This is a genomic window from Streptomyces sp. bgisy100 (assembly GCF_057709105.1).
In genome coordinates, this window is the sequence record NZ_JBYITE010000007.1 from 1 (window position 1) to 115343 (window position 115343).

The window sequence follows — 115343 nt, forward strand, 5'->3', positions numbered from 1 at the left end:
GCCGTCTTCGACGATTTCCCGGCGCGTGGTGTCGTCCCAGACGTTGAGCAGGCCCACCAGGTTCACCTCGCCGCGCTGGCGGTGCGGGGGCAGTGCGTCGGGGTAGCTCTCCAGCGGTTCCAGCGGTTCGTGCAGGTCGGTCAAGGTTCCTCCCGTACCGGATTCCAACGCCCCCGATTCCGGTCCGCTTCGCTCGCATCTACCTGCGGACCACGGAGTGACAGTGCCCCGGGTCATGGGGTTGACGGTCGGCCTGGGAAGCAAGTACCTCGGCACGCCGCTCGGGACTGAGCCCGAGCCCCCGTCCGCGAGCGAGAAGACCGATTTCGCCATGTCCCCGCTGTCCGGGAGGCAATCCGGACAAGGCCCTGACCAGCCCGGACAACCTCCAGGTTGTCCGGGACACGGTCAACTCGTGGAACGTCGCCCGAAGAGCTGCCACTGTCAGCGCCGAGGCGGTCTCAACAAGGAGAGACCCCGCAGCGTAGGGCCGCACAGTCCTGTCGCCGGCACGGCGACGAGTCCATGAACGAGACCAGGGAGAAACTGTGAACATCCGACGCATCCTCACGGGCAGTGCCCTCCTCGCCGTACTGGCGGTGCAGCCCATGGCCGCGAACGCCGCCTCCGCCGCACCGGCGGAGGCTTCCGCGAGCGTGGCGAACGCAGCGCCCAACTGTCAGTCGTGGCCGGACTCCAACACGTTCGGCGCCTACTGCAGCTACGCGGACGGCAACCGCTACTTCCGGGCCATGGCGAAGTGCAAGAACGGCCGGACCGTGCCTGGCCAGTGGAAGCGGGTCGGCAGCGGCACCTGGTCCTACGCGTACTGCACCTCGGTGAACTCTTCGCTCGACTATGGATGGGCCGAGATCGGCAACTGACCTCCATCAGGGGCAAGAGGGGCCTCGTCAGCGCCGGAGGCGTGGCTCCGGCGGCGGCACGAGGATGCGCCCGTTCGGTTACCGTGATGGCGAACGGCCCGGAGTCAATTGGAGTGGCTCCGGGCCGTTCGTGCGTGTGCGGGGTGGGTCAGGCGGCCCAGCCGACGGAGGAGACGAAGGTGTAGCCGTCCCAGTCGGTTCCGAGGGCCTGGATGATCTCGTCCCAGATCGCGTTCCAGCTCCTCCGTCGTGGTACAGACCGATGTGTACGACGCGCAGGAACGAGCCGTGGGTAAAGTGGCCAGCCCCAGGGCGTGGTCGGTGATCCGCGCCGGAGAGTGACGTCGCCGATCTCCTTGGCGGTCTTCTTCACGAAGGCGGGATCGTCGTCGCGCAGCGGTCGCCGAGGGCGGCACCTCTACCCCTATGCTCCTGGCCCGCTCCGCGCCTCCGTCCGCTCGCTGGAACGCTTTGCCCGCCCCGGCGTCGACGCCGTCTACGCGCTCTGGGTCGGCAGACAGGTGTCGATGGCCTCGGCGACAAGGGCGGCGCCGCGGCTGTTCTGGTGGATGTGGTCGGTCGTGAGTACGAGACCTCGGCGCCGCGAGATCGTGTCGAGGCTGCGGCGCAGCACGGTGTGCCGGATGAGGATGCCGATGCTCGCCGCGGGCGTCGGCTCCCGGTACGGGATCTGCGGTGGGTCCGCTTGGCGTAGTTCCTCGGTCTGGCGTTCGTGGAGTGGGAGGTAGGTCGCCTCGTTGGTGGTGGCGACCTCGGCGATCAACCGGCTGTACGCCTGCGATGCCTGCGCCGCCGCTCCGTCGAGTTGTTGGCCGAGGACCGGGAGCGACAGCAGACCGATCGTCGCGTCGGTCTCCGTTTGCAGTCGTTCGACAACGGCTCCCAGGCACTGCTGGAACCAGCCGGCCGACGGGCGCTTGGGGAGTTTTTTGCGCTTCATGGCCCGCTCGACGGGGTAGCCGGCGAGGCTCGCTCGGGCGTCGTTGGTCCCGATCAACACGGTGATCACGTCGGGCGGGTCCGCGACGACGGCATCGAGGCGCCGCGAGAGGTTGTAGGCGAAGTCGCCGTTGGCGCCGAAGCGGGCGAGCTGCACGGCGCCGGGAGGGTGGCGTCGTTCGAGAAAGTTGAGGTAGTCGACGCTGAGCTGCGCGCGGGTGAGGCTGTCGCCGAAGCACGCGACGCGTGTCGTCACGGCGTTTGCGGGCCGGGCGTGCCGACGTGTTCGGTCGCGCGGGCGTCGGTGCGGGGACGGTGGTCGGTGCCGAGGCCGGCGGTGATGGTCAGGATGGACGCGGGCCCTGCCATGTCGACCGCGTGCCATGCCCCGGCCGGGTTGACGGTGGCCTCGCCCGGCCCGAGCACAACGCGGTCGGGCACCCCGTCCATGTCGCGGGTGACCGTCACCGACCCGCTGAGGCAGACGACCAGTTCGTCGCCGGCGGGGTGGCGCTCCCAATGGTCGCCGGGGCCGTCGCCTTCGAAGATCATCACTATCCGGCCCTCGGCGCCGTCCGCCGCGACCGCGGCGCTGTAGGCCTGGAGCACCTCCGGGTCCCATGCGAAGCCCTCGATGGGTTTCGCTGTCGATCCCAGCCCGAGGTGCACGGGGGTTGTCCGCAGGTCGATGGCGCTGCGTTCGTGGTTGACGAGTCTCATGCCGACGATCGTCACAGGACGGCGATCGGGTGGTCTTGAAGAAATGGGAACGGAAGCGGACGCGATGGGCAGCCAGTTGGCGACTACCCACTCCCGAGGAGGACTTCGCCGCGACGCCAGGCCGTCGGCGATCGGCCTATGAACTCGCGCCAGTCCCGTACGAGATGGGCCTGGTCGGCGTAGCCGGAGACGGTCGCCGCATCGGCCCACGGGAGCGGGTCGTGCGCCGTCGCCAGTTCGTGCGCGTGCTCGAAGCGCAGAACGCGGGCGAAGGTCTTCGGCGACAGGCCCACCTCACCGCGAAACCGCTCGGTGAGGTACCGACGGCTCCAGCCCAGCTCTGCGGCGACCGCCCCAACCTGGACGCGGCCCCGCGCGGTGACGAGACGGCGCCATGCCTCGGCCACCTCGGGGCGCACCCGGGGCACGCGGTCGACGCCGGCGGCGCGGCCGACGGCTCGCAGGAGCAACTCGTCCAGCGCGGCGAACCGTGCGGCCCATGTCGTCGCCGCTCGGAGCCGGTCGACCAGCTCGATGCCAAGCGCTCCGAGAAGCTCGTCGAGTGGGACCAGTCGGTGGGCGAGCGCAGCGGCGGGCATGCCGTAGACGGCCCGGGCCCCGAGCGGTGTCAGCGACACCTTCACGCCTTGCTGACGTCCGTCGTGGTGGATCGCGACGGACCGGCACATCAGACCGCCGGCCACGCTGGCGAATCGGGTGACCGGTGACCGGTCGTCGACGCCCGCCGCCACCTCCAAAGGGTCGGACAGGCTGATCACCGCAGTGAGCACGCGGCCCGGCGGACCGCAGTGCACCCCCGCCGGGAACCCGCGAAGGTCGAAACCGACATACGAGCCGACGTACCGACGCAAGGCGGGTGCCGAACGTGCATCGATCCTGGTAGCCGTATGGTCCCCCACCCTCGTCAGTGTACGAACCGGCGAGCCTGGCAAGGTCACCATTCCGGCCGAACTCACCGCGCTCGCCGACCACCTCACCGCCCACGGCCCGGTAGGCCTTTGTTCTCCGCGATCTCGCCGCAGTAGCCCATGGTGCTCTCGCCCTCCTGATCCCGCCGGCCCCTCCGGCCGACCGGGGCAGACTGCCCCGGTCGGAGAACCGGGCAGGAACCGCGGCCGCCACGGTCTCGGCTGGCGGGACATGCCACGGCTGGGGACTGTCCGGCGGGTTATGGGTGGCTCACCGGACACACGCTAAGACCGTAGCTCGGCGAGCCGCGCCAAACTCTCGGAGGCCGACGCCCTTTCCTCCCCGGTGAGCTGGAGTTCAGCGGCCTGCGTCAGCAGCCGCGCAGCGAGGGCGTCGTCGCCGAGCCGCTGCGCGATGTCCCCCCGCAGCACCAGCAGGCGCAGATACTGTGCGGGGGTGGGGCGCTTGTCCTCCGACCGCAGTGCGTGGTCGATGACCTTCGCGGCGCCCGGCAGATCCTCCTTGGAGTCGACGAATAGATCGGCTATGTGCACTGCCCGTGCGAAGGTTTCCTCGGGTACCGGCCGGAGTCTCTGGTCCTCACTGATCTGCTGGCCGACGCGGATGCTGTTGCCGCCGGGGTCGGTCATCAGGAACTGCCGCATGCCGTAGGACATGTCCTTCAGTGGCCCGATGCGCGGCAGCCCGCGGGTGGGGATCTTCCCGTATGCCGCCTTGAGCCCCTCACGGAACGTCGCATACATCTCGTCCACGTCATCCGTGACGATGTAGCAGGCGGAGTAGGACCCCACTGGGTCGTACCCCTTGATGCCGCTGAACTGCAGCTGGACAGGGCCACGCTCGACAACGGCGTAGGGATAGGGACTCTTCTGACGGAAGGTCGTCTCGAAGCCCAGCGCGGCGTAAAAGTCGACCACCGGCTGGATCGCATGGCAGGGCAGGATCGGGATGGTCTTCCCAGTCATGCCCGCACTCTAGTCAAATTGCCTAGAGTGTCGCCGGGATACGAGCATCTATCCAAGAAACCGCCTACGGCGTACCCGGCGGTTCGTGATCGGAGCCAGAGCCGGGTCGCTGCGATTCTGCCTGGACGCCCACCCAACGGCCGTTCGGATCGACTTGGAGGAGGTGACGCTCACGACTCCTCCGGGAGCAATACCCTGCTGTGGCCACGGCGTGAAGCTGCCCACGCCGAGGTGCGCTTCATCCTGCATAGTCGGCTCCAACCGGCGTCTCCCGCGCCTTGGAGGTGACCGGCACCGCCGAGTTCCTCACCGGGAGTCGCCCTGCGTGAACGGCGCCCTCGCCGTCGCCGATGTCGCCGCGGGGTTACGCCGCTGGATCTGGCTCGTCATCGCCGCCCACACCCAGCTCCGCCTCGCCCGGCCGCTGGCGCTCCGGCAGCCCTTGGGAGAATCGGCCTCGCCGAACAAGCGACACCGGCCCGCATCCGCAGAGGGGTCTGGAACCTGCGGGCGTAGACGGACGGATGAGCTCACGTCGTCAGGACGTTCTGGACTGCACTGCCTGAACCCGTTCGATCGCCATCCGGGTCGGCTGAGCGGCCTGTGCCTCATGGGTCTTGGGGTTTCCCACGAAGGTGAATGAGAACGATCCCTGCCTGCGTAGGGCCAGGTTCAACGAGCATTGGAGGCAGCGACCACCAGACAAGCGCTGGGTATGCCGGTGGCTTGACGGAGAGGATCGGATTCAAATGCGTGTCGTAGGTGTGGACATTGGCTCGGTGAGATCGCCGTCCAAGTTCGCCTGGGCAGCCGTCGACTCGGCGGAACGCTCCGTACTTTCCCATGGGGGAAGACCCGGAGGGAGCCGTTCAGGCTCTGGCTCGCTCTCTGGCAGAGGACGGACGCACGGTCCTGGCCGTGGAGGCACCCATGGCCGTCCCAGTCCCGGGACCGAGAAGCGATGAGTGGCACTGGCTGGGCCGGGCACGCACCGGGGAGGGCAACCGGCCCTGGTCGGCCGGTGCTGGTGCCGGAGCCTTGGCCACTGGAGTCGCCCAGACCGCTTGGATTCTCTCCCGCCTGCACACCCTCGCTCCACGGGCGATCGCGACCACTCAGTCCCAGCGCTTCACCGCCGGAGAAGCCAACCTCCTGCTTACCGAGGCCTTCGTCTCCGGTACCGGCAAACCTGTTCCTGTCGTGGCCGGCCAGCACATTGCTGATGCCGAAGCCGCCGCCCGCGCGACGCTGACTTACCTTGCCGAAGGCCCGGAGGGCTTCCCCCTGGCGGCGTGCGCCCCCGACGTGCTCTCAACCTCCTTGTCACGCTCGCAGAATGGGCTGGCATGCCCGTGTGACCTGACGAGAAGCACCTCGACGTGCTGGTCATTCGCGCGCAACCAGCCACCTAGGATCTGTTGCGAATCGGGCCTTGCCGCCTCGTTCCACCGCGTGGAGCGGTAGGGCGGCGCTGCGGGATCGCAGCTGTCGCCGTCCAGGGCTGCGGCGTCGGCTTGGCGAATCGCAACGTAGTCGCGCATTGTCAGTCTTGGTCGGGGAGGAGTCGGCGGTTGGTGCCGGAGCGGCCGATGTCCAGGCCTAGAAGGAGGTCAGCATGGTGCCGCTGTTCCAGAAGCGGATGCGAAGGGCACCGTGCCGGCGTCAGCGCTCCGCTCCGTGCTGAAGCTCCTCACGCGCCCGGGCCGGGCCACACTACTGTCAGGTGCCGGCAGGCCAGGTGCGCAGCAGGGTGGCGATTTTGGTTGCGGTGCAGGTGGTGTCGAGGAGGATGGCAGTGGAAGGCGTCCCGGCGCGGGAGGGGATACCCCCGCCAGCGCTGAATAGGAAGCGAGCCACGACTTCCCTCATGCGTGAGGATTGCCGTGGCTCGCGACTGTCCGGCCGGAACTACCCTCCTGCCGAGGCGGCTTGAGTGGTGGCGCGCTACCAACTGGATGCGCAGGACTTCATCTGCGATGTTCCCTTGTAGAGGCACATCATGATGGTGGGGTGCTTGGCGTTGTAGACGGAAGCGGTGGTCAGCGGGGCGTCGTTCCCGTCACCCCCTACGCTGCCGAGTTTGAAGTACTTCCGCTCCCCGGTGGCGCAGTCGGTGTAGGCGAGCCAGGCGATTACGCCATGTCCGTCCGCGTCTTGGTCCCAGATCCGTCCTTCGGCCACCCACAGTGTGGAGCAGCGAGAGAAGTCGTCGGCGCTGCTGTGCAGGCGCCCCTGTCCCCATCCTCCGGTGAACAGTCCCGTGTCTCCCGTGTACAAGCCGAACCAGCGGGAGTAGGCGTGGGCTGATGTCGTGGTGAGGAGGAGTGTAGCTACGGCGATGCCGAGTGCGGTGAACGTCTTAAAGATCTTGGCTTTCACGTTGTCCTCCGGTTTCAGGTTCGGCAATCGATCCAGCCGCCGCCATCTTCCGTCCATTTGCACATCATGAATCTGGGAAGCTTGGCGTTGTAAACGGGACTGGTGTCTAGGGAGACCTTGCTGTTGACGGCCAGGCCAATCTTCTTGTGTTTGATCTGCCCGGTGGCGCAGTCGGTGTACTGCAGGTAGCCGATGACGCCGTACAGGTCCCGCACCTTGTCTTCCAGGAGGCGACCCTGCGCGCTGTTGACCTTCGCGTACGAACATCCCGTGTTGGATGGCGCGCCGTGCGAGATGTATCCCGACATGTAGCCCCAACTGGTGGAGATGGAGTTGGTCCATGTGCCGGCGCTTGCCGGAGATGCAAGGAGCATCGTCGTCGCAGCCGCGATCGCACACAGAGCAAGCGATGGTTTCCGTGATCCACGCAGTTTCACTGGAATGAACCTCCGATTCCGCCCCGGGAGAGAGTGCCCGCCCGCAGGCGTTTGTAGTGAGCACAGGAGGTGTGTGCCTGCTGGCTGAGTTGGTCGGGAAAAGCCTGCGGTCCCCAACCGGGCAAGGCAATGAGGGCGGGATGTCCCGGACAGACTCGTGGTGTCCGGGCTGGTCAAGCGTCTGTCCGGGACAGCGATTTCATGAACGGCGGCTTGGGAAGGCGTGAAGCCACCGGCCGAGGGCGGCGGCTTGAGCCTGTAGCGGACTGACTGTTCACGCCACGATGACTCAAGGAGAACCCATTGCTGACCTACTGCCCGCGGCCACTGGGGACGCTGCGCACTTCGTACAGGGATATCGGCAAAAATGGGGCGGGGTGATCTGAGCGATGCGGACTGGGAACGGCTGCGGCCGTTCCTGCCAGTGAGCAACAGGCGTTGCGACCGGTGGCGGGATCACCGGCAGGTCATCGACGGGATTCTGCATCGGGTGCGGACCGGTGTGCAGTGGCGTGACCTGCCCGAACGGTTCGGCCCTTGGTAGACCGTCTATGAACGGCACCGGTTGTGGTCGGCCGATGGCACCTGGGAACGGCTGTTGCAGCAGGTCCAGGCCGAGGCTCATGCCGCGGGTGAGATCGACTGGGACATCTCGGTCGACTCCACGGTCATGCGTGCGCATCAGCACGCAGCCGGTGCCCGCACAGACCTGCCGCCGGCTCCTGTTTCAAAGGGGGCCGAAACGGCAGAACACCAGGACGAGAGGCCGTTGCAGAGCCTTCACGGCCGGCTGGTGGAGGTGGTGAGGGAGGTGAGGGCCTGGGCCGCTCGCGTGGCGGGTTCACCACCAAGCTCCACCTGAGCGCGGGCGGCCGCTGTCGTCCGCTGTCCCTGGTCCTCACCCCTGGACAGTGTGCGGACTGCACGCAGTTCAAGCCCGTTCTGGAGAAGCCAATTGTTCGACCACTTACCATCGCACAGGGTGTGCAGCGGCATCGTCGTACCTGCGTTCCCGCGGGGGAACGACAAGAGACGGAAGGCAGGCGGGCAGGGCATGGGTGGGTCGGCGAAGCCGAAACGGCGGAGGGCCAGTGCGAGTTCGCTCCCCGTACCGCCTGCAGGACCACGCGGCGGCAAGGCAGCGCAGTCGGCGGAGCGGATGTCCCTGGGGGGCTGCCTGGCCCTGCTGGGGATGGTCGTGGGTTTCCTCGCCTTCGTTGTCGCCGCACTCGTGGTGGGCGAGTCGGCGTGGGGTGACATCGCCCCGCACTGGCCCGGCGGCGGCTACGGATTCGCCGTTACCGTCGGGCTGCTGCTGCCGTGCTCACTGACCGCCGCCGCCATCGCGGCGGCGAAGGCCGCCTCACGCTGGAAGACCGAACGCCTCCGTGCGCTGACATGGGCAACGGGCGCCGCGGCCTGCGGCGGCGGGACAGTACTCTCGTGCATGCTCGCGCTGACGGCGTTGCCGCCCAAGCGCCGCCACGCGACACGCGCTACGGGGATCGGGGAGAGCGGCTGGGTCAACGAGCAGTGGCCCGGCATCTGGGCCGCAGGCCTGGGCACCACCATCCTGTGCGTCGCGGCCCTCATCGGCATCGCGGTGCTGGTCCATCGGAAGGGCCCGCGATGACGGCCCTGCAGAACCCACGCCGCTGGGTCACGCACAGAGAATCCAGCGCCTCACCTGCTCGGCGGTGAGGACGCTGAGTCCGGCCATTCGACGACGGCCCGGGCCGTCCGGTACACCCGCAGACGCCGGGGCAGGGCGGTCTCAGGCCGCCGGTGTCGGCTCGATGGCGTGGGACGCCTCGGTGAGGAGTGATTCGACCTCCGCTCCCCAGCGTGAGCTCACGACCAGGTCCCGGGCGGGGTCGACCCACAAGAGGTGGTTGCCGCCGTTGCCGCGGGCGCAGCGGCCGGTCGCGGGGGCCTGGGGCCAGACGGTGCGGTCGTCGTTGAGCCACCACGACAGCCCGTAGTTGGGCTTGACCGGGCAGGGCTGCCACATCGCATCGATCCAGCGGGTGGAGAGCAGCCGGTGGTCCCCCCACTGCCCGCCTCGGAGACAGAGCTGTCCGATGCGGGCCAGGTCGAGGGCGCTGATCCACAGGCCGCCGCCCCAGTGTGCGCCGCCGGAGACGACGGGGACCTTCCGGCCGTCCAACTCCACGAGGGAGTCGGCATAGCCGTGCCAGGACCAGGTGGACGAGGCACCGATCGGTTCCATGATGCGCTCACCGAGCACCTCGGGCAGCGGCCGGCGCAGCAGGACGGTGAGGGCGAGGGCGGTCAGGTTCACCCGCACGTCGTTGTAGGCCCATCCTTCTCCGGGCGGGCCGCCGGCCGACTCCGTGCCCTCGCGTGTGCTCTGGGCGTCGACCCAGGTGGGCTTGGACCACAGTTCCCCCTCCCACTGACTGGTCTGGTCCAGCAGGTGGCGCCAAGTGATCCTTTGCCCGTGCGCGTCGGCGAAGTGGGGCAGGGACACCGCCCGGCAGACCGGCTCGTCCAGGCGGAGCAGCCCGTCGTCGAAAGCCAGACCTGCCACCAGCGACAGGACGCTCTTGGTGGCGCTGTAGGCCATCTCCGCACGTTCCGGATCTCCCCAGGAGGCCAGCACCGCGCCCCGCCGCACGATGAGCCCGCAGGCTCCCCGGCCGTCCAGGAGGGGGCCCATCACCTCCCGGTGAGCGGTGTCGGAGACCTGGGCGGCCAGGTAGGACGCCATGTCCTGCACGCCCGGCACCGGGCGCTCGCCCTGCTGTATGGCTGCCTTCGCGAGCCGGTCCGCATCCACCCCCGCCCACGGGTCGCCAGGAACGATGCCATCGCCCATGTGTTCCGTCATGTCTGCCATGCCTCCGCATCCTCTCCGACAGTGGGCCGTTCGATGTCCCGTACCGGCAATCGCTGCCATGACTTTCCCCTTGGTCTTGTCAGCAGGCACGCGTCGGCACGGAAGAAACGCCGACGGGAAATGCGCCCATGAGAAATGCGGCGACATCCGGGGCGGGTGGAGACTTCAGCTCGCGCCGGGCACGACTAGTTTCTGCTCCTGCCGAGCGCTGGCACAAGGAAGAATGATGCACAGCGAAGTACCGTTTCACGCCTCGGGAGGAAAGAGAGCGCGAATCGCCCCGCATCGCATTTCCTGGTGATACCGGCCTGGCCGTCCGGGGCCGTCAGAGGGCAGGGCATCTCCACAAAACGGCGGTGCTTGCCGCCACTTGAGTGTCTGGTTCACCGAACTGCCCCCGTCCAGGCCGACAAGTGGAGCGGGAGCATCAATGATCCGGCCCTCGCACCAGATCATCACCAGGGCGATGGACACCGGTCAACGCGGACCGAACGTGTCGATCATCATACTGTCGATCGTAAGCGGAGCGCGTACGGGGCCTTCCGGTGATTTAGCCTGCTCCCCTGCTCCCCCGCTCGACACGACGGGAAGATCCGAGCGGCCCATGCGCAATGTCCTTGGACACATGCGCCGGTGTCCTTGGACACATGCGCCGGCCCGAAGGGACGGGTGCGGCGCACGCTGTCCGTATGACGCCGGAGACCTCTGACAGCCGCACCTTGCCGTGGTTCGCACGCCCCGCCGCCCGGACCTGGAGTTGTCCGCCCGCCCCTGCCGCGGTGCGGGACTTCCACGCTTCGTTGCCCGACTACGCGCCGACCCCGTTGATCGAACTCCCCGTACTCGCCGATGAGCTGGGGGTTGGACGGCTCTTCGTCAAGGACGAGTCCTCCCGGCTGGGGCTGCCCGCGTTCAAGGCGCTGGGGGCGTCGTGGGCGGTGCACCGTGTTCTCGCCGAGCGGTCGAAGGCCGGCGACGGCGCCGCGCCCGGTCCGGTGACGCTGGTGACCGCGACCGACGGCAACCACGGGCGGGCCGTGGCCCGGACGGCACGCCGGCTCGGTCTGCGCGCTCACGTATTCGTCGCGGAGGGGGTGCATCCCCGGGCCTCGGCGGCGATCTCCGCCGAGCAGGCCGAGGTCACACTGGTCGCGGGAACCTACGACACGGCCGTGCGGCAGGCGGCCGAAGCTGCCGCCGCACCGGGGGCGGTACTGGTCCAGGACACCGCCTGGCCGGGTTACGAGCGGATTCCGGGCTGGATCGTCGAGGGCTACTCCACTCTCTGCGCCGAGATCGACGAGCAGCTCGCGGCGGCCGACGCCGGTCCGCCCGGTCTGGTCGCCGTCCCGGTCGGGGTGGGATCCCTGGCCCAGGCCGTCGTCACCCACTACCGCAGCCGCGCCGCGGAGCCGGCAACGGCGCTGCTGTCGGTCGAGCCGAGGGCCGCCTCGTGCGTCCTCGACAGCCTCCTGTGCGGCGAACCGGTCAGCGTGACCACCGGCGAGACCACCATGGCCGGGCTGAACTGCGGCACTCCCTCCAGTCTCGCCTGGCCCCACCTGCGCGACGGGCTGGATGCCGCTGTCGCCGTCACCGACGCCGACAGCGACCGCGCCGCCGCTGGCCTGACCGCTCTCGGCCTCTCCCCCGGCCCGTGCGGCGCCGCCCCGCTGGCCGGTGTCCGTGCCGCGCTCCGGGGCGAGGGCGCCGATGTGCGACGCACCGCTCTGGGCCTCGGCCCCGCCTCCACAGTGGTGCTGTTGAGCACCGAGGGCAATGACGCCAATCCGGTCCGCGTCACCGGCACCTGACTCCGGCCGGCCGACGACGGCCGCTGCGTATCCGGCGGAGGTGGCCGGGTGCGTCAGTGGCCGGAGGGCGGCTCGAGGCAGCCGGTTTCCATGAACGGGCCGTTGACCTCGACCTGATAGTTGGTCTTCTGCACGAATGCCGTCACGCAGGCGTCGTCGTGGACGCGCAGGCCGACCAGGGCGCCTTCGGGTGTGACGGTGTCGCCGTCTTCGGAGCGGGTGTGCATCTCCCGCACGGTGAGTGTCCCGCCGCGCCGCTCCCCCTTCGGCCCCGTCCGTTCCTCCTCGTACCCGAGCCCGAGCAGCGCGGCACGCACGCTGCTCGGGTCCCACGTCCTCTGTTTCCACAGCCGCTCGAGTACGGGCTCGATGCGGTCGGCTTCCTTCTGTGCGGCCTTCGCGCCGGCTGGGGACATGGCGCCCGGGCGGCGGTAGGCGTTGTTGTCGCCGTTGTGCGGGGCGCCATCGACGACTCCGGGCTCCACATAGGGGGAGGCGCCCGGGGTGTCGGCACTCGCGGACGGGCTCGGGGCCCCGGCCACGGCCTCTGTACCGCTCTGTTCACCACAGGCTGTCAAGGATAAGGAAGCAGTGCTCAGAAGCACGGCTACGGCGGCAGTCCGTCCGCGCCGCCCACATGTCGAAGTCACCATGGAAGGACAGTGCCATGGCGGGGACCCGGCCGCACCAGGGTCTTTCGCCATTGTTCCTACGGTGCTGTCGTCGTCCCGGTGTACTCCTTGATGAGTTCGTAGGAACGGATGCGGTCGCGGAGGTCGTGGACGGGGGTGGTCAGCATCAGCTCGTCCGCTCCCGTCTCGGCGGCCAGTCGGGAGAGCCGGTGGACGACGGTCTCGGGTGTCCCGACGGCCTGCTGCGCACGGAAGCCAGCCAGCGCCTGCCGCTCCCCCGCCGTGAACGGGTGGGCGGCCGCGGCGGCGGGCGTGGGGAAGGGCGTCTCGCTCAGTCCTTTGAGGAGCCCGGCTTTGACGACGTCCATGGGGCCGACGCGCCACGCGGCCTCTTCCTCCGTTTCGGCGCACACCGCTTCCACGCAGACCAGCACCCGTGGTTGCGCGCACCAGCGGGACGGGGTGAACGCCGAGCGGTAACGGTCCAGGACCGCGTGGGTGTTCTCCGGCCGGATGTGATGTGCGACGGCGACCGAGAGGCCGAGTTCCGCGGCGAGAGCGGCGCCCGCGGGACTGGAGGCCAGCAGCCACGGTTCGGGCAGCGGGCCGAGCGCGACTTCGTGGACCAGGTACGACAGGACCGCTGCCACGTCGTCCCGGTACTCCGCGTCCGTCGCCGGTCCCGCTCCGCGGCGAAGTGCCCGTGCGGTGGCCTCGTCGAAGGTGCCGGGACCGCGGCCGACACCCACGTCGATACGGTCCTGGTGCAGGCCTGCCAGCGTTCCGAACTGCTCGGCCAGTGTGATGGGGGCGTGGTTGGGGGCCAGCACGCCGCCTGAGCCGAGGCGGATCACCGAGGTCGTGGCGGCAGCGTGCGCGGCCAGCACCACGGGAGGGAACGCACCGATCGCGGGCGAGTGGTGGTGCTCGGCGTACCAGATCCGGTGATAGCCCAGCCGTTCCAGCTCCTGAGCGAAGGGGGCGGTGTCGCGCAGTGTGTCCAGGGCCCGGGTGCCCGTCTGGACCATCGCGACTTCCAGTGCCGAAAGAGGTATGTCGAACATGCCGTCAGCATAGAGATCATTCGTTCAGCGAAGGGCATCACCTATGGAACGCGAACCCGGAACGCACGGCGCTCCGATCCGTCGTCCGGCGTGACGAGGAGGAGAACGTCGGCGCAAGGTCGTCGCCAGGACACCGGGGGGCCTGATGCGGCGCATGTGGGCGGCCCGCCCGGTGTGCGGCCGGTGCACACCGGTCGGGCGCCCTCATGGTGCCGAGGGGGGACAGTTCGTCAGGCGACTGCCGGGGTGTAGTGGCCGGCCTCGTCTCCCTCGAGGACGTAGCTGCGCTCGCCGTCCACACCGACCGGGACGTCGCCGGCGACCGTCACCCGGTGCAGCAGACGCGGCAGGTCGCCGTAGTCGTCGGGGGCGTAGTGCTGGGTGATGCGGTTGTCGAAGAGCACCACGTCGCCCGGGGACCAGGCGACCCGCACGATGTTCTCCGGGCGGATGACATAGGACTGGAGGATCCGCAGCAGATCGCGGGACTCGGACGGGCCGAGGCCGATGAGGCTCTGGGCGAACCCACCGATGAACAGGCCGCGTTCGCCGGTCTCGGGGTGGACGCGGACAACGGGGTGGGCGGTGCGGTACTTGCGGGAGACGAAGCGCTTGCGGTGCTCGGCCGCCTTGTCGTTCTTGGGGGCGGCGTAGTCGTAGTCGTTGGTGTGGACGGCCCACAGCTTGTCGGCCAGTTCGCGCAGCGGCTGGGGCAGGTCCCGGTAGGCGGCGGCCGAGCCGGCGATGAGCGTGTTGCCGCCGTAGGGCGGGACCACGATGCCGCGCAGGGTGGACACCTTCGGTGGTGTACGGACGAAGGTGACGTCGGTGTGCCAGTGGTTGGCGCGGATGCCCTCCTCGGCGTCGACCGGCAGGATGCTGGGCTGTTCCTCGACGGACGGCACCGTGGGGTGCGCGGTGGTCAGCTCTCCGAAGAGGGAGGCGAAGCGGAGCTGGGCGGCGTCGTCCAGGTGCTGGTCGCGGAAGATGAGCGCCTTGTGCTCCAGGAGCGCGGTGTTGATGTCGGAGACGATCGCGGGGTCGAGGGTCTCGGAGAGGTCGGCGCCGAGGACCTCGGCGCCGATCCGGCCGCCGATCCTGCGGATGTCGAATCCGGTGCTGGTCGTCATGGGGGCTGTTCCTTTCGGTGGTGTCCTCAGGGGTGCTGGGTGGTGAGGGGTGGTTCCGCGCCCGGCGCGGGGTGCGGCGGGGCGCGGGTGTCCGGCCGCGCCCCCGGCCAATGGGGCGGCGGTGGCTGCCGAGCTGCCCCGTGCGGGGCGGGGAGCCCACGTCGTGCAGCGTGGGGTCGTCGAAGGGTGAGGGGCAGGACCAGGGCTTCGGACGGAAGGCTCGCCTCGCACGGGAAGCGGGCCCGGGAGTCGTCCTGGCGCCCGGGCAGGGGCGCCGGGGGCACCGTCAGCTCTGTTCGGGAACGCGCCAGGAGCTGAGACGGCGTTCCACGGCCACGAGCAGTTGGTTGAAGGTGACGCCGATGACGGAGATGGTGACGATCCCGGCGTACATCTGCGGGATCGCGAAGTTGTACTGGGAGGTGTTGATCAGATAGCCGAGCCCTGCCTTGGCCCCGACCATCTCCGCCGCCACCAGCACCAGGACGGAATAGGCTCCGGCCAGCCGGATCCCCGTGAAGATCGTCGGTATGGACGCGGGCAGGATGACCTTCTGGAACAGCCGGGGGGCGGACAGGTCCACGGACCTCGCCAGCTTGAGCAGCGTGGGGTCCACCTGGCGCACGGCGCTGATGGTGTTGAGGAGGATCGGCCAGGTGCAGGCGTAGAACACGATGGAGATCTTGGACGTCTCGCCGATCCCCAGCAGCAGGACGAACACGGGTAGCAGCGCCAGGGCGGCGGTGTTGCGGAAGATCTCGAGCAGCGGCCCCAACAGATCCGCCACCACCCGGTATCTGCCGATCAGCAGACCGAGAGGTACGCCGATGACGACCGCCAGACCGAACCCGGTGAACGAACGCGCCAGGCTGGTCCGGCCGTTGTCGGCCAGCTGCCCGTCCGACAGCAGCTCCCACCAGGCGCCGGCCACCTCGCTGAAGGGCGGCAGGAACGTGCGGTCCACCAGGCCGGCGCGGGGTGCGACCTCCCAGACGGCCAGGAGTGCGGCGATCGCCGCTGTCTTGGTGAGGCCGCGCACCAGCAGGCCGGGCAGTCGGCGAGCGACAGCGCGGGCCCGGTCTGTGAGGGGTGTCGCCCTCCGTCGGCGTCCGTCAGGTGCCGGAGGGTCCGTGAGGTTCGGGGTGCGTGGCCCGCCGGTGGACCGGGGAGCCGGGCCGGGGGCGGTGGGGGCCGCGATCCCGGTGGTTGTGCCGGTGGCGCTGCTCATGCCGGGACACGCTCCTTCTCCAGCTGCTGGGCGCGGGCCACTTCGTCGTGCAGGAGACTCCAGATCTCATGCCGGTGGCGCGCGAACTCCGGGCTCGAACGCACGTCGTCCGCAGCGGTGCGGCCGTCGAGCGTGATCGGTACGACCTCTTTGACCACTCCCGGCCGGGAGGTCATGACGGCCACCCGCTGCCCGAGGTAGACCGCTTCCTCGATGCCGTGGGTGATGAAGACGACCGTCTTGCCGGTCCGTTCCCAGATCCGCAGGAGTTCGTTCTGCAACAGTTCCCGGGTCTGGGCGTCCAGGGCGGCGAACGGCTCGTCCATGAGGAGCACATCCGGGTCGTAGGCGAGACTGCGAGCGATCGCCACCCGCTGCCGCATCCCGCCGGAGAGCTCATGCGGGTGCCGGTCCTCGAATCCGGCCAGGCCCACCAGCTCCAGGTACTCCCTGGCGCGTTCGGCGCGCTCGCGCCGGGGTACTCCGGTGGCCTCCAGGCCGAATTCGACGTTGCCCCGGGCCGTGCGCCACGGCAGCAGGGCGTACTGCTGGAAGACGATGCCACGGTCGAGGCCGGGGCCGGTGACCGGCTCTCCGTCGAGGAGAATCCGCCCGCTCGTGGGCCGGGTGAGGCCGCCGAGCAGGTCCAGCAGCGTGGACTTGCCGCATCCGCTGGGCCCGACGACCACCACGAACTCACCCGCGGAGATCTCCAGGTCGATTCCGTCCAGGGCGGTCAGCTCGGTGGCCTGACGGTTACCCGCCGAACCCTGCACGGGGAACGACTTGCGGACCTGCTCAAAGGCGATTTTGACGGTCATGGGATCAGCTCCGGGTCTTCGTCGCCGAGGGGGCCGAGGCGCCGGGCGACGAGCTCGACCGGCGGTACTCGTTGAATTCGTTGGTGTAGAGGCCGGACACCTTGACCTTCTCCCGCTTGATGTCGCCGCGCTCCGCGAGCCAGTCGACCCACAACCGGAGCTGCTGGTCGGTGATCCGGCCGCCGGTCTCGGCGACGCCGAAGGACTTCCAGTACTTCAGGGGAGTGGCGTCCTCCTTGCGGCCGCGCTTCTTCACGATCTCCTCCATCCGTGCGATCACCTCCTCGCGCGGCGTTCTGCGGGCCCACTCGATGGCCCGGGCCACACCGGTGACAAAGGCCGCGGCCGTATCGGGGTTCTGCTGCAGGAAGCGATCGGTCATCACATACGTTCCGGCGCTGAACGCCCCGAGCAGCTGGTAGTCGGTGAACAGTGGACGGAGTCCGCCGGTGGCCAGGGCCTTGTCCCGGAGGATGTCCCCGAGTACGCCCACCTGGATCTGGCGTTGGCGCAGGGACTGTTCGGTGTTGACCGGCGGCACCACCAGGGGCTGCACCTTGTGGATATCTCCCTGGGACAGTCCATGGCGCTTGAGATAGATGTCGAGCATCGCCTCGGAGTGGGCTCCGAGGGTATTCATTCCGACTTTCTTTCCGATGAGGTCGCGAGCCGATCGGATCGGGCCGTCCTCCAGTACGTAAAAGCCGTTGTACGCGTGCTTGTCGGATCCGTAGTAGCTGATGACGGACGTGATGGGGGCGCCGTTCGCGGCCAGTTTGACGACCGCGCCGTTGAAGGCTCCTCCGAAGTCGATCTGTCCGGTGGCCGCGGACTGGATGTCCTGGGGACCGCTGATCGTGTTGCCGACCCAGTCCAGCTTCACATCACCCAGATATCCCAGGTCCTCGGCGAGCTCCGGCACGATGACCTGGCCCGCCCATCCCTGGTACCGGAGTTTTCGGGCCTGCTTCCCGGATGAGCTGCCCGCGGACCTGCCGCAGCTCACCGCTGCGGCCGAGGCGCCGAGGAGGGTCATGAATTGTCGTCTGGAACGAGCTGCAGGCATGAAAGGGTCCCTTGCGGAAGGCGACGTGAAGGGCGGGCCGAATAACCGCACAGCACGGTCCGAGAAATCCGCGCACGGGCGAGCAGATGGCACCGTGCGGCCTTTCCTCGTCACCTCATGAGGGAGATTCGAGGAAGGCGGAAGAAACGGACGACGAAGGCGGATATCACCGCGCTACAGGGCAGCGGAAACCTTCGAGTGCCGAGCGGGAAGAAGAGTGAGAGAGTCGAGCGCGACCGACTCAGCGGCCAACGGCACAGATGGCGCTGGCTTGGCGTCGCAGATCGACGTGCAGACGCACGACGAAATTCTCGGATTGGCTCACGTACAGAAGGATGGCAGCGCGTACAGCCCTCGTCAACGCTTGCTGGATTCCATCTCGCATGGCGGATTCCTTACCGCGCATCAGGATGGTTTCGCCGTCCGCTCGGTGAGGACGAAGCCCCCGCCGAAGGGAGGCCTACCCGGGCGACGTGGCCTTCGGGCCGACCCGACCCGACCTGACTGCGACGCAGACACCGCGGCCAGCCGGCACGCCCTTGCCCGGGACACGACGGAAGGTCACCTCCACGTCCCCTCCCCCGGCCGCGTCCAGCGGCGGGGCTGCCAGTCGGTCGGATACCGCCGCCGAAGGCGAGGATCGAGTCAGTGACCGCGATGCCCTGCTTTTTCGGCAGCACCATCGGGCTCTACCAGCGGCCGCCGTTCCCATTCCTTCAGGTTGCCTGGCCCAGCGGGCGCTTCCACCGGGAAGAGCGAGCAGGCCAAGGCCACCGGCACGCAGCGTCCCAGCTGTGGCTGCCTCCGGCCGAGCACCCGGTGGGGGCCTGGACCGCCGATCCCCTCAATGAACGCACCGGATATTGCGTCAGGCCAAGGGCGCCGGCCCGGATCAGGACGGACCGGTCGAGACGCGGTCCGGGGTGACTTCAGGGCAGCCGGTCGCCGTCCGGGCGTAGCTCAGGATGAGTTCGAAGGCCCGTCGCGGCGGCAGTGAATCGTTGCGCGAGACGATGTGCAGCAGATACGAGTCCTCCAGCGAAACGATGTTGGAAGCAACGTCGACAGCGGGCTCGGAGAGCTGGAAGTGGCCCTGGGCGACGCCGACGTCGAGGATGGCTCTGTACATCACGACCTGCCGGTCGTACCGGCTCTGCGCCAGGGTCGAGTAGAGCGGCTCGTCCCGGATGGCGGTGTTGAATTCGCACAGCACCACGGCGAGCTCGTCGTCAGGACCGTCCGGGATGCCGCGACGGATCGACTCGACGAGCTGGTCCCGGGCGTCCGGCAGATCCTGGGTCACCGCCGCCCGCTGAGTGAAGAACCGCTCCAGCGCGCGCTTGTGGACTTGGACGAGCAGCTCCGAGAGATCGCTGAAGTAGTAGTGCACGGAGCCGCGGGTGACGCCGGCGCTGTCGGCGATACCGGAGACCTTGAGCCGGGCCAGCCCCTGGGTACTGATGGCGCGGCTGGCGGCTCGGATGAGCTGCTCGCGGCGAGCGGTCTGGTTCTTCGGGCGGGCCATGCACCGCAGCCTACCGGATTATTTAACTGGCGGGTACGAGAAATAAAATAAGAGCGAGGTCACACCCTTGACGTGGGGCGCATCTCTATCTTTGACTCTGCTGTCAAAGAACCAGCCACCACACAGGTACGGAGAACCCATGTCCGAACAGTTCGTCCCGGGCGGTGCCGCGCTGATGGCCGCCGCGGAAGTGAGCAGCGCCCCGACGTACCGTCCGCTCCCGGTCGTCGTAGCCTCCGGCGAGGGGGCCTGGCTGACCGATGTCGACGGGCACCGGTACCTCGACTTGTTGTCCGGCTACTCCGCCCTGAACTTCGGTCACCGCCACCCGCGTCTCATCGCCGCAGCGAAAGATCAACTGGACCGGGTCACCCTCACTTCACGAGCCTTTCACCACCACCGTTTCGCCGACTTCTGCAGCGAACTGGCGGAGCTGTGCGCCAAGGACATGGTGCTGCCGATGAACACCGGCGCCGAGGCGGTGGAGACAGCGATCAAAACGGCGCGACGCTGGGGCTACCAGGTCAAGGGCGTACCCGCCGACCAGGCCAGGATCGTCGTCGCGGCCGGGAACTTCCACGGTCGCACCACGACCATCGTCGGCTTCTCCGACGACCCGGCAGCCCGGGAGGGCTTCGGACCCTATGCCCCAGGGTTCGACGTGGTCCCGTTCGGTGACGTGGCTGCGCTGGCCGACGCCGTGAACGACCGCACGGTTGCGGTCCTGCTGGAGCCCATTCAGGGTGAGGCCGGGGTTCTGGTGCCGCCGGCCGGGTACCTGGCGGCCGTCCGCCGGATCACCGCTGAACGCGGGGCGTTGTTCATCGCCGATGAGATCCAGTCCGGCCTCGGCCGCACCGGCACGACGTTCGCCTGTGAGCACGAAGGCGTCGTACCGGACATGTACGTGCTCGGCAAGGCTCTCGGCGGCGGTGTGGTCCCGGTCTCCGCCGTGGTCGCCTCGCGGGAGGTGCTCGGGGTGTTCACCCCGGGCAGCCACGGATCGACTTTCGGCGGCAACCCTCTTGCCTGCGCCGTGGCCCTGGAGGTCATCGCCATGCTGCGGACGGGCGAGTACCAGCGGCGCGCCGCCGAACTCGGGGACCACTTGCTCCGCGAACTGTCCTCATTGAGCGGCAGCGGAGCGATCACCGCGGTGCGCGGCCGGGGGCTGTGGGCCGGAATCGACATAGCCCCGCGGTTCGGGAGCGGCCGCGAGGTGGCCGAGGCCCTGCTTCGGCGCGGCGTCCTGGTCAAGGACACCCATGGCAGCACGATCCGGATCGCGCCGCCTCTGGTGATCGAGAAGGACGAAATCAACCATGCTCTCGCCCAGTTCCGCGCTGTCCTCTCCGACGGATGACGCAGCAGTCTCCGCCTGCCCTGGCTCGACTGAACCCAACCGGCCCCCAACGGGAGTACACACCATGCCCGTGACGACCACCGGAACGTACAGCACGTGGACGGCAGCTCTGATCATCACTGGATCCGTACTGGTCACCGGATGCCGCCCGGTTTCCGGCCCCACTTCCGCCGGCAGCCCCGTCAGGGTGGAGGCCGACGCCGGGCTGGCGTCGGCCCTCCCAGCGCACCTGAAAAAGTCCGGCACCCTCACCATCGCCACCGACGCCTCTTACGCACCCATGGAGTACAAGGAACCCGACGGGACCATCGTGGGCGTGGACGTCGATCTGGGCAAGGCGATCGCCGGCAAGCTGGGTCTGCGGGCACGTTTCCAGGACGCCAAGTTCGACGGGATCATCGGGGGCATCCAGGCCGGGAAGTACGACATGAGCATGTCTTCCTTCACGGCTACCAAGGAGCGTGAGAAGTCGGTCGACATGGTCACCTACTTCTCCGCAGGCCTGGCGGTCGCGGTCAACAAGGGGAACCCCAAGGGAATCGACCCCGACCGCCTGTGCGGTGTGAAGGTCGCCGTCCAGACCGGGAGTGTCTCCGCCGACGACATCAAGAACCGGCGCAACCCGGAGTGTGAAGCCCACCGACGGCCGGCCATCCCCGGCGACGGCCACCGCTTCGAATTGCAGACGGACGTCACGACCGCACTCGTGGCCGGTCGCGACGACGCCATGATCTCCGACTCCTCAGTCGTCGCCTACGCCGTCAAACAGTCCCGCGGCCGGATCGAGCAGCTCGGAACCGCCTATGCCGTCGACCCCTCGGGCATCGTCGTGCCCAAGGGGGACGGGCGACTCACCGAAGCCGTACAGCGCGCCGTGCAGAAGCTGATCGACGACGGCACCTACTCCCGGATCCTCACCCGGTGGGGTGTCCGGTCCGGCGCTGTCGCACACGCGGACGTCAATGCCGCTGCCCACTGAGCCATCGCAATCCGAGGAACAACCGTGACGTCTTTCGCTCCCCCGGACACCGCTCGCAGCGGCCAGTCCGAGGACATTCAGGTCGTGCCAGTCCGTCATCCCGGCCGCTGGGCCGGAGTCGCCGTAGTCCTGGTCCTCACGTCGATGTTCGGCCACGGCATACTGACCAACCCTCGTCTCGACTGGGGCACCGTCGGACGGATCATGGGCGATCCCTCCGTGCTCCACGGTCTGCGGACCACCCTGGAACTGACGGTACTGGCCATGGGGATCGGCTTGCTCGGCGGTGTGCTTCTGGCGGTGATGCGCCTCTCGCACAACCCCGTGCTCTCGGGCGCGGCCTGGCTGTTCATCTGGGTCTTCCGCGGCACACCGATACTCGTCCAGCTGTTCGTATGGAACTTTCTCGGCGCGCTGTGGCCGAAGATCTCCATCGGGATACCGTTCGGCCCGTCCTTCTACTCCTGGGACTACAACGACCTGGTCACCCTGTTCACGGCTGCCGTTCTGGGACTCGGCCTGAACGAAGCCGCCTACATGGCGGAGATCGTCAGAGCCGGCATCCTGTCCGTGGACGAGGGCCAGCCCGAGGCAGCCGCTTCCCTGGGGATGCGCCGCGGACACGTGATGCGCCGGATCGTCCTGCCCCAGGCGATGCGGGTGATCATCCCGCCGACCGGCAATGAGACGATCTCGATGCTCAAGACCACCTCGCTGGTGAGCGCGATCTCCCTCGTCGACATCACCCGCGCGGGCCAGGACATCGCCTCGCGCACATTCGAGATCATCCCCTCGCTGATCGCGGTCAGCATCTGGTACCTGATCTTCACCTCTCTGCTGACCGTTGCCCAGTACTACATCGAGCGGCACTACGGCCGGGGCTCCAGCCGCTCCCTCCCGCCCACACCCGTTCAGCGCATACGGACCGCGCTCGGGACGCAGCGCGCGCCCCTCGCCACCGGAGGCACCTCATGAATGCCGCCAACTCCCTCTCTTCGTCGCCGGAGCCGATGGTCAGGGCACAGGGGGTGCACAAGTCCTACGGCCCGGTCGAGGTCCTCAAGGGCATCGACCTGGAAGTCGCCACCGGAGAGGTCTTCTGCCTGATCGGCCCCTCGGGCTCGGGAAAGTCCACCTTCCTGCGCTGCATCAACCACCTGGAGAAGGTCAACGCCGGACGGCTCACGGTCGACGGCGACCTCGTCGGCTATCGCGAGCGCAGCGGCAGGCTGCACGAACTGAAGGATCACGAAGTGGCGCGCAGGCGACGCGACATCGGCATGGTCTTCCAGCGGTTCAATCTCTTCCCGCACATGACGGCGGTGGAGAACGTCATGGAGGCCCCGCTGCGGGTGAGGAAGGAGCCCAAAGCGGCCGCACGGGATCGTGCACTGCAGCTGCTGGGCCGGGTGGGGCTGGCCGACAAGGCACGCAACTACCCCAGCCAGCTCTCCGGAGGGCAACAGCAGCGAGTCGCCATCGCCCGTGCGCTGTCCATGGAGCCCAAGCTGATGCTCTTCGACGAGCCCACATCCGCGCTCGACCCGGAGCTGGTCGGGGATGTCCTCGATGTCATGCGCGGCCTGGCCGAGGACGGCATGACGATGATCGTCGTCACTCACGAGATGGGCTTCGCACGGGAAGCAGGGGACGCTGTCGTCTTCATGGACGACGGGATCGTCGTCGAATCCGGACACCCCCGGCAGGTCCTGACCGCACCCCGGCACGAACGCACACAGACATTTCTCTCCAAAGTGCTGTGACTCCCCCACACACTTACCGATTGCCGACCCGGGCCGCACGCCGGAGCCCCGAAAAGGGAGACCCACGGGTGAACCTCGCGCAGATCACTCCCCACGAGTACATCGGTACTCGCATCAAAGCCCTGTCCCGTCGGCTCTGGGAGGTCAGCCTCGAACTGCACACCCACCCCGAACTCTCCTATCACGAGCTCCGGGCCTCCACGGTCCTCAGCGAAGAGCTGGCCTCGGCAGGGTTCGACGTCGACAGAGGCGGGGCCGGTCTGCCCACCTCCTTCGTGGCCCGGGCCGGAAGCGGTGACTCACCCCGCGTGGCACTGATTCTGGAATACGACGCCCTGCCCGGCCTGGGCCACGCCTGCGGACACAACCTGATCGCCGCCGCCGGGCTCGGCGCAGCACTCGCCCTGCGCGACCTGCTGCCTTGCGCCGAAGGAACCCTGCTGGTCGTGGGCTCTCCCGCGGAAGAGGACGGCGGGGGAAAGGTGGCCCAGGTCGAGGCGGGTGTGTTCGACGGAGTGGACGCAGCCCTGATGTTCCATCCCGGGGTGCACAACTGGTCCTGGGCCCCGCTCACCGCAATGGTGGAAATGCGGATCACCTTCCACGGCCGCGCCGCACATCCCACGGGCAACCCCGACGACGGAATCGACGCCCTGGGCACCCTGATCCAGCTGTTCAACGCTCTCACCGAGCTGCAAAAGAGCACGCCGAACGGCTCGCACGTGCAGGGCATCGTGACGGAAGGGGGCAAGGCCACCAATATCCTGCCCGACCTTGCTGAAGGCCGCTTCTGCCTGCGCGCGATGACCACCGAGGCACTGGATGAGCTGGTGCGCCAGGTCACCCATTGTGCCGGGAAAGCGGCCGGGGCCACCGGCGCAGAAGTGACGATCGCGCAGGAGGGCGCCGCTTACACGCATTTTCAGAGCAACCCGTCGCTGACGGAAGCGTTCACCCGGCATCTCACCCGCCTCGGCATCGAAGCAACCGAGCCGCACCCCGACGTGTTCCTGGGTTCTTCCGACATCGGGAATGTGAGCACCAGGGTGCCCACCATCCACCCCTTCCTGCGCATCCTCCCACCGGACCACAGCGATCACACGCCCGCGTTCGCCGCCGCGGCCGGCGACGAACGCGGACGAACAGCCATGCTCGCCGCGGCGGAAGCCCTCGCCTGCACCGCGTACGACGTGCTTTCCGACCCCACGGCAAGGGCCCTCGCATGGGAGACGTTCCAGGAGCGGCGGAACCGTGGGCTCGAGGTCGCGGAGTGACATGCGGCCACTCCGGCGCGGCGGCGGCAGCCTCACCACGCGCCGCGCCCCGGTCAGGAACAGATCCGGGGCGCGGCATCATCCGTTGGCGGTGCCGACGCTCCCGCCGGCGCCATCAGTCAGAAGGCGACTGCCCGCGGCGCCGTGAGTGCCTCGCTGATGCGCTGTCGCTGCACGGCGTCCGTGGGGTCGCGCTACAGCCCAAGAGGCACTCTCGGGCTCAGTCGTCCACGCTCTCCAGGACCTCGCCGAGGTCCACGAACTTGAACCCGGTGGCCTCGCGACCGTCGTCGGCCGGGGTGTCGTGGCCGTCCTGGACGACGAGCAGTCCGTGCGGGTATTTGTTGCCCAGAGGGGCATTGAGTACGTCCGCGCCATCGCACTCCTCGGAGCCGTCGAGTGTCGACGAGGCGCCGACGACGCGGAAGCCGCCCTCGTACTCGTTGTCGTCCTCCAGTTCGCGGTCGTAGAGAGCGAAGGTGTTGTCCCCCTGACTGGAGCTCACCACATACCCGTCGCCGTCGGGCTCCGTGAGCAGTGTCAGACCCTCGACGTCCGCCGCGATTCTGGAGCCGCCGTAGCCGGGATCGGTACCGGTGACGCACTCCTCCTGCTCCTCGTCATACGTTCCCGGGACGCCGTACTCCCGTACCTTGTCGACGAGCTCGCGGGCACCGGTCAGGTCGGCGCGCAACCGCCAGATACCGACGTCCTCCTGGCCGGCGTAGAGCATGCCGTTGGCCGGGTCGACGACCATGCCCTCGACCTGGGGCAGTTCACCGGGCTCGGCGCACGGCGTCCATGACCTGCCGTTCGGAAGCCGGAATGCAGACGGCAGGTCCACGGTGCGGACCGTGCGGTACCCGACTGTCCCGCCAGGGGCGGCGGTCAGTTCCAGCAGCGCGATGCTGGTGCGCTCGCGGCGGCTGACCAGGGCGTACGAGCGTCCGGTGGCCGCATCCGTCCAGGTGGCCAGGCCGTAAGCGGTGCGTTGACCGTTGACCTCCTCCTGGCTGCCGGAGAACACAGCTGGGGCGGCGGGATCAGTGATGTCGGTGAGCGGGCCGCCGGAGCGGTCCCGGTCGATGCTGTAGATACGAAGCCGGTCGTGGCCACGGTCGGTGGCCACGGCAAGGTCGGCTCGTCCCGACTGCAGTCCGAAGTGATGGATGAGATCGACGTTGTTGAACCGGCCCGGAGCGTCACCGGGGTTCGCGGCGGGGGGCGCCGGGACCGACTGCACCTGCCGGGCATCGAGGTCGTAGACCCGCAGACCTCCCTGCTTCGCGGTGGCGACGACCAGGCTACGACCGGGGTCAGCGGCATTGCGCCAGATCGCCGGGTCGTCCGCGTTGGCGTTGCCGCCTGCCTCGTCGTCATACAGCGAGAGTGTCTCCGCGTGCGGGGCGACGGCGGGCAGCGGATCGGAGCCGTGGCCGTGCGCTGTCGCGGACGCGGCCGTGGTGAGTGCCACCAGCACGGCGCCCACCACGAGGGCGGCCGGCCTGCGGGATCCTTGGGCAATCACGAAGGTACTCCTTCATATCGGAGACATGACAGTGCACATCGGGTACATGACTGGGACCGCGGTGGCGTTCGTGGATGCGATGAGACTCGGGACAGTGCACAACGCTGCCACGCGTCCCGGGAGTTCGGCCTCTGAAGGAAGAACCCATCGATCAGGACTCAGCGCATGGCAGCGGAAGAAGCCGGGAGCCCGTGCTGCGGAGGCCGTGCTGCAGGGGCCGACAAACCTGCCTTTCGCACCCTGAGTTGCCCCGCCCATAGGTCTAGCACGCGGGAGAGCCCGAATGTTTGGTTCTGTTGGAAAAAGATGATGAACGTCAGGATGACGATGGGTGTCGCAGGGCGGGGCGGGGGCGCGTCTCCGCCTCGGGGGCGCCCGGCGCAGGGGACCGACTCGTCAATCCATGAGTAAAGGCTCCGCAAAGGCGCGGGATGCGGGCCGATCCGACTCGTCATCACCCACCTGACAGGAAGCACGTCACGAAGATGTGCGGGAGGGGATCCGATGAGCAGAGAACGTGCGGCGCCAGTCCGCTCGACGGGGAAACGCCCATGGCGAGTCGGGCATACGGCACGTCAGGGACGTACCGAGCGAGGGTGGAGCGACCCGGGCGTTCGCGCAGTGAAGACCTCGGCCCGTGAAGCTGACTACTTCCGGCCCACGGTCGACCTGCATTCTCCCTCGAAGTGCTTCCGGGAGGAGGTCCCGCTGGGCCCCTGCCCCCAATGCCGGAACGCGTTACGGCGGAGGTGCGGGTGCCGGGCCCCGCCGACTTGCGCCGTGCCTATTGTCAGTCGCAGGGCCCGATCCATGGGCTTTTCTCACGCCCTCGCATCGCATCGACGATGACATGACGTCGCCGCGCAGAGGAAATCACCGCGGCGCTGCATTCGCCTGCCCGGACTACGCATGCCTGCACCCGTCCGACATGACTGGACGCCTTCCCGTCATTCCACCGCTGCACACAGTCACATGGCACGAAATCTTCAGAAGCGGTTGTGAGGAGAAGCGGCGGCACTGTAGAAAATGGTCATCCGATTCGCTCAAACCTTTGGGTAGCGAATCCGACCCTGGAGATCTGTCCGGGATGCCGGTCGGTACTCCCCGCCGGCGGACAGTCCGGATGACCGACCCAAGAGAGTTGTGGAGCCAACAGCCTGTCAGCGCCCGGCTCCGCATGAGCAAGGAGAGTCAGAATGAAGCCGTTCACCTGGAATTTCGCGCAGCGGTCCCAGCCGTCGTCACCTGTCACGATGCACTACTCGTACGATCACTCCCTCCAGCTGAACGTACTGCCCGACGGGCGTCCCGCCATCAGCGACAAGGTGATGCTCGCAGCTGCCGGGACCACCACGTCGACAGCCGGCTCCGCGACTCACTTCGACGACTGAGCGACTGTGCGCCATGACGGTACTGATCCTGACGTGCAAGGAAGATGTGACGGCCGATATGGTTGTCGCCGAACTGCACGCGCGCAGCGTTCCCCTCCTTCGCTTCGATCCCGGCGATATTCCCGGCGAGGTGGGACTCAATGCGGAATATGCACGGGGAAATTTCCGCGGCTATATATCCACTGATTCCCGCCTGGTGGCCGTGGACTCCGTGCGGTCGGTCTGGATACGTCGGCCCAGTATGCCTGCCTCGCATGCCGCCGATCCCTCGGACTGGCTTTCCCTCGAGTCCGAGCATGCTCTGTACGGGATGCTGGAATGTTCAGCGGCCCGCTGGATGAACCACCCCAGTATGGCAGCGCGGGCGCGCTACAAGCCCTGGCAGCTCGTCATAGCTCACCGCAACGGATTCCCGGTGCCGGCCACGGTGATCACCACACGTCCCAACGTGGCCCAGCACTTCGTCTCTCAGTACCGGCAAGTGGTCGCGAAATCCGTATCCGGCAAACCACCGGGCGACCCGCCGATGGAACTGCGCACGACCATCGTCCCGCCGGATGCCGATTTCGAGAGTGTGGCGGCCGGCCCCACCATGCTGCAACGGTACATCGCCAAGCGCGCGGATATCCGGCTGACCAGCATCGGTGACGACCACTTGGCCGCGCGTAAGGTAGCGGGGCCGGAACAGGTGGACGGCCGCTTCGGTGATACCGGGCATTGCTGGGAGCCCGTCGACGTGCCTGCGAGGGTCCTCCGCTTCGTCGAGACGTACAAGAAGGTTGCCGAGCTCTCCTATGGGGCCTTTGATTTCGCGGAGGACGACCAGGGGACGTGGTGGTTCCTGGAGTGCAATCAGGGCGGGCAGTTCGGGTTCATCGAACTGGAGGCAGGCCTGCCCATCGCGGCATCCGTCGCCTCCTGGCTGGGAGCCACGAACCCATGACGTGAGCGCATGCCTCCAGAAGCGCGTGTGTGCCACCTGTGGCCGGGTGCTGCCTCTTCGTTCGTCGGCTCTCGCATCCGGAGTGTGCGATGTGACGGAGCGCCGTAGTCGGCTGAGGTGGCCGGCTACGGCGCTCGGTCATCTGTCGCAGAGACTCTGAGTGCTTTCCTCGCGATGCCCGCGGACGTCACCGCCACCGATGGCGGCGCGATCGGACCGTGAGGCCGTTGACGGGGTGAGAGACCGCCGCTCCGGTTCGCGCAGACGCGTCAGGGGGTCCGGACCCAGAACTCGACGGACAGAGGGGGCACCGTGAGCGAGAGTTTCGGTCCCCTACGGGTTTCCAGCGTCCTGTTGTGGGTGGACGGGCCGAACCGGTGGCCCTGAAAGGAGTCCGATGTCCGGGTGTCGATGCTGTAGGTGAAGGATGACGTGGAGCGGTTGGTGATGGCGAAGACGGGCTTGCCTTCCGGGGTCTTCCACGCCATGATCCGCTGGTCCTTCAGGATCGCCGATTCGTCGACGCCGTAGCGGACCGAGTTCCACGGCATGTACCGCACGAATCCGGCGACGGCGTTCCAGTTGCGATCGTTGAAGTCCCAGTGCCCGGCCTTGATGTGCGGGTAGTGGCCGAAGTCGGTGTCATGCGGCGGACGCCAGAAGCCCAGCGAGTAGCCGGGCGACTCGGCGTTGGTGGTGGGCTTGAGGGCGTGCAGCCAGAACCAGGTCGATGCGTTCTGGAACGTCATCCAGTTCATGATCGACTGCGCGGTGTTGATGGTGCGCCGGTCCGAGGTCCCGCCCTTGAGATACTCGAACTCGTTGTTGAAGACGAGCTTTCCCTCGGCGCCCGAGGTGAAGTCGCCGGCGATCTGGTCGTCGCTGTTCGCGCCGACCCGGTGATAGGTCCAGGCGTCCACGTTCGAGAGGGCGTCGGCGTCCCTCCTGATCGCCTTGCCCGCGGCGCCGCTCCAGCCGTCGACGCTGTTTGCGTGGATCATCACGTGGGGATACTTGGCACGGACCTTGGGTGCCACGGCCTTGAAGGTCTTGAGGTACTCCTCTCCGGAGTAGACGCAGGAGGAGTACGCCGTCCTGTAGATCGGCTCGTTCTGCAGCCCCCACATCGAGATGGGCACGCCCTGGGCGGCGAGCAGGTCCAGGTCTCCCACCATGGCGTCGCCGAGGGCATCGAGTTCCGCCGGGGCGAAGGAGGCCAGCTTGCCGCCGATGTAGGAACGGTTGCTCTTCCAGCCGGGTGCGGGCGACCAGTACTCCGCCGAGACGCCCTCGATGCCGGCCTTCCTGATCATGTCTGCCAGCAGAGCCGCCTGTCCGGAGTAACGGTCCCGCAGATGCTTGCCGGTGGGGTCCGTCCCTCGGTAGTAGAGTCCTAGGGCGAGTCTGCAGTAGCGGAAGCCGCGGTCGGACCGCACCCTGAGCATCTGCCGGTAGAAGCGGTCGCGTTCGCTCGGGGTGAGGTCGTAGGGAACGCCACTGACCCTGTCGGGCAGGCCCTGGTTGTCGGAGCCTATGGAGTCCGACTGGATCTCGAATCCGAGGCCCAGGATGGTCTGCTTGCGCTCATCGAACCGGAGTACGTACTCGCCGGACGTGGCGGCAGAGGCGGTGGATGGTCTGAGTAACGGCAGAGCTGCCAACGTGCCCGCGGCAGCCGCGCCGGCCAGAAGGGATCTTCTGCCGACGCGGCGCGGCTCTGGAGAGTGCATGGTGTACCTCCAGTGGGTGAGGGGTGTCAGAACACGGCGACGGTGTACCGGTCGACGGCGTCCTCGTCCAGGACGAAGCCGAGGCCGGGCCCCTGAGGGACAGTCAGTGCACCGGCGCGGAACTCGGGCGGGTTGCGCAGGATCCGCTCGCGGATCGGGTTGGGGAGCCGGTTGTACTCGTACGTGCGCAAGTTGGGAGTGGCCGCGCACAAGTGGAGGGCCGCGCAGAGGCTGATTCCCGAGCCCACACCGTGCGGAGCGATGTCGACATGGAACGCCGAGGCGAGCGCCGCCAGCCGGGTGGCCTCGGTGATCCCACCACTGCGGGCGACGTTGGGCATGAAGACGTCGATCGCACCGTGGAGCAGGGAGTCGCGCAGATCGAAGCGGGTGAAGTGGGTTTCGCCGTTGACAACGGTCAGTCCGGTGCGGCGCCGCAGCTCGGCCAGGTTGGCCAGATCGTCGACCTGGAGCGGCTCCTCGAACCATGAGATCCCGAGGTCCGCGAGGACGGCACCGACCCGGGTCGCCTCGTCCAGGTCGTAGGCGCAGTTGACATCGGTGAGGATCTCGATGTCGTCGCCCACGGCTGCGCGCACGGCGCTCAGATGGGCCCGGTCGACGCGCTCGCCCCGGCCGATCTTGACCTTGAGGGCGTTGAATCCTTCCGCGACGTAACCGAGAGCCTGGCGCGCGGAGGCGTCCGGGTCCGCATGAAGAGCCACGGGACTCGCATAGCAATCGACACGGTCGCGGACCGGGCCGCCGAGGAGCCGGTGAACGGGCACGCCCGCGTGTTTCCCGCGCAGATCCCACAGGGCGAGGTCGATGCCGGCCATGGCCTCGAGGTAGAAGCCGCGGTTGTGTCCGCCCGCCGCCTGGCCCTGGTAGAGACGTTCCCACACGGCGGTGGTGGCCAGGGCGTCCTCGCCCACCAGCAGGGGCTCGAGGACGGAGGCGACGACGGTGGCCGTCACCTGGGGCGAGGGCAGTCCGTAGCATTCGCCGATGCCCACGGTGCCGTCCTCGGCGTGGACCTTCACCAGGGTGGCGTACTGGCCGCGGCGGGGCAGGACCAGGTGGCTGGATGCGGGGTAGCGCAGCCAGTCGGGCACATCGTCAGGGGAGTCGTACAGGTCGTCGAAGCAGGCCGAGAGGGCCACCGCCTCGATCTTGGCGATGCGCAAGGGCGTGCTGCTCACTTTTCTCCAGTCGGTCGCGGAACGGGGGCCGTGCGGGCGCGGGTCAGCTCGGTTGTGTGTGCGGGATGTTGTCGCGGGCGGTCTCCCGGCCCGTGAACACCGCGATGGCCGTGATCAGACAGGCCGCTACGACGTAGAGGGCGATGGGGCTGGTGGAGTGGGACCCCGCCAGGAGAGCGGTACCGATGAAGGGTGCTGTGCCGCCGAAGATCGCCCCGCCGAACTCCCGCCCGACACTGATCCCGCTGTAGCGGACGCGGGTGTCGAACTGCTCGGCCACCAGCGCCGCCTGCGGGCCGAAGACCATGTCCTTGGCGAACGGGATGGCGAGCACCATGGCCAGGAAGACCAGTGGTGTGCTCTTGGTCTCCAGCAGCCGGAAGAACGGGAAGACGTAGACGATGGTGAAGCCCAGACCGATGGAGACCATGACCCGGCGGCCGATCCGGTCGGACAGCCAGCCCCAGAAGGGGATGGCGACGATCTCCAGCGCCGAGGCCAGCGCGATGGCCCACAACATGGTCGACTTCGGAAGGGACAGGGTCTGCGTGGCATAGGACAGCGAGAACGCCTGGATGAGGTAGCCCCAGACGAAGCCGGACACGGTGATACCGAGTGTGCGCAGGACCGCCCCCGGCTGCTCCTTGATCGTGACCAGGAGCGGAAAGCGTACGGTCCGGCCGCTTCCGTCGAGATCGGAGAAGACCGGGGTTTCGTCGATGCCGTGCCGGACCCACAGCCCGAACAGCACCAGGGCTGCGCTCAGCAGGAACGGAATGCGCCAGCCCCATGCCATGAAGGCACTGTCGGGCATCATGGACACCAGGCCGAACACGGCGCTCGCCAGGACGAATCCGGCTCCGGTTCCCATGGCCGGGATCGCCCCGTACAGGCCGCGCTTGCCCGGTGGCGCGTTCTCCACGGTCAGCAGGGTGGCGCCGGCGAACTCGCCGCCCGCCGCGATTCCCTGACAGATTCTCAGGGTGATCAGCAGTATCGGGGCCCATATGCCGACTTCCGCATGAGTCGGCAGGAGGCCGACGAGAGTGGTCGCCACACCCATCACCATCATCGTGGCCAGCAGGACGTACTTGCGGCCGACGCGGTCGCCGAGGTGGCCGAAGAGTATGCCGCCGATGGGCCGCGCGGCGAAGCCGACGGCAAAAGTGGCGAACGCGGCCAGGGTCCCGCCCGTGGAGGAGGAGCCGAAGAACAGCGGCCCGAACACCAGCGCGGAGGCGAGCCCGTAGAGGTTGAAGTCGTACCACTCCATAACGGTGCCGATGGTGCTCGCCACCATCGTCCGCCGGCTGTCCGCCGACTGCTTCGGACCGGTGTCGGTCACTACTGGAGAACTCATCCGTGGGTCACAGCCTTCAGGGGAGAGATGAGGGGGGCGAGAAAGAAGGTATGCGATATACGAAATGAAGGCTAGAGGTCGGTACCGAGAAGTCTTCTGATGACTCATCAGCGCAGCGAGATCTCACTGCCGCCCCCTCGGGGGCCGAAGGCATAGGCGGGCTGCGCCGTCATCGCACACGGCCGCACGAGCACGGCACCGGCGAGGGGGTCGGGCGGATCCATCCGGTGACGGGCCGTCGTCACGAAGACGCACCCGCCGCCGAGGGCGACACTGGTCGGCTGGCGGGTGGGCAGTCTCTCCAGAAGCACCGGGCTGCCACGCGGGGCGTAGCGACGCACCTGGGCCCCACCCCAGAGCGCGACCCACAGGTGCCCCTCGTCATCGACGGTCATGCCGTCGGGACGCCCCTCGTCCGCACTGAACCTCGCGAAGACCTCCCCCTGGCCCAGTTCACCGGATGCCGGCTCGACGGGGAATCGGTGGATGACTCTCCGCGCGCTGTCCGCGAGGTACATGACCGTGCCGCACGGGGTGAATGCCGGCCCGTTGGGTACGGTCAGGCCGCTCAGCACGCACTGAACACCGCCGTCGTGGTCCACCCGGTACAGCGACCCCGCCCCCCGGGCGCCGGTCACTTCCATGCTTCCGGCCCAGAAACGTCCATGGGGATCGCATGCGGCGTCGTTCATCCTCATGCGTACCGGCGCCCGCTCCTCGGGCCTGGACAGCCAGCGCGGGGGTTCACCGGGGCCCACCAGGGCGATACCGGTACCTGCAGCGGCGATCCACTCCCCCGGGCGTCCGGCGACCGGCGCCACCGCGCCCAACGGCACCCCGAGGCTGAGCAGTCGACGCGGCCGGTCGCCCGGCGGGGCATCGTCCTGGTACAGCACGCCCCGTAAGAGGTCGACGAAGATCAGGGAGTCCTCGTGCCAGCGCGCCCCTTCGGCGAGGTGGTACCGGTCCCGGCTCCGGACACGCCACGCTCCGGCTCTCACATCCCTCCCTCCCGGCCCGCTCATCGGAAGGTGCTGCCGGGCTCGGCCCGCAGCAGGTCGAGTTCGTGGTGGCCGGGCAGGCCCTCCCAGTCCCCGACCGTGGCAACGGCGAACGCACCGGCGGTGACGGCCCGGTCGAGCCGCAGTTCGACCGGACCGCCGTCCAGCACGCCGGACAGGTAGCCGGCGACAAAGGCGTCTCCCGCGCCCACGGTGTCCCGGACCGGGACAGCGACCGCGTCGCGCGTGATGGTCCCGGCGCCGGTGAACACGTCGGCGCCGACGGATCCGCGCTTGACGACGACTTCGCCCACCCCACGAGAGAGCAGGGCTTCGATCCGTGCGGCCTCCGTCGCGGCCCCGGCGGGAGCGACCACGGCCAGCTCGTCGTCGGAGGCCACCAGGACATCCACATGGGGGACGAGGGGGCGCAGTACTCGCGCCGCCTCCGCCCGGGACCACAGCTTTCCCCGGTAGTTGACATCCAGACACACGGTCATTCCCTGCCGACCGGCGTCCCGGAGGGCCGAATGCACAGCACGGGCCGGCCCGGGGCCGAGCGCGGGGGTGACACCGGTGAGGTGGAGTATGCGCGCCCCTTCGGAGAGTGCCGCGTCGAGATGGACGGGGGCGAGGCGCGAACCGGCCGAGCCGGTGCGGAAGTAGGCCACTCGCACCAGGTCGGCAACCCGGGGTTCGAACACCACCAACCCGGTGGGGCCCGCCTCGGTGGTGACGGCGTGGGAGATGTCGACGCCTTCGGCACGCAGGGTGCGCACTACCAGCCGGCCGAATTCGTCGTCGCCGGTGAGCCCCACCCAGCGGACCGCATGGCCGAGCCGGGCGAGGCCGATCGCCACATTGGCCTCGGCTCCGGCGACCGACAGCCGTAGCGAGCCACCGAGCATCAGGGGCTGTTCCGCACGCAGGGCCGCCATGGCCTCGCCGAACGTCAGGACCTCGATCACGATGCCACCTCCTGGGCGAGGGCTCGGAACTCGGCGATCCGTCGGCCGAATCCGGCCGGGCTGCCGCCCGATGCCGCGTCACCGACCAGGGGGCCGCCCACACCGACGGCGGTGGCTCCGGCCGCCAGATACTCCCGGGCGGTGCGGGCGTCCACACCGCCGACCGGAACGAAGGGGACTTCGGGGAAAGGGTCCCGCAGGGCCCTCAGGTGGGAAACACCTCCCAGGCTTGCGGGGAAGAGCTTGACCGCGGTGGCACCCTCGTCGACAGCGGACGCCACCTCCGTCGGTGTCACCGCGCCCGCGAGGACGGGCATGCCCAGATCTCGCGCTTCCGCAACGGCGTCCGTCACCCCGGGAGTCACGACGAAGGCCGCTCCCGCCTCGGCTGCCAGATGTGCCTGACGTGGCGTCACCACGGTGCCCGCGCCGAGCGCGGCGTCGGGTCCGAGATGCTCACGGGCTCTTTCGATGACTCCCAGGGCATCGGCGCAGGTGAGCGAGACCTCGACGACGTCGATCCCCTCCTCGACGAGGGTGATGACCGTGGAGAGCGCCGTGCGGGGGTCACTCCCCCGGACGATGGCCAGCAGCCTGCGCGTTCGCAGGGCAGATATGAGATCAGTGGGAAGCACAGAACCTCCGTAGGCTTCTTCCCAGTAAATTTAGTAGATCGTATACTTTTCTTGTCACTCTTCAACCCCGCGCCGACGCGCACACGAAAGGTGCCTCCACCATGACGCGAACAGCCCTGGTCACCGGTGCGGCCGGCGGTATCGGCCGCGCCGTCGCAGCCCGCCTGGCAGCCGACGGCTGCCAGGTCGCCGGGCTGGATCTCACCGACCCCGAGCTGCCGGGGGTCACCTTCCACCACGCCGATGTGACAGAGGCTCACGCGGTGGCCCGGGCCGTCCGGAAGGTCGTCGAGAACCACGGCGGAATCGACGTCCTCGTCCTGTGCGCGGGAGTCACGCGGGGTGGCCCGCTGCACTCCACCTCCGAGGAGGACTGGAACGCCGTCCTGACGGCCAACCTCACCTCGGTCTTCCTCTGCGTGCGGGAAGTGCTGCCCTCGATGATCGAGGCCGAGTCGGGCGCAGTGGTCGCCATCGGCTCGGTGCTGCACCGCACGGCGGCCCCTGGACTCCCCGCCTACGCGGCCGCCAAGGGCGCCGTAGCCGCGCTGATCCGTCAGCTCGCCGTCGACTACGGCCGCCACGGCATATCGTTCGTCACCGTCTCGCCCGGGTGGGTGCGCACACCGGCCACCGAGTCACGGCTGGCCGGGGCGGCGGATCTGAACCGACTGCGCGAAAGCAATCCGGTCCGCGCCCTGGGCAGCCCCGAGCACATCGCGGGGGCCGTGGCCTACGCGGCCTCCCCCGAGGCGTTCATGCTCACCGGCTCCGAATGGGTGCTGGACGCCGGCGCGTCCGTGGTCAGCCCGGCGAGCCTGCTCCGGGACGGCCACCGGCAGCAGATGGGGCTGCCTCCGCTCTCGCCGCCGCCCGCGCTCCCCTCACAGCGCACGCCGCCCGAGTCGTGACCGAGCCGGCCGAGGAGCGGACGGCGAGCCAGGTCCGCTCCGGCCGGTCTTCATCGAGCAGGGGCGGGACTGCGTACAGTGCGGCGCCTTCCCCGGCAGTTGGGAGAGCATCGCAGTGCAGTGGGGCACCGCCGGGCCGTAAGCCGGAGAGCTTCTTCCCCGCACCGGACACCTCCGGCCGAGCCCGATGGGGCGGCGAGGAGGCGGAGGCCCGGTCTCGCCGGCCCACGGAACGGCCGGACAGGGGCTACTCGCTGCTCGTGCCCTCGCGGCTCGCCTGAGAGACGGTGTGCGCGCGAACGGCCTCCGCCACCCCCTCGGCATCGCTCCCGCGGAGCGCCTCGATGATCGCATCATGCTCGTCGACCACCGTCCACCAGGCTTGTTCGTCCGTCGGGGAGACAAGGCGGTACCGGCGTACGGTGAGCAGCAGTTGTTCGGTCAGCTCCACGAGGATGCGGTAGCCGCTGGCCTCCGCGAGAATCCGGTGGAAGTCGGCGTTCAGCTCCGGGAGGCTTTCCACCTCCCCCTTGTCCAACTGCTTCCGCATGGACCGCTGCACCCGTTGGAGATCGGCGAGCAGTTTCGCGGAGACGTTGTCCACGGCCAGCCTGCCGACCAGGCCCTCGATCGCCTCCCGCGCCAGGAAGACTCCGTGGATCTCCTTCTGGTCGATTTCGGCCACCATCACTCCGGAATGGACCCGGGAGACCACCAGTCCCTCGGACTGCAGCCGCTTGACGGCTTCACGAATGGGGATCTTGCTGACCCCCAGGTTCCTCGCGAGTTCGTCCATGTTGATGCGTTCGCCCGGGCGGAGAGCTCCTCCGACGATGGCGGTGTGGAGGTTGTCGTAGACAAGCTCCGCCTTGCTCTTCGCCACCGGCAACCGCGCTGCCCACTCCTTCTGCCCCATACATGCATCGTATGCGATATCCCGAGGGCTCCGGGCAGGTGAGGTACGGCTCACCGGCCCGGGAGACCGGAGCCTCCCGGGCCGGCGTGCGTCACCGCCGTGGACCACGGACTCGTCCGCCTGCGCTACGGCGCACGCACCGCTTCGTGGCGGGACATCATCCGCACGTCCCACGGCGGGGGCCGGCCGGCACGCGCCCCGGGCCCGTCACACGCAGTACTCACGCTCCGTGACGCGACAGGCCGGGGAGCCGCCGTCACTCTGCGATCTGCATGCCGAACCCGCTGGCCCCTCCCCGGGCGGTGACGACCGGCGAGGCGCCCTTGGAGTTGCTCCGGCCACCGGCCTTGAGCTTCCGCCCCGTCTCATGGTTCACCATCTCGTAGCGGTCCGCCGAGGACCCACGCCCCGAGGGCATCCACCACTGCTGACGCCCGTCGCCCGCCTTGCACACGGCGAACGTGACCGCTGCGCGGTCACCCGACGGAGCGGTCAGGCACTTGCCCTTCACCGTGAAGGTGAAGTACCCCTCCTTGTCGATGGCACGGCTCCAGGACTGTTCGGCACCGGTCCCACAGGTGCTCTGCACGACCCCGGAACCGTCCGCGGTGAGGCACTTCCCGCCGGCCTTGTTGGCCAGTCGCATCTTCAGCGGCCGCACGGGCTGGTCAGTGATCAGATACGGGCTGTTGGCGACATTCTCCTTGGGGTTCCGGGCCAGCGGACTGCCCGATGCGGGGCGCGGGTGGAAGTAGTGGAACTCGTCCTTGGCACAGTCCAGGACGACAGTGGCCATGGTGTCGTTACAACGGGGGGTCCTGTCGTACCCGCGGCAGATGGGGTCACCGCCCTGGTCACGCTTGTTGTTGCAGTGGCTCACGCCGAATTGGTGAATCAGCTCGTGCGTCACGGCGGGCACGGTCGCGCAGCCCCAGGAGACCGCCGCCCGGCCCGTGTGGAGGTCGGCACGTCCCTTCGGTTTGAATATGGTGGACACTCCGCAGCCTCGGGCACCGTTGTCGTAGAAGTAGACAGGCCGGGTTCGCTTGAAGCGCTCCCGACTGGCCCGGTCGGCCTTGCGCATCACCGCCGCGACGGCGGCTTGAGCCTTCATCCGCGTGGCGCCGAAGGACGGACGCGCGGGGAGCCCTTCGACGGCGACGGACATGACGTCGATACGGCAGTTCTTGTCCTGGACGAAGCGCAGGCGTCTGCTGTCGCCCTGGCCGAAGCGCTTGGCGCTTGCTTCGAAGATCTGGTCGGAGTTCCACATGACGCGCTGGATGTGCGGTACGGCCTTGGCGGAGTTGTCCTTGCCGGCCGTGTGCACGTAGACGGCCTGGTACCAGCCCTTCTTCGGACTGTCCTGGTCATCGCAGGCCACGGGCGGGGCCGCGGCGGAGGACGGTGCGGAGCCCGCGGACGGTTGACGGGGCTCCTCGTTCGCCCAGCCGGGCATGCCGATCGAGGTCCACCCCAGTGCCGCCACCACGGCGAGCGTGACCGGGATGGCCGTCTTGCGCGGCAGCTTGTGTCGGTTCCTTGGCACGTGTTCTCCCTGCGGAGCCGGTGCGAAGGGACTGCGGTCGTACGGGAGTTGGGAGGTCGCGGGGCGGACAGTACCGCCGTTGGCTCCGGTGGGCCAAATCCCACGGCCGAACGTAAAGCGTTGGCAAAGCACCGGGATGTCCGCCGCCTGCGCGGGTCCTTCCCCGTGACAACCCACCAACTACGAGGAGCCGGCAGGAGGCGACTGCGTCACGCGGTTCCGGAGGTCGCACTCCCCGCAGTGCCCCCGCTCACACCGAGCGGGGGCACCGCCCGAACCCCCAACAGGCCCCCTCGGCCCACGAACGAGAGCAGTATCCCGTGCACATCCCCCAGACCTACCGCGGAGAGGCACCCCCGATCGCCGGGGAGCCGGCCACGACAGACAGGCCGGGAGCGTCCCGGCGGCCGAGCCCGCCGAGCGGGCGCACTCACACCATCCCGGCCTGCGGGCCCCAGGCCGATCCGGTCACCGCCGTGTTGCCGTCCGCCGTCACGGGCGCCCGGGGCTCCCGCGTCCGCAGCACCCGGGCCCGGGTTGCCGACACCCTTCGGCCTCGACCGGTCCTGCCGCCCAGCCCTTTCGGGAACGGCGGGAAGGAAGCCCGATGAGCGACCACGGCAACCCCGCCCTGCAAGCTCTTCCGGACAACATGGCGGAACTGCAGGTGGTGTTGCTGCTCCGCTGGGAGGACATCTCCTCACTCGGCAGGGAAGCAAGCCGTCTGGCCGCCAAGCGCAATGGCCCCGTGAGCCTGGCCGAGGCCGCCAGCCATCGCCTGCGCGCCTGGTCCGCCGTCTCCAACGGAAGCAGCGAGGAGAAGACGGAGCCGGCCCGGCAGATCCCGGCGATCACCGCACCGCAGGGTCCCGAGACGCGAGCACCGTTCCGGGCTGCCGGCGCCGGAGGGGAGGCCCCGCCGCCCCTCGCCCCCCATGGGCCTGGTGGCGTGTCACAGGCACGGATCCCGGCCGCTGTGGACGACGGACGGACCGGGCACCGATAGCCGCAGCTCATGTGCCGTCGATCTCGGCGACGCACGACCGACGAGGCCCACGGCCCGCCCGGCGCCCGGGAACCCTCCCGTGCACCGGGCGCCGCAACAGGACCGGGGCAGCGCCCCACCGCCCCCAGCCGGGGCGTTGCCCCTTCCTCGTCGGCACCGACAGCACAGCGGGACCTGCCGGTACGGAAACGGCATCACCGTCCGGTCTCACACCACCCGTCTATAAGGACAAACCCTCCATGCACTCTGTGACCACTCGTGTGCGTCGAGCGCGAAGGGCCGACGCCTTGACCGCGGCCATCCCGTGGCCTCCGGCCGCCTACGAGGCGCTGAGGCGTCTGGCGCCGCTGGCCGCGCTGACCGGCGCGCTGCCCCGGTCCGCCTCCTCGCGGGCCGCCCCCAGCAGAATCGTCCGGCGGCTGGAACGCCGTCGGCAGTGGTCCGGTACGAGCGACAGCACCGTGGGCCAGTACATACGTCGTGGCCATCCGGGCGCCCTCACCGTCCTCGTCGAGCGGCACTACACGGCGGTCCACAGCTATCTCCGCACCTGCCTGACCGAACCCGGCCCCGTGGAGTGGGCGACCGAGGAGACGTTCCGTCGGGCGTACCAGGCGACCGAACGGGGAACCGACGTCTTCATGGTGTGGCGCATCCAGCTGCTCGCCACCGCACGGACCGTTGCGATGCGGGTATGGGCGCAGGACACCGTCTCACCGGGTATCACCACCGAGTTCCGGCAATGGGCGGCGAGCGGGGGCACCTGGCCCATCGAGGCCCGCGTCGCACTCTCCGACGCCTATACGCACCTGCCGATGCGCTGGCGGACCGCACTGTGGCACTCCGTCATCGAGTGCGACGATCCCGCCGTGCTGGGAAAGGTCCTCGGAGTCCCGAAGGAAAAGGCGCCATTGTTCAGCGACCGGGCGCGGGGGGCGCTCCGGGACGCCTACTTGGCCGCCTATCGACGGAAGGTCGAGAACCGGCTGCCGTGCCTGGTGTACGCCCAGGGCCGCAGTCTGCATCCCGTCGGCGCATCGGAGCACTGGTCCGACAGCCATCAGGCTCAGTGCACCTTCTGCGGTCAGGTCGAGTCGGATCTGTCCGATCTCGACCACCAGCTCCGTGCTCAGCTTCCGGAGAAGCTGCTCGGCTGGTGGAACGACACCGCCTACCGGGAGATGCGCAGGAGCTCGCTCCCGTCGGTCGACAAGGCTCTGTCCCTCGCGCGACGGATCCGAGCGGGTGAATGCCGCCGAACGGCCGGCAGACACCAGTAGGGCCGCGGCAGGACGGTGTTCGCTTCCTCCTGAAGACGAGCGAACACCGTTCCCGCGGGCGGGGACACGGACGAGGCTCCCGCGCCCCGCCGGTGTCATCCAGGAATCAGGTCATCGACATCACCGTCATGACGGAAGTGCAGTGAAGGTGACCCGTAATAGTGGTGCAGTGTTCCCATCTCGGGTCCATGGGGTTTGCCTTGGCCGGCCTGCGCCCAGTCGTTCAGGCCCAGGTACATCGTGGCGCTGCCGTCGGTGAACGCGACGGTGCCCTTACTGCGGTTCACTCCCAGCCTCCAGACCTGCCGGCCGTCACCGCCGTCGCACATCTGCTGGTCGACCGGGGCACGGTCCCGCCGGGTGCCGGTGTAGCGCAGACACTTACGGGTCGCCGCGTTGCGCAACAGCACCCGTCGGCCGCCACCGGCGGGGACGACATCCCATGCCTGCGCCGCGCTCCCGTCGCACCCGGCCTCCTGCGGGCGGGCCCCCGCGGTGGGCACGGCGGCCGGGATCTCCATGCATCGTCCTGTGGAGTCGATGCGCAGCCTGGTACGCCCGGCGGGGCCGGGAGGTGGGTTCTCCTTCCCGGCCGGGACCGGTGTGGGTGCTTTTGTTGGTGTGGGAGCGGGTGATGTCACCGGGCCCGACGAAGGGGTCCCGGACGGGTGCCGGGGCGTCGGGGCCGTCCGACGCGGTGAAGGCCGGGAATCGGGCGGCGTCTGCGGCACCGTCCCGCGAGGTCCCGAGGTGGTGGGTGTCCGCACAGCCAGCGGCGGCTCGGCGCCCGGCTCACCGGGCAGCAGCAGGTACCCGCCGGCCGTCACGGCCACCAAGGCCGCCAGGGCACCCGCGCGCCGGGGCAGCGAGAAGAGCGTGGAGTCCGCTGTTCCGCCGGGTCCGGCTCCGGTCGGCACCGCTGAAGAGACCTGCGGAGCCTGCCCCTCCGCGCCGCCTGCAGCACAACCGGCCTCCCGCGTCTCCGGGTAGGCGGTGCCGCCCCAGAGAAGGACGGCGCCCGGCAGCACGGCCCGCAGGCGGCTGTTGAGTTCGACCAGGTCGACGTGGGCTCGGCGGCACTCGTCGCACTGCTCCAGATGGCGCGTCAGATCCTTGCCCGGCCGCCGCTCCGGCCGCCGGACCGTGGTCGCCAACTGCCTGCCGTAGTGCCGGCATTCCTCGCTGCCCTCACCCCGGTGCGCATGGACACTCAGATATGCCTCGCGCAGGCCTTCCCGCGCGCGCTCGACCAAGGACCCCACACCGCTTGCGCTGAGACCCATCATGGCGCCCACGCTGGACGCCGGCTCCCGCTCGACAAGGGTGTGCCAGAGCACGGCCTGCCACCGTTCGGGCAGGGTCCGGAAGCTCCGGACCACCAGATCCTCGTCCTCGCGGCGCAGCACGAACTGTTCACCGTCGTCGACCGGTGCGACGTTCCGGGCGTGGCTCTCGACATCGTCGGTGAGTTCGCCCCGCCGTCTCGTGTCGGCCCAGTCGATGGCGGTGCGCCGCACGACCGTGAGCAGGTAGGGACGCCAGGTTCCTGCGGGACCACCGCCCCGCTGCACGGCATGGATGGTCTGCACGAACGCCTCGGAGGTGAGGTCCTCGGCGGTGTGGGGGTCCCGGCTGCAGGTTCCGGCGAAGGCGCGGACCGGGCTCCGGTGGCGCCGGTAGAGCTCGGCGAGTTCGGCATCCGCGGGCTCACCGCGGCGTATCGGATCCGTCAGTTCCGCATCGGAAAGCACGGTGACGGATGCATGGTTGGGGCGAGTTGCCATGAAGTTCCTGCTTCACGTGGGTACGAACGCGTCCCGGGACCGGATTCGGAACGACTGGCCCGAGGACACTTCGGGGGTGGAGGCAACGACGGCTCGATGCCTTGTTTCGCCGGCCGTTCGCTCACGGGACCGACGGACGGCCGAAGCGCGGGCCGTCACACACCGCAGGGACGACTTCCGCGGTTCCCCTTGCCTACCCAACCTGCGGAACCCCTGCTGGGCACCAGCATGCCGCATGGGCCGGCCGCGGCGGAAACCGGGGCGGGGCGTCGGCGACGCGGGGGTCGGGCGGGTGCAGAGGGCAGGTTCGCGACATTGAGGTAAAGCATTGGCAAAGCGACGGGATGCTGCGGCCTTCCACCAGTCCCCCGCTTCGAGAGCCCCAACGGCCGAAGGAGGATGCCCGACCGAGACCCGTGAAGGAGCACTTCTCCGGTCCCCTTGCCCTGTCCCTGCCGGGGAGTGCTCCATCCATGACGACATGACGGCCTGAACACCGTCTCTGCCCTGGAGTCGGCCCGGGCCCCGCGGGGGCCGGGCCGACTCCGGCTCACCTTGCTCTCCCAACCACCAACCACCAACCACCAAGGAGCCTCACACGTGGCCGATCACCACTCGTCACGCTGCAGATGGACGACGATGCCCGCACGGCCCCTTCCGGTCTCCCGGACCGGCCGACGGCACCCCGGGCACCACCCGATCCTCGCTCGGCGTCGGGGCACAGCACGGCCGTACTGCTCCCGCACCCCCGGTCACCCGGGGCAGGGGCTTCGGTGAACGCAACGACGCCTGACGCGTAGATCGCAGGCTCCGGCTCACCCGACGACGAAATGTCATCGACGGATTCGACCGACGAAGGGTCCTACGGTCGCGGGCGCGATCCCAGGGAGGGGGCTGCCCCGGCCCCGGGGGCAGCTGGAGGGCCGGGGCAGCGGTTCGGAGGTCGGGGCCGGAGTGCCGATGCTTCCTGCTCCGGCGACGACGGGTGGCACCGACGGAACGCACTGGCGCAAGGCGGCTTCGCACGACAGCGCGGGTCATGCGCAGGTGATCCGGGGGGCGGCCCAGTCGGCGTGGTCGGATGTCCTGCCGTCCCCGCCGTCCGTGACCACGAGTCGGAGTACGGAACCTCCGGACAGGTCCGCGGTCAGCCGTTCGGCCGGGTCGTCGGTGGTGAGCAGTCCGCTGTCCGCGACCTTCGTGGAGTCGCGGAGCACCCGGAAGACGGCTGTCCCGCGGGTGGAGCTCTCGTCATCGATGCCGACGTCGACCGTCAGCCTGGAGCACCGTCCCCCGAGGTGGTAGGTGACCTCGCTGGGGGCATGGACACCCAGGCCGCGCGGGTAGGAGGCTCCCTGAATGGTGATGGGGCCGCCGTCGCCCGGAGCCCGCTCGCCGTTGCTGGTGTCGGTCTCGACCGGCCCCCAGCCATTGGTGACGCTCGTGGGGACCAGAGCACTGAGCTCCGACGTACCAGCGGGCGGTGTGCCGAGGCCGCCGTCCCGGGCAACCCGGTACATCACTACGCCGTGGGAGGGAACGGACGCGCTGATCGTGCCCTGCGAGGTACTGCCCTCCTTGCTCCACAGATCGCGCAGGGCGTACGAGGAGGCCTCGGGCAGTCCGATGGCCCTCGCGCTGGTCGTCACAGTGGCGGGTTCCTTCGTCTCGTTGAACAGCACCACCGCCCGGTCGCCGTTGGCGAGCGGTTTCGAGTAGACGGTCCTGCCGCCTTCGGAGGAGACAACGGTTCCCTGCTTGCCGAGGGGGTCCTGGTCGACGGCGATGACGTCCCGGTTGGTGAGGATGTCGAAGGTCTCCGCGGAGGCCTTGCGCAGGTCCGTTCCGATCAGCAGCGGTGCCGCCATCACCGACCACAGGCTGAAGTGACTGCGGTACTCCGTGGCCGTCATGCCGCCGTTGCCGACTTCGAGCATGTCCGGGTCGTTCCAGTGGCCCGGGCCGGCGTATTCGGCGAGGGCCTGATTCTTCTTGGTGATGGAGAGCATGCTCGCCCACTTGTCGGTGATGTCACCTGTGGTGCGCCACAGGTGACCCACATCGGCCGCCCACTCCCAGGGCTTGTTCTCGCCCCACTCGCACACGCTGAACACGATCGGGCGCCCCGTGTCCCGGAGCGCGTCCCGCATCTTGCGGTAGCGAGCCCTGGCGTCGACCCCCTGGTTGTTGCAGTTGTCGTACTTGAGGTAGTCCACACCCCACGAGGCGAAGAGCCGTGCGTCCTGCTGCTCGTGGCCGAGGGCGCCGGGGAATCCGTTCCGGGCGCAGGTCTTGGTTCCGGCGCTGGTGTAGAGGCCGAACTTCAGCCCTCTGGCGTGCACATAGTCGGCCAGTGCCTTGATGCCGTGGGGGAAGCGCACGGGATCGGGCACCAGGTTCCCGTTGCCGTCGCGGGCGCTCTTGGCCCAGCAGTCGTCGATGTTGACGTACTGGTATCCGGCCTCTTTCAGCCCCTTGGAGACGAAGAGGTCCGCGATGCCCTTCACCATCTCCTCATTGAACTCCGAACGGCAGTTGGTGGAGTTCCAGTTGTTGAAGCCCATGGGCGGGGTCAGCGCCAGCCCGTCCTCGACGGCCGCGGCCGGCGGGGCCACGGCGAGCTGGGCCCCCAGACCGGCAAGCCCGGCAGCGCCGAGGGAAGCAAGGAGCGAAAGCGCGGTCCCCATACCCGCCACCCGGGTTCTCACCGTGGACTTCTGCACGAACAGCTCCCATGGCTCGGTCACGCGCGTTCCCCGGCGCGTGAGCAACGGATCGCCTGGGGACCACTGCTGATCGTCGATCGCCCGACTGAAACGATCAATCAGAATCAAACGGGATCCAACAGGCTATCCCACATGAGACTCGGGATTCCGATCTCACGTCAAGCGTTCACGCCCAGAAATCCGCGCCACTCGACAACAAGGCCGGAAATCCATCGTGTTGGATTTTGTTGGAGAGGCTCCGGAGCGACAGACGAGGAGGATCCGGTGCCGACGAGGCAACGCGGCTGCCGTCGGCACCGGACACCTCGCGAGCAGCGCTGAGGAGTTCGGCGGCGGCCTCGCCGGAGCAGCAGATGCACGACCACCGCCGGTGCGGCGGGGCGGGCCCTCAGCCTGCTGACGCGGCCCCCGACAGCTGCTTTCGCGTCATAGTGCAACTGCTGTTGCCCCTGGGGCTGATCGGACTTCCATCCTCGGAGGCGCCTGCCTAAGCTGCGGCTCCGGCAGCATGTACTGGACAGTAAGGGACAGGCATGACTCAACCGGAAAGCCCAGGAGAAGAGCGCAGAGCCCGGGTGCCGCCTCCAGGACCTACAGCTCGACGCACAGCAGGCGGCATACGTCACCACCCACATCCCCTTCCCCCGGGCGAGTTCGTGCCCGCATGCACGGGCCACTGCCCTGCGCACCCGCCCCGCAGGATCGATACGCACGGCGCGGCGCGGCTCGTCGACACGTCCGATCGTCCCGGACCCCGCGCTGCCGGTCCGTTGCTCAGGTAACACTTCGCGCACCTGCTCGGGCGGCACCCGCTGTCGGCTCCCCCAGCGCCACGAACCGGCTGCGAAGCTCCGCAACCGCCCTCTCATCACGTGTCGGCGAGCGCTTCGCGGCAACGACGTCTCCACCGGGAACGCCGGAACACCCGCCACCGCCCAGCGCCCACCACGTCACCTCGCCCTCACCTCATCCCCTGCCGCTCGGCCGTCACCGGCCGCGCTGGAGGAACCTCATGCACACGTTCGTGAAGAACGTCCGAGCCTTCCGCAGACACGTCGCCACCGACCCCGGGTCGTTCACCCGGCTGACGAACGGGCAAGCTCCGCGGGCTCTGTTCATCAGCTGCTCCGACTCCCGCGTCGTGCCGGCCCTCATCACCGGCGCCCGCCCCGGCGAACTCTTCGAGCTTCGCACCGTCGGCGGGATCGTCCCCGGCCACCGACCGGACCGGCCGTCGTGCGAGGCGGCCACGGTCGAGTACGCCGTAGCTGTGCTCCGGGTCCCGGACATCGTGGTCTGTGGTCACTCCCACTGCGCAGCCGTGGGCGCGATGGCCCGCCACGAGGACCTCTCGGCCACGCCCGCCGTCCGTGACTGGCTCGCGCAGACCTCACCGGCCCCGAGCTCCGTCACCCCCACCGTCCCCGACCTCTCCGCGGCGGTCCAGGAACATGTGGTGCGCCAGCTGGGACGTCTGCGCGGCCATCCCTCCGTCAGCCGGCGCATTGCGGCCGGACGGCTACGGCTGCACGGCTGGTTCTACGAGTTGGCCACGGGCTCGGTGCTCGTTCACCGGCCGGAGTCCAAGGTGTTCCTGCCGCTATGAACAGAGCCTTCACCTGCGGCCGGTGCCGCGTACGGTTGCGACAGGGAGCACGGCAGAGCTCGGCGGCCGATCTGCGCGCCGACATCACTGCTTCCGTCGTCGTCTCTCTGGTGGCCCTCCCCCTCTGTGTGGGTGTGGCCGTGGCATCCGGTGTACCTGCCGAACTCGGCCTGGTCACCGGCATCGTGGGAGGACTCGTCACCGGGCTGCTGCCCGGCAGCAGCCTGCAGGTGAGCGGCCCCGCGGCCGGCCTGACGGTCCTCGTCCTCCAGGCCGTCAACGACTACGGGGTCGGCGCACTGGGATTCCTCGTGCTGGCCGCCGGGGTGATCCAGCTGGTGCTGGGTGCCTTGGGACTGGGCCGCTGGTTCCGGGCGATCTCCCTGGCAGTCGTCGAGGGGATGCTCGCGGGCATCGGCCTGATCCTGGTCGTCGGGCAGCTCTACCCCATGGCGGATCAGCGCTCCCCCGGCTCCGTCGTCGCCGGTCTCACGGGTCTGCCCCGCTTGTTCACCGAGACGGCCGGTTCACCCCACGCCCTGACCGCGGCGTGTCTCGGCGCAGGCACCATCGCGGTCATGGCCCTGTGGAAGCATCTGCCGCGCCGTGTTCGTTCGGTCCCCTCGGCACTGGTCGCGGTGGCGCTCTCGGCTGCCTTGGCCACAGCATTCCGGCTGCCTGTCGAGCGGGTGGATGTCCAAGGCCTGGCAGGAGCGATCCGACCGCCGTCCGCCGACGCACTCGGGCGGGTCGCGGAGGTCGGCGCCCTCGGAACCGTGCTGGCCATCGCAGTCATCGCTTCGGCGGAGAGCCTGTTCGGCGCCGCGGCCGTGGACCGGCTGCACACCGGCCCCACCACCGACTACGACAAGGAACTGCTCGCCCAGGGAGTGGGGAACACGGTGTGCGGTGCGTTGGGTGCCCTGCCCATGACGGCGGTCATCGTGCGCAGCTCGGCCAACGTCCAGGCCGGTGCGCGCACCAAGGTGTCGCGGGTACTCCACGGCGTATGGCTCCTGCTGTTCACAGCACTCATCCCGGGGGCTCTCGGTCTGATCCCGCTGGCGTCGCTCGCCGGAGTGCTCGTCTGCTCCGGCTGGCGCCTCGTACCATGGCGGAGGCTCGGCCCCCTGTGGCGCCGGCACCGCGGTGAGGCCTTGGTCCTGGCGGCGACCGCCATCGGCATCGTGACGACCAGCATGTTCGAAGGGGTACTGGCGGGACTGACCCTCGCGGTGTTGAAGACGGCCTGGGAGATGTCGGACATCCGGGTCCGGGTCGACAGCGACAACAGCACGGATACGCTTCATGTGACTCTCTCCGGCAACGCCACGTTCCTGCAGCTCCCCCGCATCCTCGGTGTACTGGACCGGCAGCCGAAGGAGCGAACCGTCGAACTGGACCTGCGGAACCTGCAACACCTCGATCACACCTGTCGCACCACGCTGGACGACTGGCTGTCCCGGCACAACGGCGCAGCGGCGCGTGCGGCAGCGCACAGCAGGCGTTCGGACGAGTGAGAGGCTCTGATGAACGGTGTGCCCGGCCGGAGTTCGGCCGGGCACACCGCCGCTCTCCACAGGGATGTCGTCAGCCCACGGGGTGTTGTCAGCCCACGGGAATCAGCCGAAGGTGACCTTTCCCTTGCCGTTCACCTCGTCGTCGACGCCCACCTGCGCGGAGAAGCGCCGGTAGGCGCCGTCGAGCCGGACGGTGAGCGCGGAGTGACGGCCAGCGTCGACGGCGGCACGCGATGGACCGGCCGGTAGCAGCTGGTGACTCCGGGACGGGCGGGGCAGGCGACTGCGGCGAATCCGCCGTGAGCCGGGACCGGCACCGTCAAAGTGTCCCCGCGGCGGGCCCGGCGAGCCTCCCGGACCAGGCCGTCGGCGCCGTCACGGACGGTCTCGACGAGCCAGCGTCCGGTACCGAGGAACCGGAGCGGCACCCGCTGCTCGTGGCCTCCGCCCGCGGCGATCGAACCCAGGAACCAGCGGTCCCCACTGCGGCGGGCGAAGGTCGCCGCCTCACCCGGCCGGCCGGACACCAGTCCGGTGTCGTCCCAGACCGTCGGTGTCTGTTCCAGGAACCGTTCCGCTTCGGGACGCTTTCGGTAGGCGTCGAGCGATCCCGCGAAGTGCTGGAAGCCGGACTCGTACACCACGGCCAGGGCCAGTTCCCCCGCATCCGACAGGGCGCGGCCGCCACGGTGGAAGGCCATCGGGGTGTAGTCCATCGAGCCCACGACGTTGCGGGTGAAGGGAAGGGTCGTCATGTCGCCGATCGACACGTTGCGGTACTCGGCCCCGCGTACCGCCTCCAGGGTCATCACATGAGGCCACGTCCGTTGCATGCCGTTGGGGACGGTGGAGCCGTGAAACGTGACGAGCAGCTTGTGTGCCGCCGTCGCGGCGAGAACGTCGTCGTACCACCGCTGACGCTCCTGGGCCTCGGACCCGATGAAGTCGATCTTCAGTCCGGACACACCCCACTCGTTCATCCTGGTGAGGGTCGCCTCCCGTTCGGCCGGAGTGTCCAGATCGGTCCATCGCAGCCACGCCAGGACGCCCACCCCGCGCGACGCGGCGTAGTCGACGAGTTCCGGCATCCACGTCTCGGTCGCCCAGCCCTCGTCGACCAGGGTGTAAGGCCATCCGTGGGCTGCGCTGTAGTCGACGAACGTCTGCTGCGTCTCCAGGTTCCGCTGGGCCGGCCGTCCACCTGCCAGCCAGGACCAGGCCACTGTGCCCGGCCGGATCCACGAGGTGTCCTCGACGCGGGAGGGCGGCGCGAGGTCGTCGGTCAGCGTCGACCCGGTGACGCGGGCAAGGCTTCCGATGACCGCGGTACGCCAGGGTGTGGCCGACGGCCCGTCGATCCGCACCTCGGGGTCGGCGAGGGCAACCGTGTACCGCCCGCTTCCGGAGCGGTGGTTCAGTCTGCTGCCGGAGTAGCGGCCGTCGACACCGGACTCCGACAGCAGCACGTAGGAGTTTCCCACCTGGTACAGAGCGGGGTACCCGAACGAGCCGGTAGGTGCCGCCGAAGCGGCGCTCCGGGTGTGGGGCTGCTCGTGGGACGCCTCGTAGCGGGTCAGCCAGGCCGTCGCCCCCTCCGGCAACTGGAACGCCGAGGCCTCGCCACGGACCGCTTCCCGCTTCGCTTCGGGCAGCGCATAACGGTAGGCGACGCCCTCTCCGCTGACCCTGACCACCAGGTCCAGGCGCCGTTCGCGCGCGCCGGTGAAGGACAGCCGTGTCTCGTTCATCAGCGTGTCCCGGTCCCGCCGCTTTCCGGTGAGAGCGGTGTACTTCTCGCGCACTCTGCGATCGGCCCGGCCCTGCGGGTGTAATCCCGACGACAGGTCCGCGCTGTCGGTGACCAGTCCGACAGGAGCGGGTTCGAGCACGGTGGTGCCGCCCCTGAGCACCGTCAGGGACAGCGTGCCGGTGGCGCCGTCCAGCGAGACGGTTGCGGTGAGTCCGTGCGGTGAGGGATGGGGCTGGCTGATGCTCCAGCTGCGGTCCTCGGCGGCATGCGCCGGAAGCGGGATGAGTGCCGGCAGGCCCAGAATGACAGCCAGCGTGGCCGCCAGGCGTGATCTGAAGCCTAGGGGTGATTGTTTCATCAGCATCTTCGCCTCGTCTGAGGGGGTGGGCGAGCCCCGGGCGACGGACGCGCCGCACCCAGGACGCATGAGGGGACGTGACGTGTGCAGCAAACGCACAATTACCTACACGTGGAGCCGAGGTGCTACGCCCTTGAGTATCGCGCCGGTAACGTGCCTGTAAAGACTGGAGGCACAGGATTCTGCAGAGCCGGCGATGAGATCAGCACACCCCAAGCGTGTTCAACTTCGTTTGAAAATGCAGAAATGTGACGCTGACCTCGACCGGGTGGCGGCAGCGATGCGAGGCGGCAGGGCTGGGCTGTGCCCGGGAACGCCGGTCATGTCGTCGACGATCGAGGGACGAGCAAGTTGTGTGCGTTGCGCACGACCTGAGTCGGACCGGTCCGCCGTCCACCCCTCGACGGCACCGCGCACGCCCCTGGACTGCGCTCTGGCTGCGACTGCCGCGGCTGCACACGCCGTGCGGACGGCGTAGACGGTGCGTGGACTCGCCGCCCCCGCCCCACCGGCGAGGGACGGCCGCGTGGATCCGACACGCATCGTCCGTCTTCGCCGCCGGGACCCGCTCACCGTGTCCCGGCGGGGCGCCGCAGCCGTCGGAAACCGAGCGGCCGCCACCCAGGTGGAGCCCCGGGAGCCCGGCTGCCGACTGCCGGGTGCCGCAGGCCTGGTGGGCAACCCCCAGGGTGCGCTCACGCCGAGAGAGCCTCGCGGGCAATGCCCCCGAGGCTCACGCAGCGCACGCATCGGGCGGGCGTGCCTTGCGCATCTGGCGTGCGAGCGTGCGATGCCAGGGTGCCGTGCGGCTCCATCGAGTGGGACAACGGGATGACCAGCAGGACGGGACCGGAACGGTGGCCTGCTGGTCCGGGCCGATGCGTCAGCCTCTGCCGTAACCGGTGTTCATCCCATTGCCGTTCCCGTTGCCGTTGCTGTTGCCGTTGTTCTGCCCGTCTCCGTTTCCGTTGCCGTTCCCGTTGCCGTTGCCGTCGTTCCGGGAACCGGAGCCGCTCTCTCCGTTGCCGTTCTCGTTTCCGTTCGTGTTGCCGTTGTCCCGCCCATCACCGTTGCCGTTGCCGTTGCCGTTCTCATTGCCGTCACCGCTGCCGTTGCCGTCGTCCGGCGCACCCGAGCCACTCGCTCCGTTGCCGTTCTCACTGCCACTGATGGCACCCCTGCCCGGGTCGGCGGAAAGTCCGTTGTTGTCAGCCTGCAGCGTGCAGGTGGCAAGGGACTCCAGGCCTTGCGGGGGCTCGGCCTCCCGTGGGAGCAAGGACGCAACCCGCTGGATGATCGTCAGCCGTTCGTTCCTCAGCGGCGTCAGGAACCGGTCCTCCGCCAAAGCCGGGTCTCGCAGGATGCGCTCCCATTCGTGGGCAGAGAACTCCCGCTGCCGGGTGCCGGGCTCGGCGTCCAGGGCGGCCAGCTCTCGCCGGACCTCCGCCCGCGCCTCCGGGGGAATCCGGGGGATTGCTCGGCCTACGTCCGGGCAGTCGACGCCAGATGTCGAGTGCCGCTCGAAGTTCCCGGCCTGCTTTTCATCGGCGACAACGGCCGTCTGTGCCCCTCCCGCTGAGGCATCGGCACTGACGGCTGCCAGAGCGCCCCCGCCCAAAGTCAGGACCGCCGTGGCGGCGAGCGCTCCGTTGGTCAACGTCGAGCGTCTGCTTGATCTCTTGCGCATGGAACTCCGATCCGCTGAGGGACGTAGCGTGTTGTTCCATACGGGTCGGCTGAAGGTGGTGTTCAGCTCAGCCCGGGGTGGAGAGGGCGCAAGGGTGAAAGGCATAGCCGATCGGCCGCAACGAGGTGCTGGACCGGCTGCATTCAGTAATCCAGAACTTCCTCGCCGTGATGAAACGCATTCCTCTCCCCTCTCACCGGTGGAGATGTCGGCCTCCGGAGGATTCGACGCGTCGCTCCGCTCCGCTGCCGTGGGCAGGGACGACTGGCATCCGCCCCGGGTCGCCCCCGCACCTCGGCCGGCGTCCACGACGACGGGACCGACGGTGTTCCGCTCGGGGCCGCCGACGCCCCCGGCCGCCCCGAGCGGTCCGTCCTGGCCGGGACCATCTGGATGTCGTCCGGGCCAGGACGGGGTCATGAGCTCCGACCCGACTCCGAGCACACCGTGCGGCAGCAGAAGAATCCAGGTTTGCGATGTCCCCCGGGCCACGTCCGGCCCGGGGGACGATGCTGTTCCTGGGTTTCCTGCATGCCCTCGGTCAGGTCAGGTCTAGCTGTCAGCGACGAGCGTCGAAGAGCTCCGACTTGGCCACCGAGTCGAATCCACGCGCCCACAGACGGTTGACAGCGCCGGCTTCCTGCTTGTTGGGCTTCGCGTTGGTGCAGGACGTGCCGGGGCCGCCGCCGGACATGAGCTCACTGCACGGGCCCTCGTAGTGGTCGTCGAGACCGAGCACGTGGCCCGTCTCGTGGGCGGTGACTCGAGTCGAGTCGAACTCCTCGTTCTGCGCGTAGTCGAGGAGGATGCGGCCGTGACCGCGCATGTCCGTGTCGGCGTTGGAGCCACGCGGGTCGTTGCCTTCGACGTACGTGAAGTCGGCGTCCTTGCCGGCCTTGAGCTTGACGTTCTTGACCGACCTGTTCCAGTTCTTCACTGACTTGGCTATCTCGGAGGCGAACTTGGGTGCCTCGCTGGCGTCGTAGGTCAGCGTCACAGTCTTCTGAGCTCCGAAGGACTGCTGCTTGCTCTTGGCCGACTTCAGGACCGCCTCGAGGAAGTCGCGGGTGTTGGCCTGGTCGGCGGCCGATCCCTCGTAGGCCTCGGGCGTCATCGGGGCCTTGGTGGCCGGCTTCGGCGCCGCATCGGGCGTGGCCACAGCCGAAGCGGATGTGACTGCCAGCGAGGCAACGAGACCGAAGCCCAGCACGGTGGAGACAACGATGGTGCGCTTCATGGTGGATCTCTTTCCATCAGGCGTACACCCCCTTCGCCGTCAATCCGCATACGCATTGAGGCAGGGGTGTACGAACGATTCGTCTGAATTGCTTCAGAACCGGCCGAACCGAGGTCGCATTCGCCGGAGGCGGAAGATGCCTCTTCGGTCCAACGGGCTGAACACATCAGAGTGTGCAGGAAATTCTCGTCCTTGGGAGGATGTCAGTTCCCGATAACTCTCGTCACTCACACCGAGCTTGACCTATGGGCTGCCCGGACAGATGCGCACGGTTTTACTGCGGGCCGCCGGCGCTTCGTTTCTCTGCATTCATGAGCGCTCGGCCGAACGTTCCGCACGGGCGATGACACATGCACAGCACCGGGCTTACCGTTCACATCCGGAGATCTCTCGGCAGCCGCGCCGTCGGCCCCTGCACGCCGGTCCGTTGAGGCGCTGGAGAACGAGGAACGAGGTCGCCTCATCCTGCGACCGTCGAGCACGGCAGCGGAATGCATGCGCGGTGCAAGGGAGTGAAGACGGTGGCTCAACCGACCCACTGTCCGGATCGGTTGAGCCACCACCGTGATGCCGAAATCGGACGCGGTGCAGTACGCGTTGCCGCCCCGTCCATGCTGATGGTTTCGGCGGGCCGGCCGCGGGACGGATGCGGCTGTGCCGCTCCGCCTCGTCGGGGAACTCAACCGCCACTGAGCAAAGGGCTCCGCCTCTCCGACAGCCATCTGCAGTAGGTATCCGACTCGATGGCGCATTCGCGGTAGGCCTCATCCAGTTCGGAGTACACCTCTGCTTGCACCCCTGGCTGGGCGATCAGCAGCAGGCGACCCCCAGTGGGTCGCCTCGCAACGGCCGGACCGCGATGTGGTCGGTGGCGCTGGTGGTGGGCTGGCAGGAGGCCACCGCTTCACCTATCGCGATCAGGGAGGCAGCGGTCGCCGGATCTCCAGGCACGACAGCCGGGCGGAGCCCGGCGGTGTCCAGGACCTGTCGCAGCGCGACCCACTCTCCGTCGGCCATGGGGTCGACGACCCACCGGTCCGCAGCCAGGTCGTGAAGGTCGATCACCGACTGGGCCGCGGCAGGGTGGTCGCGCGCCAGAGAGACGAACTGCGGTTCGCGATCCACGACCACGCGGTGCGACAGACCTTGAGGAATCGAGAGCGGCATTCCTTCCAGCTCATGGACGAGCGCGACATCGAGGTGCCCTGATGCCACCATGCGCACCAACGCCGAAGGCGACTTGTCGACAACCAGGGCCGTTTCCGCGTCCGCCAAGCGTTGCTTGATGCGTCGCAGCCATCGCGTCGTGACCTTGCTGCCGGTCGAACCGACCCGGAAGCGGGCACCGGCGGACTGGACGGCCGTGGCCCTCGCCTCCGCGACCAGTTCGGTCATCTGCGTGAGCAGCGGTCGAGCACGGCCGAGCACCGACCTGCCGAGCGGAGTCGGGTGGCACCCCGTGGGCACTCGGTAGAAAAGCTCGGCACCGAGAGATCTCTCGATACGGCGCATCTGAGACGACAGCGAAGGCTGCGTCACACCGAGCAGTCGGGCCGCTTTGTGCATGCTCCCCATATCGGCGATTGCGCAGAGTATGCGCAGATGTCTTATCTCAAGCTCCATGCGCGGAAGAATATGCAGAATTCCCAATCCCCGCCAGCACCTGAACCGGATTCTCTTCCACCTGCCGAGCACTTCGCCAACATCGGTCCGCACGCTTCATTCCAGGCGACATTCATCGAGGAAAGGGAGATGTCAACAGAGTGTCCGCCGGCGAGTTGTGCACGCGGATGCAGCACGGCACTCACAGACATCCGTCGGTCCGTATTCGTGTCACATCAAGGAGCAGAATGCACCCCGCGTGGCGACAGGCCGGACGCGGCGGACAGGTCTCCGTTGTTTCTCGTCGTCGAACGCGACCGCTCAGCCCGTCCCACCGGCGGCTGCGGTGGGGAGTACGGCCGTGAGGCCCCCGCTCGGCTCCGGCGGCGCACCGGTCACCCGCGTGGGGAAATGAAGGCTCCGCGCGCGTCCAGCCTCATCAACACCTCACTCGGTCTCATAGGTGCGGCCATTGCCACCGATCACCACGAGTGCTGCCGCTGCCGGGCTGAACCTCGTTCGCCACACCTGTCGGCTGTCGCGGCTGTCGCACCGGCGGAGGCCGTCCTGGGCCCGCTCGGCGCTCGAGGCTCGCAGGCACAACCGCGTCACCTCGTTGCGCAGCAGCACCGTGCCGCCCAGGTGATGGAGCTGAATCCAGGACTGGTGGGCACCGGAGTCGCAATCCGCCTCTCGGACACCTCCGGCTGCCGAGCCGGCCTCCAGGCAGCGTCCGGTGGAGAGGTTGCGCAATGCCGTCCGCCACGCCTCGTGCAGCGCGTGGCCAGGATCCCCGGTTGCGGAGGGCAAGGGAAGCGAGAGGGAGCGCGAGGCGCGCGGTGCGGGCCGAGAGGGCGGCGGGGGCGGGCGGGATGCAGGGGTCTCAGGCCTCGGAGCGGTCCGGTGGGACAGCGACGTCCGTTGGGGCTCTGCCCGCGGGGGTACCGGTCGCTGATCAGGGCCGAGCAGAACGAACCCGGAGACCGACAGCGCCAACGCGACTGCTGCCGCCCCTAAGCCCTTCTGGGAGAGGAGCATCGGGCCTGCCGACGCTCCGCCCGATGGATCGAGCGGCGACGGCATCGGCAAGGTGAGTGTCGCCGCATTGCCGGCAGCCACGTGGGGGCCGAGGGCTTCGGCGCCGCCACCGAGAAGGAATGCCGTGGGCAGGACCGTCCGCAGGCGGGAGTTGAGGTGGAGCAGGTCGGTCATGGCCCGTCGGCAGTTGGCACAACTGCTCAGATGCCGCGCCAGGTCCTTGTCGGTCCGGCGGCCGGGACGCCGGACGGCCGCTGCCAGCGGCCCGCTGTACCGACCGCAGCCCTCATCACCGTTCCCCCCGGACACATGGACACTCAGGTATGCCTCGCGCAGCCCTTCCCGGGCCCGTTCGGCCAGTGATGACACACCGCTCTCGCTGATCCCGAGCATCGGCGCCACCCGGGACACCGGTTCCCTCTCCACGACGGTGTGCCACAGGACCGTCTGCCATCGTTCCGGCAACTGCCGGAAGCTGCGGAGAACCAGCCCGTCCTCCTCTCGACGCAGTGCGGACTCTTCGCCACCGGGGCGCTCGTCGGCCCAGTCCTCGACGGTGTCGCTGAGTTCCGTGCGACGCCCGGCCGCACCCCAGTTGATGGCGGTGTTGCGCACGACGGTGAGGAGATAGGGGCGCCACGGCCCGCGCGGGCCGTGCCCCGCGCGCACGGCCTCGATGGTCCGGATGAAGGCTTCGGACGTCAGGTCCTCGGCAGTGTTCGGATCATGGCAGCAGGTCCCGGCGTAAGCACGCACCGTGGACCGATGACGTTCGTAGAGTTCGGCCAGTTCTCCTTCGGCTGTCTCGCCTCGGCGGAGTGACGTGGCCAGTTCCTCGTCCGGCCAGTCCGCGAAGGAGTGCTTCTGGTGAAAAGTAGACATGAAGGTACCTGTTCTTCACAGACATGCGAGGCATGTCCGGATCCACTGAGAAGTGGCGACGCAGAGACGAAGTAGCGACGCAGAGAGCTGGTTTCGCTCAGGCCCAGAGGCGGGCGGCGTCGGATTCACGGCTCATGGCCGGTGACACCCCATCGCCGGCCGAGCAGCTACACCATGGTCTGCCGCGCTCCGGTGCGCAACCCCCGCCACCCCGTCCCCGGGGAAGCATGCGGACCAATCAACTCCGCCCGGCAGATCGTCAAATCCGCGACCAACACACCCTCGTGGACGGGCTCTTGGCCACCTCGACGGGCCCTTCGCGCTGGTCACAGGCGATGAGGCCGCCTGCAGTCCGAATCGGGCGTTCGCCACCCCTCAGCAGCAAAACCCAGGCATGAGTAAAGCGTTGGCAAAGCGACGGGACGTAGGGCGGTCACCCCGGTCCTGCCCCCAAGACACCCACAGCCGGAGAGGCGGACGGGCGGCGCCGGGCGAGCAGCCCGCCCCGGCGCCCTCCCACCGCGTCCCGGCCACCGCAGCACATCGAGCACGAACGAGAGGAGCCCCCGTGAGCAAGTCGATCCCGGACCGGGCGCGCACCGGACGGCGTGACTGCGCCCGGCCCGCCACGCCGGCCCTGTCGAGCGCACCTGTTCCGCGGCCCACGGACAGGGCGCCTCCGCCATGGCCTCTTCGGCCTTCCCTCTCCAGATGTCGGGGCCCCGACCAGCAGCCCATCCGGACGATCGGAATGCGCATCGGATGGAGCCGCACACAACGGGCTCCGTTGTGCAGCGCCCCCTTGCCGTGGGCTCCTGGAGGAATACCGGTATGGATCGACGGCGAGAGCCGGTCGTCCCGTTGTCGGGCCATCGGTCTGCCGGAAGAGAAGGCCACTGACGGGCGTTTTCAATGAGCGGACAGTGCAATGGAATAGCAGCCACCTCTCTCGACTGATTGCGCACGCTCGGTCCACTCCTCAGTGGACTGTTCCGTCACGACCTGACGGCCGCGAGGTTCCAGGCTGCGCAGTGTCAGGCTGTCGACCAGCGAATCCGTTCGCCGGAGCCGTCATCGCACCCTGCTCATGTGCAGGTCGTTCCGCCTGTCCGGCCGAGGGCGGAAGGCGAACCAGGCGCCCCGGACACTTCGCCTCAGTCGTGTTCACACTGATCTGCTGAATCGGCCCAATTCAACGGACCCGCACGTCGATTCACGCAGAAGAATCTGCCGGAGAGTATTGCGGACTCGTTCGGCCACAGGGTAGACAGTGACCTCACCCCAACTGCCTCGGATTCTCCGGAGCAGATTTCCCCGATCCTCTTCTCGGCTTTGGCCTGTTCGGCCTGCCGAAAACCGACTGGAGTTGAAATGCATGGCGGATCAGCGACGCACTCATCGGAGGGTGAGCAAGAAGTCCGGCACCATCGCCGGCGCGAGCCTCGCCGCATTCGCGGCAGCGGCGGTTCTGCTGCCGAACGCCAACGCCGGCACGAATACGCCGGACGACCCTGGCCCCCGGGCGTTCAGCCTGGAGGAAGCGGGCTCCCTGGGCGCCCGTCTCAGCGCCGATCTCGGTGCTGACTCGGCCGGTTGGTACTTCGACAACCACAAGGACCGCATGGTGATGAACGTTCTCGACGAGGCAGCTGCCCGGAAGGTCCGCGCCAAGGGGGGTGAGGCACGGGTTGTCGAGCGCAGCATGGCCGAGCTCAGGGCCGGAATACAGCAGCTCAACAAGGATCCCGTGCCCGGCACGGCCTGGTCCGTCGACCCCAGGACCAACAAGGTCTCGGTGATCGCGGACGGTTCGGTCACCGGTGACCGCTGGAAGCAGCTCAGTCGCTCCACCGGCAAGCTGGGGGACGCCGTCTCCGTCACCAAGGTCGAGGGAACTTTCGTGCCGACCGCTGCCGACGGGGGCGACTCCATCTTCGGCGATCAGGGAGGGACGTGTTCGCTGGGCTTCAACGTCCAGAAGGACGGCAAGGCCGCCTTCCTGACGGCGGGACACTGCTCGGTCGTGAGCGGTTCGAAGGCCTGGGGAACCGAGCAGGGCGGCCGGCCTGTCGGAAAGGTCGTCGAGGAGAAGTTCCCCGGAGCGGACTATGCCCTGGTGACCTATGACGAGGACGGGGCGGAAGCGCCCAGTACGGTGGACCTGAAGAACGGCAGGACGCAGGCCATCACTTCCGCCGCTGCAGCGACAGTGGGTATGCCGGTACAGCGCAGCGGCCAGACCACCGGCCTCCACGGGGGCAAGGTGACGGGCATCGACGTCACGGTGAACTACCCCCAGGGGTCCGTCGACGGCCTCATCCAGACCAATGTCTGCTCCGAGCCCGGCGACAGTGGCGGCTCCCTCTTCTCCGGCAACAAGGCAGTAGGGCTGACCTCCGGAGGCGAAAAGGACTCCCGTTGCCCCGGGGAGAGTGTGTCGTTCTACCAGCCTGTCACCGATGCGCTGCAGGCCGTGGGCGCCCGGATCGGTGAGGGCGGCAAGGAACAGGGCCCCGGCGACGACAGCGAGCGCGGCGACTCCGACGACGGTCAGGACGAAGGCGGACAGCCCGGCCAGTAAAAGCTGCCGGATGACGGAGAAGTCTCGCTCTGAGGCAGCGGCAGTCATGGAGGACCCGGTAGGCGGGGAGGGCCCTCCGAGACAACGTCATCCGCCCCGGGACGCAGGCGAAACGAAGCAGCGTCCCGGGGCTTCGGCAAGGCATGTTCCGCGCCGGTCCCGGCTGCGGAAGCCCGCCTGGCCGGCTTCACGAACAGGGCTCCGCCGCAACCGGCGAACCACACCCAGTCCGTGCTGAACACACCACCCATGGAGGTCAGCAAAGTGAGCACACAGCACTCGTCCCACCGCCGACTGCGCAACCGGAGAGTCGGCACCATTGCCGCCGGAGCGGCCGCAATGGTGATCGCGGGGGTTCTGATACCCAACGCCAATGCGGGCACCACGTCCGTCACCGCGCCCGACATCCGCAAAGCGGCTGTCAAGGAACATCTGGCCAAGTTGGAGTCGATCGCTTCGGCCCATGGCGGCAACCGGGCTCACGGCCGTCCGGGCTACAAGGCGTCGATCGACTATGTGAAGGGCAAGCTGGACGCGGCCGGGTTCAAGACCACCGTTCAGCGGTTCACGCACGACGGCGCCACCGGCTACAACCTGATCGCCGACTGGCCGGGTGGTGACCCGAACAAGGTGGTCATGGCAGGTGCTCATCTGGACTCGGTCGCCGAAGGCCCCGGCATCAACGACAACGGCTCCGGTTCCGCCGGCATCCTGGAAACCGCGATGGCCGTCTCCCGCGCGAAGCTCAAGCCCGAGAAGCACCTGAGGTTCGGCTGGTGGGGAGCGGAGGAACTCGGCATCGTGGGCTCGAAGCACTACGTCCGCCAACTGTCCGAGGGCGACCTCTCGAAGTTCTCCGGATACCTCAACTTCGACATGATCGGGTCGCCGAACCCGGGCTACTTCGTCTACGACGACGATCCCGGAATCGAGTCGGTCTTCAAGGACTGGTTCGCCGGCAAGAAGGTCCCCACCGAGATCGAGACCGAGGGCGACGGCCGCTCCGACCACGCGGCTTTCAAGGACGCGGGCGTCCCCGTGGGCGGTCTGTTCACCGGCGCGAGCAACGAGATGTCCTCCGACCAGGCCAAGAAGTGGCACGGAAAGGCGGGTGAGCCGTTCGATCGCTGCTACCACTCGTCCTGCGACGCCTCGTCGGGCATCAACATGACAGCCCTGGACCGCAACAGCGACGCGATCGCGCACGCGGTGTGGACCCTGAGCGGCGCCGGCGGCCGATCCAAGTAGCGGCATAAGCCGCCTGGTGGGCCTCCCGGGCGGTCACCGACCGATTCGCTTCCACGCTGACGCAAGGGGACTCGCTCCCTGCGGAGCTCAGCCGAACGGGCCGCACCGGCGGAATACTGCCCGGTGCGGCCCGTCGTCCTGCAACTCGGAGCTCCCGGTTCTGTGCTCCGGCCACTCCGCAGGTGACTCAGGTTGCATACGCCCTGCCGCTGCGGCCAACAGCCACGAGCGACCGCTCGGCCAAACTGAATTCCAGTCGCCAGACCTGTCCGGGTTCGGAGCCGTCGCACGGCTGCAGCTCATCCGGTGCGCGGCCGGCACCGGAATCGGTCAAGCAGAGCCGCGACACCGCGTTGCGCAAGAGAACAGCACTCCCCCGGAACTGGAGTTGGCTCCACACCTGGTCGGCGCCACCGTCACAGGCCGCCTCCCGGACCTTCGCTTCGGTGCCGGCCTCCAAGCATTTCCCCGTGCCGATGACCCGCAGGGTGGTCCGCGGCCCCTCGCGCAGAGCCCTTGCACCGGTGGCCGGAGGTGCGGGCGGGCCGGACGAGCCCGAAGGCGACGGCGTCACCACCGGGGGCGCCGACGCGCGCGGCGGCTCCACCGCCCGCGGGGGCGCCGGATCACGATCGGGCGCCAGCAGAAGGTATCCCCCGATCGTCACCGACACAGCCGCGGCGAGAGCCCCGGCCTTCTGGGCGGAGAGGACCGGACCGGCCGCCCCGCCGGTCGGATCGGGCGGCAGCGGCGGGGCGGCCACTCCGTAGGCCGCCGCCTCGGTGGCCGTGGCCTTGGCCCCCAGGTATCCGGCCCCGCCCCACAGCAACACGGCCCCGGGCAGCACGGACCGCAGGCGGGAGTTGAGGTCGGTGAGATCGAGCAGCACCCGGCGGCAGTCGGCGCAGTCGTTGAGGTGTCGCGAGAGGTCCTTGGCCACGCGTCGTCCGGGCCGCCGTACCGCAGCCGCCAGCAGACCGCTGTAGTGCCGGCAGGCATCACCGTCGGGACCCGTGCGAGCACTGACATTCTCCACGTGCACGCTGAGGTAGGCCTCACGCAGCCCCTCACGGGCTCGCTCCGCCAGCGATCCCACTCCACTCTCACTGAGACCGAGATCGGCCGCTACACGGGAAGCCGGCTGCCCCTCCACGAGGGTCTGCCAGAGGACGGCTTGCCATCGCTCGGGCAGTCGGCGGAAACTGCGTGCGACGAGGTCCGCCTCCTCCAGGCGCAGCACGCGCTCCTCGCCGCCGGCATCTTCGTCGGCCCAGGCCTCGACTTCTTCGGTCAGCTCGGTGCGACGTCCGGTCATGGCCCAGTCGATGGCGGTACGACGGACGACAGTGATCAGGTAGGGGCGCCACGACCCACTGGGACCTCCGCCCCGGCGTACCGCGTCGATGGTCCGGGTGAACGCCTCGGATGTGAGGTCCTCGGCCGTGTGCGGGTCCCGGCAGCACGTACCCGCGTAGGCACGCACCACTTTCCGGTGGCGTTGGTAGAGCTCGGTGCATTCCTGCTCCGAGACTGCTCCGCTGCGTATCACGGCGGACAGTTCGGAATCCGGAGTGTCCGAGAGAGAGGTGTGGTTCTGGTCTAGTGGCATGCGAGCACCTGGTTTCCCAGTCCGACGGGCCCTGTCCAGGTTCCGTTGAGGAAGGGTACGCGGGAGAAAGCCCGTTTACTCACTCACATGCAAGTTCTCCCCGGCCTCAGGGAGACGCCACCGATTCATGGGATCGGATCGCGGAGTGCGCACAGCACACCGAGGGAGTTCCGGCGTGGTGGCGGCCCCTTCCGGGGCAGCGGCACCGGGCTCCGGTCCGCCTTGCCGGTCCTCATTTCGCGCAGCTCGCGGACAGAGGTAAAGCATAGGCAAAGGAGCGGGATGATGCGGGTGTTGGTCTCCTCCTGACACATGACCAACCGCACGATCCGACGCGGCGACGGCACTCCACCGCCGCATGGCTCCGCCCGTCCCGGACGTCCAGCACGCTCGGCAACGGCTGGACTGCCCGGCGCACGGCCCCGGCACGGCCGGTGCCACGCGATCCGCAACCTTGGGGAGGACTCTCGATGAATGGACATGTGGATCCACGTCAGGCCTGGGAGCGCCTGCGGGAATACCGGTGGAGCCCGCCCGACGGAGCAGGCGACGGAGCGCGCTGCCGCACCTTCGTCTCCGCTCTCGACCAGATGGAGCAGATCTTCCACGCGGCGGCGATGACGGACCTCTGCGCGCTCCCACTCCAGGTATTCCATGGACTGAGCCAGGCCGGACGGGCCATCGCCGCGGCGGCCGGCCGGCTCGGGTACGAGGACTGGCGCCTGGTCGCTCCGGGCATCGCGACCTCCGGTGGCGACAGGGGCGTCGCCGACATCGAGATCCGGACCGATCCGCCGGGCTCCCGGAGCAGCTTCGTGAGGTTGAGCGAACTGCTGCACTCGCCCGTGTGGGAGAGGGTCCCCGTGCGGCTCGAAGACGTGTGGGACACCCTGCCGGTGAACCTCGGTCACCCCCTGACCGACAGGCACCGGTCCACTCCCCTGTACGCCGCCTACGGCAGTCGCGGCGAGCACGATCAACTGCTGCTCGGCCGGCCGGCTGACGAACTCCCCCCATGGTCTGTCGGCGCCGACTGCCCGCAGATTCTGGACGCCTACCTCGCACAGGTCAGCGAGACGGCCCACGACAGTTACCTGCCACCGCCGTCCCGGCCTCAAGCCGTCCCGGGGCCCGCGCCCCGAGCGAGTGGCGGACGCGCGCCACGAAGGTGGTTCACCTCCAGGAGACGAAGCAACGAGATCGCAAGCCCGGTGGTTCTCCCCGCCGCGACACGCAGCTACATGGGGCAGCTGTACCGCTTTCCCGTCATCGCCCCGCTGCCACGAGAGCTGCACCCGCTCATGGCCTGGTGGGCCATCCTCTACGCACTGTCGAGGCTCGCCCACGACGACCCCGCCAACTGGGCCCTCCACATCAGCTTCGTCGGCAGCCGCCACGCCCTCCCCCTGGAACAGCTCTTTGAAAGCGCTCTCACCCACCTGCCCGTCCTCATCGCCGACACCATCGAAGACCTCGCCATGGGATAGGTCCCTGAGGGGGCGGGGGGGACCGGAGCCGCAGCGGACCGCGGAGCGGCAGCAGTCGGGGCGAGCCTCCTCTCCTGGGCGGGTCGCTCCGACGCGCTCCGCTGTCCGGGCCGTTCCCGCACGAAAGCGGAGCGGGCCGCACCGGCCTTCTCCGGTGCGGCCCGCTCCCCTTGGACGGTCGGCTCAGCGCGTCACTTCCTCGCCCGATGTCACGTCCGCGAGGTCGGCCCTGCGGGGCAGCCCCTCGCAGTCGCCGGCCACGGTGACCGCGTACGCGCCGGACTCCACAGCAGTGCGCAGGCGCTGCTCGACAGACCTGCGGGCGAGCAGTTCGGCGAGGTAGCCGGCGACGAACGCGTCACCGGCGCCCACCGGGTCGACCACCGGGACGGACGGGGCAGGCTGGACGTACGCGGTGCCGTCGACGACCGCCGTGCAGCCGCGGGCTCCCTCCTTGAGTACGGCCTGGCGCGGCCCGAGCCCGGCCAGCGCACATGCCAGTGCGGCAGACGAGCGTGCCGCGCCGGGGCCGAGCAGCAGCTCGGCTTCCGCGATCCCGGCGAACAGCACGTCGGCCCGGCCGGCGAGATCCGCCAGAACCGGACGGGCCCGGTCCGGGGACCAGAGCTTCGACCGGTGATTGATGTCCACCGAGACCGTGACCCCTGCGTCACGCGCAAGGTCCGTGGCATACCGGACGGCCTCGGCGGCCGAGTCCGAGAGGGCGGGGGTGATCCCCGTGACGTGCAGGACACCGGCGCCGCGGATCAGCTCGACGGGGACGTCCTCGGGGCGCAGCCGGGATGCCGCACTGCCGGCCCGGTGGTAGTCCACCCGGACGGCGGTGGCGCCCCTGCGGTGTCTGACCATGAGGCCGGTGAACCCGCCCTGCCGGATCCCCCGGATGTCCACGCCCTCGGCCCGCAGCCGCCGCTCGATCAGGTCCCCCGTCGCATCCGCGCCGAGACGGCCGAACCAGGTTGCGGCACCGCCGAGCCGGACCACTCCGATCGCGACGTTGCTCTCCGCTCCTCCGATGCCGTAACCGAAGGAGCGGGCGTACTCGAGGGGCCCGGTCTCCAGTGCGGTGACCAGCCCCATGGTTTCGCCGAAGGTCACCAGCCCGGTCTTCCGGCAATCCGTCACTCCGCTCCCCCACGGACCCGGCAGGCCGCTGCGGCGGCCACGGTGTGGACGGCGAGGTGGTGGATCTCGTCCCAGCGGCCTTCGGCGATCAGGCGCCGCGGGACGGGCCATGTGCCGCCGACGGCGAGGACGGACGGTTCGCTCAGATACTCCCGGAGGGTCCCGAGGCCGATCCCGCCGGTCGGGAGAAATTGCATGTCCGGGAAGGGGGCTGCGAGGGCACGCAGGCCTATGTGCCCGCCCGCGGCTGCGGCGGGAAAGAACTTGACCACCCGCAGCCCGGCGCGCCGGGCCCGTTGGACCTCGGTGCCGGTGACCGCTCCGGGGATGGCGAGTGCCCCGGCATTGCGGCAGCGTTCGACCACCTCCTCGTCGTAGCCCGGCGAGACCAGGAACCGCACCCCGTCGGTCAGGCATCCGTCGGCCTGTTCGGCGTCGAGCACGGTGCCGGCCCCCACCAGCAGCCCGTCACAGCGGGACAGCGCACGGAGCGCTGCCGGGGCCGCGGGGGTGCGCAACGTGACCTCGACACAGGGCAGCCCTGCGTCCAGCAGCACGTCGCCCAGAGGCCCGGCGCGCTCGGCGTCATCGATGACCACGACCGGCAGCACCCCGGCGGCCCGGATCGACCGCAGAACGGGATCCGCGTCCGTACTCGGCGAGAACCGCACAGCCCGGTCGCCGGTCTCTGCCGCCACCGGGCGGCGGGATACGGCGCTCACCGGCCGAGCCAGCCGCCGTCGACGGGCAGCAGCGCGCCGTGGACGTAGTCGGAGGCCGCCGAGGCCAGGAAGACCGCGGCACCGGCGAGGTCCTCGGGCTTCGCCCAGCGACCGGCCGGGATGCGGGCGAGAACGGCTTGGCCGCGGTCCGGATCCTCCCACAGAGCCCGGGTGTTGTCGGTGGTCACGTAGCCGGGGACGAGAGCGTTGACGTTCACGCCCCGACCGGCCCACTCATTGGCCAGAGCCCGCGTCAGGCCGGCGATTCCGGACTTGGCGGCCGCATAGCCGGGCACCGTGACCCCTCCTTGGAAGCTGAGCACCGAAGCGGTAAAGACGATCTTGCCGGAGCCACGCTCGATCATTCGACGGCCGATCTCGCGGCTGAGAACGAACTGGCTGCTGAGATCGACGGCCAGCACACGATCCCAGTCCGTGTCGGTGTGCTCGGCAGCAGGGGCCCGGGCGATGGTGCCGGCGTTGTTCATCAGGATGTCCACCGGGCGTTCGAGGGCAGCGAGTTCGGAGGCCAGGGCAAGAACGGATACACGGTCGGCAAAGTCGGCCCGGAACGCCCGGAACGTGCGGCCGTGGCCGGTGACGCGCTGCTCCACCTCGCTGCCGGAGGGTTCCATCCCGGCGCTGACGGCGATGATGTCGGCACCGGCGGCTGCCAGTCCTTCGGCGATGGCCAGGCCCAGCCCCCGGCGAGCGCCGGTGACGACGGCAAGCCTGCCGGTCAGGTCGAACAGTCTCCGGTACTCGGTGAGAGTCATGACCGACCTGCCTCCGCGACGTCCTGGCAGTCGATCAGCACCTTCATCACTCCGTCACCCGAGTCGACGGCGGAGAACGCCTCCTGGACCCGGTGGAGCGGTTCGATCCGCGAGATCAGAGCCTCCGCGGGAATGTGCCCGGCGCCGAGCAACCGGACCGCCGCCTCGAAGTCCGTGCGCCGGTACAACCGGGCACCGATCAACGTCAGTTCCCGCCAGAAGAAGCGGTGCAGGTCGATGGCGCGCGGGGTCGGGTGGATGGCCACCATCACCAGCCGGCCGCGGACCGCCATGCAGTCGACGGCTGCCGCCACGCCCGGGGCGGCGCCGGACACCTCGAACGCGATCGGGACTCCCGCGCCACCGGTCCACTCCGTCACCACCGTCGCGACATCGGTGTGCACCGGGTCGATCGTGGCCAGCCCCAGTTCTTCGGCGACCGCCCGGCGATGAGCGTCGGGTTCGGAGACCCGCACCTCGGCGCCGGCCCGTCGGGCGACGGTGGCGATCAGGAGGCCGACCGGACCACCGCCCACCACGAGCGCCTTCTCCCCGGCCCGCACCCCCGCTCGGTTCACGTCGTGCACCGCGACAGCCGTGGGCTCCAGCAGGGCGGCGTGATCGAGGCGCAGCCCGTCGGGCAGAGCCACCAGCAGCTCGGCAGGAACCGACCAGCTGGTCTGCATCGAGCCGTCGGAGTCGACGCCGATGAAGTTCATCCGGTGGCAGACGTGGTGATGACCCGCGCGGCAGGCGGGGCAGTCACCGCAGGAGCCGAGCGGCATCACGGTGACCGGGTCTCCGGGCCGCCAGCCGTCGACGTCCGCGCCGAGTTCCGCCACCCGCCCCGACATCTCGTGTCCCAGCACGGCGGGCGGCCGGACCCGGGCGTCCATCGCCCCGTGGAAGACATGGAGGTCGGTACCGCAGATGCCGGTGTACGCGACCTCGATCCGGACATGCCCCGGAGGGAGTGCCGGAGGGCGAACGGGTTGGACCCGCACGGTCCTGCCGCCGGTATAGGTGGCCTGATGCATCACATACCTCGCTTCAGTGGTGGGAGGGAACTCGGTAGATCCGGGCAGCGTTCCCGCCGAGTACGGCGGCGGTCTCCTCCGCCGAGCACCCGGTGAGCGCGGAGCGGACGAGGTCGAGCCAGCCGCCGTATTCGGTGTTCAGGGTCAGCACCGGCCAGTCGCTGCCGAACAGGCAGCGGTGCGGGCCGAACAGCTCGATCGCGGCGCGGAGGAAGGCGCGCAGCTCCCGGGGCCCGGCTGAACCGGGCGACTGCGTGGCCAGGCCGGAGAGTTTGCAGACCACATTCGGCCGGTCCGCCAGTCGGCGGAGTGCCCGGTACCAGCGGCCGTCCTCGAACCCGGCGGGCTCCGGCTTGCCGAGGTGGTCCAGCACGATGACGGTCTGCGGGCAGGCGGCGACCAGCCCGTCCAGCTGGGTCAGTTGGTGCTCCCGGACACAGGCGTCGAAGGGCAGGCCCGCCTCGCCGAGCAGAGCGACCCCGGCGCGCAGCTGCGGGTCGGCGGTGAAGCCGGGGGGCTCGTCCTGAATGAGGCGGCGCACGCCGAGGACGAACGGGTCCTCGGCCAGCCGGGGAATCTCCCCGTGTGCGGAGGGCCCCCGTTCCAGCGAGAGATGAGCGACCATGCCCCGAATCTCCGGACGGGAGCGGGCCAGCTCGCGCACCCACGCGACCTCCGCGGCCGCCTGCTCGGGCTCCCGGCCGGCCTCCACCACAATGACACCGACGGGCACAGCGGTGGCGGCGTCCAGTTCCCCGGGGCCGAAGGGCCGGTCGAGTGCGGGGTGGCGCTCGAGCCAGGGGTAACGGAGGCGGTGCGGATCCCACAGGTGGACGTGGGAGTCCAGAAGGGGATGCGTCATGCCCGCTCCCCCGGTCCCCGTACGGCCGCGCGCCCGCTCGTCCAGCCGCGGTCGCGGACGGGCTCGAGGCAGGCCTCGACCCGGATCAGCAATTCCCGGTCCATCGGTTCGGCGAGCCAGGCCACATTGCGCCGGACGTCGTCCGGGTCATGAGTGCCGACGAGCGTGGTGGCGGCGTGGGTGGTGGAGACGGAGAACTGAAGGGCCAGCTTGGCCAGGTCGACGCCGGCTGCGCCGCAGAGCTCGGCCGCCGCTGCGCAGCGCTCGCGCAGTTCGGCCGAACCCGGGTGCCAGTCGGGAGCGCCTCGCGCGGTCAGGGCGCCCATGGCGAGCGGAGATGCGTTGATCACCCCGGTGCCGTAGGTGGCGAACCGGTGCTTCCATCCGGCCAGCCGCCGGTCGTGCAGGGTGTGACGGCAGTACGAGAGGACGGAGTCGACCGGGGTCCTGGCGGCGACGTAGCCGAGTACGGGCAACGGGTAGCCGGTGATGCCCACGTAGCGGACGAGCCCCGCCTGCTGGAGCTCGCGCAGCGCCGGGAGGGTCTCCTCGACGATCCGGTCGAGCGAGCCGAATTCGATGTCATGACACTGGATCAGGTCGAGGTGATCGGTGCCCAGCCTGTCGAGGCTCTCGGTGACACTGCCTTTGACCCGTTCGGCTCCGAAGTCGAAGTCGGCCGCCCCGTACCGGCCGACTTTGGTGGCCAGAAGGTAGCTGTCGCGGTCGACGCCGCGCAGAGCGCGGCCGAGTGCGCTCTCGGCGGTCGTGGCCCCGTAGTACGGGGCCACGTCGAAGAAGTTGATGCCGAGATCGAGTGCGGTGTGAACGGCGTCGATGCCGTCCTGTTCGGCGAAGGCACCGTAGACCGAGCCGAGCGGTGCGGCACCGAAGCTCAGTTCGGAGACGGTCAGGGCGGTCCGGCCCAGCCGGTTGTATCGCATGAGGGAGTCCCTGGGAGAGCGGAGCGGGCGGGTCGGGGGCCGAGCCGAGGGCCGTTCCTAGAGAGCGGTCAAGGTCCACTGCAGGTTGGGACTGGTGTTGAGCTCCCACTCCTTGACGGGGGCACCGGGCCTGGCCGAGCCGCCGCTGTCGAGAACCAGACCGGTTGCCTTGTTGGCGAGGTTGAAGGCGCCCTGGCCTCGGTCGGTGATCCGCCACTGCTGGCTGTCGGTGTCCCTGCGGGAGGTCAGCTGTGCCGTGCCGCCGTTGTCGGTGACGCCCGCACCGTCGATCACCAGGCCATGAACGCGGTTGACCAGCACGTAGTGTCCGGTGCCGAGTTCGACGGCGTGCCACTGGAGGTTGGGGCTGCTGTTCGGAGTCCACTGCCTGAGCGGGGAACCCGACGGCACACGACCGCCGCCGTCGAGGACGAGGCCGTTGGTCACGTTGGTGAACCGGAACCAGGTGGCCGGGTCGAGGGTGACCTTGAGCGAGGTGATCCTGTCATTGGCGCCGACGGTGCGCAGGTCCGCGGTGTCGGTCGTGAAGGTCCAGGAGGTGCCGGTGAGATGGTCACCGGAGAAGCCGGTCACTCGGAAGCCCACGGGCAGCCGGAGGGAAGAGATGCTGTGCGCGGCCAGGCCTGCCGCCTTCAGTTGTGCCGAGGTGTAGCTGCCGAGCAGCAGCTGGGCCCGATCGCCCGCATATCCGACATCGGAGTAGGCAGTGGCCTTGTGGTGTGAGCGGAGCGGAGGTATGGGGCCGTCGAAGGCGAGCTTGAGGACGTAGGCCTGGGCGCTGAACGGCGCGGTGCGGGGCAGGGGCACGTGCAGCCCGACGGCGTCCTGGGTCCAGCCGTCCACCTCCGTGGAGTCGCCCGCGCCGGGGCCGAGGAGCCGGACGGAGGAGAGCGTCGACAGATCGAGCCGGCTGCCGGCGAGGGTGGTGCTGGTCAAAGTGGTGGCCGGCCAGCCGAGCACGGTTGCATAGAGTACGGTGCCGGCCTTGTTGCGGGTGAAGCGGATGTCCTTGGCGGTGCCCGCCTTGGGGTGGGTGAACGCGCCCCCGCCCATCTTGGTCGGGCCCTCGCCGTAGGCCTCCCAGGCGCGGGTGCCGTAGATCGACTCACCGAAGCGTCCGAGGTGGTCTCCGATGCCGAGCAGCACGTCGCGCTGAGCTCCGGGGATGGTGCCGTCGGCTGTCGGAGCGATGTTCAGCAGCATGTTGCCGTTCTTGCTGACCCGGTCGATCAGCGCGTGCAGCATCTGCCGGAGTGTGTAGTAGCGGATGCCCTCGGTGTGGCACCAGCTGGAACTGCTGACGCTGTCGTCGGTGAGCCAGTACGGGGTGCGGATGTCGGCGGGGCCGCCACGCTCGAAGTCGAAGACCTCGCCCTTGTCGTTGTAGCCGTCCTTGTAGGTGGCGACTACGTCGCTCCCCCATGCCTCGGCCTGGTTGTAGTAGTAGGAGAGGAAGTTGAGGTTCTGCTGTTCGTCGACTTCGTCGAGGTTGAAGTCCTGATAGAGGATGTCGGGTCTGGCCTGGTCGACGACCTCCTTGAGCTTGTCGAACCAGAGCTGGTTCGCGGCGGTGGTGTCCAGCTGGCCGTAGAGCTTCCGCAGGCTGGGGTCGGTCTGGGCGGGCACCGGGTGGTAGTAGCCCGTGAAGTTGTACGCGTGGTGCATGGCGACCAGGAGCTTGAGGCCCTGGCCGCGGATGGCGTCGTGGAAGAGGTGCAGCAGGTCGAGCCTGGGTCCTCTGGCGGCCGAGTTCCATTCGTTGACCTTGCTGTCCCACATGGAGAAGCCGTCGTGGTGTTCGGCGACGGGTCCGGCGAAGCGGGCCCCGGCAGCCTTGAACAGCCGTGCCCACTCGTCGGGGTCGAACCGTCCGCCGCTGGAGACCAGCTCGGGGGCGAACTGGACGAAGGTGCCGGACTTGTCCCGCCCGCCGTCGATGAAGGTGTGGTACGGCCAGGCGCCGGGCGTGCCGTAGGTGGCGATGTGGTGCTTGTTGGCACCGCTGTCGGCGAGGTGCATATTGCGCGGGTACCACTCGCTGCCGTACGCGGGGACGCTGAAGACGCCCCAGTGGAAGTAGATGCCGAACTTCGCATCCTGGAACCACTCGGGGGCCGGGGTGTGGCGGTCGACCGACGGCCAGGTGGGGGTGTAGCTCCCGGAAGCGGCCACGGCGGCCGACCGGGCTCCGGGCGTGCCGGGCAGCGCCGCAGTGGCGGCCGCTCCGGTCGAGGCGGTGAGGAAGGTTCGGCGGGAGAGGGGCAAGGTGACCAGATCCTTCGGGTGAGAGAAGGGTGTCGAGCCGGTCCGCACTGGGGGCTCGTGCTCTGCCTCAGTCCTGTACGCGCCCCCCGGTGATCCGGGAGAGCACGAGGGCGACCAGGATGATCAGGCCGTTGAGCGCGCCGGTCCACTGGGCCGGGACGCCGCCGAGAGTGAGGACGTTCTGGATCAGGAAGAGCAGCAGGATGCCGGTGAACGCGCCGAACACGCTGCCCTTGCCGCCGTTCAGACCGACCCCTCCGATGACGGCGGCGGCGAATACGGTGAAGATCGCGCCGCTGCCCTGGGCGGAGGCGACCGAGGCGAGGCGCCCCGAGAGGAGCAGCCCGCTCAGCGCAGCAAGCCCGCCGGCGACGGTCAGCACGATCCACAGCACGCGGTCGGTCCGGATTCCGGCCGCCTTCGCCGCGTCCGCATTGCCACCGATGGCATAGAGCGACCGGCCCGCACCGGTCCAGCCGAGCACCGCGATGCCCGCGGCGAACAGCGTCACGCAGATCCACACCGAGGCGGGTACGCCGAACCACTGGGCGGTGCCCGGGTACAGCATGGAGCCGGGCAGCTGGAAGAAGGTCTCCCCGCCGGACAGCCCGGTCAGGGTGCCGCGCAGGACGATCAGCATGCCCAGGGTGACGATGAAGCCGTTGAGGCCGCAGCGGACGATGAGCAGGGCGTTGACGGCACCGATCAGCAGTCCGACCGCAAGGGTCACCGGGATCGCCCAGGCCCCGGGCAGCGCGCCCAGGCCGTGCCCGGGGCCCGCCGCGACGGTCAGCCAGGCGGCCACGCCGGGGGCGAGGCCCATGGTGGACTCCAGCGAGAGGTCCATCTTCCGGACGATCAGCACCAGCGTCTCGGCCAGCACGAGAACCGCGGTCTCGGACATGGTCTGCACCACGTTGAGCAGGTTGTCGCGGTTGAGGAACACCGGGTTGACGAGCTGTCCGACGACGCAGATCACGAGGATCGCCGGGATCAGGGCGAGGTCCCGCAGACGGGCCAGGGCGACCCTGTTCCGGTTCGGTGAGGGGACGCGGCGTACCGCGGGCCGTTCGTCGGCCGGGGTCGCCGTTTCAGGCATCGAGGTTCACTCCTTCCATGGCCGCCACGAGTTCGTGGTCGTGCCAGTCACGGGCCAGCTCCTTGACCAGGCTCCCCTGGAACATCACCAGCACCCGGTCGCAGCGGCGCAGGTCGTCGAGCTCGTCGGAGGCGATCACCGCACCGGCCCCGGAGTCCGCCGTCTCCTCGACCTTGTCGAGGAGGAAGTCCTTCGAGCGGACATCGACTCCTGCCGTGGGATTGATCAGCACCAGCAGTCGCGGACCGTCGGCCAGCGCGCGGGCGGTGACCACTTTCTGCTGGTTGCCCCCGGACAGACCCTCCACCGGAAGATCGGGACCGGGGGTCTTGATCGCCAAATTGTCGATCATGGTCCAGGCGAAGGCGTCACGGCGTCGGTGGCTCAGGAAGCCCGCGCGCCCGATCCGCTGGGGAACGGTGAGCGTGACGTTGTCGGCGATCGACATGCCGGGGACAAAACCCTGGTGGTGACGGTCCTGCGGGACGAATCCGAGACCGGCCGCGAGGGCGGCGGTCACACTGCCGGGGGCGGGCCGCAGGCCGGCGATCTCGACATCGCCTGCGTCGGCGGATCGCAGTCCGGCGATGGTCTCGGCGAGTTCGGTTCGTCCGCTGCTCGCCGCTCCCGCCAGCCCGACGATCTCCCCGGCGCCCACTGCACAGCTCACCTCCCGGAAGCGGTCCGCCAGGCTCAGGCCGGTCACGGTCAGCACCGGTTCACGGTGCCCGTGCCGCGGCCGGGATCTGCGGGGCCTGCCGGTGGCTCGCGTGGCCTCACCGGTCATCGCGGCGACCAGCTCGGGGCGCGGCAGCTGTGCCACCGGTGCGGTCACGATGTGCCGCGCGTCCCGGAAGACCGTGACGCGGTCGCAGAGGTCGTACACCTCCTGCAGGTGATGACTGATGAAGAGGAAGGTGACACCCCGGCTCCGGAGGTCCCGGATCCGCTGGAACAGACGGCGGATCGCCGCGCCGTCGAGCCGCGCTGTCGGTTCGTCCAGCACGATGAACCGGGCGCCGAACGACAACGCCCGCGCGATCTCCACGAACTGCCGTCGCTCCACGTCCAGTTCGGAGGCCGACGAGGACGCGTCGACCTCCACGGACCATTCGGCCAGCAGCGCCTGTGCATCCCTGATCAGCCGGCGCCGGCTGATCAGTCCGCTCCGTCCCCGTGGGTACCGGTTGAGGTGGAGGTTCTCCGCAACGGACAGCTCGGGGATGATCGTCGGCTGCTGGTAGACACAGGCCACCCGTCGCCGCCAGGCATCCCGGTCGCGCAGGCCCGGCGCACGCTCGCCGGCGAAGGTGACGGTGCCTTCGTCCGGGGCCTGCAGCCCGGTCAGGATGGAGACCAGCGTGGATTTTCCCGCTCCGTTGCGGCCGACCAGCGCATGGGTCTCGCCCGGTGCGACGGTGATGCGGACGTCGTGCAGGGCCACGGTCGGCCCGTACCGCTTGTGTATGTGCGCCGCCTGTACGACAGGGGCCGGTGCAGCGCCGGTCATGTGTCACCGCCTTGGAGGGGGAGGGTGGCGCCGGATGCGGTCAGCGGGAATGGTTGCCCCACAGCGCCGGGTCGGTGCTCTTCACACTGGTGACTCCGTCGTGGGTGCCGCCGTCCCTGGTGACCAGCGGGGCCTCGAGCTGGTCCTCCAGCACCCCGGGGCGTACCTGGATGATCCTGCTGCGGTGGCGGGTCGCGCCGGGCCGGAACGTTCGGCCCGCGATCGCCGCCTTGATGTAGAAGAGCGCGTACCGGGCGTACTGGTCGGCCGGTTGCGAGACGGTGGCGTCGATCCGGCCGGCGGCTATGTCCTTGAGTTCTTCGCCGATGCCGTCATTGGAGACGACGAAGACATGGCGCGGGTCGGCAGGCGGGTGGAGCAGGCCCTTGCGCCGCAGGACTTGGAGGGTTCCGGAGAGTGCGAAGCTGGACTGCGTGTAGACACCGCCGATGTCCGGGTGGGCGGTGAGATCGGTCTGAAGCTTCTGTGCGGCGACGGAGGGATCCCAGTTGGTGGCCTCGCCGAACACCCTGATGCGGGGGTAGTGCTCGGCCATGCAGTCGTTGAACGCCTCGGTCCGGTCACGGCCGTTGATGGACGACAGATCTCCCTCCAGCATGACGACTTTGCCTCTGCCGCGGAGCTTGGTCCCCAGGTACCGGCAGGCCTTGGTGCCGTAGGCACGGTTGTCGGCGCGCACCACCATGAACACCTTCCCGCTGTCCGGACGGGTGTCGACCGTGACCACGGGGATCTTTCCGGCCGTCAGCCGGTGGAGGCTGGGTGCAATGGCCGCGGTGTCCTGGGGGGCCATCACCACGCCCTCGACGCCTTGGCTGATCATCGTCTGCACGTTGGCGGTGAGCGAGGCGACGCCGTCCTGTGAGGTGGTGGTCCTCAGCTCGAGGCCGAGTTTCTCGGCCGATCTCGACGTGTGCCGGTTGAAGGAGTTCCAGAAGTCGGTGTCGGAGCGCGGGTAGTCGATTCCGACGAGGGGGGCGGCTGTTGCCCCTCCGGTGGATGCGGTGCCACCGCAGGAGGTCAGCAGCAGGCCGGCCGCGGCAACGGCGGCGGCGGGAAGGGCTCGGAGTCTCACGGTCTCTCCATCGAGGAGTGGCGGGGCGGTGCCGGCCGACGAACCGCGCTCGCGCCCCAGACAGGCCCTTCGGGGTAGCGGTGGTCGGCCTCCGACGTGGGGTGGAGCCGGGCTCCGAGCCCGGGCGCCTCGGGGGCGAGGTAGTGCCCCCGGCGGATACGGACCGGGTCGGTGAAGTGCTGGTGCAGGTGGTCGACGTATTCGATCGTCCGGTCCTCTGTGGTACCGCTGACCGCGACGTAGTCGAACATCGCCAGGTGCTGGACCATCTCGCACAGTCCCACACCGCCCGCATGGGGGCAGACGGGAATGCCGAACTTGGCGGCGAGCAGGAGGATGGCGACGTTCTCGGTGACCCCGGCAACCCGGCTGGCGTCGAGCTGCAGAATGTCGATCGCCCCGGCCTGCAGGAACTGTTTGACCATCACCTGGTTGTGACAGTGCTCGCCGGTGGCCACCTTGACCGGGGCCGCCGCTCGCCGGATCTCGGCATGGCCGAGGATGTCGTCCGGTGAGGTGGGTTCCTCGATCCAGTACGGGTCGAAGGGCTTGAGCGGCTCCAGCCGGGCGATCGCCCGGGGGACGCCCCACACCTGATTGGCGTCGATGGCGATGCGCACATCGGTGCCGACCGTTTCGCGGACCAGTCGGAGGCGGCGCAGGTCGTCCGCCGGGTCGCCGCCGACCTTCAACTTGAGCTGGGTGAAGCCCTCCGCCACAGCCTCCTCGGCCAGCCGCACGAGCTTTTCGTCGGTGTAGCCGAGCCAGCCGGGCGTGGTGGTGTAGGCCGGATAACCGTGCTCGCGCAGGTGTTTCCGCCGCTCGGCGCGACCGGGCTCGGCATCGCGCAGGATCCTCAGTGCCTCGTCCTCGGTCAACGCATCCCGCAGATAGCGGAAGTCCACGAGAGCGACGAGCTGTTCGGGGCTCATGTCGGCGAGCAGCCGCCAGACGGGTTTTCCCTCGCGCCGTCCGTACAGGTCCCACACCGCATTGACGACGGCGGCGGCTGCCATGTGGATGACACCCTTCTCGGGGCCGAGCCAGCGGAGCTGGCCGTCGCCGGTCAGTCGCCGGGTGAAAGCACCCAGGTCGGCGAGGACCTCCTCGAGCGGCAGCCCGACCACCAGCCGGGCCAGCGCCCGGACAGCGGACACCTGCACCTCGTTGCCCCGGCCCACGGTGAACGCCAGTCCGTAGCCCTCGTCGCCGGCGCTGGTCCGGACCGTCACATAGGTGGCCGAGTAGTCCGGTTCGGGGTTCATCGCGTCGGAACCGTCGAGCTCACGGGAGGTGGGGAAACGGAGGTCGGCCACTTCGACCACAGAGATCCGGTTCATTCCTTCGCCCCTTCGGTGGGCAGGACACGTCGTGTCTACGGGAATGTCGAATACCGCCTCAGGGGCACACAAGGGCCCTCGACATGGGATGGATTCTTGGGTGGCATCCCCTCGGCTGTCCAGACCTCGTGGCACCTTCGGTCATTCGACGGCTCAAAATGGGCCATGCCGAGCAGTGCAACCACTCAGCCTTGGTAACCAATCCCCTCGCAAAGACCATAGACATGGGATGACTCGCGAGTAGGCTTGTCGACATCTCCGCACCGGACACTTCAAGGGGCTGCGATGTCACTGACCGACAAGGCCATTGCCCGGATCAGGGAGCTCATCCTCTCCGGTGAGCTGGCTCCGGGCACCAAGCTGCCCTCCGAGCAGCAGCTCGCCGCGGATCTCGGTCTGTCCAGAAACCTGATGCGCGAGGCCGTCAAGGCGCTGGTGGTGTCCCGGGTACTGGAGATCCGGCGGGGGGACGGCACCTATGTGACCAGCCTCGAGCCAGGACTGCTGCTGGAAGGCCTGGGCGCCGCGGTCGAACTGCTGCAGGGCGACACCCTGCTGGAGCTGACCGAGGTGCGGCGGCTCTTCGAACCGGTCGCCACCGCTGTGGCGGCCCGGCGGATCAGTACCACCGAACTGCTGGAAGTGGAGCGGCATCTGGACGCGATGCGGGCGTCGAAGGACGACCCGGAACAGCTGAACGTGCATGACGCCGCCTTCCACCGCGCCGTGCTGGCGGCCACCGGCAACCAGACGCTCACCACCCTGCTGGAAGGGATCTCCGGCCGCACCCTGCGCAGCCGGATCTGGCGAGGCCTGGTGGACGACGACGTCGCCGAGCGGACCCTGCGCGAGCACGAAACGATCTTCGAGGCGCTGCTGGCCCGCGACGCTCCGCTGGCTCAGGCCGCGGCCCTGCTGCACGTCACCACCACCGAACGGTGGCTGCGCGAGCACCTGCTCGGGAGCACGGCCCTCGAGATGTGACAGGCACCGGGAGTGCCCGGCGCACAGCGGCCGTGCGGCGACAGCCGGGCGGTAATGCCTTCCTGACACGTGGACGCGCTGGTACCACCGTTGCGCGGGCGTCCCTCCGGTCACACCGCGCCCCACGAGGTAAAGAATAGACAAAGCGGCAGGACGGCCGCGTGACCTCAAGGTCCTCCCTCATGGGCCGCAAGTGATGAGATGAGCCGGAGGGAACGACCAGCGACCACGCAATGCGGCCGCGGAGGTCGCACCCTGCATGCCCGGCCCTCCCGGGACCGCCCGTCCGTCGGCCCGTGAAAGAACCTGTGACCCCCGACGAGGCGCGACGTCAGAGCACCCACATTCGCCACGCAAGCCGCGTTCCGAACACCTGGGGTGTTCCCTACGAAGACGAGGTGACCCGATCGCCCCACGGCACAAGAGCGTGAACGACCCTTCGGCCCGGCGCCTTCGTGGAAGAGCGGCCTGATGGCCGGGCGCCACGCGCAGTCGCGGCAGCCACGTGCCCACTGGTTCCTGCTGACGGTGGTCCTCACGCTGTTCTCCACCGCCCTGTTCTTCGACGGTTGGAGCACCCGTCAGGTGTTCGTCGGCCCCGATGCGCGCCGCCCCTGCTCCCACCCCGCCCCGCCCTCCGTCGCCGGCGGCGGACCGGTGCTGAGGATCAAGGGCGACGCAATCATGTCCACGTCCATATCTCCGCGTACGGTGGCGCTCACCTACGACGGCGGCCCGGACCCCGTATGGACTCCACGCCTGCTGGACCTGCTGCGCGAACACCACGCGCACGCCACCTTCTTCCTCAACGGCTCCCAGGTCGCCCGCCATCCGGCACTCGTCCGGCGCATCCTCACCGAGGGCCATGAGGTCGGCTCATCCACCTACACCGGGGCCGTTCTGGGCTCCGTGTCGCCGCTGCGGGCCGGGGTGGAGCTGTCGTTCACCCGGGCCGCGCTGCAGGGCGCCGCGGGCGTCTCGACCCATCTGCTGCGCATGCCGCGCACCACCTCGGTGGACACCCTGTGCGGTGCCGAGTGGCGTGCCGCCCGCCGCGCCGCCACCGACGGCTATTGGGTGGTCGCCGCCGACCGGCCGGACCGCCGACCGGCCCTCGGCGCGATCAGACAGCTGGGCCGGAGCGAGGCGGCCTACCAGCGCACGGCGGCACTGCTCCGGGCCCCGGACGTGGACGAGTTCACCACCGTCACGGCAGGAGTGGGCGAGCTCCCGGCGAACGAACCCGCATCGGTCACCGCACGCTGGCGCGGCACCTGGCTGGTCTGGTTCGCCACCGCGGGACACGCCCTCGCCACCACGACGACCTGGGTGCTCGGTGCCGCGGGCGTCCTCGGACTGGTCCGGGTGACGCTGCTCCTCCTCTTCTCCCGGGCGCACCTCCGCAGACTTGGACGGCCCCGGCGCGGTGCCCCCTGGTTGCGCCGTGTCACAGGTCCGGTCACCGTCCTCGTTCCCGCGTGCGACGAAGAGGCCGGCATCGCGGCCACGGTGGGCTCGCTACTCGCCTCCACCCACACCGGATTGCAGATCATCGTGATCGATGACGGGTCGAGGGACCGCACGGCGGAGGTCGTGGCGTCGATCCGCGACCCCCGGGTCACCCTGATCCGCCAGGCCAACGCGGGCAAGGCCGCCGCCCTCAACACCGGCTTGCGTCACGCTCGTTACGACATCGTGGTGATGGTCGACGGGGACACCGTCTTCGAGCCGGACGCGATCGAGCGGCTCATCCAGCCACTGGCCCACCCCGCGATCGGCGCGGTCAGCGGCCACATCAAAGTGGCCAACCGCAGTGGTCTGCTGGGCAGATGGCAGCACCTCGAGTACGTCGTCGGCTGCAATCTCGATGTGCGGATGTTCGAGGTGCTGGAGTGCATGCCGACCGTGCCCGGCGCCATCGGTGCCTTCCGCCGGGAGGCGCTGATGGGCGTGGGCGGGATCAGTGAGGACACCCTCGCCGAGGACACCGACCTCACCATGGCCCTGTGGCGGGCCGGGTGGCGGGTGGTCCACGAGGAGCACGCCGTCGCCTGGACCGAGGTGCCGCAGTCCCTCGGTCAGCTGTGGCGGCAGCGCTACCGCTGGTGCTACGGCACTCTTCAGGCCATGTGGAAGCACCGCCGGGCTGTCACCGATGTCGGTTCGTCCGGGCGCTTCGCCCGTCGCGCGCTGACCTATGTCGGCGTCTTCCAGGTGCTGTTGCCGCTGCTCGCCCCGCTCGTCGATGTCTTTGCCGTCTACGGGTTGTTCCGCTACGGCCTGGCGTGGACCGTCGGTGTGCTGCTGGCCTTTGTCGCCCTCCAGACGGCGCTCACCGGATACGCCCTCCGGCTGGAGGGCGAGCGGCTGACCGAGCTGTGGGTGGTGCCGTTGCAGATGGTCGTCTACCGGCAGTTGTTGTATCTGGTGGTGTTCCAGTCGGTGGTCACCGGACTGCTGGGCTTCGGGCTCCAGTGGCGCCGGATGCACCGCTCCGGCCTGGCCGGCCAGCGGCTCGGACCGCCTCCCGCTCACGAGCCCGCCTCCCCGGTGGGCCGGCGTCACCTTCCCGGAGCGTCGCCGGACGCGGGTCCTCTGAGCGTTTCGAGGGCTTCCTACGAGTAGAGGGCAACAACGGTATGAGCGATCGGCTGCAGCCGTGGTCCAGGAGCCAGGACACCGGGATTCCCACGCGGTTCGGACAGCACCGGGACGCGACTCCCCCGGTCACGCGCGGGCGTAAGCGCCGCCGCGGGCGCAGGCGCCGCGGCGGCCGCAGGCGCGGCCGACGGTGGGTGGTGGCGACGGCGGTCGTGGTCTCGGTGGCGCTGGGGGGTGCCCTCGCCTCGGTGGTGTGGGTCGACGCCCAACTCCACCACGACGCCGATCTGGAGGCGATCGCGAACCGTCCCCTGAGCGGCAGGGGCACCACCTATCTCATCGCCGGCTCCGACAGCCGGGCCGGACTCTCGGCCAGGGACAAGAAGGATCTGCACGTCGGCTCGGCCGAGGGGCGCCGTACCGACTCGATGATTCTGCTGCACACCGGAGCCCACGGCGTCACCATGGTGAGCCTGCCGCGGGACTCCTGGGTGACCATTCCTTCGTGGGTCCGCCCCGAGACCGGCGAGCGCCATACCGCGGCCCGGGACAAGCTGAACGCCGCCTACGCCTATGGCGGACCCGAACTGCTGGTCCGTACCGTCGAGCGCGCCACCGGGCTGCGGATCGACCACTACGCGGAGATCGGCTTCCGTGGCTTCGTGGACGTGGTGGACGAGGTCGGCGGCGTACGGATGTGTGTGGACCGGCGCATCCGGGACCGCGACTCGGGGGTGGATCTGCGCAAGGGCTGTCACAACCTCGGCGGTGCCCAGGGACTCGCCTTCGTCCGGCAGCGCCACCAGGAGTCGGCGGGCGATCTGGGTCGCACCGAGAACCAGCGAAGGTTCCTCACGGCGCTGGCCGGGCGGGTCGCCTCTCCGGAGGTACTGCTCAACCCCGCGACTGTCCATTCGGTGCTCGGTGCGGCGCTGGACACCATGGTGGTGGACACGGAGATGGGGCCGGCTGACCTGACCGCCCTGCTCCGGGCGGTCGGCAGCGGCGGAAGCACCACCCTCAATGTCCCGGTGTCGGCCGTGGGGGTGCCCATGTCCAAGGGGAGTGCGGTGAGGTGGGACGCGGAGAAGGCCCGGAGGCTGTTCACGGCGCTGCGCGAGGACCGGCCGGTGCGTTCCGGGGCGGCGGAGTGACCGCGCGCAGGAAGACGGGGCCGTACCGGTTGCCGCCGGTACGGCCCCGTCGGTCTCGGGGTGAGGACGGCGCAAGGACTCGACGGTCCTCACACCGGCGGGGTCACTTGACGTCGACGGCGGTCCACGCGGCCTCGACTGCCTTGACCTCCGTGCCGCCGGCACCGTAGAGCTCGCCGGCCGCCTTGACGGTGCCCTTGCGGGCTTCGGCGTACGTGGTGGTCGAGGTGAACTGCTCGGTCAGCGCCTTGTACCAGATCTGGACGGCCTTGTCCCGGCCGATGCCGGTGACCTTGGAGCCGTCCTTGGTGGGGCTGTTGTACTTGACGCCGTTGATGGTCTTGGCGCCGCTGCCCTCGCTGAGCAGGTAGAAGAAGTGGTTGCCGACGCCGGAGGAGAGGTGCGGGTCGAGTCCGTCGGTCTGCTGGTCCCAGTAGTCCTGGGACCGGCCGTCCTTGCTCGGCTGGTCCATATAGCGCAGTGGCTTTCCGTCGCCGCGGATGTCGACCAGCTCGCCGATGAGGTAGTCCGCGCGGTCCTTGGAGTTCTTGGCGGAGAACTCCACCGCGGTGCCGAAGATGTCGCTGGTGGCTTCGTTGAGACCGCCGGACTCACCGCGGTACTCGAGCCCGGCGGTGGCGGAGGTGACTCCATGGCTGAGTTCGTGGGCCGCTACGTCGAGCGAGGTCAACGGGGACTTCCCGTCTTTACCGTCTCCGTAGGACATGCAGAAGCACTTGTCGTTCCAGTAGGCGTTGTCGTAGTTGTTGCCGACGTGGACCCGGCTGAACGCGGCCTTGCCGTCGTTCTTGATGCCGTTGCGCTTCAGGGTGTTCTTGTAGAAGTCCCAGGTCTTGGCGTGGCCGTAGGCCGCGTCCACGGCCGCGCTCTGGCGGCCGCCGCCCCACGTGTCGTCGGGGTCGGTGAACAGCTCGCCGGGCGCGGTCTCGGATTCGCTGTTCTTGGCGTCGTTGGTCTTGTGTCCGCCGTGGGCGCTGTCGGTGAGGGTGTAGGAGCCGCCGCTCTTGCTGGTGTCGAGCTCCACCTTGCCGTTGTAGTCGCCGGTTCCGGTGCCGGTCTGGATGGTCTCGTTGGCGGCCAGTTGCTTACCGGTGGCGGCGTCGGTGATGACGTGCACTGCGCTCGGCGTGCCGTCCTTCCGGGTACCGGTGACGACGGTCTCCCAGGCGAGAACAGACTTCCCGTCGCCTGCCCAGATGACCTTGCGCGGCGATTCGGCACTGGCCCGGGAGCCGTCTTCTCCGTTGAAGGTCGCCAGCGCCTGCTTCCTCGCGCCCGAAGCTGGCTCGGCGGCATCGAGCGAGGCGACGGATATGCGGGCCTCGGTGGCCTTGGTGACGCCGCGCTCCGCCCCCTTCTTCTCGTGCACCACCAGGTCGCCGCCGAGCACCGGCAGTCCGCCGTAGGAGCGCTCGTACCGGGTGTGGACGGTGCCGTCCGCGGCTTTGACGACATCGCGGACGATCAGCTTCTCCTTGGCGCCGAGGCCGAGCCCCTTCGCCTCGGCGCCGGCCTCGGACTGCGCGGCTTTCAGCTCCATGACGCGCTGCCGTGCCGGGGATGCCGATGGCGCGGGTGACGCGTCCCGGGGCGTGTCGTCGGGGCTGGCGCTGGCGAAGCCTTCGACGCCGGCCACGACCATGGCCGCGGAGGCCGCGAGGATCGCGATGCGCCTGACGCGCTTGCGGGGGTTGGCGGTGGCGGAATGAGTGCCTGTCACATGAACTCCTTGTCGTGGGCCGTGCGAACACGGCCAGGGGGAACGGGGCGGCGGGATGGGGCCGCCGCCCCGCGTCAGGAGGAACACGGAGCCGGTCGCGCCGGGGTGCGGAAGCGATGGGCACCGTGAGGGAGCGCCGTCGTTCGTGGCGGTCTGACATGCGGGGGGGGGATCGCCCTGCGGCGCCGGAGATACGGGGAGCCGCTCGAATGGGGTCCCTCTGCGCCGGGACGAGCGGGGACCGGTGAGCGCGGGCGCGCTACTTGATCGAGGTCCCCTTGAAGACCGAGCTGCTGTGCAGATCGAGCAGGCGTTCCTTGACGCCGTCCCGGGAGTTGTCGGACCAGCCGAGGTTCCCGGCCTTGAGGATCGTGTCGCGGATGGCCATCACATCGGCCCGGTTCTTCGGCTTGTTGTCGCCGCCGGCAAGCCAGGCGGCAGCACCGGCCACATGCGGGGCGGCCTGGGAGGTACCGCTGTAGTTGGAGTACTCGCCGCCCTTGAAGGTGGACTGGATGCAGTCGCCCGGGGCGGCGATGTCCACACCACGCCCGAAGTCACTGCCGCCTCCGTTGACGTGGTCGATCCAGAGCGAATCGTCCTGGTTCCTGTTCTTCTTGTTGCACCAGCTGAACTCGCCCTTGCCACCGGGCTTTCCGTCGCCGTCGCTGATCGCGGAGACGGTGATGGCGTCGGGGACGTCGGCCGGGGTGTGATATTTGGCGTCCTTGACGTCCTTGCGTTCGTTGCCCGCGGAGACCACGACCACGATGCCCTTGGCGATGGCACGGTCGACTGCGTCCTTGACCGCCTTGGAGCTGTCGTCATAACCCGCGCTGATGTTGGCCACCTCGATCTCGCCGGAGTGTGCCGTCACCCAGTCGAGGGCCGCAACGAGCTCCGATGACTTGCCTGAGCCCTCATCGTTGAGCATCTTGATCGACCACAGTCGCGCGCCCGGGGCGACACCGGTGTAGCCGATCTTGTTGTCGAGTTCGCCGATGACCCCGGCGACATTGCTGCCGTGGCCGTCACCGTCCGCACCGGAGTTGTCCTCGCACTTGTCCACACCGCTGCAGTTCACCGAGCGGACGACATTGAGGTCCGGGTGGTCCTTGTCGATCCCGGTGTCCAGGACGGCCACGTCCACGTCGACCCGCTGGTCGACACCGTCACCGACCTTGAGCGCCTTGTTCTCGGTGGCCATGACGCGCCGGACACCCTTGGGGAGCTGCTGGCCGCCCGCCTTCAAGGCTGTCCGGGTGTGTTCCTCGCCGGCCTTGCGTCCGGTGCCGTCGCGCTCGACATAGGCGACCGAGGAGTCGGCGCGCAGTGAGTGCACGGCCTGTGGGGTGAGTTTCGCCGAGAATCCTTGGACGGTGGAGCGGTAGACCGAGCCCAGGGTCACGCCGTTCATGCCGTCGGTGACCGCGGTGGGGTCGGTGATCCCGCCCTTGGCCGCCCCCGAGTCCTTGAGGACGACGATGTAGTCGGCCGAGCGCTGCACAGGCTGCTGGGTGGCGCCCATACCCGGGGCGACCCCGATGGCCGCGGCAACCACCGACAGGCCGATGAGTATGCCTGCTCGTTTCACACTTCCTCCGTGGGGATTGTGGTTTTCGGCATGCGTGTATCACCGATGCCGAGAAAGAAATGGGGACCCCGTCCGACGAATCCGATGCGGTTGGGGCGGGTCACTGTCTACCCCGGACCGGAGCGGCGCCGCAAGGTTTTCCAGAAAACTATCGGTGGTCAACCAAGCGGCTTCACCGGCGAATTCGCACGGCATCGGACAGGGGAGCGGAACCGCTTGAGGACTTAATTCACGGTGACACCACGGCAGGACGAAGCAGCCTTTCCGGCCGCATCATTCGACCTGTTCCGCAGAGATGACTCCCCTACGAAATCCCGCCGGAGATATCTGGCAGGACGTCATGCAGACCTCACCCGTGGAGACGGGGTGAGAGAGCTACGTGACGCATACTCCTCGGCAATGGGAAGCGATGGTGCCGGCATCGACGTCACGGGCGCGGCGGACGTGCACCCCGCCGCCTCTTGGCCGGGGGAACGGGTACGTCTTGCTCAATGGGACTCCTCCACGTGCGGTGGCCGCCTGCGGCTGGACTGCCGCAGGTGCGCCGGCGGACCTCCGGAAATGCCGGGCCGAACCGTAGGACCAGGTCCGGCCGCCTTCCCGGTCGCCTTCACGACCACGTGGCCCACCGGGCATCCCGCCTCTTTGCTATTACTTTGCCTCCCCGTGGCGGCCCGCCCGCACCGTGAGCCCGCCGCTACGGAGGGAGGGCGCCCGAGAAGCGGAGGAAGCAGACTCCCTCGGACTGAACACCGCATCTCTCCCCACCACATGAAAGATGAGGACACTTCTTGGATTGCAGCCGTATGGGATGCAGATCACGACAACACACAATTCAGGCGACCGGTCGGCATCCGCCCTTGAAGGCCCCGATGTCCGCTGTACCGTCCTCGGATTCCTGGAATCCGGGCAGGCGCCACAGATCGCGAACCGGCCAGGACCACTCTCGCGCACTCGCGAAATACCGGAAACGCGCCGGCGACAGCACAGAACCCGTCCATCAGGGCAGGCACCCCGGCCCGGGCCCGCTGTCGGCACCCTTGCGGCACGAGCGGCTGACCTCATCGGACGGTACGTGCCCAGGCTCGCCCAAGAGCCCGAGCGGGCCGGGGGCTGGAATCCCAGGCGCTGCGCACCATCGGCACCTGGGAGCGGGTGCTCATCGCGCTGATGGCTCAGGCGGACGCGGACAAGGACCTGAACCGGGCCGTCCCGGTGGACTCCACGATTGTGCGCGCCCACCAGCACGCGCGGCCGGGGCCCGTAAAAGGGGCCCCGGCCGGCGAGCCGAACGACCATGCCATCGGCCCGTGGTGGGGCCGACCACAGAATTCCCGCGTCAGGTGGCTGTGGGCGATCCGCCTCAGCCTGCGGCCCAGAACTCGATGGACAGCGGGGGCAGAGTCAGGGTGAGCTTCGGTCCGGCCTTGGCGCCGACACTCTTGTCGTGTGTCGACGGACCGTACCGGTGACCATGAAATTCCCCCTTGGTCCGGGTGTCCACGGTGAAGGTGAACGCGTCCTTCTCCGACCGGTTGGTGACGACGAAGACCGGCTTGTCCTGGGGGGTGCGCCAGGCCATGATCCGGTGCTCGGTGTACGGCTTGCCGTCGGCATGCTTGGGCTCGTCGACGTGGTAGCGGACAGAGTTCCACGGCATGTACCGAAGGAAGCCGGCCACCGCGTTCCAGTTCCGTGGGTTGAACTCCCAGTGGCGCTCCCTGAGGTGCTTGAAGCGGTCGGGGGTCTTGACGTTCGGGGGCCGCCAGAAACCGAGTGAGTAGCCGTCGGACTCGGAGTTCTGCGTGGGCTTGAGGGCGTGCAGCCAGAACCAGGTGGGCGAGTTGTGGAAGGTCATCCAATTCATGATCGACTGCGCCGTGTTGATCGTCCTCCAGTCCGTTGTCCCTCCGTGCAGGTACTCGAACTCGTTGCAGAACACGGGCTTGCCGGACCTACCGGAACTGAAGTCTTCCGTGATCTGCCGATCACTGTTGTGATATCCCTTGTCCAGCCGGTGATAGGTCCAGGCATCCACGTGGCGGAGCGCATCGGGATCGGCTTTGAGCGCCTTGCCGATCGCGCCGCCCCAGCCGTCCTGGCTGTCCGCATGGATGAGCACCTTCGGATACTGCTTCCGGATCTTGGGAGCGACCGCCTTGAAGGTCTTCAGATACTGGTCGGGCGTGTACTGGCAGGAGGAGTACTTGGTTTTGTAGCGAGGCTCGTTCTGCAAGCCCCACATGGAGATCGGCACGCCCCGGTCGGTGAGGTACTTCAGGTCGCCCACCATGGCGTCGCCGAGGGCGTCCAGGGCGTCGGGGGAGAACGAGGCGAGCCTGCCGCCGATGTAGGACGTGTTGCTCTTCCAGCCGGGGGCAGGTGACCAGTACTCTGCGGCCACGCCCTCGACGCCGGATTGCTTGATCATGTCCGCCAGCAGCGCGGTCTGGCCCTTGTAACGGTCGACCATCTGCTTCTTCGTGGAGTCCAGGCCCCGGTGGTAGAGCCCCATGGCCAGTCGGCAGTAGCGGAATCCACGGTCGGTGCCGCCCTTGAGCAACTGCTGATAGAAGCGGTCGCGCTCACTTTCCGTCAGGTCATACGGAACGCCGCTGACCACATCGGGCATGCCGTTGTTGCCGGAGCCGATGGAGTCCGACTGGATCTCGAAGCCCAGTCCCCAGATGGTCTGCTTGCGGCCCTTGTCGAAGCGGATGGCGTAGTCGCCCGAGTCGGTGTCAGGCGCGCCGGTTGCGCTGGGCTGGTCGAGCAGCGACCACGCTGCGGCTCCGGCTCCTGCCGCGATGGCGCCGCGCAACAGGGTTCTGCGTGGCAGGGGCTTGTGGGGTGACATGGTCATCGCTCCTCGTGCGGTGGGGGGCGGAACGCGGGCGGAGTGGCAGGCTCTGGCCGGGTCCGCTCCGCCGGGCGGCCGCATGGCGGGTACGCGCCCGAACGAGTAGCGCGGACCGTCGCCCTCGCCGGGCCTCGCCCCGCGGACAGCGGGGCGAGGCCCGGCCCGGCCACTGGATGGCGTGCGCCCCCGCATGGCGACGAGGCAGCCAGCCGTTGGCCGAAACACGATGCCCGTTCGAGTCGAAGGAAAACGTATGCGATATACGAAGCAACCGCCAGGGGTGTGCATGCTGGATTTCCGGCAACACAACGCCGTCGAACGGTGCGTCAACCGCCTCGAGCAGTGACGAGGCATTGCCACCCGCTACGAGAAGACCGCTCGCGTGCGGCAGTGCCGGCCATGGCGTCTCACCGGAGCGACCTGACCTACCGGGACACTGCCCCACCGGGTGCGCCATGGACGAGAGTCCAGATGACGGTGTCGGTATGCACCTCGCCACCGATGGTGGCGGTGACGGTCACCTCGTTCTCGCCCGGCTCGAGCGTCACATCGGGCCACGTGAAGATGTGATCGGTGCTGCTCCTGGTGCCGAGCGACCGGCCGTTGAGTGTGGCGGCGACGCGGTCGGCGTTGGAGTAGATCTTCAACTCCGTTGTGGGGTCACTGCGTCGGGACCAGCGACGGCTGGTGATGTAGAGGGTCGGGGAAGCCGCCCAGTTGGCCTTGTACCAGTGGAAGGCGTCCTTGCGGATCCTGCGGTCGCGTGTGACCAGACCCTTGTCGTTGATCCCGGGCCGGCCTCCCTCGTTGCGCCGGTCCGAGGCGAAGTCGAACATGTTCCACACGAACGTCCCCCAGATATACGGCCGAGAGGCGAGCTGCTTCCACGCCGCTTCGTGGTACAGGGCCTGGTACTCCTCCGGGTGGAAGGCACCGCCGGGGTCGGGCTTGGCCGGGTTCAGGGCGTGCTGGGCGGTGTTGGCGCCGGCACCGTACTCGGAGACGGCGATCTTGCGGTCGGGGGCATCCCTGTGCCGGTCGTCGGCCCAGCGGCCCATGTCCCCGTCCTTGGAGCCGGTGTACCAGCCGTAATACACGTTGTGTCCGGTCGTCTGCGTGTGCCGCCCCAGTGCCGGATCGTCGCCGCCTGCCACGGCGTAGGTCGAGAGCCGCTCCGGGTTCTCGGTCTCGACCATCCTGGCGAGTGCGCCGAGCAGCGCGTTGGTGGCGGCGTTGTCCTTGCGCTGCTCGTTGCCGATGCCCCAGAAGACGATCGACGGGTGGTTGTAGTTCTGCCGGATCAGCTCGATGAGCTGGCGCTCGGTGCCGGCGGAGAAGGCGGACGATTCGGTGATGGTGTCCACGAGCGGGATCTCCGCCCAGACGACCAGGCCGCGCTCATCGGCGAGGTGGTAGGCCTTCTGGTCGTGCTGGTAGTGCGCCATGCGCACGGCGTTGGCACCGATCTCCTCGATGAGGTCGAAGTCCTGGGTGCGGTCGGCGTCGTCGACCGCCCATCCCTTCCGGGCCCGGTCCTGGTGCAGGTTGACGCCGTGCAGACGCAGGTGTTCGCCGTTGAGGAAGAAGCCGGAGTCGGCGTCGACGGCGACGGCGCGCAGGCCGATCCTCTCGGTCACCACGTCCGTGACCTTGTCGGCGGCCCCGGTGATGTCGTGGATCTCGACGCTCGCACGATAGAGATAGGGGTCCGACGTGCCGTTCCACAGATGCGGCTCGGTGATGGTGACGCTCTGCGTGAACTCGGATCCGGCTCGCGCCGGGACAAGGCGCGCGTCGCTGCGCTCGTCGACGACGACGGTCCCGGCCGCGTCGGTGATCACGGTGCGTACGACCACCGGTCTGCCGGTGCTGTTGTTGTTCCACAGCTTGGTCGTCACCACGACGTTCGCCGACGCGGAGGTCACGTCGCACTGCCGCAGATAGATTCCGGGCCCCGCGTGATCGAGCATGCGCACCTGGAGCTTGTCCACGGCCCAGAGGCCGACGCTGCGATAGATGCCGCCGGAAAAGCAGAAGTCCCCGCTCAGCGGAGCGATGTCGCGTTCATGGGCGTTGGTCACCTTGACCGCGATGACGTTGTCCTTGCCGGGGAGTAACGCCCGGGTGGCGTCGAACCGGAACCTGGAGTAGCCGCCCTCGTGCCGGCCCAGACAGGTGCCGTTGACCCAGACCTCGGCGACCTGGTTGGCGCCGGCGAACTCCAGGAACAACATCTTCTCGGCCAGTCCGGCCGGGAGCATGTCGTGGCGGCGGTACCAGCAGACGCCGCGGTAGTAGTTGTTGCCGCCGTCCGCTCCGTCTTCGGCGTTCCAGGTGTGAGGAGTGCTGACCGGGGCCCAGGCGGAGTCGTCGAATGTGGGTGCGTGGGCGCCGCTGACATCGCCTTTGGTGAACCTCCAGCCGGTGTTGAGGTCGATCCGGGTACGAGGCTGCGGTGCCGTGTAGGTCACGACGGCGCCTGACGGGTGCGCCGGACGGGCGTCGGCCGTGGCGCGGCCGGTGAACGAGACCAGCGCGCCTCCTGCCATGGTGCCCAGTACCAGTCGGCGAGAGAGAGGTTGTGTCATCTCGGGACTCACTTCCGCGGAGGCGATGAGGAGGAACGACCAGAGCGCCGGAGTTCCGGCGGGCGGACCGGGCGGACCGGGCGTCGCAAGGTTGCCTGACGCAGCGGGCCGCGGGCTCAGGACAGGTAGGTCACCGGTCGAAACCACTTGCCCCGAGGGTGGAGTCCGTCGCTGGTCGCCCCGGCATAGCAGGTCCACAGGTGCAAAAGGGGTGTGACCGCCGGCATCGTGCCGTCTGCCGTCAAGAACCGGCCGCAAGCGGCACGACGCGTTCAGTGCAAGGAAGTTAGCGGGCTCTGTCCCGTCCTGTAACCCCTCGTGCACAAGAAACGAGGACCGGCGTGGTCGTCCCCGCTACCCGATGAGCCCCGGAAGCAGGCAGCAGCCCCTGCCGGACCGGGTCACAGCGGGTTGGAGACCCCGAGAGGGGCGGTGCAGAACGGCCCGCCGACGTACTCGGCCGCCGGGCCGATGGGAGCCGGTGCGGCCGCCATTCGCGCAGCGTAGACCTCGGCATTGTCGGCGGCTCGGTAGCCGAGCGCTTCGGCTTCGGTGAGCGAGTAGATCCGCCGCAGGTTGTCGGAGACCCCCCAGATCAGCCGGTAGCCGGGGGACGGTGCGCTCAGACAGGCCTCGAGCAGCCGGGCGCAGTCGTCGGGCGACAGCCATGTGGCCAGGCCGCGTGGCCCCAGCGGTATCGGCGTCGGGAAGCAGGAGCCGATCCGGATGACGATGACGTCCATCCCGAACCGCGAGTGGTAAAGGCTGCCCAGCGCCTCGATCGCCGCCTTGCTCACCCCGTAGTACGTGTCGGGGCGGGGGGTGGAGTCGGCGGGCAGACCGGCTTCACCTCCCTCGTCGTTACGGCGGAAGCCGACGGCGTGGTTGCTGGAGGCGAGGATCACCCGGCGGACGCGGGCCACCCGGGCCGCTTCAAGCACCGTGCGGGTGCCGTTGATGTTCACGTCGACGGTTGCCTCCCAGGAGTTCTCCCGACTGTGCCCGCCCAGGTGGATCAGAGCGTCGACCCCCGCACAGGCCCGCTCCATCGCCACGCGGTCGGTGACGGAGGCTGTCACCAACTCCACGGCCTCGTCCGCCCCGGGCGCCTGCTGCGCACCGGTGTCCAGCAGCCGCAACACCCGTCCGGGGCGCCCCAGCCGAGGGCGTATCTGGGTGCCGATGCCCCCCGCTGATCCGGTGATGAGCACACGTTCACGCATCATGGTGATCCCCAAGAATGTGAGGCGGTCCGAGGGACCGCGGGTGGCCTGGTCACAACGACCGCGACATCCGGCGGCCCCTCCCCTCCGACGACTGAGCCCGGGCCCGCCAACCGTCAGGTGGGCGGGAGCACGGAAGGCGTCACCGGACCCCGGCCCTGCGCAGCTTCCGGCCGAGGGCGTCGGCGGTTTCGGCGAGGAGTTCACCGACACGGGCGGCGTCGGCATCGGTGGCCTGTTCGGTGGGCATGGAGCAGCTGATCGCGTCGGTGCCGGGGATGCGGTACGGGATCACCGCGGCGACACACCGGACTCCCTCGGTGCCCTCCTCCACCTCGGCCGCGTAACCACGTTCCCGGGAGAGCGCGCATGCCTCGTACAACACCTCGTGGTCGGTGATCGTGTGTGCGGTGAGCGCGGGCAGCTCCGGGGGGAGCAACTGCGCCATCTCCTCCTGGGTGAGCTCGGCGAGCAGTGCCTTGCCCAGGGCGGTGGCGTGCGCCGGGAGGGTACGGCCGACGCGCGAGATCAGATGGGTGGAACGCTTGGCCTCGCGGGTCTCCAGGTAGACCACTTCCGCGCCGTTGCGGCGGGCGAAGTGGGTGGTCCAGCCGGTCTCGCCACGGATCTTCTCCAGCTCCTCGGTGGCGTACGGGACCACCGGGTCGCGGTCCAGATACGCCGTTCCGCAGATCAGCGCCCGAACCCCGAGCCGGTACCGGTTCGAGGCCGCGTCCAGTTCGAGCCAGCCGGCCTCGAGCAGCGTGTGCAGCAACGCGTGCAGGCTGGAACGCGGGAACCCCATGTGCTGGTGCAGGTCCGACGGCGACAGCCAGACATTGGTGCGGGCGAACGCCTCGATGAGCTCTATCGTCCGTCGGGCCGACTTGACTCCGCCTGAACCAGCCCCTGGCACCGGGGTGCCTGTGGCAGGCATCCCCTGGTCAGCCGCCCTCGGCACAGCCGAATCCCCTGCCCTCTCGGCCTTCCTCGGCATATGGCCCCTCAACTCTCTTTCGGTTCCCGGCCGTTGACGTCGTCAACGGGTAAGGCTAGCGTCCGTGAACGCAGTTCGCATAGGAGAATTCGTTCACCTTATAGACCACTTCCTCATATGTGAACAACGGGACGTGACTGAACCCCACGGCTGAGGACAGCTTCAGCACGAAGAAGGAGTCAGTGGTGCACGGACTGGACTGGGCAGTGATGGCCGCGTACTTCGGGGTGATGGTCCTGATCGGCTGGTGGTCGCACCGGCGCGTCGGTGACGTGAGGGACTTCTTCACCGCCGGGGGCCGGATGCCCTGGTGGCTGACAGGGATCTCCCATCACATGTCCGGCTACAGCGCGGTGCTCTTCGTGGCGTACGCCTCGGTCGCGTATACGGCCGGAATCACGGTCTACTTCTGGGCCTTCGCCACCATCGGCATCGGAGTCGGGATCGGCAGTCCGGTGTTCGCGCCCCGCTGGAACCGGCTGCGGTCCCGGATCGGCGTCGCCTCACCGCTCGAATACCTGGCCAAGCGCTACAGCGTGCCCACTCAGCAGGCGATGGCCTGGAGCGGCAGTGCGCTGAAGATCTTCGACATCGCGGCGAAGTGGTTCGCCGTGGCCACCCTCCTGCACGTGTTCACCGGGGTCGACTACAACCTCGGCATCCTCATCACCGGCTTGGTGACCCTCTCCTACTGCACGGTCGGCGGCCTGTGGGCCGATGCCCTCACCGAGCTGGGGCAGTTCGTCATCCAGGCCGTCGCGGCGATCGTGATGATCGTTGTCACCCTCGGCAAGCTCGGCGGCATCGAAGGGCTGTGGACCATGTGGGGTGACCTTCCCGCCGGCCACCGCCATCCGACGACGCCCACGTACACGACGGCCTTCCTTCTCGTCTACGTCCTGGTCAAGACACTCGAATACAACGGCGGAATGTGGAATCTGGCGCAGCGGTACATGGCCGCCCCCAGCACCCAGGAGGCGAGGAGGGGCGCGGTGCTCTCCTCGCTGCTCTACCTGTTCTGGCCGATGGTCCTGATGTTCCCGATGTTCGCCGCTCCGCTGTTGATACCGGACCTCGACAAGCCCGAGAACGTCTACGCCGTCATGACGGAGGCGTTCCTGCCGCCCGGGCTCGTCGGCCTCGTCCTCGCCGGGATCTTCTCGCACACCATGGCGATGGTGTCCTCCGACGCCAACGCCATCGCAGCCGTCATCACGCGCGACATGATGCCGGTGATGAGCCGCAAGGCCCGCGCGTGGACCGACTCCCAGGGGCTGAAGGCGGCCCGTGTCACCACGGTGATCTTCGTGCTGCTGACCATGGCGGTGGCGACGCAGGCCGAGAACCTCGGTGGTGTCCTGAAGATCGTCGTCAACTGGGTCGCGGCGCTGATGGGTCCGATCTCCATCCCGCTGCTGCTCGGCATGCTGCCCTGGTTCCGCCGCTGCGGTGCCCGCGCGGCGCTGACCTCGTGGGCGAGTGGACTGATCGCATACGCGCTCGTCTCCTACGTGTGGAACGCCGACCAGACCTGGCTGATCGCCACACCGGTCCTCGTCTCCCTCGCCCTCTACATCGGCCTCGGACTCCTCGCCCCCGAACGCACGGACGCCGTTGACGACCTCCTCGAGACCATCGGCAGGCCGGACGGGAAAGAGCGGAGGACCCCGAAGGCAGCCGAGGGAACGACGGGCCCGGCGGCCCCGAGGTCCGCCGGGGGCAAGCCTGTGCCACCGGATGCGAGTGATGACGCGACAGCGCGTGTATGACCCGCCCCCTTGCCTCCCGCCATCGGCAGAGCCCACCCCGGACAGAAGGACGGCTCCATGGAACACCCGACGAAGAGCACCCTCGACGGACTTCTCGCCTTCCCCCTGACCCCGTTCACCGAGAGCCTTGAAGTCGACCTCGATGCGCTGGAGGCCACCGTGGACCGGCACGTCGAAGCGGGGGCCGGTGCGCTGTTCGTCGCCTGCGGCACCGGAGAGTTCAGCTCGCTCTCCCCGGACGAGCACGCCGCAGTGCTCGCGAGGGCGCAGAAGGCGGTCGGCGGCCGCGTCCCCGTCTGGGTGGGCGCCGGCGGCGGTGTCGCCGCGGCACGGGCCGGTATCGCCCTGGCCCAGGAGCAAGGTGCCGACGGCGTGCTCCTGATGCCGCCCTACCTGGTGTCGGGACCGCCGTCCGGGCTGGTCGACTTCGTCCGCCACGCCGTCGGCGACACACAGGTCCCGGTCATCGTCTATCACCGCGCCACCGGCGTGTTCACCCCGTCGGCCGCGATCTCGCTCCTCGGCATCCCTTCCGTCGTGGGTCTCAAGGACGGCTGCGGAGACATTGAGCTGATCTCCCGGATCGTCACCCGCACGCGCTCGGTGGGCACCCGGCGAGCCGAGGAATTCCTCTTCTTCAACGGGCTGCCGACCGCGGAGGTCTCGGCCAGGGCCTATGCCTCCCTCGGTGTCCCGCGCTACTCCTCGGCGGTGCACTGCTTCGCCCCCGAGATCGCGCACCGCTTTCACCACGCGCTCGCGATCGGCGACACCCTGGCCATGGACGCGCTGCTGAGCGGGTTCTATCTGCCGCTGGTGGCGCTGCGCGACGAGACGCCCGGCTTCGCCGTCTCCCTGGTGAAGGCCGCCGCCCGGCTGCGCGGCGACAAGGTCGGACCGGTCCGGCCGCCGCTGGCCGAACCCACCGCCGAGCAGGTCGGACGTCTGGAGAGGATCGTGGCGGATGGCCACACCGTGCTGAAGGCGCTGGGCCGATGAGGATCAGGGAAGTTGTTCTCACACCCGTCGCGTTCGCTGATCCGCCACTGCTCAACGTCATGGGGGTGCACGAACCGTTCGCGCTGCGCGGCATCGTTCGGATGAAGTGCGAGGACGGTGTGGTCGGCCTCGGTGAGTCCTACGGTGACCGGGCCTTCCTCGACCAGGTGCGCACGGTCCTGCCCCGGCTGTCCGGCCACGACGTGTTCGACCTTCCCGGACTCCGGCGGCTGGTCGTGGAGGAGCTGGCCGGCACCGTGCTGTCGGACGAGCACGGGCTGATCGGCGGGTACTCGATGCGCAAGACCGTGGCCAGCGTCTACTCGCTGTTCGAGGTGGCCTGCCTGGACGCGCAGGGTCGCGCCGTCGGCCGTCCCGTGGTCGACCTGCTCGGCGGCAGGGCGCGTGACGCCGTGGAGTTCTCCGCGTACCTGTTCTACAAGTACGGGGCCCACAAAGGCGCCCGGGAGGACTCCTGGGGCCCGGTCCTCACCCCGGAGGCGCTGGTCCGCTCGGCCCGACGCATGATCGACGCATACGGTTTCCGCTCCCTCAAGCTGAAGGGTGGTGTTTTCGAGCCCGCCCAGGAGATCGAGGCGATCCATGCTCTGGCCGAGGCCTTCGGCGGGCTTCCCCTACGGATCGATCCGAACGCCGCGTGGACACCGGGTACCGCCGTCCGGGTCGCGGACGAACTCCAGGACGTACTGGAGTACCTGGAGGATCCGACACCCGGCATCGAGGGCATGGCGCAGGTCGCCGCGCAGACACCGGTCCCGCTGGCGACGAACATGTGCGTGGTCGACATCGGGGACATCGAAGCGGCGTTCCGGGCCCGCGCGATCGGCGTGCTGCTCTCGGACCATCACTTCTGGGGCGGCTTGCGCGACACCCAGGCGCTGTCGATCACCTGCGAGAGTTTCGGCGTCGGGCTGTCCATGCACTCCAACAGCCATCTCGGCATCAGCCTGGCGGCGATGGTGCACGTCGCCTCGGCGACCCCGCAGCTGACCTACGCCTGTGACACGCACTGGCCGTGGAAGAACGAGGACGTCATCGTGCCGGGCGCGCTGGAGTTCCGCGAGGGGGCCGTCGCCGTACCGGACGGCCCCGGGCTGGGCGTCGAGATCGACGAGGACGCCCTGGCCCGGCTGCACGAGAACTACGTACGCTGCGGACTGACGAAGCGGAACGACTCGGCATACATGCGACAGTACGTCGAGGACTTCACGCCCCATACGGCGCGGTGGTGACTCGGTGAAGACGACCGGGTACGCCTACCCCTGGGACCTGCTCGACGACCCGGCGTTCGTCCACCGGATACGGGCGTTGGGACTCGACGAGGTAGCGGTGGCGCTGGCCTACCACAGCACCCGCGCGGCGACTCCGTGGTCGACGCGGCACGCGGCGGTCCTCGCCCGCCGAGCCGCGCTGTACCGGCCCGTGCGCGAGGGCGCCTGGCGAGGAAGGACCCTGCGCCCCTCACCACCGGACTGGGTGGCACGGGAGGACAGTGCGGGCGATGCCGTCCGGGCGCTCAATGCTGCGGGGATCCCGGCCGCCGCCTGGATCGTCCTCACCCACAACTCCGCACTGGGACTGGCAGAGCCGGACGTCGCCGTGCGGAACTGCTTCGGTGAGACCTATCCGTGGGCGCTGTGCCCCGCACAGCCCGCAGTCCGGGAGTACGCCGCCACGCTGACCGCCGAGGCGGTGCACGAACTGGAACTCTCCTCCGTGATCCTGGAGGCCTGTGGTCCGCTCGGAGCCGTGCACCAGCACCAGCACGAGAAGACCGAGGCCGTCTGGGCACCTTCGGCGGCACGCCTTCTCTCCGTCTGCTGCTGCACCGCCTGCGCTTCGGGCTGGGCCGACACCGGCCTTGCACCGGAGAAGGTCCGTGACCGGCTCCGCACCGAGGTACGCCGGCTGATCGCCACCGGCGAACTCGCCCTCACCGACGACGGACTGCCGCCGCCCCTGTGCGAGGCCCTGCTGGCCACCCGGCAGTGGGCCGCCGACGCCCTGCGCGCCGAGGTCCTCTCCGCCGTTCCCCGGGGAACCCGGATCGTCCTGCACGGGGCTCTCGATCCATGGACCACGGGCGCCCTGCCCGGCCTCACCCCAGGCGCCGTGGCGGACGCCGACGTCATCGTCGTCTCCGGCTGGGCTCCCGAGGACGGTGCCGAGACCGCTGCCGCGGCCCGCGCCGCGCTACCCGAGCACGTCGCGGTCGGCAGCTACGTCAGCGTGGTCGGGGCCCAGCCGATTCCTGACATCGGGTCCCATGTCAGTGCCCTCGGCGCGGCGGGCGCCAAGGAACTGCACCTGTACCACCTCGGGCTGGCCGGTCCCGGCCGCTGGCCGGATCTGCGCGCCGCCGTCTCGGTCGCGCACGCGCTCGGCCAGGAGGAACGGCGGCGCCGCAACGCAACTGCGGCGGCAACCGGGGGCTCCAGGCACGCCGGCGCGCCCTCGCGGCCAACCGGCTGCCACCCGGCCCCCGATCGTCACTCCGGTGAAATCTCCTGCCCATCACGGCGTCAACACCGGGGTCTGTGAGAACCGTTGACGCCTCCCCGGACTCTCAATACTGTTCGACACCGTTCACTTCTGTTGCATTTCATTCGAATGTGTGAGGTGAGGTTCGGTTGAGCACGCGGAACGACAGAGCCACAGGAGCCGGCACCCCGGTCCGACGGTTGCTCGCGGTGATGCTCGCGATGACCACCGCCGTCGGACTCGGCCTCACGGCGGCGGACACCGCAGCCGGCCGGGCGGCGGACACGGGCGGGTTCCCCGCCGAAGTGAACAGCTACCTCGAGGACCCCGAGCGCACCGAGGAGGGACAGGAACCGCCGCACGCCCGGCTCCAGCCGGACGGCCCCGACCGCGGGACGTGGCAGCGCAGCCTCGACGGCCGGTGGCGGTTCGCGCTCGGCGACCGTCCGGAGGATGTCCCACGGGGCTTCTGGGAGAAGGACCACGACACCTCCGGCTGGAAGAGCGTCCAGGTCCCCCACACCTGGCAGACCGATGGCCTCGACCATCCCGTGTTCCGCAACGTCGAGAGCGAGGTGGCCCCCGACGACCCGCCGAAGGTACCGCGCGACACCAACCCCACCGGGGCGTACGTCCGCACCGTCGACGTGCCGAAGAGCTGGGACGGCCGCCGTCAGGTGATCCGCTTCGACGGCGTCACCTCGGGCTGGTTCCTGTGGATCAACGGCCGGTACGTCGGCTACGACCAGGGCGGCTATGTGCCCGCCGAGTTCGATGTGACCGAGTATCTGCACCCGGGCAGCAACCGGGTCGCCCTCCAGGTGCACCGCTGGAGCGCCGGGTCCTATCTGGAGGACTACGACCAGTGGCGCTTCGCGGGCATCTTCCGCTCCGTGACCCTGTACTCCACGCCCACCACGCGGATGCAGGACGCGTATGTCACCACCGACCTCGACGACGACTACCGGGACGCCACCCTGCGGGCGCAGGTGGACATCGCGCGCACCCCGGGCGACACCGGCAGCGGAGAACACCGGGTCACCGGCGTCCTCTACGACCCCGAGGGGCGCGAGATTCGGCGGCTGAGCGCCGATGAGCACCACGGCAAGGCCGATCTGAGCGGGAGGATCACCGATCCCGCCAAGTGGTCCGACGAGACGCCGAACCTCTACGCACTGGTGCTCACCCTGCGCGACCCGGGCGGCAAGGTGGTCCAGACCGTCCGCCAGAGCGTCGGCTTCCGGGAGATCGAGGTCAAGGACAAGCTGCTGAAGCTCAACGGCAAGCGCGTCCTGATCCGTGGCGTCAACCGCGCCGAGACCGACCCGGTCACCGGACGGCATGCCACCCGTGCCCGGATGGAGCAGGACATCCGGCTGATGAAGCGGCTGAACGTCAACGCCATCCGCACCTCGCACTACCCCTCGGATCCCTATCTCTACGAACTCGCCGACCGCGAGGGCATATTGATCGACGATGAGATGGAGGTCGAGACCCACAGCCACGAGAGCTGCCCCAGGGACTGCCTGGCCGATCGGCCCGAGTGGCGGAAGGCCTTCCTCGACCGCCACCAGGGCATGGTGGAGCGCGACAAGAACCACCCCAGCGTCATCATGTGGGACACCGGCAACGAAGCCGGGCTGGGCCGGGCTCATGTCGCCATGGCCGAATGGACGAAGAAGCGGGAGCCCACCCGGCCGCTCTACCACCAGTCCAACCGGCCCGACGGCGACGCGCCGTTCGCCGACGTCGCCGGACCCCGCTACCCGACACCGGCCTCACTGGAATCCAAGGCCAAGAGCTTCGACAAACCCATCGTCATGGGCGAGTACGCCCACGCCATGGGCAACAGCCTGGGCAATTTCCGGGAGTTCTGGGAGGTCATGCGGTCCCGGCCGCGCGCCCAGGGCGGCTTCATCTGGGACTGGGCCGAGCAGAGCATCCGCCGCCCGCTGATCACGACCCCCGACTCCTCCGGCCACGGCATCGCCGCGAGCCTGTCCGGCAAGCCCGAGGTCGTCGACGGCGCGAGCGGCAAGGCGCTGTACCTGTCCGGTCTGGACGACTTCGTCGAGGTCTACCGCGACCCCCGTCTGGATCTCACCGGCACTGCCGTGACCCTCGACGCCCGGGTCAAGCCCGCCAAGGTGTGGACCGGCGACTTCACCATCGTCAGCAAGGGCGACCAGTACGTGCTGCGGATGAAGGACCAGGACACCCTGGAATTCACCCTCACCAGCCGGGGCAGGCCCCGCACCGTCACCGCTCACGTCCCCGACGGCTGGACCGGCACGTGGCACCGCGTGACCGGCACGTATGACGGCACCGCCCTCCGCCTGTACGCCGACGGCAAACAGCTCGCCGGGACCTCGTGGAGCGGCCGGATCGACTACACCCCCTACGACCTCGGTATCGGCCGCAACACCGACACCATGGAGGACGGCTGGAACGGACGCACCGCACAGGGCACCGTCGACCAGGTCCGCGTCTACGGCACGGCACTCGGTGCGGACCGGCTCGCCGCCGGCGAGGACCCCGAGCACGACGCCCTGATCGCCCTGGACTTCGACGAGTTCACTCACCGGGGCAGCTATCTCTCCTACGGCCTCTACGAGTCCGGCGTGGACGGTCTGGTCACCGCCGACCGGACGCCGGAACCCGAGACCGCCCAGCTCGCCTGGGTGCAGTCGCCCATTAGGATCACCGAGCCCGCCGGTGGCGGGGCCCGATCGGGCAAGGTCACCGTCACCAACGAGCGCGCCTTCACCGGCACCGAGGACCTGAAGCTGCGCTGGAAGGTGACCGAAGGCGCCACCACCGTCGCGAGCGGCACCCGCGCCCTGGACATCGGTCCCGGAGCCGACGAAACGATCCAGCTGCCGGAACCGCCCGCCGGCCCCGGCGGTTTCGAACGCCACCTCACGGTGCAGGCCGTCACCGCCCGCGCGACCGACTGGGCCGAGGCCGGGCATGTGGTCTCCTTCGGCCAGTTCGCGGTCGGCGGCGACAAGGTGCCCGAGCCCGCGGGCCGGCCCGACGGCGGTTCCGCGAAGGCCACCGAGAGCGGCGACACCGTACGCGTCACCGGCAAGGGCTTCCGGTACACCTTCGACAGGAAGGCCGGCACCCTCACCTCGATGCACGCGGACGGCCGGGAACTGCTGCGCTCCGGCCCCGAACTGGACGCGTGGCGCGCCCCGATCAGCAATGAGCGATGGGACTGGGGCACCGCCGAAGGCAAGAAGTGGAGCGCTCTGGGCCTGGACCGGCTGCGCACCACCGTGGACGGTGTGCAGGCGACACCCGGCGACGACGGCACGGTCACGGTGACCGTGCGCTCCACTGCCGCCGCCTCCGACGTCACCGGCGCCTCGTTCGGCCAGACCGTGACCTACCGGATCGACGGCGCGGGCCAGGTACGGATCCGCCACCGGGCCGAGGCGCAGGGCGCGTTCCGCAAGCTGCCCTATCTGCCGCGGATCGGGCTCAAGCTCCGGGTGCCCCAGCGGTACGGCACCTTCCGGTGGTACGGCCGCGGTCCGGTCGAGAGTTTCAACGACCGGAAGGACGGCACGCCCATGGGCGTGTGGTCGTCCTCCGTCGAAGACCAGTACGTGGAATATCTCAAGCCGCAGGACCACGGCAACCACGACGATGTGCGCTGGGCGTCTCTCACCGACCGCCGCGGCCGGGGGCTGCTGGTCTCCGGTGACCTCGAGGCGTCCGCCACCGCGTACGACCAGCTCGACCGTGCCGCCCATCCGCACTTCCTCAAGCGCAACGACGGCTGGAACACCCTCCACGCCGACCATGCCGTCAGCGGTGTGGGGGACACTCCGAATCCGGTCCGCGACCAGTACCGGGTGAAGGCCGACCGGGCCTACGACTACACCCTCACCCTGCGCCCGCTGGGGCCGGGCGCCACGGCCCGGACAGGCGGCAACACCGGCCAGGCGGGTCGCCCATGAGCCGTGTCGGCGCCGTCACGGCCTGATCGACGGCGAAGACCTTCGTGTGCCGCGGCTCCCGGTCCCGGAATGTGCGGCAGACGGGGCGACGACACACCGGAGCAGGCCTCACATCCCCGGTGATGTGAGGCCTGCTCCGGCAGCAGTACGGCCGGTGTCGTGCTGAGCCCCTGGTCGCAGGTGTTCCGGGGCTGTGGAGCCGGCTTTCGCCGGACGGCCTCACCCACCACCGACAGCCGACGCTCCCCGCGAGCGGGGGCGGCTACTGCGGGCGGGCCAGGGACGTGCGCATGGCCGTCATCAAGGCGCGCCTGGACTCCCGTAGTGCGCGCCGTGCCGCTGTGCAGTCGGCATCGCTCCACGTCTCGCCGCGCACGACCGTTTCCCGGTAGGCCAGGAGCCCGGCGGCGACCTCTTTGGCCTGCTCCACGACGTCGAGGGGCGCTATCAGTTCGAGCGCGTACTGCTTGGCGTACACCTCGTGGTCCTGGAGGACCGTCCAGACCATGTGCCGGCGTTCCTCTTGCGGCCGGGACACCTCGCGGCTCGCATGGGAGACGACGTCGCGCGCCTGGGCCAGCGCCTCCAGGTATTGGACGTACACCGACCGCAGCGTTTCGCGGTCCTGCGTCATGCTGTCCCTGCGCCAGCGGGCCCGGTCCGTGGCCAGGGTGCTGCCCACACCGATCGCACCGCCCAGCACCACTGCGGCCAAGGCCGTCCACTCCATCCCCTCAGCATAGGAACGGTCCCGCCCCAGGCGGGGATGGTTCGCGGAGGCAGCGTCTGCTGATGCGTTTGATACTCCTGAGGCGGCGCGCAGCCGCCTCGGGGTGTGGGCGACGCGCGCAGCCCTCAGGTGCCACGGCCGCCCGGGGCACGAGCAGCCATGACGGCACGTCAGGATCTGATGGCGGCGGATCCCGGTGGGCCGACGGGTCCCGAGGAAGACAGCCGCCGGCGGGCCCGGCTCCTGCTGCTCGACGAACACCACCGCCCTCGATCTGCGCCACCAGGACCTGGCGTGCTGCTGGGCCGGGAGCGGACCGCCGTGCGGCTGATCGGCTGGAGTCGGCTGCGGGTGGTGTCCGGGCGCTGCCCGACGGACGCCCGGGAGCCTCCGACCGCCACTGCGTGGGCTCGCGTGACCGCTCACAGGTCGGGCGGGATCACGTTCACCGCCGGGTGCCGTTCCGCACCGCGTTCACCAGTCCGGCGACGAGTCCGGCCCGTTCGGCCATGGCCTCGATCAGCAGGTACTCGTGGTCGGCGTGGGCACCGCCCCCGACTGCCCCCAGACCGTCGAGGGTCGGCACTCCCAGCGCGGCGGTGAAGTTGCCGTCGCTTCCGCCGCCCACTGCCGTGCCGTCGATGCCGGGAAGCAACCGCTCGGCAACCGCGAAGAGCTCGGCCGACGCCGACTCGGGCATCGGGGGCCGGCTGATGGCTCCCTGAACCACGATCCGGGCCTCGGCGAGGTGTGGGGCCAGCGCCGCGAACGCCGCCTCGACCCGTTCCTTCTCTTCGGCCGTCTCGATCCGGACATCGACGATGACGGTCGCCTCGGCCGGAACGACGTTGTCCAGGGTTCCCGCGGACGCGACGGTCGGGGTGACCGTCGTGCCGATGTCGGGCCGGCCGAGCGCCGAGATGTCCAGGACCTGGTGTGCTGCCTCGACCAGGGCATTGACCCCGGCCGCGGGTTCGAGGCCCGCATGCGAGGCCCGGCCCCTGATGGAGACCCGGAAGGTTCCGCAGCCCTTGCGGCCGGTCTTCAGGGGTCCGCCGTCCGCGGCGCCCTCGAGCACGAGTACCGCGCCGCAGGCCAGGGCCCGTTCCTCGATCAGGGTCCGGGAGAAACGGGAGCCGACCTCTTCGTCGGCGGTCACCAGGATCTCGACGCCCGACCGGTCCTCGAGCGTCGCCAGGCCGTGAACGCCCTGCACCAGGCCGCCGAGCATGTCGAAGACTCCGGGGCCGGTCGCCCGCCCGTCCCGGACCGTGAACGGGCGGCGTTCGAGGGTGCCGAGCGGGAACACCGTGTCGTGGTGACCAAGGATCAGCACGGAGGGATCGCCGCCGGCCGACCAGTAGACGTGCGGGCCTGCTTCGCTCTCCACCAGAACCGCCCGCCCGCCCAGGCGGCTCTCGATGACAGCGGCGACAGCTTCGGCCGAAGCCCTCAAGGCGTCGGGATCGCGCGATGGGGACTCCACTTCGACGAGTGTCCTGAGGTCCTCGATCATCGCGTCGACACTCACGTCGACGGTCCTGTGCTTCGTCACGTCGCACAGGCTACTCAGGATGCCGTGGTCCCGGTTCTCCTGCCCGCCGTCCCTTCTCACCGTCCGCTCGGGCCGACGATCCGAACCGACCCGTGGTGGGCCCCACACGTTCGTCGAAGGCCCCGCAGCTCGCCGGAACGGCACACAACTGCGGGGCCGAAGACGGTCGGTGCGGTGTCCGGGTCAGGCGCAGGTGATCCGGGGGGCGGCCCAGTCGGCGTGGTCGGACGTCCTGCCGTTACCGCCGTCCGTGACGACGAGCCGGAGCACGGAGCCCCCGGACAGGTCCGCTGTCAGCCGTTCGGCCGGGTCGTCGACCGTGAGCAGCCCGCTGTCCGCCACCTTCGTGTAGTCCCGGTAGACCCGGAAGACCACGGAGCCGTCACGGACGCTCTCATCGTCGAGGCCGACGTCGACGGTCATCCGGGAGCAGGATCCCCCGAGGTGGTAGGTGACCTCGCTGGGGGCATGCGCCCCCAGGCCCCTGCGGTAGGGGACGCCCTCGATCGTCATGGGGCTGCCGTCGTCCGGCGCCTGCTCGCCGTTGCTGGTGTCCGTCTCGACCGGCCCCCAGCCATTGCTGACACTCGTGGGTGCGAGCGCGCTCAGGTCCGAGGTGCCCGACGGTGGTGCGGCGACGCCGCCCTCCGCACCGACCCGGTAGATCACCGCGCCGTGCGACGGGACGGACGCTCCGATCACGCCGTCGTGCGACACGCTGCGTTCCTTGGACCACAGGTCGTGCAGGGTGTACGAGGAGGCGGCGGGCAGGCCGACGGCACTCGCCCGGGTGGTGATGTCGACGGGGCCGTCCGTCTCGTTGAACAGCACCACCGCCCGGTCGCCGTTGGCCAGTGGCTTGGAGAGGACGGTCCTGCCGCCTTCGGAGGAGACCACGGTCCCCTGCCGGCCAAGGGGGTCCTGGTCGACGGCGATGACGTCCCGGTTGGTGAGGATGTCGAAGGTCTCCGCGGAGGCCTTGCGCAGATCCGTTCCGATCAGCAGGGGTGCCGCCATCACCGACCAGAGGGTGAAGTGACTGCGGTACTCCGTGGCCGTCATGCCGCCGTTGCCGACTTCGAGCATGTCCGGGTCGTTCCAGTGGCCCGGGCCGGCGTATTCGGCGAGGGCCCGGTTCTGCTTGGCGATGGACAGCATGCTCGACCAGGTGTCGGTGATGTCGCCGGTGGTGCGCCACAGGTGACCTACGTCCCCCGCCCATTCCCAGGGCTTGTTCTCGCCCCACTCGCACACGCTCAGCACGATCGGGCGTCCCGTGCGTTCGATCGCGTCCCGCATCGCGCGATAGCGGGTCCTGGCGTCGCGGCCTTCGTTGTTGCAGTTGTCGTACTTCAGGTAGTCCACACCCCACGAGGCGAAGAGCTTCGCGTCCTGTCGCTCGTGGTCGAGGCCTCCCGGGAATCCCTCCCGGTCGCAGGTCTTGGTTCCGGCGCTGGTGTAGAGGCCGAACTTCAGGCCCCTGGCATGCACATAGTCGGCCAGTGCCTTGATGCCGTGCGGGAAGCGCACGGGATCGGGCACCAGGTTCCCGTTGCCGTCGCGGGCGCTCTTGGCCCAGCAGTCGTCGATGTTGACGTACTGGTACCCGGCCTTCCTCAGCCCCTTGGAGACGAAGAGGTCCGCGATGCCCTTCACCATCTTCTCGTTGAACTCCCGGCGGCAGTGGGTGGAGTTCCAGTTGTTGAAGCCCATGGGCGGGGTGAGGGCGAGCCCGTCCTCGACGGCCGCGGCCGGCGGGGCCACGGCGAGCTGGGCGCCCACCCCGGCGAGGCCGACGGCCCCGACGGCGGCGATGAGCGACAGGACGGTCCCCGCGCCCGCCGTCCGGGTTCTGACGGTGGTCTTCTGCACAAGCGGCTCCCATGGTCGGTCACGCGCGTTCCCGCGGCGTGTGAGCAACGGATGGCCTGGAGATCGCCGTCTTGGTCGCCCAACTGACACAAGTAACCAGAATCAGACGGGATCCAACAGATCGTCACACATGAGACCGGATGTTCTGACGTATCGTCAACGGCAGCGACCAAGAATCCGGGGAACTCGACAACGGGGGGCCGGAATCCGACGGTGACGGCCGCCGCCACGAGGGGCAACCAACCTGCTGGTGGCCGAAGTTGGCGGCAGCTGCGCACCGGCGGCCGCCGCAGGCCCCGATGCCGTAGTCGAGCATCGAGGACCACACTGGATACTCCAGAAGCAGCAAAGGAAGCCACATGAGCGGCGAGGGCGCACCCGCGGCCGGCAACAGGGCCGGTCCATACGACACGATCCGGCGGGAACGCCGGCCGCGGTCAATGCCGCGGATGGCCCAGCATTCCGCTCGGAAGGCCCGACAGCTGACTGACCTGCACTCACCGGAACAAGGGGAAGCAGATGTTGAACGAAGTAGTCTTCCGGAGCGAGACCGTGGCGCCGGCCGACCGGTTCGACTACTGGCAGGAGCGCTTGGGAAAGACCCATGCGCCCATGCATCTCAGTAGCGATCACGCCGATGATTACCGGGCCACCCAACGCCTGATCGATCTGGGATCGGTGTCGATGTGGCCCGCGTCCTACCATCCCCTCACGTTCCGTCGCACGCCCCGTCAGATCCGCCAGTCCGATCCCGAGGTGTTCCACCTCTCCCTCCTGCTACAGGGAGAGGGCCATGCGGCCTGGGGAAAGCGAGAGGCTCATTACCTCCCCCACGACCTGCACTGCAACGACTCCTCCGTGCCCTACGAAATCCATACGGGAGGCGAGATCATCAGGAGCGTGGGCCTCGAGATCCCCAAGGCGCTGGTGCCCTTGCCGCACGGAAGGGCCCGTCAGGTGGTCGGGCATCGCATGAACGGGCGGACGGGGGTGGGCGCGCTGCTGGGGCAATTCCTCACCCAACTGACCGCTGACACCACGGCCTATCGGCCCAGCGACGCACCCCGGCTGGGAATGGTGGTGACGGATCTGGTGACGGCGCTCTTCGCCCACGTCCTCGAGGACGAGAACTGCCTGGCACCGGAGACCCGTCAGCGGACCCTCCTGCTGCGCATTCAGGACTTCATCCGGCAGAACCTGCACGACCCCGATTTGTCCCCTGCCGGGATAGCCGCGGCGCACCACATATCCGTCAGGTATCTTCACCATTTGTTCCGGAACGAGGACTCCACGGTCGGGGCCCGCATCCGTCACCAACGCCTGGAGGCCGCCCGGCTCGATCTCATCGACCCGGCACTGCGCACCACACCGATTCACGCCATTGCCGCTCGGTGGGGTTTTCCCCGGGCGACGGACTTCAGCCGCGCCTTCCGCACCGCCTACGGCTCCACGCCCCGGGACCACCGGAAGCAGGCCGGTCGTGCCTCATGAGTGGGGCTCATGGCTGCTATGGGGTGGATGGCGTCGTCCCGGTGTCCCGGAGCCGGAAGGACATCCAGACCACCCGCGGCTACGTCGCCGTATTCGACGAAGACGTCATCCGTCATTACCTCGCCCATCTCAACAAACGCCGCCAGCTCCGTCCCGACCACGAATACCGCGACGCCACCAGCGACGAGTCGGACGAGTTCGAGGGGGGCACTTCGACAAGCGCAAGGTCGAACTCGGCGTATGCGGACGTCCCTACGGAACCCCCTGCCAGCACGAGCACGCCTGCATCCGCTGCCCCATGCTCCAGGTCGGCCCGAAGATGATTAGCCGACTCGACGACCTCGAAGTTGACCTGATCACCCGCTGGGCCCGCGCCAAAGCCGAGGGCTGGAGGGTGAGATCGAGGGGCTCGACCTCACCCTCCAGCTCCTCCGCGCCAAGCGCGACGACACCCACCGTCGTACTCAACGCCCCGTCGTCGACCTCGGCATCCCCACCGTACGAAGCGCAGGAGCCCGATGACTGGCTATGGCGTTCACTATCGGGCTCTGTCAGCGATGCTGCCCGAGCTCCAGCGAAGCGTCAGTTCGGCGGCGACCGCTCCCCGTGATCGCTGGCAGAGCTCCGCTCAACCTCCCGAGCCGATGGAGTCAACGCCTGCAGGCAGGGACCCGGGCCTGCGCAGCAGCCACTGCCCGAACGTCCGCCGCGCAGGCCGCACCACGACGCGGCCATGCTTTTTCTCACCGGCCAGCTCCACGCGCAGCGTGATCGGCACACCAGTGTCCGGGGCCTGACGGTACGTGATCCTGCTGTGTTCCAGTGTCAGGGCATCAGCATCGACCACGATGCCCGGCTTGGTGATCAGCGTCAGGGTCTTGCCTCGCATGTCCACGTCGATCCTCAGGGTGTCTTGCGTGATCACTGCCTGAGTGAAGTCGAGCGTCACCTCGCTCCAGTGGGCGGCCAACTCCAGCCGCCCCGGCACCACCCAGCGCCCTTCACGCTTGATCGGGCTGTGCTTCTGGCGGATCCGGAGTACGTCCTTGACCTCTGCCACGACCGCGCCAGCCGGGAACGATACGGGTGGCAGGTCAACGGTGAGCGCGGCCAGTTCACTCACGGTTCGCGCCGACAAGGCAGCTTCCAGGCGCTCGTCCAGCTCGTCTGCGGTCAGCAGGCCGTCCCCCGCCGCGACACGCAGCACGTCCACCACCCGGTCACGGTCCGCATGAGAGGCCCTCAGCTCGGGTGACGAGTCGGGGCCGGAGCGCTTCCTGGTGGGCGAAATCTCTCCCGACATACTTCCGTCCTGGTCCTGTCAGAGGTCTCCGCGCGACGCAGGCAGCGGCGCGAGAAGAAGACTAACGCTATATCGCGACATGAACCCGGCCGAACCCCATCACGGAGAGGGGATGGGCAGGGTCAATCACGGCATGCGGCATCCACCATGCCGAGGCCCGGTCTCGACGTACAGGGAGCGTCGCATCTGGCGGCTCCGGTACGGCGCGCCCCGGCGCAGACGCCGGAATCGAAAGCCACTCTCCCCAACCGTGACGGCTCCCCGTAATCCCGGACTCTCCCCTTCGGCGTACCGGCAGCGGTTCGGCCCGGTGGCGGGACGTGGGCCGCGGGCGTCCCGGCCGCAGGTCACGCCCCGCCGCGGCAGCGCCTGACGGCAAAACGGTTCGCCCCCCGACACCGGGCTCTGATGTTCTGGGGCGGTTCGCCAACACGGGGATGTCTCCCTGACACAGGGCTGTTCCCGACACTGGGCTGTTCCCTGACGCAAGGAGAGAACATGACCGCTGACGGATGCGAGTTCTGTGCCATTGTGCAAGGTGGGGCCGAGGCCAGCGTCGTCCACGAAGACGACGCGGTGGTGGCCTTCATGGACCTCCGGCCCGTCACCCCGGGCCATCTGCTGGTCGTTCCCAAGGCACACGCGGTGGGCTTGGAGGACCTGGACGAGGCGCTCGGTGCCGAGGTGTGGGCTGTGGCCCACCGGCTCGCCCGTGCGCTCCGCAGCTCGGACCTGCGCTGTGAGGGCGTCAACCTCTTCCTGGCCGACGGGGAGGCCGCCTTTCAGGAGGTCTTCCACGTGCATCTGCACGTCTTCCCCCGCTTCGCCGGAGACAGCTTCCGGATCGACGCGGACTGGAGGGTGCGCGAGCGGGGCGAGCTCGACGAGAGCGCCGCCGCTGTCCGCGCCGGCCTCGCCGCACAGGGCGGTCGCGGAGCCCATCGCCGCGCGGCGGGGTGACAGGGTGGGCCATGTATTCAGCGGAGGCACCGGGCTCCTGACCGGTCTCCCCCACTGGGACGGGTGCCTGCTCTGCGTCCGTCCGTGACGGTCGGCGTGCGGCCCCGCCCCTCCGCGTGCTCCCCCGGCGGTGCTGTCCGGCCGGCACGGGACGGAGCAGGGACACCCCACCATTCGCGGAACACCCGGTAGCGTGCCCTTTATGTCCCTGATCGGCTCGTTACGGCTGTGTCTGCTCGCCCTGTTGTGGGGGTCCAACTACCTGCTGATCAAGCTGGCAGCCCCGGCGTTCTCCCCCGCCCAGATCCTCACCCTCCGGCTGGCGACCGGGGCCGCGGTGCTGCTGATGGTGGCCGCGCTGCGCGGTGAGGCCCTCCCGAAGGACCGTCGGACCTGGGCCCATCTGCTGGTGGGGGCGATTCTCGCCAACGATGTGCCGTACTTCCTCTTCGCCTGGGCCGAGCAGACGGTGGACTCCAGTCTGGCGGGCACCTGCAACGCTGCGGCGCCGCTGTTCACGGTGGTCGCCATGGTGCTCTCCGGGCAGCGGCGCCGGCTGCGCGGCGGTCAGCTCGCGGGGGTCCTGGTCGGCTTCACCGGGGTCCTGGTGCTGCTCGCTCCCTGGGGTGCCCCGGGCACCGTGCCGGCGACCGGTGCCTGTGTCGTGGCCGCCGCCGGCTTCGGCGTCGGGTTCGTCTATCTGGGCCGGGTGCTGGCCGGTTCCGAGCACGGCCCGCTGGCGCTCGCGGCCGGTCAGCTCACCGCCGCCACTGCCGTCTCCCTGCTGACCGGGCCCCTGCTGCTGAAGCCGGTCGGGGGCGATCCGGACGCGACCCTCGCCCTTCTGGCGCTCGGTGTGCTCGGCACCGGTACGGCCTATGTGCTGAACCTCCGTCTGATCGCCGGGGAGGGGCCGCTGGCCGCCTCACTGGTGAGCTATCTGCTGCCGTTGGTCGCCGTGGGCCTGGGGACGGTGCTGCTCGACGAGCCCGTGAGCTGGTCGCTGGCGGTGGGCGGGAGCGCCGTCCTCCTGGGGGTTGCCCTGGGCGGACGGCGGCCGGCGTCCCGACCCGGCTCCGGGCTCACCCCTGCGGCGGGTAGCCGTAGGACTCCCAGCGGCTCAGCACCCGCTCGCGCAATTCGGCCGGGAACTGCGCGAAGTCCGCGCGGACCGGACGGCCCGACTCAGGCCAGTCGTCCCGGGGAAGACAGTTGAACACCGCCTTGTCCGTGCGGGCGGTGCGCCGCTCCTCGTCGCTGAGATAGCCGACGAGCGGCAGGGTCGGCACGTCGCGGACGAACCCGGTCTCGCCGGGGTGGGCGCGGGTCGCCACCGCCCAGGTGACCTGTTCCAGGTCGGCCGGGTCGATGTCGTCCTCGGCCACGATCACCTTCGGCATGATGTGGCGGGGCCGGGTGCGGTACACGGCTTCCCCCACCTCGGCGGCGAGTTTTCCCCAGCTCCCCCACCGGCCGGGGCCCGACGCGGTGTCGACGGTGACGACCAGCCAGTGGCAGGCCGCCGCGAAGGGCATGAACGCGCGGCGCACCGGAAGGCCTTCCGCGCGCAGCTCGTACAGCACGGCGGCGGCGATGTTGATGCCCCAGTTGGTGTGGTTCTCCTCCACCGGCATGCCGGCGACGACGACCGGCAGCACCGGATCGTCCCGGTGGGTGACGGCGGTGACGCGGTAGACCGGGCACAGCCGGGTGTCCTCGGGCCAGAGCAGGCCGCTGTACTCCCCCATCGGGCCTTCGGGAGCCACCTCCTCGAAGGACAGGAAGCCCTCGATCACGATCTCGGACTCGGCGGGGACCAGCAGGTCGTGGCTCTCGCAGCGCACCACCTCGAGAGGCTCGCCGAACCAGCCGCCGAGCAGCGCGGCTTCGTCCAGTCCCTCGCGGACCGGGCAGCCGGCGACCATGGCGATGCCGGGGGATGTTCCCAGGGTGAGGGCGAAGGGCATGTCCTCGCCGCGTTCGCGCCACATGCCGTGCATTCTGCCGATGTGCTGGGCGGGCACGACGATGCCGGTCATGGAGGTGCGGTCGCGCAGCATAATCCGGGTGATGGCCCAGTTGGTCCAGGCGCCGTCCGGGGACCGGGTGACGACCGTGCCGTAGGTGTTGAGGTAGCGGCCGCCGTCGCCGGCGTGCAGCAGGGGGGCGGGCAGCCGGTACAGGTCGACGTCCTCGCCGGTCGTCCGGTGCCGCTTGCACGGCCCGGTGGGGACCTCGCGGGGTTCCAGGGGCTCGCACTCCTGGAGCCGCGACCAGGCGGTGACGAGGTCGGCGGCGCTCGTGTCGAGCGGCAGGCCGAGCGCGAGGGCGACCCGGGCGAGCGGGTAGGCGGGGTGGGAGCTGAGTCCGGCGGGCGCGCCGAGCACCCGGAAGCCCGGTTCCGTTCCTTTGATCCGGTTGAACAGCGGTGCGGCGGCGGGCAGTTCGTAGGCCCGCCGGGTGATGGCACCGAGTTCGAGGTTCCAGTCCACCTCGACGTCGATCGGCTGGAGGTCGCCGATGTTCCGCAGGGCGGTCAGGTAGTCGCGCAGGCTACGCAGGTGCGTGGGCACGCAGGGGTCCTTTCTGTGCCGGGGTGTCCTGCCACCGGGTGTGCCAGGTGTGCAGGGCGACGGCCATGGCGGCCAGGTCGGCGGAGCCTCCGGGGCTGATGCGTTCGTGTTCGAGGTACCGCGAGAGCCGGGCGATCCGCTGTCGGCCCCGGCGGGTGGCGGTGCCTCCGGCGGCGCGGGCGGCTGCCGCCCGTTCCCGGGTCCGGTGGAGCCGGTCGGGGGTGAACTTCCGGTTGAGCACGGTGGTGTCCTCCACCACGGCCATCAGCGCCAGGACGGTGTCGGCGACCGCTTCCCGCAGCGGCCGTCCGGCGCCGAGTGCCGCCCGGAGTGCGGGCAGGCCGTGCCCGGTCAGGCTGGGCAGGCCCCGGAGCACCTCGCCGCGGACCCCGGAGAGCCCGTGGTGGGCGTGGGCCCGCAGCCCGGTGCTGGTGCGGCCGGTGACCGGGGCGGCCAGATCGGCGCGGAGCGCGTCCCGGCTCAGGTCCCGGGCCGTACGGCATATCCCGTCCGGCTCGGGCGGGCGGCCCGCCGCGTGTTCGACCCCCGCCGCGCAGCACAGCAGCATGCCCAGGAAGACCGACCCCCGGTGGGTGTTGACCCCGCCGGTCGCCGCGAGCATGGCGCGCTCGGCCCGCTGCCCGGCGGCGCGGAGCCGGGTGAAGTCCCGGGCGACCCGGGCGGCGGAGCCCCGTTCCAGTCCGAAGAGGGCGGCGGCGCGGAAGCCCGGCTGCAGGGCGGCGGCGCTGCGCAGCAGGGTGTAGACGTCCATGTCGTGGTGGCTGCCGGTGTCCACGGCTGTGACGAGGCCGGGTTTGGGCCAGGTGACGGCCTCGGCGGTCAGGCCGTACACCATGCCGGCGGCCAGCCGGTCGGCGGTCGCGGCGGTGTCCGCGTCCGGGTGGCGGGCCCCGTCGGGCGGGGAGCCCGTGGCCGGTGGCCGGGCGACCGGCCCGGAGGCGTGCGGCGGCCCGGTCAGCATGCGCTGAGCCCGCCGTCCACGGGGACGGCGACGCCGGTGAGGTAGTCGCTGACCGGGGAGGCGAGGAAGAGAGCGGTGTCGACGATGTCCCAGATGCTGACCTCGCGGCCCAGCGGTACGTCGCCCCGGATGCGGTCCCGGGTGGCCGGGTCGGTGAAGAGCGGCTCGGTCATCGGGGTGCGGATCAGGCCGGGGCAGACGGCGTTGACGCGGATGCCGTCCTTGCCCAGCCGCACCGCCGCGGCGCGGGTGAGCGGGAGCAGCGCGCCCTTGCTGGTCTGGTACGCCACGCCCACCAGGTCGCTGGCGGCCAGTCCGAAGGCGGACGAGATGTTGACGACGGAGCCGCCGGGGCGCATCACCGCGGCGGCGGCCCGGATGCCGTGCAGGGCGCCACCGGTGTTGACCTTCAGCGCGAGGTTCCAGCTGTCCTCGGTGAGGTCGCCCAGGTCCTGGGCTTCGAAGTAGCCCGCGTTGTTGATCAGTACGTCGAGGGTGCCGGTCTCGGCGACCACCGCGCGGACGGTGTCCTGCCAGGCCTGCGGGTCGGTGACGTCCAGGGTGTGGAAGCGGGCGTCCAGGCCCTGCTCGGTGAGTTCCGCGGCGAGGGCGGCGCCGTCGGCGTCCCGGTCGGTGACGTGGACCCTGGCTCCGGCCAGCGCGAGGACCCGGGCGAGTTCGGAGCCGCGGCCGCGTGCGGCGCCGGTGACCAGCACCGTCCGTCCTGCCAGGGTGGGGCGCCAGGTGCCGACCGACCGCTGCCGTCGCCTGAGGTCCTCCTTGTAGGTGGCGGCCCGGTCCTCGATGCCGGGCAGCAGGGCGGCGATGTCGGACAGCGGCACTTCGCCGTGCCGGACCAGGACCGGCCGTTCTCCGGTGAGGTCGACGATGGTGTTGCCGGTGCCGGCCTCGCTGGGTTCGCCGCCGTCGAGCACGAGGGCGACCCGGTCCCCGACCTGGGCGCGGGCGTCGTCGAGGGTCACCAGGTCGCCGCCCTGTCCGCTGCGGTTGGCCGAGGTGCAGGCGGCGTACCCGCCGACTGCCTCCAGGAGTTCCCGCAGGACGGGGTTGCGGTGACAGGCGACGGCGACGGTGGGCAGCCCGGCGGTGACGTGGTCGCCGACGGCTTCGGAGCGCTTGGGCAGGATCAGCGTGAGGTAGCCGGGCCAGAGGCTGCGGGCGAGCGCGCGTACCTCGTCGGGGGCGACGGCGACGGTGTCGAGCAGTTCGGGGCCGGCCAGGAAGAGGGTGAGCGGGAAGTCGGCCTCCCGCTCCTTGGCCCGGTAGATGCGGGCGGTGGCCGAGGGGTTCGCCGGGTCGGCGGCCATGGTGTAGTGGGTGTCGCTCGGGGCGACGACGACGTGGCCGTCGCGCAGGAGTTTCCGTGCGTGGCCGAGGGCGGCGGGGACGCCGCCGGTGGCGGCACCGGCGTTCGAGGTTCCGGTCATGTGCAGCTCCTGTACGGGTCGCAGGTGCGGGACGGCGCCGGGTTCGCGCCGCGGGGTGCGTCGATCACGGAATGCGGGCCACGGACGGCCCCGGGCACGGAGGTCGGGGCGCGTGGTGCGTCGGATGCGGGTTTCGGAACGGTCGGTGCGTCGGGCACAGGGCTCAGGACGGACCGTGCGTCATGTGCCCTGTCCGGGCGGCGGCCGGGGCCGTCCGGGGCGGCGAACGCCCGGCGGTAGTGGTCGCGTGCGGTGCGCAGGAGGAGTTCCCGGGGGTGGCG

At 69.2% G+C, this 115343-nt stretch carries 85 protein-coding genes and 4 pseudogenes (1 of these 89 running past the window's edge); 30 read left to right on the plus strand and 59 right to left on the minus strand.

Going from position 1 to position 115343, the window contains the following annotated elements; translation table 11 throughout:
* Positions 1–548: 548 nt before the first annotated feature.
* Positions 549–884 (plus strand): hypothetical protein, encoded by a 336-nt coding sequence (locus AC3EQ1_RS06805; protein WP_432093371.1) that lies wholly within the window; start codon positions 549–551, stop codon positions 882–884.
* 148 nt (positions 885–1032) lie between these two features.
* Here AC3EQ1_RS06805 and AC3EQ1_RS06810 read toward each other — a convergent pair whose 3' ends face one another.
* The 7 genes from AC3EQ1_RS06810 to AC3EQ1_RS06840 all read right to left on the minus strand — a co-directional run bounded on the left by AC3EQ1_RS06810 (position 1033) and on the right by AC3EQ1_RS06840 (position 7296).
* Positions 1033–1257, minus strand: a complete 225-nt coding sequence (locus tag AC3EQ1_RS06810; RefSeq protein WP_432093372.1) for a hypothetical protein — start codon at positions 1255–1257, stop codon at positions 1033–1035.
* A 123-nt stretch (positions 1258–1380) separates the two neighbouring features.
* The gene (locus AC3EQ1_RS06815) at positions 1381–2100 is read right to left on the minus strand and encodes an SGNH/GDSL hydrolase family protein (RefSeq protein WP_432093373.1); all 720 of its coding nucleotides are present in this window, start codon (positions 2098–2100) and stop codon (positions 1381–1383) included.
* Complete coding sequence (locus AC3EQ1_RS06820; protein WP_432093374.1) at positions 2097–2564, minus strand: cupin domain-containing protein; 468 nt, start codon at positions 2562–2564, stop codon at positions 2097–2099. Before AC3EQ1_RS06820 ends, AC3EQ1_RS06815 begins: the two co-directional genes overlap by 4 nt.
* Before the next feature lie 83 nt (positions 2565–2647).
* Positions 2648–3484: an AraC family transcriptional regulator gene (locus AC3EQ1_RS06825; protein ID WP_432093375.1), complete on the minus strand. Its 837-nt coding sequence runs from the start codon at positions 3482–3484 to the stop codon at positions 2648–2650.
* 294 nt (positions 3485–3778) lie between these two features.
* Positions 3779–4480, minus strand: coding sequence for a bleomycin resistance protein (locus AC3EQ1_RS06830; RefSeq protein WP_432093376.1), 702 nt, complete (start codon positions 4478–4480; stop codon positions 3779–3781).
* A 1944-nt stretch (positions 4481–6424) separates the two neighbouring features.
* Complete coding sequence (locus AC3EQ1_RS06835; RefSeq protein WP_432093377.1) at positions 6425–6916, minus strand: hypothetical protein; 492 nt, start codon at positions 6914–6916, stop codon at positions 6425–6427.
* Positions 6874–7296: a hypothetical protein gene (locus AC3EQ1_RS06840; protein WP_432093378.1), complete on the minus strand. Its 423-nt coding sequence runs from the start codon at positions 7294–7296 to the stop codon at positions 6874–6876. The genes AC3EQ1_RS06835 and AC3EQ1_RS06840 overlap by 43 nt, the downstream gene beginning before the upstream one ends.
* A gap of 367 nt (positions 7297–7663) precedes the next feature.
* Here AC3EQ1_RS06840 and AC3EQ1_RS06845 point away from each other — a divergent pair.
* Both AC3EQ1_RS06845 and AC3EQ1_RS06850 read left to right on the plus strand, forming a co-directional pair.
* Positions 7664–8244 (plus strand): annotated as a pseudogene (locus tag AC3EQ1_RS06845) (IS5 family transposase); the annotation flags it as partial.
* A gap of 211 nt (positions 8245–8455) precedes the next feature.
* Complete coding sequence (locus AC3EQ1_RS06850; RefSeq protein WP_432093518.1) at positions 8456–8929, plus strand: hypothetical protein; 474 nt, start codon at positions 8456–8458, stop codon at positions 8927–8929.
* 141 nt (positions 8930–9070) lie between these two features.
* Here AC3EQ1_RS06850 and AC3EQ1_RS06855 read toward each other — a convergent pair whose 3' ends face one another.
* A complete protein-coding gene (locus AC3EQ1_RS06855) occupies positions 9071–10156 on the minus strand; it encodes a serine hydrolase domain-containing protein (protein WP_432093379.1) in 1086 nt (361 codons plus the stop codon).
* Positions 10157–10845: 689 nt separating this feature from the next.
* Between AC3EQ1_RS06855 and AC3EQ1_RS06860 the strand changes: the two genes are divergently transcribed.
* Entirely contained in the window at positions 10846–11970 is a 1125-nt protein-coding gene (locus tag AC3EQ1_RS06860) for a diaminopropionate ammonia-lyase (RefSeq protein ID WP_432093380.1), read from the plus strand.
* A 53-nt stretch (positions 11971–12023) separates the two neighbouring features.
* Here AC3EQ1_RS06860 and AC3EQ1_RS06865 read toward each other — a convergent pair whose 3' ends face one another.
* The 8 genes from AC3EQ1_RS06865 to AC3EQ1_RS06900 all read right to left on the minus strand — a co-directional run bounded on the left by AC3EQ1_RS06865 (position 12024) and on the right by AC3EQ1_RS06900 (position 19436).
* Positions 12024–12512, minus strand: a complete 489-nt coding sequence (locus tag AC3EQ1_RS06865) for a hypothetical protein (RefSeq protein WP_432093381.1) — start codon at positions 12510–12512, stop codon at positions 12024–12026.
* Between the two features lie 167 nt (positions 12513–12679).
* Positions 12680–13666 carry an MsnO8 family LLM class oxidoreductase gene (locus tag AC3EQ1_RS06870; protein ID WP_432093382.1) on the minus strand — a complete coding sequence of 329 codons (987 nt, stop codon included), beginning with the start codon at positions 13664–13666 and terminating at the stop codon, positions 12680–12682.
* A 230-nt stretch (positions 13667–13896) separates the two neighbouring features.
* Complete coding sequence (locus tag AC3EQ1_RS06875; RefSeq protein ID WP_432093383.1) at positions 13897–14796, minus strand: TauD/TfdA dioxygenase family protein; 900 nt, start codon at positions 14794–14796, stop codon at positions 13897–13899.
* Between the two features lie 286 nt (positions 14797–15082).
* Positions 15083–16024, minus strand: a complete 942-nt coding sequence (locus tag AC3EQ1_RS06880; protein WP_432093384.1) for an ABC transporter permease — start codon at positions 16022–16024, stop codon at positions 15083–15085.
* On the minus strand, positions 16021–16845 hold the full coding sequence (locus tag AC3EQ1_RS06885; protein ID WP_432093385.1) for an ABC transporter ATP-binding protein: 825 nt from the start codon (positions 16843–16845) through the stop codon (positions 16021–16023). Before AC3EQ1_RS06885 ends, AC3EQ1_RS06880 begins: the two co-directional genes overlap by 4 nt.
* 4 nt (positions 16846–16849) lie before the next feature.
* On the minus strand, positions 16850–17911 hold the full coding sequence (locus AC3EQ1_RS06890) for an ABC transporter substrate-binding protein (RefSeq protein WP_488187146.1): 1062 nt from the start codon (positions 17909–17911) through the stop codon (positions 16850–16852).
* A 241-nt stretch (positions 17912–18152) separates the two neighbouring features.
* Positions 18153–18317 (minus strand): putative leader peptide, encoded by a 165-nt coding sequence (locus tag AC3EQ1_RS06895; RefSeq protein ID WP_432093387.1) that lies wholly within the window; start codon positions 18315–18317, stop codon positions 18153–18155.
* A 486-nt stretch (positions 18318–18803) separates the two neighbouring features.
* Positions 18804–19436, minus strand: a complete 633-nt coding sequence (locus AC3EQ1_RS06900) for a TetR/AcrR family transcriptional regulator (RefSeq protein WP_432093388.1) — start codon at positions 19434–19436, stop codon at positions 18804–18806.
* A 139-nt stretch (positions 19437–19575) separates the two neighbouring features.
* Between AC3EQ1_RS06900 and rocD the strand changes: the two genes are divergently transcribed.
* The 5 genes from rocD (at position 19576) to AC3EQ1_RS06925 (ending at position 24815) form a co-directional block, all read left to right on the plus strand.
* Positions 19576–20799: an ornithine--oxo-acid transaminase gene (gene rocD / locus AC3EQ1_RS06905; RefSeq protein ID WP_432093389.1), complete on the plus strand. Its 1224-nt coding sequence runs from the start codon at positions 19576–19578 to the stop codon at positions 20797–20799.
* Positions 20800–20863: 64 nt separating this feature from the next.
* The gene (locus AC3EQ1_RS06910; protein ID WP_432093390.1) at positions 20864–21778 is read left to right on the plus strand and encodes an ABC transporter substrate-binding protein; all 915 of its coding nucleotides are present in this window, start codon (positions 20864–20866) and stop codon (positions 21776–21778) included.
* Positions 21779–21802: 24 nt separating this feature from the next.
* Entirely contained in the window at positions 21803–22753 is a 951-nt protein-coding gene (locus AC3EQ1_RS06915) for an amino acid ABC transporter permease (protein ID WP_432093391.1), read from the plus strand.
* Positions 22750–23541, plus strand: a complete 792-nt coding sequence (locus AC3EQ1_RS06920) for an amino acid ABC transporter ATP-binding protein (RefSeq protein WP_432093392.1) — start codon at positions 22750–22752, stop codon at positions 23539–23541. The genes AC3EQ1_RS06915 and AC3EQ1_RS06920 overlap by 4 nt, the downstream gene beginning before the upstream one ends.
* Positions 23542–23609: 68 nt before the next feature.
* Positions 23610–24815: an amidohydrolase gene (locus AC3EQ1_RS06925; RefSeq protein ID WP_432093393.1), complete on the plus strand. Its 1206-nt coding sequence runs from the start codon at positions 23610–23612 to the stop codon at positions 24813–24815.
* Between the two features lie 220 nt (positions 24816–25035).
* Here AC3EQ1_RS06925 and AC3EQ1_RS06930 read toward each other — a convergent pair whose 3' ends face one another.
* Positions 25036–26343: a phytase gene (locus AC3EQ1_RS06930; protein WP_432093394.1), complete on the minus strand. Its 1308-nt coding sequence runs from the start codon at positions 26341–26343 to the stop codon at positions 25036–25038.
* Positions 26344–27539: 1196 nt separating this feature from the next.
* Here AC3EQ1_RS06930 and tgmA point away from each other — a divergent pair.
* Complete coding sequence (gene tgmA / locus AC3EQ1_RS06935) at positions 27540–27734, plus strand: putative ATP-grasp-modified RiPP (protein WP_432093395.1); 195 nt, start codon at positions 27540–27542, stop codon at positions 27732–27734.
* A 13-nt stretch (positions 27735–27747) separates the two neighbouring features.
* Positions 27748–28677 (plus strand): ATP-grasp ribosomal peptide maturase, encoded by a 930-nt coding sequence (gene tgmB / locus AC3EQ1_RS06940; protein ID WP_432093396.1) that lies wholly within the window; start codon positions 27748–27750, stop codon positions 28675–28677.
* Positions 28678–28946: 269 nt separating this feature from the next.
* On the opposite strand, the gene AC3EQ1_RS06945 is transcribed toward tgmB, so the two are convergent.
* From AC3EQ1_RS06945 to AC3EQ1_RS06970, 6 genes are all read right to left on the minus strand, one after another.
* Positions 28947–30407 carry a glycoside hydrolase gene (locus tag AC3EQ1_RS06945; RefSeq protein ID WP_432093397.1) on the minus strand — a complete coding sequence of 487 codons (1461 nt, stop codon included), beginning with the start codon at positions 30405–30407 and terminating at the stop codon, positions 28947–28949.
* 26 nt (positions 30408–30433) lie between these two features.
* Positions 30434–31609 carry a mandelate racemase/muconate lactonizing enzyme family protein gene (locus AC3EQ1_RS06950; protein ID WP_432093398.1) on the minus strand — a complete coding sequence of 392 codons (1176 nt, stop codon included), beginning with the start codon at positions 31607–31609 and terminating at the stop codon, positions 30434–30436.
* Between the two features lie 43 nt (positions 31610–31652).
* A complete protein-coding gene (locus tag AC3EQ1_RS06955) occupies positions 31653–32969 on the minus strand; it encodes an MFS transporter (protein WP_432093399.1) in 1317 nt (438 codons plus the stop codon).
* Positions 32970–33076: 107 nt separating this feature from the next.
* Positions 33077–33970: an SMP-30/gluconolactonase/LRE family protein gene (locus AC3EQ1_RS06960; RefSeq protein ID WP_432093400.1), complete on the minus strand. Its 894-nt coding sequence runs from the start codon at positions 33968–33970 to the stop codon at positions 33077–33079.
* 20 nt (positions 33971–33990) lie between these two features.
* A complete protein-coding gene (locus AC3EQ1_RS06965; protein WP_432093401.1) occupies positions 33991–34938 on the minus strand; it encodes a sugar kinase in 948 nt (315 codons plus the stop codon).
* Entirely contained in the window at positions 34935–35573 is a 639-nt protein-coding gene (locus tag AC3EQ1_RS06970; protein ID WP_432093402.1) for a bifunctional 4-hydroxy-2-oxoglutarate aldolase/2-dehydro-3-deoxy-phosphogluconate aldolase, read from the minus strand. Before AC3EQ1_RS06970 ends, AC3EQ1_RS06965 begins: the two co-directional genes overlap by 4 nt.
* A 101-nt stretch (positions 35574–35674) precedes the next feature.
* Between AC3EQ1_RS06970 and AC3EQ1_RS06975 the strand changes: the two genes are divergently transcribed.
* Positions 35675–36484 carry an SDR family NAD(P)-dependent oxidoreductase gene (locus tag AC3EQ1_RS06975; RefSeq protein WP_432093403.1) on the plus strand — a complete coding sequence of 270 codons (810 nt, stop codon included), beginning with the start codon at positions 35675–35677 and terminating at the stop codon, positions 36482–36484.
* Between the two features lie 247 nt (positions 36485–36731).
* Here AC3EQ1_RS06975 and AC3EQ1_RS06980 read toward each other — a convergent pair whose 3' ends face one another.
* Both AC3EQ1_RS06980 and AC3EQ1_RS06985 read right to left on the minus strand, forming a co-directional pair.
* On the minus strand, positions 36732–37400 hold the full coding sequence (locus AC3EQ1_RS06980) for a GntR family transcriptional regulator (protein WP_432093404.1): 669 nt from the start codon (positions 37398–37400) through the stop codon (positions 36732–36734).
* A 256-nt stretch (positions 37401–37656) separates the two neighbouring features.
* Complete coding sequence (locus AC3EQ1_RS06985; RefSeq protein ID WP_432093405.1) at positions 37657–38949, minus strand: RICIN domain-containing protein; 1293 nt, start codon at positions 38947–38949, stop codon at positions 37657–37659.
* A 607-nt stretch (positions 38950–39556) separates the two neighbouring features.
* Here AC3EQ1_RS06985 and AC3EQ1_RS06990 point away from each other — a divergent pair.
* Together AC3EQ1_RS06990 and AC3EQ1_RS06995 are read left to right on the plus strand one after the other, a co-directional pair.
* Complete coding sequence (locus AC3EQ1_RS06990) at positions 39557–39955, plus strand: hypothetical protein (protein ID WP_432093406.1); 399 nt, start codon at positions 39557–39559, stop codon at positions 39953–39955.
* A 287-nt stretch (positions 39956–40242) separates the two neighbouring features.
* Positions 40243–41235 carry an RNA polymerase sigma factor gene (locus AC3EQ1_RS06995; RefSeq protein ID WP_432093407.1) on the plus strand — a complete coding sequence of 331 codons (993 nt, stop codon included), beginning with the start codon at positions 40243–40245 and terminating at the stop codon, positions 41233–41235.
* 95 nt (positions 41236–41330) lie between these two features.
* Here AC3EQ1_RS06995 and AC3EQ1_RS07000 read toward each other — a convergent pair whose 3' ends face one another.
* Entirely contained in the window at positions 41331–43019 is a 1689-nt protein-coding gene (locus tag AC3EQ1_RS07000; RefSeq protein ID WP_432093408.1) for a sigma-70 family RNA polymerase sigma factor, read from the minus strand.
* 1037 nt (positions 43020–44056) lie between these two features.
* The gene (locus AC3EQ1_RS07005) at positions 44057–45706 is read right to left on the minus strand and encodes an NPCBM/NEW2 domain-containing protein (RefSeq protein ID WP_432093510.1); all 1650 of its coding nucleotides are present in this window, start codon (positions 45704–45706) and stop codon (positions 44057–44059) included.
* A 1051-nt stretch (positions 45707–46757) separates the two neighbouring features.
* On the opposite strand from AC3EQ1_RS07005, the gene AC3EQ1_RS07010 reads away from it, so the two are divergent.
* Both AC3EQ1_RS07010 and AC3EQ1_RS07015 read left to right on the plus strand, forming a co-directional pair.
* Positions 46758–47351: a carbonic anhydrase gene (locus tag AC3EQ1_RS07010; RefSeq protein WP_432093409.1), complete on the plus strand. Its 594-nt coding sequence runs from the start codon at positions 46758–46760 to the stop codon at positions 47349–47351.
* Positions 47348–48871: a SulP family inorganic anion transporter gene (locus tag AC3EQ1_RS07015; RefSeq protein ID WP_432093410.1), complete on the plus strand. Its 1524-nt coding sequence runs from the start codon at positions 47348–47350 to the stop codon at positions 48869–48871. The genes AC3EQ1_RS07010 and AC3EQ1_RS07015 overlap by 4 nt, the downstream gene beginning before the upstream one ends.
* Positions 48872–48973: 102 nt before the next feature.
* Here the strand turns inward: AC3EQ1_RS07015 and AC3EQ1_RS07020 are convergent, their stop codons facing one another.
* The 6 genes and pseudogenes from AC3EQ1_RS07020 to AC3EQ1_RS07045 form a co-directional block, all read right to left on the minus strand.
* The gene (locus AC3EQ1_RS07020) at positions 48974–49150 is read right to left on the minus strand and encodes an NPCBM/NEW2 domain-containing protein (protein WP_432093511.1); all 177 of its coding nucleotides are present in this window, start codon (positions 49148–49150) and stop codon (positions 48974–48976) included.
* Positions 49072–50979, minus strand: a pseudogene (locus tag AC3EQ1_RS07025) (glycoside hydrolase family 97 protein); the annotation flags it as partial. The gene AC3EQ1_RS07020 and the pseudogene AC3EQ1_RS07025, both read right to left, overlap by 79 nt.
* 883 nt (positions 50980–51862) lie before the next feature.
* Positions 51863–52636: a hypothetical protein gene (locus AC3EQ1_RS07030; RefSeq protein ID WP_432093411.1), complete on the minus strand. Its 774-nt coding sequence runs from the start codon at positions 52634–52636 to the stop codon at positions 51863–51865.
* Positions 52637–53225: 589 nt separating this feature from the next.
* On the minus strand, positions 53226–53903 hold the full coding sequence (locus AC3EQ1_RS07035) for a snapalysin family zinc-dependent metalloprotease (protein ID WP_432093412.1): 678 nt from the start codon (positions 53901–53903) through the stop codon (positions 53226–53228).
* 810 nt (positions 53904–54713) lie between these two features.
* Entirely contained in the window at positions 54714–55526 is an 813-nt protein-coding gene (locus tag AC3EQ1_RS07040) for a LysR family transcriptional regulator (protein ID WP_432093413.1), read from the minus strand.
* A 426-nt stretch (positions 55527–55952) separates the two neighbouring features.
* Positions 55953–57425 carry a sigma-70 family RNA polymerase sigma factor gene (locus tag AC3EQ1_RS07045; RefSeq protein WP_432093414.1) on the minus strand — a complete coding sequence of 491 codons (1473 nt, stop codon included), beginning with the start codon at positions 57423–57425 and terminating at the stop codon, positions 55953–55955.
* A gap of 1405 nt (positions 57426–58830) precedes the next feature.
* Between AC3EQ1_RS07045 and AC3EQ1_RS07050 the strand changes: the two genes are divergently transcribed.
* Together AC3EQ1_RS07050 and AC3EQ1_RS07055 are read left to right on the plus strand one after the other, a co-directional pair.
* Positions 58831–60006: a S1 family peptidase gene (locus AC3EQ1_RS07050; protein WP_432093415.1), complete on the plus strand. Its 1176-nt coding sequence runs from the start codon at positions 58831–58833 to the stop codon at positions 60004–60006.
* A 339-nt stretch (positions 60007–60345) separates the two neighbouring features.
* Positions 60346–61239, plus strand: a pseudogene (locus AC3EQ1_RS07055) (M28 family metallopeptidase); the annotation flags it as partial.
* A 202-nt stretch (positions 61240–61441) separates the two neighbouring features.
* On the opposite strand, the gene AC3EQ1_RS07060 reads toward AC3EQ1_RS07055, so the two are convergent.
* Entirely contained in the window at positions 61442–62863 is a 1422-nt protein-coding gene (locus AC3EQ1_RS07060; RefSeq protein ID WP_432093416.1) for a sigma-70 family RNA polymerase sigma factor, read from the minus strand.
* 470 nt (positions 62864–63333) lie between these two features.
* On the opposite strand from AC3EQ1_RS07060, the gene AC3EQ1_RS07065 reads away from it, so the two are divergent.
* Positions 63334–64350, plus strand: a complete 1017-nt coding sequence (locus tag AC3EQ1_RS07065) for a YaaC family protein (RefSeq protein WP_432093417.1) — start codon at positions 63334–63336, stop codon at positions 64348–64350.
* Positions 64351–64533: 183 nt separating this feature from the next.
* Here AC3EQ1_RS07065 and AC3EQ1_RS07070 read toward each other — a convergent pair whose 3' ends face one another.
* From AC3EQ1_RS07070 to AC3EQ1_RS07120, 11 genes are all read right to left on the minus strand, one after another.
* Positions 64534–65496: a sugar kinase gene (locus AC3EQ1_RS07070; RefSeq protein WP_432093418.1), complete on the minus strand. Its 963-nt coding sequence runs from the start codon at positions 65494–65496 to the stop codon at positions 64534–64536.
* Entirely contained in the window at positions 65493–66194 is a 702-nt protein-coding gene (locus AC3EQ1_RS07075; protein WP_432093419.1) for a bifunctional 4-hydroxy-2-oxoglutarate aldolase/2-dehydro-3-deoxy-phosphogluconate aldolase, read from the minus strand. The genes AC3EQ1_RS07070 and AC3EQ1_RS07075 overlap by 4 nt, the downstream gene beginning before the upstream one ends.
* A gap of 20 nt (positions 66195–66214) precedes the next feature.
* Complete coding sequence (locus AC3EQ1_RS07080) at positions 66215–66994, minus strand: SDR family oxidoreductase (protein WP_432093420.1); 780 nt, start codon at positions 66992–66994, stop codon at positions 66215–66217.
* Complete coding sequence (locus tag AC3EQ1_RS07085; RefSeq protein WP_432093421.1) at positions 66991–68031, minus strand: zinc-dependent alcohol dehydrogenase; 1041 nt, start codon at positions 68029–68031, stop codon at positions 66991–66993. Before AC3EQ1_RS07085 ends, AC3EQ1_RS07080 begins: the two co-directional genes overlap by 4 nt.
* Before the next feature lie 13 nt (positions 68032–68044).
* Complete coding sequence (locus tag AC3EQ1_RS07090; RefSeq protein ID WP_432093422.1) at positions 68045–68893, minus strand: amidohydrolase family protein; 849 nt, start codon at positions 68891–68893, stop codon at positions 68045–68047.
* Positions 68890–69837: an aldo/keto reductase gene (locus tag AC3EQ1_RS07095; protein WP_432093423.1), complete on the minus strand. Its 948-nt coding sequence runs from the start codon at positions 69835–69837 to the stop codon at positions 68890–68892. The genes AC3EQ1_RS07090 and AC3EQ1_RS07095 overlap by 4 nt, the downstream gene beginning before the upstream one ends.
* Positions 69838–69894: 57 nt before the next feature.
* Positions 69895–72123, minus strand: a complete 2229-nt coding sequence (locus tag AC3EQ1_RS07100) for an alpha-L-fucosidase (RefSeq protein WP_432093424.1) — start codon at positions 72121–72123, stop codon at positions 69895–69897.
* A 67-nt stretch (positions 72124–72190) separates the two neighbouring features.
* Positions 72191–73222 (minus strand): ABC transporter permease, encoded by a 1032-nt coding sequence (locus AC3EQ1_RS07105; protein ID WP_432093425.1) that lies wholly within the window; start codon positions 73220–73222, stop codon positions 72191–72193.
* Positions 73215–74732 carry a sugar ABC transporter ATP-binding protein gene (locus AC3EQ1_RS07110; RefSeq protein ID WP_432093426.1) on the minus strand — a complete coding sequence of 506 codons (1518 nt, stop codon included), beginning with the start codon at positions 74730–74732 and terminating at the stop codon, positions 73215–73217. Before AC3EQ1_RS07110 ends, AC3EQ1_RS07105 begins: the two co-directional genes overlap by 8 nt.
* A 40-nt stretch (positions 74733–74772) precedes the next feature.
* On the minus strand, positions 74773–75828 hold the full coding sequence (locus AC3EQ1_RS07115) for a sugar ABC transporter substrate-binding protein (protein WP_432093427.1): 1056 nt from the start codon (positions 75826–75828) through the stop codon (positions 74773–74775).
* Positions 75825–77168: an enolase C-terminal domain-like protein gene (locus tag AC3EQ1_RS07120; RefSeq protein WP_432093428.1), complete on the minus strand. Its 1344-nt coding sequence runs from the start codon at positions 77166–77168 to the stop codon at positions 75825–75827. The genes AC3EQ1_RS07115 and AC3EQ1_RS07120 overlap by 4 nt, the downstream gene beginning before the upstream one ends.
* Before the next feature lie 285 nt (positions 77169–77453).
* On the opposite strand from AC3EQ1_RS07120, the gene AC3EQ1_RS07125 reads away from it, so the two are divergent.
* The 3 genes from AC3EQ1_RS07125 to AC3EQ1_RS07135 all read left to right on the plus strand — a co-directional run bounded on the left by AC3EQ1_RS07125 (position 77454) and on the right by AC3EQ1_RS07135 (position 81907).
* Positions 77454–78152: a FadR/GntR family transcriptional regulator gene (locus tag AC3EQ1_RS07125; RefSeq protein ID WP_432093429.1), complete on the plus strand. Its 699-nt coding sequence runs from the start codon at positions 77454–77456 to the stop codon at positions 78150–78152.
* A gap of 471 nt (positions 78153–78623) precedes the next feature.
* Positions 78624–80777 carry a bifunctional polysaccharide deacetylase/glycosyltransferase family 2 protein gene (locus AC3EQ1_RS07130; RefSeq protein ID WP_432093430.1) on the plus strand — a complete coding sequence of 718 codons (2154 nt, stop codon included), beginning with the start codon at positions 78624–78626 and terminating at the stop codon, positions 80775–80777.
* 173 nt (positions 80778–80950) lie between these two features.
* Positions 80951–81907, plus strand: coding sequence for an LCP family protein (locus tag AC3EQ1_RS07135; protein ID WP_432093431.1), 957 nt, complete (start codon positions 80951–80953; stop codon positions 81905–81907).
* Positions 81908–82010: 103 nt separating this feature from the next.
* Here the strand turns inward: AC3EQ1_RS07135 and AC3EQ1_RS07140 are convergent, their stop codons facing one another.
* The 6 genes from AC3EQ1_RS07140 to AC3EQ1_RS07165 form a co-directional block, all read right to left on the minus strand.
* Positions 82011–83570, minus strand: a complete 1560-nt coding sequence (locus tag AC3EQ1_RS07140; RefSeq protein WP_432093512.1) for a M4 family metallopeptidase — start codon at positions 83568–83570, stop codon at positions 82011–82013.
* 337 nt (positions 83571–83907) lie between these two features.
* Positions 83908–85242: a S8 family serine peptidase gene (locus AC3EQ1_RS07145; protein WP_432093432.1), complete on the minus strand. Its 1335-nt coding sequence runs from the start codon at positions 85240–85242 to the stop codon at positions 83908–83910.
* Positions 85243–86605: 1363 nt separating this feature from the next.
* Positions 86606–88099 (minus strand): glycoside hydrolase, encoded by a 1494-nt coding sequence (locus AC3EQ1_RS07150; RefSeq protein ID WP_432093433.1) that lies wholly within the window; start codon positions 88097–88099, stop codon positions 86606–86608.
* A 428-nt stretch (positions 88100–88527) separates the two neighbouring features.
* Positions 88528–90690 carry a glycoside hydrolase family 2 protein gene (locus AC3EQ1_RS07155; RefSeq protein WP_432093434.1) on the minus strand — a complete coding sequence of 721 codons (2163 nt, stop codon included), beginning with the start codon at positions 90688–90690 and terminating at the stop codon, positions 88528–88530.
* A gap of 401 nt (positions 90691–91091) precedes the next feature.
* Entirely contained in the window at positions 91092–91916 is an 825-nt protein-coding gene (locus AC3EQ1_RS07160) for an NAD-dependent epimerase/dehydratase family protein (RefSeq protein ID WP_432093435.1), read from the minus strand.
* A 139-nt stretch (positions 91917–92055) separates the two neighbouring features.
* Positions 92056–92829, minus strand: a complete 774-nt coding sequence (locus AC3EQ1_RS07165) for an IclR family transcriptional regulator (RefSeq protein WP_432093436.1) — start codon at positions 92827–92829, stop codon at positions 92056–92058.
* A gap of 266 nt (positions 92830–93095) precedes the next feature.
* Between AC3EQ1_RS07165 and AC3EQ1_RS07170 the strand changes: the two genes are divergently transcribed.
* The 5 genes from AC3EQ1_RS07170 (at position 93096) to AC3EQ1_RS07190 (ending at position 102148) form a co-directional block, all read left to right on the plus strand.
* Positions 93096–94679, plus strand: coding sequence for a sodium:solute symporter family protein (locus AC3EQ1_RS07170; protein WP_432093437.1), 1584 nt, complete (start codon positions 93096–93098; stop codon positions 94677–94679).
* A gap of 57 nt (positions 94680–94736) precedes the next feature.
* A complete protein-coding gene (locus AC3EQ1_RS07175) occupies positions 94737–95678 on the plus strand; it encodes a 5-dehydro-4-deoxyglucarate dehydratase (protein ID WP_432093438.1) in 942 nt (313 codons plus the stop codon).
* A complete protein-coding gene (locus tag AC3EQ1_RS07180) occupies positions 95675–96931 on the plus strand; it encodes a glucarate dehydratase family protein (RefSeq protein WP_432093439.1) in 1257 nt (418 codons plus the stop codon). The genes AC3EQ1_RS07175 and AC3EQ1_RS07180 overlap by 4 nt, the downstream gene beginning before the upstream one ends.
* A gap of 4 nt (positions 96932–96935) precedes the next feature.
* The gene (locus AC3EQ1_RS07185) at positions 96936–98240 is read left to right on the plus strand and encodes a hypothetical protein (RefSeq protein WP_432093440.1); all 1305 of its coding nucleotides are present in this window, start codon (positions 96936–96938) and stop codon (positions 98238–98240) included.
* Between the two features lie 89 nt (positions 98241–98329).
* Complete coding sequence (locus AC3EQ1_RS07190; RefSeq protein ID WP_432093441.1) at positions 98330–102148, plus strand: glycoside hydrolase family 2 TIM barrel-domain containing protein; 3819 nt, start codon at positions 98330–98332, stop codon at positions 102146–102148.
* A gap of 262 nt (positions 102149–102410) precedes the next feature.
* Here AC3EQ1_RS07190 and AC3EQ1_RS07195 read toward each other — a convergent pair whose 3' ends face one another.
* The 3 genes from AC3EQ1_RS07195 to AC3EQ1_RS07205 all read right to left on the minus strand — a co-directional run bounded on the left by AC3EQ1_RS07195 (position 102411) and on the right by AC3EQ1_RS07205 (position 106146).
* Entirely contained in the window at positions 102411–102878 is a 468-nt protein-coding gene (locus AC3EQ1_RS07195) for a hypothetical protein (protein ID WP_432093442.1), read from the minus strand.
* Between the two features lie 445 nt (positions 102879–103323).
* Positions 103324–104394 carry a M20 family metallopeptidase gene (locus AC3EQ1_RS07200; RefSeq protein WP_432093513.1) on the minus strand — a complete coding sequence of 357 codons (1071 nt, stop codon included), beginning with the start codon at positions 104392–104394 and terminating at the stop codon, positions 103324–103326.
* A gap of 222 nt (positions 104395–104616) precedes the next feature.
* The gene (locus AC3EQ1_RS07205; protein ID WP_432093514.1) at positions 104617–106146 is read right to left on the minus strand and encodes an NPCBM/NEW2 domain-containing protein; all 1530 of its coding nucleotides are present in this window, start codon (positions 106144–106146) and stop codon (positions 104617–104619) included.
* 678 nt (positions 106147–106824) lie between these two features.
* Between AC3EQ1_RS07205 and AC3EQ1_RS07210 the strand changes: the two genes are divergently transcribed.
* Entirely contained in the window at positions 106825–107796 is a 972-nt protein-coding gene (locus AC3EQ1_RS07210; RefSeq protein WP_432093443.1) for an AraC-like ligand-binding domain-containing protein, read from the plus strand.
* Between the two features lie 628 nt (positions 107797–108424).
* Here the strand turns inward: AC3EQ1_RS07210 and AC3EQ1_RS07215 are convergent.
* On the minus strand, positions 108425–109099 hold the full coding sequence (locus AC3EQ1_RS07215) for a DUF1707 SHOCT-like domain-containing protein (protein WP_432093444.1): 675 nt from the start codon (positions 109097–109099) through the stop codon (positions 108425–108427).
* A gap of 498 nt (positions 109100–109597) precedes the next feature.
* Here AC3EQ1_RS07215 and AC3EQ1_RS07220 point away from each other — a divergent pair, with 498 nt between their 5' ends.
* Both AC3EQ1_RS07220 and AC3EQ1_RS07225 read left to right on the plus strand, forming a co-directional pair.
* Positions 109598–110059 (plus strand): HIT family protein, encoded by a 462-nt coding sequence (locus AC3EQ1_RS07220; RefSeq protein ID WP_432093445.1) that lies wholly within the window; start codon positions 109598–109600, stop codon positions 110057–110059.
* A 202-nt stretch (positions 110060–110261) separates the two neighbouring features.
* The gene (locus AC3EQ1_RS07225) at positions 110262–111275 is read left to right on the plus strand and encodes a DMT family transporter (protein WP_432093446.1); all 1014 of its coding nucleotides are present in this window, start codon (positions 110262–110264) and stop codon (positions 111273–111275) included.
* Between the two features lie 52 nt (positions 111276–111327).
* Here the strand turns inward: AC3EQ1_RS07225 and AC3EQ1_RS07230 are convergent.
* From AC3EQ1_RS07230 to AC3EQ1_RS07245, 4 genes and pseudogenes are all read right to left on the minus strand, one after another.
* A pseudogene (locus AC3EQ1_RS07230) lies at positions 111328–112632 on the minus strand (UbiD family decarboxylase); the annotation flags it as partial.
* Positions 112613–113614, minus strand: a complete 1002-nt coding sequence (locus AC3EQ1_RS07235) for a triphosphoribosyl-dephospho-CoA synthase (protein WP_432093447.1) — start codon at positions 113612–113614, stop codon at positions 112613–112615. The gene AC3EQ1_RS07235 and the pseudogene AC3EQ1_RS07230, both read right to left, overlap by 20 nt.
* Positions 113608–115062 carry an SDR family oxidoreductase gene (locus tag AC3EQ1_RS07240; protein ID WP_432093448.1) on the minus strand — a complete coding sequence of 485 codons (1455 nt, stop codon included), beginning with the start codon at positions 115060–115062 and terminating at the stop codon, positions 113608–113610. Before AC3EQ1_RS07240 ends, AC3EQ1_RS07235 begins: the two co-directional genes overlap by 7 nt.
* Positions 115059–115343, minus strand: partial view of a citrate lyase holo-[acyl-carrier protein] synthase gene (locus AC3EQ1_RS07245; RefSeq protein ID WP_432093449.1) — the end only. The gene runs 471 nt beyond the window's last position; 285 of the gene's 756 nt are visible here — the last part of the coding sequence; its start codon lies beyond the right edge, outside the window; its stop codon occupies positions 115059–115061. The genes AC3EQ1_RS07240 and AC3EQ1_RS07245 overlap by 4 nt, the downstream gene beginning before the upstream one ends.

Bases quoted from the DNA above. Each gene is read 5' to 3' on its own strand.
- AC3EQ1_RS06820 (WP_432093374.1), bottom strand. From the start codon at position 2,564: ATGAGACTCGTCAACCACGAACGCAGCGCCATCGACCTGCGGACAACC.
- AC3EQ1_RS06830 (WP_432093376.1), bottom strand. From the start codon at position 4,480: ATGACTGGGAAGACCATCCCGATCCTGCCCTGCCATGCGATCCAGCCG.
- AC3EQ1_RS06835 (WP_432093377.1), bottom strand. From the start codon at position 6,916: ATGGACGGAAGATGGCGGCGGCTGGATCGATTGCCGAACCTGAAACCG.
- AC3EQ1_RS06850 (WP_432093518.1), top strand. From the start codon at position 8,456: ATGTCCCTGGGGGGCTGCCTGGCCCTGCTGGGGATGGTCGTGGGTTTC.
- AC3EQ1_RS06855 (WP_432093379.1), bottom strand. From the start codon at position 10,156: ATGGCAGACATGACGGAACACATGGGCGATGGCATCGTTCCTGGCGAC.
- AC3EQ1_RS06860 (WP_432093380.1), top strand. From the start codon at position 10,846: ATGACGCCGGAGACCTCTGACAGCCGCACCTTGCCGTGGTTCGCACGC.
- AC3EQ1_RS06870 (WP_432093382.1), bottom strand. From the start codon at position 13,666: ATGTTCGACATACCTCTTTCGGCACTGGAAGTCGCGATGGTCCAGACG.
- AC3EQ1_RS06875 (WP_432093383.1), bottom strand. From the start codon at position 14,796: ATGACGACCAGCACCGGATTCGACATCCGCAGGATCGGCGGCCGGATC.
- AC3EQ1_RS06880 (WP_432093384.1), bottom strand. From the start codon at position 16,024: ATGAGCAGCGCCACCGGCACAACCACCGGGATCGCGGCCCCCACCGCC.
- AC3EQ1_RS06885 (WP_432093385.1), bottom strand. From the start codon at position 16,845: ATGACCGTCAAAATCGCCTTTGAGCAGGTCCGCAAGTCGTTCCCCGTG.
- AC3EQ1_RS06890 (WP_488187146.1), bottom strand. From the start codon at position 17,911: ATGCCTGCAGCTCGTTCCAGACGACAATTCATGACCCTCCTCGGCGCC.
- AC3EQ1_RS06895 (WP_432093387.1), bottom strand. From the start codon at position 18,317: ATGCGCGGTAAGGAATCCGCCATGCGAGATGGAATCCAGCAAGCGTTG.
- AC3EQ1_RS06900 (WP_432093388.1), bottom strand. From the start codon at position 19,436: ATGGCCCGCCCGAAGAACCAGACCGCTCGCCGCGAGCAGCTCATCCGA.
- rocD (WP_432093389.1), top strand. From the start codon at position 19,576: ATGTCCGAACAGTTCGTCCCGGGCGGTGCCGCGCTGATGGCCGCCGCG.
- AC3EQ1_RS06910 (WP_432093390.1), top strand. From the start codon at position 20,864: ATGCCCGTGACGACCACCGGAACGTACAGCACGTGGACGGCAGCTCTG.
- AC3EQ1_RS06920 (WP_432093392.1), top strand. From the start codon at position 22,750: ATGAATGCCGCCAACTCCCTCTCTTCGTCGCCGGAGCCGATGGTCAGG.
- tgmA (WP_432093395.1), top strand. From the start codon at position 27,540: ATGAAGCCGTTCACCTGGAATTTCGCGCAGCGGTCCCAGCCGTCGTCA.
- tgmB (WP_432093396.1), top strand. From the start codon at position 27,748: ATGACGGTACTGATCCTGACGTGCAAGGAAGATGTGACGGCCGATATG.
- AC3EQ1_RS06945 (WP_432093397.1), bottom strand. From the start codon at position 30,407: ATGCACTCTCCAGAGCCGCGCCGCGTCGGCAGAAGATCCCTTCTGGCC.
- AC3EQ1_RS06955 (WP_432093399.1), bottom strand. From the start codon at position 32,969: ATGAGTTCTCCAGTAGTGACCGACACCGGTCCGAAGCAGTCGGCGGAC.
- AC3EQ1_RS06975 (WP_432093403.1), top strand. From the start codon at position 35,675: ATGACGCGAACAGCCCTGGTCACCGGTGCGGCCGGCGGTATCGGCCGC.
- AC3EQ1_RS06980 (WP_432093404.1), bottom strand. From the start codon at position 37,400: ATGGGGCAGAAGGAGTGGGCAGCGCGGTTGCCGGTGGCGAAGAGCAAG.
- AC3EQ1_RS06990 (WP_432093406.1), top strand. From the start codon at position 39,557: ATGAGCGACCACGGCAACCCCGCCCTGCAAGCTCTTCCGGACAACATG.
- AC3EQ1_RS07000 (WP_432093408.1), bottom strand. From the start codon at position 43,019: ATGGCAACTCGCCCCAACCATGCATCCGTCACCGTGCTTTCCGATGCG.
- AC3EQ1_RS07005 (WP_432093510.1), bottom strand. From the start codon at position 45,706: ATGGGGACCGCGCTTTCGCTCCTTGCTTCCCTCGGCGCTGCCGGGCTT.
- AC3EQ1_RS07010 (WP_432093409.1), top strand. From the start codon at position 46,758: ATGCACACGTTCGTGAAGAACGTCCGAGCCTTCCGCAGACACGTCGCC.
- AC3EQ1_RS07015 (WP_432093410.1), top strand. From the start codon at position 47,348: ATGAACAGAGCCTTCACCTGCGGCCGGTGCCGCGTACGGTTGCGACAG.
- AC3EQ1_RS07035 (WP_432093412.1), bottom strand. From the start codon at position 53,903: ATGAAGCGCACCATCGTTGTCTCCACCGTGCTGGGCTTCGGTCTCGTT.
- AC3EQ1_RS07040 (WP_432093413.1), bottom strand. From the start codon at position 55,526: ATGGAGCTTGAGATAAGACATCTGCGCATACTCTGCGCAATCGCCGAT.
- AC3EQ1_RS07045 (WP_432093414.1), bottom strand. From the start codon at position 57,425: ATGTCTACTTTTCACCAGAAGCACTCCTTCGCGGACTGGCCGGACGAG.
- AC3EQ1_RS07060 (WP_432093416.1), bottom strand. From the start codon at position 62,863: ATGCCACTAGACCAGAACCACACCTCTCTCTCGGACACTCCGGATTCC.
- AC3EQ1_RS07065 (WP_432093417.1), top strand. From the start codon at position 63,334: ATGAATGGACATGTGGATCCACGTCAGGCCTGGGAGCGCCTGCGGGAA.
- AC3EQ1_RS07080 (WP_432093420.1), bottom strand. From the start codon at position 66,994: ATGACTCTCACCGAGTACCGGAGACTGTTCGACCTGACCGGCAGGCTT.
- AC3EQ1_RS07085 (WP_432093421.1), bottom strand. From the start codon at position 68,031: ATGCATCAGGCCACCTATACCGGCGGCAGGACCGTGCGGGTCCAACCC.
- AC3EQ1_RS07090 (WP_432093422.1), bottom strand. From the start codon at position 68,893: ATGACGCATCCCCTTCTGGACTCCCACGTCCACCTGTGGGATCCGCAC.
- AC3EQ1_RS07095 (WP_432093423.1), bottom strand. From the start codon at position 69,837: ATGCGATACAACCGGCTGGGCCGGACCGCCCTGACCGTCTCCGAACTG.
- AC3EQ1_RS07105 (WP_432093425.1), bottom strand. From the start codon at position 73,222: ATGCCTGAAACGGCGACCCCGGCCGACGAACGGCCCGCGGTACGCCGC.
- AC3EQ1_RS07110 (WP_432093426.1), bottom strand. From the start codon at position 74,732: ATGACCGGCGCTGCACCGGCCCCTGTCGTACAGGCGGCGCACATACAC.
- AC3EQ1_RS07120 (WP_432093428.1), bottom strand. From the start codon at position 77,168: ATGAACCGGATCTCTGTGGTCGAAGTGGCCGACCTCCGTTTCCCCACC.
- AC3EQ1_RS07125 (WP_432093429.1), top strand. From the start codon at position 77,454: ATGTCACTGACCGACAAGGCCATTGCCCGGATCAGGGAGCTCATCCTC.
- AC3EQ1_RS07130 (WP_432093430.1), top strand. From the start codon at position 78,624: ATGGCCGGGCGCCACGCGCAGTCGCGGCAGCCACGTGCCCACTGGTTC.
- AC3EQ1_RS07140 (WP_432093512.1), bottom strand. From the start codon at position 83,570: ATGGTCGTGGCCGGCGTCGAAGGCTTCGCCAGCGCCAGCCCCGACGAC.
- AC3EQ1_RS07150 (WP_432093433.1), bottom strand. From the start codon at position 88,099: ATGTCACCCCACAAGCCCCTGCCACGCAGAACCCTGTTGCGCGGCGCC.
- AC3EQ1_RS07155 (WP_432093434.1), bottom strand. From the start codon at position 90,690: ATGACACAACCTCTCTCTCGCCGACTGGTACTGGGCACCATGGCAGGA.
- AC3EQ1_RS07160 (WP_432093435.1), bottom strand. From the start codon at position 91,916: ATGATGCGTGAACGTGTGCTCATCACCGGATCAGCGGGGGGCATCGGC.
- AC3EQ1_RS07175 (WP_432093438.1), top strand. From the start codon at position 94,737: ATGGAACACCCGACGAAGAGCACCCTCGACGGACTTCTCGCCTTCCCC.
- AC3EQ1_RS07180 (WP_432093439.1), top strand. From the start codon at position 95,675: ATGAGGATCAGGGAAGTTGTTCTCACACCCGTCGCGTTCGCTGATCCG.
- AC3EQ1_RS07195 (WP_432093442.1), bottom strand. From the start codon at position 102,878: ATGGAGTGGACGGCCTTGGCCGCAGTGGTGCTGGGCGGTGCGATCGGT.
- AC3EQ1_RS07200 (WP_432093513.1), bottom strand. From the start codon at position 104,394: ATGATCGAGGACCTCAGGACACTCGTCGAAGTGGAGTCCCCATCGCGC.
- AC3EQ1_RS07205 (WP_432093514.1), bottom strand. From the start codon at position 106,146: ATGGGCTTCAACAACTGGAACTCCACCCACTGCCGCCGGGAGTTCAAC.
- AC3EQ1_RS07210 (WP_432093443.1), top strand. From the start codon at position 106,825: ATGTTGAACGAAGTAGTCTTCCGGAGCGAGACCGTGGCGCCGGCCGAC.
- AC3EQ1_RS07215 (WP_432093444.1), bottom strand. From the start codon at position 109,099: ATGTCGGGAGAGATTTCGCCCACCAGGAAGCGCTCCGGCCCCGACTCG.
- AC3EQ1_RS07220 (WP_432093445.1), top strand. From the start codon at position 109,598: ATGACCGCTGACGGATGCGAGTTCTGTGCCATTGTGCAAGGTGGGGCC.
- AC3EQ1_RS07225 (WP_432093446.1), top strand. From the start codon at position 110,262: ATGTCCCTGATCGGCTCGTTACGGCTGTGTCTGCTCGCCCTGTTGTGG.
- AC3EQ1_RS07235 (WP_432093447.1), bottom strand. From the start codon at position 113,614: ATGCTGACCGGGCCGCCGCACGCCTCCGGGCCGGTCGCCCGGCCACCG.
- AC3EQ1_RS07240 (WP_432093448.1), bottom strand. From the start codon at position 115,062: ATGACCGGAACCTCGAACGCCGGTGCCGCCACCGGCGGCGTCCCCGCC.